This window comes from Pseudomonas sp. PVC-5-1, assembly GCF_057444345.1.
Map to the genome: position 1 here is coordinate 3,100,016 of NZ_CM172024.1, position 115,343 is coordinate 3,215,358.

The window sequence follows — 115,343 nt, forward strand, 5'->3', positions numbered from 1 at the left end:
CCGATCAGCACCTCGAGCCCGCGCGGGCGCATGACCTCATGAATGGCTTCCAGCGTGTCGATGAACAGCTGGTTGGACAGCGACGGGATCAACACCACCACTGACTGGCTGCGCGCCGATGCCAGGGCACGGGCCGCCGGGTTGGCGACATAACCGAGGCTCGCCGCGGCAGCAACGACCTTTTCCACCAGCTCCGGCGCAACCGTGCTGACCCCGCGCAGGGCGCGCGACGCGGTAATCGGGGAAACCCCGGAAAGCCTGGCAACTTCTGCCAGGGTGGGACGACCTGTGGTACGGGAGCCGGTGCGGGACATGGATGTTGTAATTTTACTACTTGCAAGGAAAGGGAACGGCCACTAAGGTAGCGCTGTCTCAGGACGCAGGCAATGTAATCTTTGGTAGCGGCCAACGCGCGCCCGCCGCCAAGCGTCCATACTGCGTAGGGACAAGACCAATAACACCGGGGAGGTGGCTGTTCGTCGACAACGAGACAGCGCTATCTCACCCGCAGGAGGTACTGATGAATTCTCCCCTGTCCGCCATCGTGGTGATGGGCGTGGCCGGTTGCGGCAAAAGCTGCATCGGCGCTGCCATCGCTGCCAGAAGCGGCGGCCGCCTGATCGAAGGTGACGCTTTCCACCCTGCCGAAAACATCCGCAAGATGAGCGCTGGCATCCCCCTGGACGACAGCGACCGTGCCGGTTGGCTGGTGCGTCTTGGTCAGGAGCTGCAAGCCACGACCCAGGCCGGGGAACGTCCGATCCTGACCTGTTCGGCCCTCAAGCGCCGCTATCGCGACTCCCTGCGCGACGCCATGCCCGGGCTGGTGTTCGTGTTCCTCGAGCTGTCACCCGCCGAGGCGGAGAAACGCGTGCTGGCCCGCCCCGGGCATTTCATGCCGGCGAGCCTCATCGATAGCCAATTCGCGGCCCTGGAGCCGCCACACGGCGAACCCCTGACCCTGGCGCTCGACGCCACCCAGCCCATCGAAGCGCTTGCCGAAGCGGTGGACAGCTGGCTAAAGGGCCGCAGTGAGCCGGGCCTGGCACAAACCGCCTGACCCAGGCGGTTTTCCCGGCCCAACCGAGACAGCGCTACCCTGCCCCTCAAGCGCAAGCAAATTTGCAAAAAAGCTACGCCAAAACAACGATAAGACCGAGGCCTTCAAACCATGTTCGGACTGGCTACTGATACCTTCCTGCTGCTCGACGCGCTGGTTACCATCGTCGGGCTGATCCTGCTGATCACCCACTTCAAAGTCCATCCCTTCGTCGCACTGACCATCGCGGCCGGCTTCCTTGGCCTGACCTCCGGCATGCCGGTGGCCAAGGTCATGAAATCGTTCCAGGACGGTTTTGGCGGTGTTCTGGGCTTCGTCGGCATCGTGCTCGCCCTGGGCACCATGCTTGGCAAGCTGATGGCCGACTCCGGGGGGGCCGATCAGATCGCGCAAACCCTCATCCGCGCCTTCGGCAAGAAGAACGTGCACTGGGCGATGATGTTCGCCGCCTTCCTGGTGGGTATCCCGCTGTTCTTCGAGATCGGCTTCGTGCTGCTGATCCCGCTGGTGTTCATCGTCGCCCGACGCTCCGGCGTATCACTGATCAAGATCGGCATTCCACTGCTGGCCGGCCTGTCGGTGGTGCACGGCCTGGTGCCCCCGCACCCGGGCCCGCTGCTGGCGATCGGCATCTTCCATGCCGACATCGGCAAGACCATTTTCTATGGCCTGATCGTGGCGCTGCCTACCGCCATCATCGCCGGCCCGCTGTTCGGTAATTTCATTTCCCGCTACATCCCGGGCACCCCGTCCCAGGAGCTGATGGACCAGATCGCCAAGGAGTCCGACCAGGGCAATCTGCCGAGCTTCACCATCACCCTGGTCACCGTGCTGCTGCCGGTGGTGCTGATGCTGCTGAAGACCTTCGCCGACGTGGTGCTGCCTGCCGAGCACATCGTGCGCCAGTGGATGGACCTGATCGGCCACCCCATCACCGCCCTGCTCGCTGCCCTGCTGCTGGCCTTCTATACCTTTGGCTCGGCCCGTGGCTTCAACCGTCAGCAGATCATGAAGATGCTCGACCAGAGCCTGGCCCCGACTGCGGCGATCGTGCTGATCGTGGGTGCCGGCGGCGGCTTCAAGCAGATGCTGGTAGACACCGGCGTGGGCAACGTGATCGGGCAGATGGCCGTACAGGCGGAGATTTCGCCCATCATGCTGGCCTGGCTGGTAGCAGCGGTAATCCGTATCGCCACCGGTTCCGCCACGGTCGCCACCATTACCGGTGCGGGCATCGTTGCACCGGTGATCGACCTGGTGCCGGGGGTCAACCGTGAGCTGCTGGTGCTGGCCACCGGCGCTGGCTCGTTGATTCTGTCCCACGTCAACGACGCCGGCTTCTGGCTGGTGAAGCAGTACTTCAACATGACCGTGGCGGAAACCTTCAAGACCTGGAGCATGATGGAGACCATCCTGTCGATCGTCGGCATCATCTTCATCATGTTGCTTTCGCTGGTGGTGTAACCGTTGATCGGGGTAATGGCACCTTGAAGCTTCGGGTAGGGCCGAAGGGAAGTATCAGCCCTACCAGAAGCAAAGGAGCCTGCCATGCCCCGCTCAAGCATCCTGCTGATTGCCCTGCTCGCCGCGCCGTTGGCCATTGCTGCCGGCACCGGCCCCACCTACCCCGACGACCCGCACAACCCGGCGCCCAAGCCGGGCGCGGACAGCACCCTCAACCCGATCGAAAAGCCCATGCCGCGGGACACAGACCCACGCATAAAGGGCAACGACCCGGACAGCCCGCCAGCTGAACAGAATGACAACCGGGATTTGCCAGGGATGGATGGCAGTGGCTCGGAAGGTACCGGACGGCAGGGAGCAGTTGATAATCAGCGTTGATCAATGCCTCTGAATGCAACTGTTTTGCTCAAATTCTAAAAGTTGCCGCAATCCCTGTAGGAGCGGCCTTGTGTCGCGAAAGGGCCGCAACGCGGCCCCAGGATTGATGCGCAACAGTTGAAATTGCTGGGGCTGCTTTGCAGCCCTTTCGCGACACAAGGCCGCTCCTACAGGTACAGCGACAACCTCGAGGCAATACCGCTCCCGCAAGCCCCTTGCTCACCACTGGCGCTTGTCCGGCCTGGTCAGCCCCAGCTTCTCGATCCGGTAACGCAGCATGTCCCGCGACAGCCCGAGCATGCGCGCCGACTTGGTCACGTTCCAGTCGGTGCGGTCCAGGGTCTTGCATACCAGGTCACGTTCCATGTCCGGCAGGCTGGTGCCAGGCTCCGGTTCGTGCCGAGGCATTTCGAACACCGCAGGCGCCGCCTGCTGCACCAGCGGCTCGTCGATCAAGGTCATGCACAGGTTGAGCTGGTGCGCCTGCACCACCTCGTTCGGCGCCAGCAGCACGGTCTGCTCCAGCATGTTGCGCAGTTCGCGCACGTTGCCTGGCCAGCTGTAACCGAGCATCAGGCTTTCCGCCTCGGCGGAAAAGCGCAGGTTCGGCTTGCCATAACGCCGGCCATGATGGGCCAGGAAATGCCGCGCCAGCAGCAGCACGTCCTGCCCGCGGGCATACAGGCGCGGTACCTTCAGGGCAATGATACGCAGGCGGAAGAACAGGTCGCGGCGGAACTTGCCCTGCTGCACCATCTGCTCCAGGTTGCAGTTGGTAGCGCTGATCACCCGCAGGTCGACCTTGCGCTCCTTCACCGCGCCAATCCGGCGGATACTGCGGTCTTCCAGCAACTTCAGCAGCTTGGCCTGGAGCACCAGGTCCATCTCGCCAATCTCGTCGAGGAACAGGGTGCCCCCATCGGCAGCCTCCACCAGGCCCACCCTGCGCTCCTTGGCATCGGTAAAGGCGCCCTTCTCGTGGCCAAACAGCTCGGCCTCCAGCAGGTTGGCCGGGATCGAGGCGCAGTTGAACTCGATGAACGGCCCCTTGCTGCGCGAACCATCAAAATGCAGGGCGCGGGCCACCAGCTCCTTGCCGGTACCGGTCTCGCCTTCGATCAGCACCGGTGGCAGGTCGTCGCTGGCCATGCGCCGTTCTGCATCCAGCACTTGGCGCAGGGTGTGCTTGAGGGTGAGCATCGCCGGTGATTCGCCGATCAATGCCTGCAACCCGGACTTCTGCGCCTCGCGCTCCTGGTAGAACGACAACGTGCGCTCCATGCGCTCGGCGGCCAGCGCCTTGTCCAGGGTCAGCTTGAGCTCGGCCAGCACCACGGGCTTGGTCAGGTAATGGAAGGCGCCCTCCTTCATTGCCTGCACGGCATCTTCCACGTTGCCATAGCCGGTCATCATGATCACTTTCAGGTCCGGCACCTGCGCCACCAAGGTACGCAGCAGGTCGTGCCCGCTCATGCCCGGCAGCGAGTTGTCGGTCAGCACCGCATCGGGCTGGCCCCGCTTTATCTGCTCCAGCGCCAGCTCCGCGCTGTGGCACACGGTGACCTCGAAGCCCTTGAGGCCGAGGTAGGTGCGAATATTGTCGGCGAGAATTTCATCATCCTCGACTACCAGGATGCTGTGCTCCATGGTCCCCTCCCGCTGCGATATTGAATGTGAGGCTGACGCGGGTTCCTTCCTCTTCGCGGCTGCTCAGGCTGACCGAGCCGCCAAAACGCTCCATGATGCGTTTGACCAGGGCCAGGCCTACACCCAGGCCGCCCTGCTTGGTGGTGTAGAACGGCTTGAACACCATCCGCTCCTGCTGTTGGCTCATGCCCTTGCCGGTGTCGCTAAGGACGAACTCGGCACGCTGCCCATCCTGCACATTGACCTGGGCGCACAGCATGCCACCTTCAGGCATGGCTTCCAGGGCATTGGAGAACAGGGTGTTGAGAATCTGCGTTAGCTGTAGCGGCTGGCTGGCCACCCATTGTGACCGGGGGCCTTCGTAGCAGAAGTGCACACCGTTGCGTTCGATCTGCTGGGCGAAGGCCAGGTGGGTGTCCTCGATGGCCGTCACCAGGTCCACGGCCTCGGCATCGTCACTGGTCGGGCGCAGCGACACCAGCAGGTCACGCACCCAGCGCGACATGCGGTCGACCTGGCTGATGATGTCGGTGATGTTCTTCTGCGCCGCGGGGTTGGCGATTTCCTGAGCCAGTTCGGCGCTGGAGCGAATGTTGGCCAGCGGGTTGCGCAAGCTATGCGCCACGGCCGAAGACATCTCGCCCAGGGCCACATAGGTTTCACTGGCCACCAGCCGGTCCTGCTGCAGGTGCAGCAGCTGCGCGGCGCGGCGCACGATCCAGAACAGGCCGAAGTAGACCAGCGCCCCGCCCACCAGGGTAGAAGCCCAGATCAGCACATAACCGCGCTGGATGCGCCACACCAGGTCCTGCGGCTCCTTGTAGACTTCCACCATGGCCAGCACCTGTTCGCCCTGGCTGTCGAACAGCGGGATGTAGTTCTCGATGAACAGGAAGCGCGGTTCACGCTGGAACTTCTGCTCTTCGCGGTCATCCTCGGCCTGGTGGTAGCTGGCCGATACCGTCTTGCGCGAGCGGAAGGCGCGGTCCAGGTCACCATCGGCCTCGATTCGCTTGCCGATCAGCTCCCGGTTGGTCGACCAGACAATGGTGCGGTCGCGGGCATAGACGTTGGCCAGCAAGGTGTCCGGCAGGTGCTCCACATGGTCGAGGAACTCGACCCGGGTCGATTCGGCCAGCTCCGGGGTGAACTGCAAGTGCTGCTGGTCCAGGCGCGGGTCAAGCAACTCGCCCATGGTGGTGCCCGGCGGCAACTGCGAATGACGTACTTCGGCCTGGGCCATGGCCTGGATGAACTGGGCGGTGAGCATGGCATCGCGCTCGACGCTGTCGCGCACCACGAAACGCGTCGACACATAACCCAGCCCGCCCGCCACCGAGGCGATGATCAGCAGGCTTATGACCGAAAACCAGCGCAGCAGGTTGAATTCGCGCAATGGCACGGCCACACCGTTGGCGGTAGTACTGGCCTTGTCAGGAACTTCTTTATCCAGCATCTGCATCGCGTGCTTCCCGCCCAGGGCGTCCATTCAGAAATGCATCAAGGCGACAAATAGTAGCCAATTGATAGCACTCCACCCGTGCAGCCGCAGCCGCCATTTGTCGTGTGTTGCGCTCTGCCTGTCACATTGCAAGAACCCAGCCAGCCACCATGCCGATTAAATTTATCCTTGATTATCAATAGCTTGCATACACATCTTAAATTAACTTGGAGGTCTATCCCCCACGTTTGGGGGTATTCACCCAAAAAACTTTAAATCCTTTATAAACAATTAGATACGAGCATTTATTAATGTAAGTCAGGAGCCCTTGACCAGCCGGAAACTCAGCGAAACCCGGGTGCCATGGCCTTCACTGCTGCTGAGGCGGACACTGCCCCCGAAGCGTTCCATGATGCGTTTCACCAACACCAGGCCCACGCCCAACCCACCCTGCTTGGTGGTGAAGAAAGGCCGGAAGGCCATGCGCTGCTGCTGTTCGGTCATGCCTTTGCCGTTGTCGGACAGGCGCAGGGTCAGGTTACGCCGGTCATGACGCACCACCTCGACACGCAACCGCCCACCCTGCTCCATCGACTCCAGCGCGTTGGCGATCAGGCTGCTGAAGATCTGCCGCAGTAACACCGGATGCCCCAGCACCTGCACTGCCGGTATCGGTTGCAGGTCAAGGCTCACTCCGCCGCGCGCCAGCGGCACTGCGTAGGTCTGCAGGCTTTCCTGCAATGCCAGCGGCAAATCCACCGCCACGGCCTCATCGTTGAGCGGGCGCAAGGACTGCAACATCTGGCGGATCCACTGCGACATGCGGTCGACCTGGCTGATGATGTCGTTGACGTTGCGCTGCGCCGGGCCATCGTCGAACGCCTGGGCCAACTCGGCACTGGAACGGATGCTGGCCAGCGGGTTGCGCAGGCTATGGGCCACCGCCGAGGACACCTCGCCCAGCGCCACGTAGGTTTCGTTGCTGATCAGCCGCTTCTGCTGCACCGCCAGCAGGCGCGCGGCGCGGTGCATGATGCCGTACAGGCCTACGTAGACCAGCGCGGCACCGATGGTGATCGCCAGCCAGATCAGGATCAGCCCATGCTCGATGCGCACGATCAGGTCATGGGGCTCCTTGTAGATCTCGACCATCGCCGTGACCTGCTCGCCATCGGAATCGAACAGCGGAATATAGTTTTCGATGAACAACTGCTCGGGTGGGATGACGAACTTCTGCTCGACGCGGGCCTGTTCGAAGTTGTGGTAACTGGCCGAGACTCGCATCTTGTACTCGAAAGCCTGCTCCAGGTCCTCGTCGCCTTCGATCAGCTTGCCGACCAGGGCCGGGTTGCTGGACCAGATCACCGTACGGTCCGGGGCATAGATGTTGGCCAGCAGCATGTCGGGCAGGTGCGCAATGTGGTCCAGGAACTCGCCACGCGCCCTGCGCCGGGCGTCCGGGTCGACATCGAGCAGGTTGGCGCGGTCGATGCGCGGGTCAAGCAGTTCACCCATGGTGCGCACATTAGGGATCGACACATGGCGCACTTCGGCATCGGCGATGGAGGTGATGAACTGCGCGGTGAGCAAGGCATCGCGCTCGATGCTCTCGTCGACGATGAAGCGGCTGGAAATCAACCCCAGCCCGACCGCTACCGAGAGGATGATGGCCAGGCTGACCCAGGCGTACCAGCGCAGCAGATTGAACGGCTTGCGTCGGGTGGCCAGTTCGTTACCGGCGGGTCCTTCAATAACGTCGGAACAAGGGGCGATGTCCATGGCGGACTCCACAACTGGGCACCTTCAGAAGGTTATAGCCCAGAGTTGGGGAAACCATCGGGTCAGCTTGGTGGCATCCGCCGAAGGGTATTGTCTTGTTTCCCGTATTGAACGCACCTGCCTTGCAAAAATCCAGATGCTCACACGGTCCCTGTGGGAGCGGCTTTAGCCGCGAACACCGGCGCAGCCGGTGCCATGCACCGCGTTGGATTCTTCGCGGCTAAAGCCGCTCCCACAGGGGTCGCACCAGCGTTGAAAGGGGCTACAGAGGCTAATCACCCGTCAACCCCTGCAAGCGGCGGTACTCCCGCAGCACATTCGGTACATAGCGCCGGGTCTCGGCAAACGGCGGTACCGCACCACGGCGCAGCACCGCGTCCGGGCCGGCGTTATAGGCCGCCACGGCCAGGGTGATGTCATTGTCGAACAAATTGAGCATGCGCTTGAGGTAGCGGGCCCCTCCCTGCACGTTGTCTTCCGGGTCCAGGCGGTTTTCCACGCCCATCTCGCGGGCAGTATCCGGCATCAATTGCATCAGCCCCACCGCGCCCGCTGGCGAACGCGCCTTGGGGTTGTAACCGGACTCGGCCTTGATCACCGCATGCAGCAACGCCGGGGGTACGTCGTGGGTGCGCGCCGCGGCGGCGACCAGCTTGGCGTAGGGGCGGCCGGTGATGAGCTGCGCGTTGGCCGGGCCGGCCTGGGCCTTAGGCTCGCTGATCACCGTTTCATAGAGGCGCCCGGGTCGATGGACGTTGGTCAGTATGTAGCTGCCTTTGGCGTCGATGGAAATATACACATCGGCCTGGGCAGCACCTGCCACCAGCCAGATCAAACCGAGAGTGAGTCCACGCATGTCGGTCGCCTCTTCGTGGTCTCCCCCGATGTTGGGGGATATACCCCGGAAAACCCGGGGTCGATGACCACGACGCAAGCACTGTGCCGCTTCGCGTGCCGCATGGTGCAAGGCGCCAGCGCAGGCGTGCACGGCTGTTGCATGGAGCCTGCAAAAGCTTGTCCCCATGCAGCGGAGGGCTTCACCATGCAGCGCAGAACCAACCCTCAACGTGGCTTCACCCTGCTCGAACTTTTGGTGGTGCTGGTGGTGCTCGGCCTGTTGGCCGGTATCGTCGCGCCCAAGTACTTCAGCCAGCTCGGCCGCTCCGAAGCCAAGGTGGCGCGGGCGCAGATAGAGGGGCTGAGCAAGGCCCTGGACCTGTACCGCCTGGAAGTCGGCCACTACCCCAGCAGTGAGCAAGGCCTGCAGGCCCTGGTGATCGCCCCCAATGGCGAAGCGCGCTGGACCGGCCCGTACCTGCAGAAGGCCGTGCCGCAAGACCCGTGGGGCCGCGCTTACATCTACCGGCAACCCGGCGAGAACGGCGGCGAGTACGACCTGCTGTCGATGGGCAAGGACGGCCAGCCCGGTGGCGACGGGGAAAACGCCGAAATCACCAGTTGGCAGTAGGGAGAACGGCCATGCGCTACAGCCTCAAGGCCCTGGGCAGGCAGGGTGTGGTGCAGTTGCAGATCGACGCCGAGGACGCCGACCAGGCCCGCCGCCAGGTCGAGGACCAGGGCTTGCGCGTGCTCAGCCTGCGTGGCCACGGCGGCGCCTTGCGCGGCATGGCCTGGCGCCGCGAAGCAAGTTTTGACCTGGTGCTGTTCAGCCAGGAACTCTCGACCCTGCTCAACGCCGGCCTGCCGCTGATCGACGCGCTGGAAAGCCTGGCGGAAAAGGCCCCCGCAGCCGCAGCGCGCAAAGTGCTCGCCGAACTGGTCCGCCAACTGTACGAAGGACGCTCGCTGTCCCAGGCCCTGGGCCAGCAGCCACGGGTGTTCCCGCCGCTATACGTGGCGCTGGTGCAGTCCAGCGAGCGTACCGGCGCGCTCGGCGACGCCCTCGCCCGCTACATAAGCTACCGCCAGCGCCTGGACCTGGTCCGGCAGAAGCTGGTGGGTGCCTCGGTCTACCCGATGCTGCTATTGCTGGTGGGCGGTGGCGTGGTGCTGTTCCTGCTTGGCTACGTGGTGCCGCGTTTCAGCCAGGTGTTCGAGGGCATGGGCACCGAGTTGCCCTGGCTGTCTCGGCTGCTGATGCAGATCGGGCTATTCCTGCATGCCCAGCAACTACCGCTGGCATTGGGCGCCCTCGGTGCGGCCACTGCGCTGTGGCTGCTGCGCCGCCAGCCATGGGTACGGCGCTGGGCAGCCTGTCAGCTGCGGCGCCTGCCGGCACTTCACCAACGCCTGATGATGTACGAACTGGCGCGCTTCTATCGCTCGTTGGGCATCCTGCTGCAAGGCGGTATCCCCATCCTCACCGCCATGGGCATGGCCCGCGGCCTGCTCGGCAGCGCGGCGGCCGAGGGCCTGGAGCACGCCAGCCAGCGGGTCGCCGAAGGGTTGCCGCTGTCCGATGCACTGGAGGCCGGGCAACTGGTGACGCCGGTATCGTTGCGCCTGCTGCGCGCCGGCGAGCAGTCCGGCAACCTGGGCGAGATGCTGGAGCGCTGCGCCGACTTCCATGACCAGGAAATCGGCCGCTGGGTGGAATGGTTCGTCAAGCTGTTCGAACCGCTGCTGATGACCTTCATCGGCCTGCTGATCGGCCTGATCGTGATCCTGATGTACATGCCGATCTTCGAACTGGCCTCGAGCATTCACTGAAATCCCAGGCCCAGAATGAAAGCCCACGACCGAGCTGGCCATGTCTGCAATCGATGAATGATCTGCTCATATCATTCATCGTGATAATAACCTTCGTCCCGTTCGATTCGTGCCTCACGCGCAAGACACTCACACTCCGCCCACTACTAATACATTGGCGGAGTTCTCCATGGAACAATCATTCAAACCCTTGCGCTTCCCCCTCGCTGCCCTGGCAGTGGTGGTGATCAGCGCTTGTGGCCGAACCCCAGACGCAGTGCAGGCTCCCACCGCGCCGAAGGTCAGCGTGGCCAAGGTGATCGAGCAACCGATCAATGAATGGGACGAGTTCACCGGCCGCCTCGAAGCGCCGGAAACCGTCGAGGTACGCCCACGGGTCTCCGGCCAGATCGACCTGGTAGCCTTCACCGAAGGCGCCCAGGTCAAGAAAGGCGACCTGCTGTTCCAGATCGATCCACGCCCGTTCCAGGCAGAGGTCCGCCGCCTCGAAGCCCAACTGCAGCAGGCCAAGGCCACCGCCATTCGCAGCGCCAACGAAGCCCGCCGTGGCGAACGCCTGCGTGACAGCAACGCCATTTCCGCAGAACTGGCCGAATCGCGTAGCAGCGCCGCCGCCGAAGCCCGCGCCGGGGTCGACGCGATCCAGGCCCAGCTCGACCTGGCACGCCTGAACCTCAGTTTCACCCGTGTCACCGCGCCCATCAGCGGCCGTGTCAGCCGCGCCCAGTTCACCGCCGGCAACATCGTCACCGCCGATGTCACCCCGCTGACCAGCGTGGTCTCCACCGACAAGGTCTACGCCTACTTCGACGCCGACGAGCGCGTGTACCTCAAGTACACCCAGCTGGCCCGCGAAGGCCAGCGCGGCCAGAGCACCCCGGTGTACCTGGGCCTGACCAACGAAACCGGCAACCCGCACCTGGGCCAGATGAACTTCGTCGACAACCAGGTCAACCCGCGCACCGGCACCATCCGTGGCCGTGCGGTGTTCGACAACAGCGACGGCCAGTTCACCCCAGGCCTGTATGCACGCCTGAAGCTGGTAGGCAGCGCCCAGTACCAGGCCGTGCTGATCAACGACGAAGCCGTGGGCACCGACCTTGGCAAGAAGTTCGTGCTGGTCATGGACAAGGACAACAAGGCCGCCTACCGCGCCGTGGAGCTGGGGCCGAAGCTGGAAGGCCTGCGCATCGTGCGCAGCGGCCTGGGCAAGGACGACCGCATCGTGGTCAAGGGCCTGCAGCGTGTGCGCCCTGGCTCACCGGTCACCCCGGAAGAGACACCGATGGCCAGCGAACAGACCCTCGCCGCCCTCGCCCAGCAGCGCCAGGCCCTGGAGGCCAGCAACCCGGCGCCGAAGGTGGCGGGCAACAACGTGAAAGTCGCCAGCGCCCAGGCGCCACGCGGTTAAGGGACCACACCGATGAACTTCTCGAAATTCTTCATTACCCGGCCAATCTTCGCCGCGGTGCTGTCGCTGGTGCTGCTGATCGCGGGTTCGATCTCGCTGTTCCAGCTGCCGATCAGCGAATACCCCGAAGTGGTGCCGCCCACCGTGGTGGTGCGCGCCAACTTCCCAGGCGCCAACCCCAAGGTCATCGGCGAAACCGTGGCCGCGCCACTGGAGCAGGCGATTACCGGCGTGGAGAACATGCTGTACATGTCCTCCCAGTCCACCGCTGACGGCAAGCTGACGCTGACCATCACCTTCGCCCTGGGCACCGACCTGGACAACGCCCAGGTGCAGGTGCAGAACCGCGTCACCCGTACCCAGCCCAAGCTGCCCGAGGAAGTGACCCGCATTGGTATCACGGTCGACAAGGCCTCGCCCGACCTGACCATGGTCGTGCACCTGACCTCGCCGGACAACCGCTACGACATGCTCTACCTGTCCAACTACGCCATCCTCAACATCAAGGACGAGCTGGCGCGCCTGGGCGGCGTGGGCGATGTGCAGCTGTTCGGCATGGGCGACTACTCGCTGCGCGTGTGGCTGGACCCGAACAAGACCGCTTCGCGCAACCTCACCGCCAGTGATGTGGTGGCTGCAATCCGCGAGCAGAACCGCCAGGTAGCCGCCGGCCAGCTGGGCGCCCCACCCGCCCCCGGTTCGACCAGCTTCCAGCTGTCGATCAACACCCAGGGTCGCCTGGTCAATGAGGAAGAGTTCGAGAACATCATCATCCGCGCCGGTGCCGATGGCGAAATCACCCGCCTGAAGGACATCGCCCGGGTCGAACTCGGCTCCAGCCAGTACGCCCTGCGTTCGCTGCTGAACAACCAGCCGGCGGTGGCCATTCCGATCTTCCAGCGCCCAGGCTCCAACGCCATCGAGATCTCCGACGAAGTGCGGGCGAAGATGGCCGAGCTGAAGAAGGACTTCCCCGAGGGCATGGACTACAGCATCGTCTATGACCCGACCGTGTTCGTTCGCGGCTCCATCGAGGCCGTGGTGCATACCCTTTTCGAAGCGCTGGTGCTGGTGGTGCTGGTCGTCATCCTGTTCCTGCAGACCTGGCGTGCCTCGATCATCCCGCTGATGGCCGTGCCGGTATCGCTGATCGGTACCTTCGCCGTGATGCACCTGTTCGGCTTCTCGCTCAACGCGCTGTCATTGTTCGGCCTGGTCCTGGCCATCGGTATCGTGGTGGACGATGCCATCGTCGTGGTGGAGAACGTCGAGCGCAACATCGGCCTGGGCCTGAAACCGCTGGAAGCCACGCAAAAGGCCATGGGCGAAGTGACCGGCCCGATCATCGCCACCGCCCTGGTGCTGTGCGCGGTGTTCGTACCTGCTGCGTTCATTTCCGGCCTCACCGGGCAGTTCTACAAGCAGTTCGCCCTGACCATCGCGATCTCGACCGTGATCTCGGCGTTCAATTCGCTGACCCTGTCGCCGGCCCTGGCTGCCGTGCTGCTGAAGGACCACCATGCGCCCAAGGACCGTTTCTCGCGGTTCCTGGAAAAACTGTTGGGCAGCTGGCTGTTCGCCCCGTTCAACCGCTTCTTCGACCGCGCTTCCAGCCGCTACGTCGGCGGCGTGCGTCGGGTCATCCGCTCCAGCGGCATCGCCCTGTTCGTCTATGCCGGCCTGATGGGCCTGACCTACCTCGGCTTCTCGTCCACCCCGACCGGTTTCGTGCCGGCCCAGGACAAGCAGTACCTGGTGGCGTTCGCCCAGCTGCCTGACGCGGCCAGCCTCGATCGCACCGAAGCGGTGATCAAGCGCATGAGCGAAATCGCCCTGAAGCAGCCTGGCGTGGCCGACTCGGTAGCCTTCCCAGGCCTGTCGATCAACGGTTTCACCAACAGCCCGAACAGCGGCATCGTGTTCACCCCGCTCAAGCCGTTCGACGAGCGCAAGGACCCGAGCCAGTCGGCGGCGGCCATCGCGGCTGCGCTGAATGCCCAGTTCGCCGACATCCAGGACGCCTACATCGCGATCTTCCCGCCACCGCCGGTACAAGGCCTGGGCACCATCGGCGGCTTCCGTCTGCAGATCGAAGACCGTGGCAACCTGGGCTACGAGGCGCTGTACAAGGAAACCCAGAACATCATCGCCAAGAGCCACAACGTGCCGGAACTGGCGGGCCTGTTCACCAGCTACCAGGTCAACGTGCCCCAGGTCGATGCCGCCATCGACCGGGAAAAGGCCAAGACCCACGGTGTGGCGATCACCGACATCTTCGACACCCTGCAGGTCTACCTGGGCTCGCTGTACACCAACGACTTCAACCGCTTTGGCCGTACCTATCAGGTCAACGTCCAGGCCGAGCAGCAGTTCCGCCTCGATGCCGAGCAGATCGGCCAGCTGAAGGTGCGCAACAACCTCGGCGAGATGATCCCGCTGGCGACCTTCCTCAAGGTCAGCGACACCTCCGGGCCTGACCGGGTGATGCACTACAACGGTTTCATCACCGCCGAGATCAACGGCGCCGCGGCACCGGGCTACAGCTCCGGCCAGGCCGAAGCTGCCATCGAGAAGCTGCTGAAGGAGGAACTGCCCAACGGCATGACCTTCGAGTGGACCGACCTGACCTACCAGCAGATCCTTTCGGGCAATACCGCGCTGTTCGTGTTCCCGCTGTGCGTGCTGCTGGCCTTCCTGGTGCTTGCCGCCCAGTACGAAAGCTGGAGCCTGCCGCTGGCAGTGATCCTGATCGTGCCGATGACCCTGTTGTCGGCCATCACCGGGGTGATCGTGTCGGGGGGTGACAACAACATCTTCACCCAGATCGGCCTGATCGTACTGGTGGGCCTGGCGTGCAAGAACGCGATCCTGATCGTCGAGTTCGCCAAGGACGAACAGGCCAAGGGGCTCGACCCGCTGGCTGCGGTACTGGAAGCCTGCCGCCTGCGCCTGCGGCCGATCCTGATGACCTCGATCGCCTTCATCATGGGTGTGGTTCCACTGGTGTTCAGCTCCGGTGCCGGTTCTGAAATGCGCCATGCCATGGGCGTGGCGGTGTTCTCGGGAATGATCGGGGTTACCGTGTTCGGCCTGTTCCTGACCCCGGTGTTCTTCTTCCTGATTCGCCGTTTCGTCGAGCGTCGCCAGGCCCGCAAGGCCGAACGCGCCCAATCGCTGGAGAGCCATGCATGAACCTGCTCAAACCCTTGACCCCGAGCCTGCTGGCGCTCGCCCTGGCGGCCTGTGCAGTAGGCCCGGACTACCAGGCGCCAGCCACCGAGCCCGCGCAGTTGGCCAGCGACATACAGGCCAAGGCCTACGACCGTAGCCGTTTCGAAAGCCTGTGGTGGAAGCAGTTCGACGACCCGGTGCTGAACCAGCTGGTGCAGGCTTCGCTGGATGGCAACCGTGACCTGCGCGTGGCCTTCGCCCGCCTGAAGTCGGCCCGTTCGATCCGTGAAGACGCCGAAAACGATCAGTTTCCGGTGGTCACCAGCCGCGCCAGCAGCGACATCGGCAAGGGCCAGATCCCCGGCCAGACCACGCAGCGGGTAAACAGTGAGCGCTACGACCTGGGCCTGGACATGGCCTGGGAGCTTGACCTGTTCGGCCGCATCCAGCGCCAGATCGAAGCCAGCGAAGCCCAGGAAGCAGTAGCCGCGGCCGACCTGCAGCAGCTGCAGGTCAGCCTGATCGCCGAACTGGTGGATGCTTACGGCCAGCTGCGTGGCGCGCAGTTGCGCGAGAAGATCGCCCTGGCCAACCTCAAGACCCAGCAGGAATCGCGGGCCATCACCGAAACCCTGCGCGATGCCGGCGTGGGCAACGACCTTGATGTGGTGCGGGCCGACGCGCGCCTGGCCGGGGTCGAAGCCACCGTGCCGCAACTGCAGGCGGAACAGGCACGGGCCCGGCATCGCATCGCCACCCTGCTCGGTCAGCGCCCCGAGGCGCTCAGCGTCGACCTGTCGCCCAAGGCCCTGCCGGCCATCGCCAAGGCGCTACCGGTGGGTGACCCGGGAGAACTGCTGCGCCGCCGCCCGGACATCCGCAGCGCCGAACGCCAGCTGGCGGCTGCCACCGCCAACGTTGGCGTGGCCACGGCCGATTTGTTCCCACGCGTCAGCCTCAGTGGCTTCCTCGGCTTTACTGCTGCCCGTGGTTCGCAGATAGGCTCCTCGGCAGCCAATGCCTGGGCGCTGGGCCCGAGCATAACGTGGGCCGCCTTCGACCTGGGCAGCGTGCGCGCCCGACTGCGCGGTGCCAAGGCCGATGCCGAGGGGGCACTGGCCAACTATGAACAGCAGGTATTGCTGGCCCTGGAAGAATCGGCCAACGCCTTCAGCGACTACGACAAGACCCAACAGCGGCTGTTGTCGCTGATGCGCCAGAGCGACGCCAGCCGCAAGGCGGCGGAACTGGCCTCGATTCGCTATCGCGAGGGTACGGTGGATTACCTGGTGCTGCTCGATGCCGAGCGTGAGCGGCTGAGCGCCGAAGATGCTCAAGCCCAGGGCGAGGTCGAGCTGTACCGCGGCATCGTCTCCATCTACAAGGCCCTGGGCGGCGGCTGGCAACCGGAGACTGTAGCCAGCGCGCGCTGATACACCCGTTTCAACGACTCCTTTGGTTGGCTCCTCCCCCAACCGTTTGCCCCGCAGGCCTTGGTCCGCGGGGCTTTTTTATGCTGATTGAGGGTGTGTGCAGGGTGCATGCCTCTGAATCTTCAGCGCCTATGAGATCGAGCGCCGCCCGCGCGGCGCATCGCCGGCAAGCCAGCTCCCACAGGTACTCCACCGCTTTTGAGACCTGTGGTTCACCTGTGGTAGCTGGCTTGTGCATGCCTTGAAGTTGGTGCGGACCATGTAGGAGCTGGCTTGCTGGCGATCGAGGGCAAAGCCCTCGCCTAGGTTCTAGAGCTGTAAGACATTTCCGAACCAGAAACCAAATGCTTCAGTTCGAACGCCCTGTCGAATTATCCTACAGCACCTGTCGGAAGGTGCTGTCTTGGCTGGGAAGCACACCAGGTTTAATGTCCTCGGCTCGCCTTTTCAGGTGAGTTGCCTCACTTCTGTTGCCCATTCCTTTCTGTTTTAGTCGGTGTCGATAATGGACATTTACAGGCTTGAGGTTATATCGGTATCGATATAATTTGTGTGCAGGCTCCTGGAATCTGTGCATTGCCATGTACGTCAGAAAGGTGCAGCGGCATGACCAAACACACGGGTGAGGCATGAGGCGCAAGCGCAGCTGGCGATTGGAGCGATGGCGAAGGGGTATGCGGCATGTGGGACGGTCAGAAGCCTATCGAATGGGTAGGCGGCAGCAAGGATGATGTGCGCAGGTTTCCACCAGTGGCGAGGCAGCGGGCTGGGTATCAGCTGGACTTGATCCAGTCCGGTGAAGAACCTACCGACTGGAAGTCGATGGAGAATGTGGGGCGGGGTGTGCGGGAGATCCGCATCAAGTGTAAAGACGGTGCTTTTCGCGTGTTGTATGTTGTGAACCGCCCGGAAGCTGTCTATGTCCTGCATGCATTCCGCAAGACAACTGAAAAGACGGATAAGCGCGATATTGATGTGGCGAAAGCCCGTTTCAAGTCGCTGGACTGAGAGGTGATCAACAATGGCGAATGAACGCTCGGCATCTGTATGGGACGCGTTGGCTGATACGCCAGAAGAGGCCGACAACCTTAGGCTGCGCTCGCAGTTGATGCGGATTTTGGTCAAGACGGTGCGTGCCTGGGATCTACCTCAGAAGGATGCGGCGCGTCGGCTACATGTCACTCAACCGCGCTTGAGTGAGCTGTTGAATGGGAAGATTGACAAGTTTTCCCTGGATGCCTTGGTAAATCTGCTGGCCAATGCCGATCTGGAAGTGGATTTCACGGTGAAGGAAAAGCTCGCCTGAATCGGTGGCTGGACCATGAAGGCCAGGCCTTGCCGTTTTCAACCCGCACCGAACTGAGGCGAACGAGGATCGATTCTCTACTAATGCGGAAAATAAATTTCTAAAGACAGTTGCTCCCACATCTGTTTCGGGCCAGTTACTCCTGGCTCCTGCGCACTCGCACCCTGGGTGCATGTCTGGAGAATGCAGAAGAGCAGCAGCGCTACCTTCGATATCGTGTCGTACAAACAAGGGGTCGCGCGCGCCAGGCACAGAAGAGACTGGCCCGAAACAGATGTGGGAGCTGGCTTGCCGGCGATGCGCCGCGCGGGCGGCGCTCGGTCTCACAGGCGCAGAAAATGTCGAGACAGGCACCTGGTTGCATTTACCCCCCAGCTAGCCCAAGCTCTGCCCTTCCCGCCGCCCCGGATCGTCCGATGCCCAGACGCAACCGCTACCTGATCGCCCTGCTGCTGTTGATCCTGGTATCGGCCCTGTTCGGCTACCTGTGGCGCGACGCTCCGCCAGCCCCGCCTACCCTGCCTGCGCACAGCTACGCCAAGGCCCTGCGCCAGGCCCATGAGGGCCAACCCGGCGCTGCACGGGTGCTGTACCAGCAACTGCAGCGCACCGACCTGCCGCCCATTCGCCGTGCGGCCTTGTATGCCGAACTGCCAAACTACCCTTCGCCCCAGGCATTGAAACTCGCCCGTCAGGACCTCGAGCATGCCGACCCGCAGGTGCGCCGTGCAGCCATTGCCGGTATTCGCCGCCTGCTGCCGGCGGCGCAGCGCAGCCTGGTACTCGGCCCACTGCTGGACGACGACGAGCAAAGCGTGCGCTTTGCCGCGGTAGATGCCCTGCTCGGCCTTGCTCCGGATGACATCGGCCTTTATTTCGGCCCGCTACAGGTCGCCCTGGAGCAATACCAGCAGGCACTCGAGCAACAACCCGAAGACGCCGACGCCCAAGTCCACCTGGCGCGCCTCTACCTGCACGAAAACGACTACACCCTGGCCGACACCGCCCTGCAGCGAGCCCTGGCGGTAGCGCCAGGCAACCTCGACGCACTGGCGACCCAGGTACGCCTGCTGGAGCGCCAGGGCCATCACGACGCCTCGCGTCAGGTACTGGGCAAAGCCCTGGCGCTAAGCCCCGATTCGGCCTTTCTGCAGTACGAACTGGGGCTCTGGCTGAACCGCCACGAGCAGCGCGAATACGCCTTGCTGGCCTTGTCCCGCGCGGTCGAGCTGGACCCGGACAACGCCGACTACCGCTATACACTGGCAGTCACCCTGCATGAACTGGAACAACTCGACGCCGCGCAAAAGCAACTGGAAACCGTGCTCAGCCGCCAGCCGGCCAATCGCCGGGCACGGGTGTTGCTGATTAAGTACTGGAAGGAAACCGGCCAGTTGCAGAACGTGCAGGTGCTGCTGGCCGAGCTGGAGCGGCAGAACCCGGATGACCCAGTGCTGCAACAGGGCCTGTAGGCAACGTCCGAAAATTTGTTGAACCCTGGGGCTGTGCCCAAGGTCCAGTGGATATCAGACCACCCTGCAGGAGAGTCGTTTTGGCCAGTTCGTTGGCGCTGGACGAACGTGCATTGATCCTGGCGCCCCCGCCAATAGCCGCAGATACTGCTCGCCTGCTCGCTTCTGCGGGCATCGACAGCCTGTGCGCGGTCGACCTGGCCAACCTGCAAGCCTGCCTGGCCGAAGGCGCAGGCCTGGCGATCATTGCCGAGCAAGCGTTCAAACAGGGCCCAAGTGCATTGCTGCAAGAATTCATCGACCAGCAACCGTGCTGGTCGGACCTGCCCATCGTGCTGCTCGGTCAAGGGAGCCAAGCGGCCAAGGGCTCGACCAACCTCCCGGTGGGCAACCTGGTCCTGCTGGTCGCACCATTCGAAAACGCCCAGCTGCTGCGCATGACCCAGTCCGCCCTGCGCAACCGGCGTCGGCAGTATCTGGCACGCGACCAGTTGCAAGACCTGCAGCAACGCCTTGACGCCAAGGCCGCACCTCCCGGCGAAGAGCAGCAACGCAGCGAGTTCGTACGCCACCAGACGCGCAAGATGGAGGCCATCGGCCAACTGGCCGGGGGGGTCGCCCACGACTTCAACAACCTGCTCACCAGCATTGGTGGCAGCTTCGAGCTGATTGACCGGCGCTTGCGCCAGGGTCGCAGCGATGGCCTGGACAACGTGCTGCGCATGGGCCGCGAGGCGGTGTCACGCGCCGCGCGCCTGACCCACCGCCTGCTGGCCTTCTCTTCTCGGCAATCGCTGCACACCCAGCAGGTCGACCTGCACGACCTGCTCCAGGCAAAACGCCTGAAGGCTTGCGTGACCCCGACCGTGACCCTGCAGGTGCAAATCGCCAAGAACCTGTGGTCGGTCGAAGCCGATGACCAACAGTTACAGGAGGCCCTCGACAACCTGTTGCTCAATGCCTGCGAAGCCATGCCCAATGGCGGTCAGCTGCGCATCGAGGCAAGTAACCAGCACATCGGCGCCGGGCAATTCGCTGGCGGTGCCCTGTGCGCCGGCGACTATGTACGCCTGCGAGTCATCGATGACGGCCAGGGCATGGCGCAAAGCACGCTGGAACATGCCTTCGAGCCGTTCTTCAGCACCAAGGCGATCGGCCAGGGCATCGGCCTTGGCCTGTCGATGGTTTACGGCTTCAGCAAGCAATCCCAAGGACATGTCACCCTGCACAGCCAGATCGGCCAAGGGACCCGGGTGGACCTTTATCTGCCGCGCCACGTCGACCAGGGCCAGGCACCGGTCAAACCCGTACAACCCGTGCGAGGTTACCAGGGCCATCACGTGCTGGTAGTCGAGGACGACCCCCATGTACGCCAATTGCTCTGCCAGGCCCTGCGCGAGGATGGCTTCGCCTGCCACAGTGCCGCCGACGCCAATGAGGGCCTTAAGGTACTGCGTTCGACACAACCGGTGGATCTGCTGATCAGCGATGTCGGCTTGCCGGGCATGAATGGCCGCCAGTTGGCCGAGATTGCCCGCAACCTGCGCCCACGCTTGCCAGTACTGTTCATCACCGGCTATGCAGAAACCGCCATGGCCCGCGAGGGCTTCCTGGAGGCGGGGATGCACCTGATCAGCAAGCCCTTCGAGCTGAAGCAGCTGCAGGCCCAGGTGACCCAGATACTGGGCAAGCCCTGAACCGCTTCACTCCTCGAGCATGCGTAGCGCCTCATCCACCAGGTCCGCCAGCGGGAACGGCTTGTTCATCAATGCCGTGCCCGGCTGCTCGAGCAACTGCGCTTCGATCGGCTGACCCGCATAGCCGGTGATGAACAGGATCTTCTGCAACGGCAGCTGCATGCGCATGGCCTTGGCCACCTGGCGGCCACTGAAACCACCCGGCAAGCCAATGTCGGTGATCACCAGGTCGAACGGGCCGTCATGGCGGAAGCGCTCCAGTGCGCTATTGGCGTCGCCCACATCAATGACTTCGAAACCACGTTCGGTCAGGTACTCGCACATCACAGCACGCAAACCGAGCTCGTCATCGACCAGCAACAGGCGCTGCCTCCCGGCCATGCGCTGCGTCCGTTGCACAACCGCAGGCGCCTCGGGTACCGGGTCATGCCACCTTGGAAAAAGCATGCAGACCTTGGTGCCCTGGTTCGGCGCCGACTCGATCCAGGCGTAGCCCCCCGACTGGCCGACAAACCCATACACCATCGACAAACCAAGGCCTGAGCCACGCCCGACCGGCTTGGTGGTGAAGAACGGTTCAAAGGCCCTGGCAATGTCCACGGCCGGCATGCCATGGCCATCATCCTCCACATACAACGCAACGTAGTCGCCTGGTGGCAGGCCGCTCTCATCCGGGAAACACCTTGTCAGCCGCTGGTTGATGCTACGCAGCGTGACATTGCCGCGATCAAGGCACGCTTCGCGGGCGTTGGTGCAAAGATTGATCAAGGCATTTTCCAGCTGGGAAACATCAAGGTTCACCGCCCACGGCGTGACATCCAGCTGCCAGTGCAAGCGCATCTCGGCGCCCAGCGTGCTCCGCAGCAGTGGTTCGCTCAAGCGCAATTGCCGGTTGAAGTCCAGCGGCCTGGGCGCCAAAGGTTGATGACGGGAAAACGCCAGCAGGCGATGGGTCAGCTCCATGGCACGCTGCACCGAATCTCGCGCGACCTCGACATACGCCTCCACCCGCTCCAGCCGTCCTTCCTGCAGGCGCCGCTGAAGCAGTTCGAGGCTGCCACCGATGCCGGACAACAAGTTGTTCAGTTCATGGCCCATGCCCCCGGCCAACTGCCCAACCACCTCCAGACGCTCGTTGTTGCGCATCAGCGCTTCGGATTGACGAGCAGCCTCCTCACGTTCCCCGGTGATATCCCGGCCAACGGTAGTCAGCAGGCTGCCATCGAACCGTGCACTCCAGCGAAAACAGTGGTAATGGCCATCGCGGTGGCGCAGGCGCGTCTCTATCTGCTCGGTATCCTGGTACTGCAGGCACCCGGAAACGGCCACCTCAACCTCAGCGCGATCTGCCGGATGTACCAGATCCAGCACCGGAGTGCCCAGTACCTGCTCTTCGGACCAGCCCAGGATGCGATACCAGGCGGGGTTGGCGGCACACACCTTCAGCTCGGGAGTGACCGTCATCATCGCATCACGCGACAGCTGCCAGAACTGCTCGCGCTCCACCAGGTGTCGCTCGACCTGCCGCTGGAATTCTTGCGCCTGCTCCCGCCAGTGGCGATGCGCCTCGACGCTGGCCGTGGTTTCGATCACCGCGTGCAGAAACCCTGCCACGTTGCCCAGTTCATCGTGCAACGGTGTGTAACCGAACGCACACCACAACGGCTCCCCGCCTTGGCCGCAGCCAATACGCAGTGGTGGGTCCTCGACAAAGCTCGAGCGCCCCTCGAGCGCCTTGAACACCCACGACCCCATCGCCGGCCATTCATCGCTCCACAGCGCATCGAAGGGCATGCCCAATGCATCCGGGGCAACCCGCCGCAATGCCCGATAGCCTTCATTGTGGACCACGCTGAGGTCTGGTCCCCAGACCACGGCACACGGGAACGGTGACAATTGCATCATGTCGACGGCAATGCGCAACGAGGCCGGCCAGCGCGGCAGCGGCCCGAGCGGTGTACGCCCCCAGTCGAACCGTGCAATCCGTTCGCCCATGAGGTCAACCGGTGCCAGCACAGACGGCTGCAGGATGACCATCGACGCAGGCTCGCGCGGCGTACCATTTGTGACCACTGTCGTGACTCCAGCATGATTCAGAAAAAGTACGGGCGCTCCGTGAATGTGGTTCACGTTAGCACAACGCACGCCACGCAATATGGCGTACTGGCACCTGAGAGCTATGCTCATTAGGTTTTCCCTCGGGCCGGGGGAGCAACGGCCCATTCAGGTTGCCGACGGGAGCGTGGTCATGAGCAAGAAAATGCTGGTGGTGCTGACCAATACAGCCAAGTATCCGACCCTCAAGCGGGCGACCGGCTTGTGGCTGGGGGAAGCGGTGCACTTTGTCGAAAAAGTCGAAAAAGACGGTTACGAGGTCGATTATGTCAGCCCGCTGGGCGGCTACGTCCCTGTCGACCCGCATAGCCTGCAGATGGCCCCCGACCTGGACTGGCTGTGGTATGACGACAAGCGCTTCATGACCCGCCTGGGCAACACCTTGAGCCCTGGCCAGGTGAAGGCAGAAGAGTACAGCGTCATCTACTACACCGGCGGGCACGGAGTGATGTATGACTTTCCCGACAACCAGCCGCTGCAAGAGCTGGCCCGCCGGGTGTACGAGCACCACAAGGGCATTGTCGCGGCGGTTTGCCATGGCGTTGTCGGCTTGCTGAACATCAAGCTCAGCGACAACAGCCTGTTGCTCAAGGACCGTCAGGTGACCGGCTTCTCCAATACCGAGGAAAAACTCGTCGAACTGGACAAGGTGGTCCCCTTCCTGACGGAAACCGAGCTGGGTGCCCGCGGTGGTACCTACAGCAAGCATGAAGACCCGTGGCAGCCGTTCGTGGTGGCCGATGATCGGCTGATCACCGGGCAGAACCCGGCCTCCACGGCCCAGTTGGCCGAAAAAGTGCTCGCCAGGCTGAAGCGAGGCTGACAACGAAGTTCTGCTTTTCTGTAAAACCGCAACACTTTTGGCCTACAGCCGGAGCATCATCAAGCACATAGGATCAGCGCTGACCTGTTCAACCCGAACAGCAAGGTTCAACGGAGCGGCGGTCCTATGGCAGCAATACCGAGTCTCGGCATCAACTGGCGGAAGTTACTGTTGATATTGTCCATCGGCGCAATACCGGTACTGTCCGGGTTACTGATGATGAACTATCAACTGGATAGAAAACTTGAGGAGAATGCCAAGGTTTCTGTTCAAGAGGCGATTTTCAGCATCGACCAGGCACTGGGCCGCATGGAAGGCGATCTGGACCTGATCCTGCCATTGGCAGGCAAGCCCTGTGACGAAGTGCTTGGTACGCTGGAGCAGAGAGTCGCCAACAGCCCGCACCTTCGCTCACTGATACTCACCCGCGACCAACAAGCGTATTGTGCGACGGACATGGACCCTTTGGCGTATAACTCGGCTTTTGCCCTGTCCGGACGGCAGACAGAGCTGGCATTCGACGCTCCATCGTCGCCTAACGCGGCGATCATCAAAGTCCAGAGACCGAACAGCGACCCTGGGATAATCGCAACAGCGTACGGTCGGCAGCTGCGTGACGAACTGCGTGCTTTCCAGGACGGCCTGACATTGCTTCTGGAATTCAGCGACCTGTATATCTGGAGCGAGGGAGACAGCCGCGACGCACAACGCCCCTCCCAGGTCGAATTCACCGAGCGATCGGTTTCCCAGAAATATGGTTACGTGGTGATCGGCGGTTACCCCAAAGGATACGCCACCCAGGAGTTTCGCCTATCCCTGCATCAGGTACTGCCCTCGCTGGTATTGGTCGGGGTCGCCAGCATGTTCATCATGTACCTGGGCCTGACCATTTCGGGCAAGAGAAGGGTTGATACCGCCGCCATCGAATCGTGACGGCGGTACCCTGGGGTTACTCGGTGCTCAGCACACCACGACGTACCTGGTCGCGCTCGATGGATTCGAACAGTGCCTTGAAGTTGCCTTCGCCAAAGCCGTCATCCCCCTTGCGCTGGATGAACTCGAAGAACACCGGGCCGAGCAGGGTCTCGGAGAAGATCTGCAGCAGCAGGCGCTTGTCGTCAGGCTGGGAGGCACCATCGAGGAGGATACCGCGTGCTTTCAACTGGTCGACCGGCTCGCCGTGACCTGGCAGGCGCTCTTCGAGCATCTCGTAGTAGGTTTGCGGCGGTGCAGTCATGAAGCGCATGCCGAAGCCCTTGAGGGCGTCCCAGGTCTTGAGCAGGTCATCGGTCAGGAAGGCGACGTGCTGGATGCCTTCGCCGTTGAACTGCATCAGGAACTCTTCGATCTGCCCGGAGCCCTTGGACGATTCTTCGTTCAGCGGGATGCGGATCATGCCATCCGGTGCGGTCATGGCACGCGAAGTCAGGCCGGTGTACTCACCCTTGATGTCGAAATAGCGGATTTCGCGGAAGTTGAACAGCTTCTCGTAGAAGCCGGCCCAGTACGACATGCGCCCGCGATAAACGTTGTGGGTGAGGTGGTCGATGATCTTCAGGCCGGCACCCACCGGGTTGCGGTCCACACCCTCGATGAACTTGAAGTCGATATCGTAGATCGAGCTGCCTTCCTCGAAACGGTCGATCAGGTACAGCGGCGCACCGCCGATGCCCTTGATCGCCGGCAGGCGCAGTTCCATCGGGCCGGTTTCGATTTCCACCGGCTGGGCGCCCAGTTCCAGGGCGCGGGCATAGGCCTCATGAGCATTACGCACGCGGAACGCCATGCCGCATACCGACGGGCCGTGTTCGGCAGCGAAGTACGAGGCGATGCTCTTGGGTTCGTTGTTCAGGATCAGGTTGATGTCACCCTGGCGATACAGGTGCACATCCTTGGAACGGTGGGTAGCGACCTTGGTGAAGCCCAGCATCTGGAATACCGGCTCGAGTACGCCAGGGGTCGGCGAAGCCAGTTCGATGAATTCAAAGCCCATCAGGCCCATCGGATTGTCGAAGATATCAGCCATGTTCGTGTCCTCATCTGCAGCGAAAGATTATTGATTGCGTGGGATGTGGAACGGAAATGGCGGGGAGCACGGGATACCCCGCACGCTGCGGGCGAGGAAATCACCTATTATCAGCTTGAACCCATGGTATGTCATATGGACCCATTCTCGGCGGGCTTGATCCTTCGGCATCGAAGGACCTTATTGTTGTATTCGTAAATGGATTCTACATTGCGTAAAATGGTTTGTCGCCCTTTAGTTGCTCACCGGTTCCGACAAGCGGCTATCCTCTCGTAATCCTTTATACAGATCAGGTCAGCATGCCCCTTACCGTCAAACGCCGCGCCGGCCTCGGCTGGCGCACCCTGTTGCCCTGGGTCGTCGGCGTGCTGCCCGTGGCATGCGGCCTGGCCGTGATGAACTGGCAGATCGAGCGTGAAATGCACGCCAGCAGCCAGGCTACCACCCGCCAGGTGGTGGAGCACGTCGAGCGCATTCTCGACAATCTGTCCAGCGCTGCCCATGCTCTGCTGCCGCTTGTCGACAGCCCGTGCGACGAGGTCCAGCTCATGCTGCGCGCCCAGATCACGCGCAACGCCTTCGTGCGCTCGACCAACCTGTTCCGGCACAACGCCCTTTATTGCACCTCGCTGTTCGGCGCATTCGACGAGCCGGTCAACCCCGGCGACTACATCGACGGCAAGCTGTGGCTGATGGACGGCAACTCGGTCACTCCTGGGCACCCGCTGCTGGTGTATCGGGCCAGCGACGGCGACCGCGGCGCGATCAGTACGGTGGATGGTGAACACCTGCTGACGGCGCTGCGCCTGATCGGCCCCGATGAAGAGCTGCAGATCCGCGTGGGCGATGCCTGGCTGGGCAAGGATGGCATCGTGCACAAGGGCGTGCCCCCTGCCGCGGCCAGCGCGAATGTGCAGCTGGGCTCGACCCGTTACCCGTTCAGCGTGCATGGCGGCTACGGCGCCGACAAGCAGGGCCAGCTGTGGCGCAGCCACTATCCCGCCCTGTTCGGTCTGCTGCTGATACTGGGCGCGGTGGCCGGCCTGGTGTGCCGCTGGCAGGTTCGCCGCGCCACCTCGCCCCGTGCCGAACTGCGCCGGGCCCTGGAGGCCGACGAGTTCCTGCCGTACTTCCAGCCGGTAGTGCGCAAGGGCGACTACCGCTGGGCCGGCGCCGAAGTGCTGATGCGCTGGAACCACCCGCGCGAAGGCCTGGTGCGCCCCGACCTGTTCATCCCCTACGCCGAACACAGCGGGCAGATCGTCGCCATGACCCGTGCGCTGATGATGCACACCGCGCAGAGCCTGGCGCCCTTTGCCGGGCTGCTGGAGGACGGTTTCCATATCGGCGTCAATATCACCGCCGACCACTGCCGCGACTTCAGCCTGCTGGACGATTGCCGAACCTTCCTCCAGCACTTCCCGCCAGGCCGGGTGGTGCTGACCCTGGAGCTGACCGAGCGCAAGCTGATCGAGCCCACGCCGGTGGCCCTGGAGCTGTTCGAGAAGCTCGACGCCATGGGTGTGAAGATCGCCCTGGACGACTTCGGCACCGGCCAGTCAAGCCTCAACTACCTGCGCCAGTTCAAGGTCGATTACCTTAAGATCGACCAGAGCTTCGTGGCCATGATCGGTGGCGATGCGCTGTCTGTGCACATCCTCGAGACCATCATCGAGCTATCGGCCAAGCTGGGCCTGGGCATCGTTGCCGAGGGCGTGGAAACAGAAGCCCAGCGCGACTACCTGGCCCGTCACGAGGTGGACTTCCAGCAAGGCTACCTGTTCGCCAGGCCCATGCCGGCTGCCCAGTTCCTCGAAGCGCTGGCCGCACGCCCGGCTGCGTCGCGGTTGCCGCAAGCCGCGCCCCCTGAGATCATGCGCGGCTGATCCACCTGCTCAACTCCCTATTCGAGGCATTCGTGTCAAAAGGCATTCTTTCGTCGGTCATGGCGTCCTGTCTGTTCGCCGTGATGTACTTCTATACCTCTCTGCTCTCGCCGCTCGATGGCGAGGAGATCTTTGGCTGGCGCACCCTGTTGACGCTGCCCTGCCTGACCCTGTTCATGCTTGTCTCGAAAGACTGGAAACGGGTGGGCGAACTGCTCGCCCGGGTAAAACACACGCCGCTGCTGTTGCTGGGCATGGTCGGCACCTCGTGGCTGATGGGCGTGCAGCTGTGGCTGTTCCTCTGGGCGCCCCTGCACGGGCGCAGCCTGGAAGTGTCGATGGGCTATTTCCTGCTGCCGCTGGCCATGGTCCTGACCGGGCGGCTGGTGTATGGCGAGCGCCTGTCACGGCTGCAGAAGGTGGCCGTGGCCTGCGCTGCTCTCGGCGTGGGCCACGAGCTGTATCAGCATGGCAGTTTCGCCTGGGAAACCCTGGTGGTGACGATCGGCTACCCGATCTATTTCGTGTTGCGCAAGCGCTGCCGCACCGACCATTTGGGCGGCCTGTGGTGCGACATGTGCCTGCTGTTGCCATGGGCGCTGTATTTCGTGATCCAGGGCCCGCTTTCCCCTGCGGATCTGCAGGCACACCCTGGGCTGTATGCGTTGATCCCGATCCTCGGGGCGATCAGCGCCTCGGCCCTGATCGCCTACGTGCTGGCCAGCCGCCTGCTGCCTTTCAGCCTGTTCGGCCTGCTCAGCTACGTCGAGCCAGTGCTGCTGGTAGGCGTTGCGCTGTTGCTGGGCGAAACCATCGGCCCGGATCAGTGGCTGACCTACCTTCCGATCTGGGCCGCGGTGCTGGTACTGGTGATCGAGGGTTTCAAGCACCTGCTGCGTCAACGTCGCCGTTCGGTGTAAGCCGAACCTGACGCACCCGCCGCTCCTCGACCGCCTCCACGGTCAGCGTCCAGCCATTCCAGGCCAGGCGGTCACCAACCATAGGCAGGCGGTCGAGCAGGCTCATCACCAGGCCCGCGAGGGTCTGGTAGTCCTCGGTGGCGCGGGCGCAGAAGCCGGTACGTGCCTGCACCTGGCTCAGGTTCAACGCGCCGCTGACCACAAAGCCTTCACCTTCCTGAAGGATGCCCGGGCCTTCGACCTCGCTGGCATCCGGCAACTCGCCGGCAATCGACTCCAGGATATCGGTCATGGTCAGCAGGCCGGTAAAGTCACCGAACTCGTTGACGACGAAAGCAATGTGCGTCGACTGGCCTCGCATCTGCTCCAGGGCATTGAGGATGCTGAAGCTCTCCAGCAGGTTCAGCGGTACTCGGGCCATGCCTTCCAGATCGGGCTGGTTGCCCGACAGCAGCTCCTTGAGCAGTTCCTTCTTGTGCACGAAGCCCAGTGGCTCGTCCACGCGGCCATCGCGGATCAGCGGCAGGCGCGAGTACGGCGAATTGGCCAGGGCCTGGGCAATGGCGTCGGCCGGCTGCGCCAGGTCGATCACATCGACCTCGGCGCGGGCGGTCATCGCCGTGCGGATAGGCCGCTCGGCCAGGTTCAGCACGCCACTGATCATCACCCGTTCACGGCGGTCGAACAGCACCTGCTCCTCACCGCCTTCGACCAGGTCAGCGATTTCCTCGCCCACCTCGTCAGCCTCGACCCGGCGGCCACCCAGCAGGCGCAGCACGGCATGCGCGGTGCGCTCACGCAGCGGCCGGTGCTGCTGCAGGCTGCGCTTGCGGCGGGCACGGGCCAGCTGGTTGAACAGCTCGATCAGGATCGAGAAGCCGATGGCCGCGTACAGGTAGCCTTTGGGGATATGGAAGCCCAGGCCTTCGGCGGTGAGGCTGAAGCCGATCATCATCAGGAAGCCCAGGCACAGCATGATCACCGTGGGGTGGGCGTTGACGAAGCGGGTCAGCGGCTTGCTGGCAACGATCATGATGCCGATCGAGAAGATCACCGCGATCATCATCACCGACAACTGCTCGACCATGCCAACCGCGGTGATCACCGCGTCCAGCGAGAACACCGCATCAAGCACCACGATCTGCGCGACGATCGGCCAGAACGCAGCGTGGCGTACCGTGCCGCTGGCCTGGGCCACGTGGCCTTCCAGGCGTTCATGCAGCTCCATGGTGGCCTTGAACAGCAGGAACACGCCACCGAAAAGCATGATCAGGTCGCGGCCCGAGAAGCTCTTTTCGAACACCTCGAACAACGGCGCGGTCAGGGTGACCATCCACGAGATACTGGCCAACAGGCCAAGGCGCATGATCAACGCCAGGCTCAGGCCAATGACCCGTGCGCGGTCGCGCTGATGCGGCGGCAGTTTGTCGGCGAGGATGGCGATGAACACCAGGTTGTCGATACCCAGCACCAGCTCGAGGACGATAAGCGTCAACAGGCCCAGCCAGGCCGTGGGGTCGGCTAGCCATTCCATTAGCGGGTACTCACGAGGGCAGCGTCACGAGGACGGGTGAAAGAAGGCCGGGAAGACCGGGGACTGGGGGGCTCCGCGAAGGTGCTCATATAGACCTTGTTAGCAAATTGGGAAAATGATCCTACAAGCTCAGCAGCTTTCCGTAATAGCGCAAAACTATTACAAAACCTGTAACAACCTTGTAGGAGCGGCCTTGTGTCGCGAACGGGCCGCAGAGCGGCCCCAGCTGTTGATGCAGCGCTCCTGAAACCCGGGGGGCGCTGTGCGGCCCGTTCGCGACACAAGGCCGCTCCTACACAAAAATGCGCTGGCCGTGCGTGAGGTACTTTTCTTCAATACCGCAGGCTGTCAATGCCCGAGCATGAAGGCCCACCTCAACCAAACGGATCCCCCTCATGAGCCTGTCCCTGTCCATGGCCGCTTTCGCACTGGCGGCCTCGATCTCCCCCGGCCCGGTCAACATCGTTGCGCTGGGCAGCGGTGCCCGCCATGGCCTGCGTGCCAGCCTGGCACATGTGGCTGGCGCCACGCTGGGCTTCTGCCTGCTGCTGGTGCTGGTCGGGCTGGGCCTGCATCAATTGTTGCTGCGCTGGCCTTTGCTGGGCCTGCTTTTGCACTGGGGCGGCGTGGCGTTCCTGCTGTACATGGCATGGAAGCTGGCCAGCGACGATGGGCAACTGGGCAATGCCCATCCCACCCAGGCTCCCTCGGCCTGGCACGGCGCGGCGATGCAATGGCTCAATCCCAAGGCATGGCTGGCAGCGGTGGCCGGGGTTGGTGCCTATACCGGCGGTGAGCAGCAGCTGCTGTGGCTGTTTGCCTGGATCTACGGGCCGATCTGCTTCATTTCAGTGGCCAGCTGGGCGTGGGCCGGGAGCGTGGTTCGCCAGTACCTGGGCAACCCACGGCACATGCGCCTGCTGAATCGGGGCTTGGCGCTGCTGCTCGTGGGCAGTGCGGTCTATCTGGTCATTTGAGCCTGGCTGCACCGACCCTATCGCTGCCCTCAAGGCCTGCGCAGTACCTGTGGGAGCTGGGTTGCCGGCGATAGGGCCACCACCGCCAAAAATGGCAATTCAACCGAATGCATTGCGGTAATGCCCCGGTGTGGCCGCCAGGTGCTGCTTGAAGGCCCGCTGCAGGTGCGCCTGGTCGGCAAACCCGGCCTCCTGCGCAACCTCGGCAATAGCCCGGCCCTGACGCAATTGCGCCCTGGCCAGCTGCACGCGCTGGTCGAGCAGGTAACCATGCGGCGTCAGGCCGAAGCGTTGGCGGAACGCGCGAATCAGGTAGGAACGCGACAAGCCGCACGCCGCGCAGATGTCGTCCAGGCTCAGCGGGTCGCCACGATGGGCGCGAATGAACGCTGCCGCCGTGTCCAGTCGTGGGTTGCCCTCGTCGTTGACGCTGGCATCGCCGCCAAGCAAACCTGGAAGTGCGCCAAACAGCGCCGCCAGGCGCCCTTCCCGGTCTGGCACGCCGGCGTCGAACAGGTCGGCAAAGGCCTGCAACAGGCTCCGGTACAACACCGGCGAGCTACTCCAGGGCCGGGCCGGCAAGGTGAACCCCAGCGCCTGCAACCAAGGCATATCGACGAACATCATCAGGTAGGACCAGTGTTCCCCGTCGATGGGGTTGCAGGCATGCACCACACCTGGGTTCATCAGCACCGTGGTACCGGCAGCCACCTCTATGCACTGGTCACCGTACAGATAGGAGCTGCGCCCACCCGTTATCACTCCGATGGAAAAGCTCTCATGGGAATGCGCGGCGTAGCACACCTGGCGCCCGTCCCCTACCCGCCGGGCCTCGACGAAGGGCAACGCCGGGTCGCGCCAGAACCGTGATACCTCGATCATCCCTCACCCCGCTCGCCGCTGCCATGCGCCTGAATACTACACGCCTATCGCGGAAACAGGTCCAGCGTCCGCTCAACTTCGCCGACATCGATCGTGAAACCATCGCCGTCCGGTATCCCGACCACAAAGCCGAAATGCTGGTGGTCTCGGTCCGTCAGGTACTTGTAGTAGCTGACAAACCGATTGGGCGGCTGCAACGTCAGCAGGCAACCACCGGCCTGCAGTACGTTGACCCCATGCACCAACTGGCTACCCTCCACACCGATTACCACCCTCGCCCCGGCGCAGGCCGCGACGATACTCGGCACATCGGACTTCAGCGGGTTGACGATGCGAAAACCGCGGGTGGCGCGCAAATGCTCCGCCAGCGCCAGCTCATTGCGCAGCAGGCGCAGGTCACCATCGCCACCACGCAGCAGGAACACCCCCGGGTGTGGCGCATGCGGCACATGCGACAGCAACTTGTCGCCCATGGCCCGGTAGCGGGCATGCCGGCTGCGGTTGTTGGCCTGGTCATCGAACAGCACCAGCTCACGGAAAAACGCACTGCGCAGGCGCAGCGGGTTCATTTCCAGCCAGTCTTCATAGGCCGGGGCCTGGGCAAACAGCGGGAATCTGGCCGAGGGCGCGGTGGTTACCGGTATGCCTTCGTTACAGGCCAGCGCATAGGTCGGACAATCCTCCATCAGCCAGGTACCGAACCACGTGTTGCCGTTTTGCGTGCAATAGATGGCCGCGCGGTCGATTTCGTTTTCCACGACGATGCTCGGAAAGGGGCCCGGCTTCAACGACAGCCAATGGCTGGCCTTGCCCTTGTACAACGCCCCGTCGACCAGCCATACGTCCTTGATCAGGTAGCCCCGGGTTGGCCCTTGCAGCGTGCTGATGCCGCCTTCCATGGTACGCGCAGGGTGCACGTAGGGATAGAAACGCTTGCCTTCCCACCCCGTTACTCGCTCCAGCTGGCCTGGCAGGAAAACGGCCGGGGGCGAAACCGTGACTTCCCCCGGGGCAATGTCCCAACTTTTGTCCGCCACGCTCTTGAGGTCGATGCCGCTGTTCCTGCCTAGCCGTTTGCGCGCCATGTAGCGGTAGGCGGCCAGGGTCCAGGTGTGCTGCCTGGCCGCAGGCGATGCACTGAACTTCGAGATGTCGCTTCCCATGAAGCGTCCTCCCTTGATGACAAGGTCAAAAGCCTGGCGCAAGGCGCCAGATCAACGCCTCCTGGCAACCGCTCAGCTGCACGTGACCCTTTCCATGGTGGGTGGTGACCGCAGGTTGGCGTAACGGTGACGCAGGCTTTCCACGAACGTTTCGCCCGTACCGTTGCCCCCATAGAAGTAGATCTTGTGCAGGCCGCCAAACACCATTTCCTGGTAGCGGCTGGCAACTTCCTCGTCACTCGCGCCCTCGGGCAACCCCAGGTGCAGCGTGAGCTTGTCGCCTTCGACCGCGAACATCGGTGTGTCCCAGAGGAACTTCGCCGTGCCGGTTCTGGGCAAGCGGACAAAGAGGTAGGCATGGTTACCCAGCGAGTCGATATCGCCACCGCGGCGGCGCTTCCACTTCAACAAACCGTCATCCGGGCGCGCCAGGCAAAGGCCAATATCGTAATAGTCGAAGCCCTGCTCCAGTGCCCACTCCAGGGCCATGAAGGTGGTGATCGAATTTACCTCGCGTAACTTCCGCGCATCGGTGAACACCGCCTCGCAATAGCCGAAACGCAGGGTGCTCCAATAACGCTTGCCACCACGCACCACTTCACAGCCCAGGTGGCAGCCGATCACTTCATCGCCCAAGGTGATCAAATCGAGCCGACCGACGCCCCTGGCAATACGGAACACTTCCTCAGTGGGAAACTGCGCGGCATGGATACCTTGCCTGGCGCTGGCATAAGGGCGCAGCAGGTAGCGGTCGGCCATGGCGATCTCGTCATCCGAGCGGGCCTGGCGCATCTGGTACAGCGGCCGGTTCTTGCGGATGCTGCGCCGCAACTCGCTGTCGTAGCGCGCGGTGATATCCTCCAGCGAGCGCCCCAGCGGCACCACGGCGCTCAGGTAATGCGGTACCGACAATGCCCCCGACGTCGGCATTTCGCTGACCACCACCACGTGGTTGGCTGCTACCGTCGCGCTTGCGCTGTCAACAATTGCAGCATTGCCCGAACCCTTGCCGGCAATCAGCAGCTTGGCCATTTCCCGTTGCTGCTTCCGGCCGATATAGAGGATTTCGTAGGGGCTTTCCTGCTGCAACCTGAACCTGGCGATTTCCCAGCGCCAGAAACAGGCACGCGCCATCACTTCAGACACCTTGCTGGCCAGGTGTCTGATTTCGTAGCGTATGGAGGGCGAGACGAGTTTCCTCGCCGCTGCCGTCAAGGTCGCTTTCATTTCTTCTTCGACGTCCTTTGAGACACAGCATGGTCAATCGGAAAAGGACAGCAACTCAGTAAAAAGCACGTATCATGTTGATATTCTGAAATTATCCAGAAGCCCCCATGTCAATTAACAATTTAAGGTGCGCCCAAACACTTTATCAAGTGGCACTTTGATTGCATTTCCTTAAAGCTTCCTCACGCCATGTAAAGTTTCATGACGTCAAATTTCCTGCATGAATGACTGATTCAGACAGCGAATTTCCATCGATAGATCCAAGCCGCGTTATCCCATTACCACTCGCCTGTCTGGAATTGACGTTTGATGCCCCCTTTGCCTGAAAGGAGCGTCGACATGCCAGCCATCAACCCCCATCAACCCCTGCTTCAGGCGCAGCTGCCGCACTGGGCTCGCCAGGTAACGCCCAATCAGTGGGCCGCGTTGAAGCAAACCCAGGTCGCCCCGTGGAAGAGGCAGGACTGGTTCGCCAATGCTGCCCCCGACCTGCGTGAAGCAGCGTGTGCCAGCCAGGCGCGCCTGATGCAGGCGCAAGCAGCCTTGGCCAACTCACTCAAAGGCCTGAAACAAATCACAGAATTTGCCGAGCCATTGCTGCAACGGCGTCTTGCCGAACACGGCTTTCACGCGCAGCTGCGCAATAGCCAGCTATTGCGGGTCGAGCGCAGCTGGCACTGGGCCGCCCTGCGCTATCTATCAAGCCATCGACGCGACAACCTGCTGCAGGCCGCGCTGCAGAACTTCGCCAGCGACGAGGTGTTCACTGCTGAAAGTGCCATTGCCCTGGGCGATAACATTCACGTCACGCCGATTCAGATACAAGGCGCCGTCCCCGTTGGCATGCAAGTGCCCATCGCACACTTTCCATTGCAGTCGGAGCACTACCAGGTGGAACGGCTACCACTCGAACCGGCCGCTTTCGCCACCCTGTGCCGTGACCTGGACCTGGGCAAGGCTTACCAGGCCCACCTGGAACAGCACCTCGCCCAACCCGCCACACGGGGCTTGGCCATCAGGGTGCAGAAAGACCGCCTGCGCCTGGCGGCCGACCTTGCCTATATGCGGCACCTGCTTGATGGCAGCACCCTTGACCAGATCGAACGGCTGTTGCGGGGGGGCACCGTACAGTGCTGGCAACTGGCGCTGTTCGGCACGCACCTGCACGAGGTCATGCTGATCGATGCCGGCGGTGCGGGGCTGGCGCTGTATCTGCCCGGCCATGACCCGGCCCTGCGCCAATGCAGCAACCTGGACGCGGTACACGACACGCTGGCGACCTTGCTGCTGGAGCCCGATGCCCGCCAAGCCTTCACGGCCTACATCAGGCAGGACCAGCGCACGCACTTTCTCGACCTGTTGCAGCAGAACCTCGACGCCACAGGCAATACTGCCTATGACCGCCCTTGGCAGCGTGCAGCGCAAGCGGACCTGCGTCCCACACGCGTGGCTATCACAGCCGAGCCTTTCGGCCATTACCAGGACCTGCACCTGGCCCGCCTCAAGCACGAAGCCAGCCTGCTGGCGGTCCCGACAGCAATGGCCGATGCCAACGCGCGGGCCAGGCGCCTGGATGAGTGGGAAAACCTTGGCCTGGATGCTCTGAATATTGCTGCGTTCTTCATTCCAGGTGCTGGCACCCTGATGCTGGCCGTCACGGCCTGCCAACTGCTCGGCGAGGCCTTCGAAGGCTACCAGGCCTGGCATGAAGGCGACCGTCACCTGGCGCTGCGCCACCTGGAGGCGGTCGGCCTGAACCTGGCCCTGATCGGCGGCTTCGTGGCGGCGGGCAAGGTGGTACCCAAGCTGTTCAACAGCCCGTTGATGGAAAGCCTGCAGCAGGTACGCGGCAGCGACGGGCGCTACCGGCTCTGGAATGAAGACCTCGCCCCCTACCGCAGTGCCGTGACACTGCCGCAAACCCTGCAGCCCAATGCACTTGGCCAGTACCTGTACCAGGGCCGGTATTTCATCCGCATGGACGGCCAGCTCTTCGAACAACGCTTTGACCACAACCTGCAGCAATGGCGGGCCATTCACCCCGACACGCCCGATGCCTGGCAGCCACCGCTGGCGCACAATGCCCAAGGTGCCTGGCGCGGCCAGCATGAACAACCCGGCCAGTGGCCATTCGCGAAGCTGGCGCGCCGTCTTGGCGAGGCGTATGCCGCGTTCACACCAGAACAGCTGGCCAAGGCAGGGCGCCTCTGCGGCATCGACACCGCGCGCTTGCGCCGGGTGCACCTGGAAGGCCAACCAACGCCCCCGCTGTTGCTCGATACCCTGCAACGCATGACGGCACAGGCCGAGGTAGAGGCGTTGGCCGACAACGCCTCGCCAGGCCTGTTCGAGCGGCTCTACAATGGCAGCGCGCCCGCCACCCCGGCAACGCAGAAGCTGCTCGACGCCTATGCGCGGCTGTCCCCTGCCTTGGCCAGACGCTTGCTGGCGCCGCTGAGCGAGGCCGAAACGTTCGCCTGGCAAGAGCACAGTCAGTTGCCCACACAGGTTCGCCAGTTGCTGGAGCAGGTGCACAGCGAGCTGCCGCTGGTACGTGCACTGGAAGGTGTGCTTCAGCCAGCCCGGGCCAGCAGCGACAGCGAACGCTTGCTGTTCAGCGCCCTGGATGCCATGCCCGACTGGCCCGCGGACCTGCGCCTGGAGCTGCACGGTGCAAGCCCTATAGGCCCTTTGCTGGAGCATGTCGGCCGCGAACAGGCCGGCACCCTGCGCCGTGTGATCAAATCGGTCGAAGGCTATGAGGTCGACCGGGGCGAGCGCCCTGCACCTGCACCGCTTGATCCAGACCTCTGCCGCGCCATCGAGCAGGCACTGCCGCGCCCGCATCGCGATACGCTGGGCATCACGACGGCCGATGGCAGTTCGCTACGCCAGCGCGTACTGGGTTGGGTCGACCACCACAGGGAGGTACTCGCCCAACGGCTCTGGGGGCATCGCGCGCTGTTGCGCAAGCCCATGGGCAGCTTGCGCGGCGGTCGGCCGCTTGACCCCGAACCGCCTCAGCCGCGCCTGGCAAGCTCCCTGGCCGGGGCTTATCGCCGCTTGTTCCCTGACGCCACCGACTGGGAATTCGAAAACTGGCTAGGCAACGACGAGGACAACCTGTACGTCGATGACATTCGCTCACCCACACAGCGCCTGCACGACCTGCAGCAGCGTCTGGATACTTTGCGCCGCGACCTGCATGAATGGGCGCGGCCCGATCCCCAGCGCCCTCACCAGCGACACCTGGCCATCCGCCCCATCCTCAACGCCTGGCGACGGCTGTCGACAATAGCGCTTGAAGGGGGTGGCCGCCTGCACAGCCTGGACCTTTCCGGCCTGGACCTGGACAACCAGGCCCTGGCCAGCCTGGCCTTGCCGGACGACTTCACCCATGTGCAGCACCTGTCGCTCAGCTACAACCGTTCGCTCAGCCAGTTGCCGGCCGAATTCCACGAACGCTTCCCCAACCTCAATCGCCTGCTGCTGACCGACTGTCGGTTCGACACCGTGCCCCACCTGGGCAGCCCTGAGCAGCTCGCCTGGCTGGACCTGGAAGGCAACCGCATCACCTGGAGTACCCAGGCCCAGCAGGCACTGAACCGCTGCTCCGGGCTCAACGTACTGGACCTTTCGGGCAACCCGCTGCTAGAGGCCCCGGACCTGCGCGGGCTGGGCTACCTGAGGACACTGTTCCTGAACGACTGTGCGCTCAGCGAATTGCCGCAAGGCCTGGACCAGATGATCGAGCCCATCATCCTGGACATTGGCGACAACCAACTGCTGCGGCTGCCTGACGGTTTCAACGTACCACGGCCAGTCGCAAACGCCCTGCGTCTGGAAAGCGAATGGCTGGGTTCACCAGTGCTTGCGCAGATCGAGGCCTACAACGCGATGCACCAAGTGGACCTGCTGGTGTGCGAAGGCGACTACCTGGAATTCTTCGAACAGACCGGCCCGGCCGAAATGGCCCTGTGGCAGCGATTGCCGCTGCAGTATCGGCGCGACCTCAGGCCCTTGCTTGAACTTGAACCGTTCGTGTCCCGCCCACGGCAAGCCCGTGCAGAGTTCTGGCGGCGCCTGGCCCTGATCGACGCAGACCCGGCCCTGCGCCAGCAATGGTTGACGCACCCACCCTATGACCTGTTCAACCTCCCGCTTTGACAGGGATACCGATGCCTGCCTGCCCAACAGGCAGGCGCGGGTGGTCATGTTAAGCCAGACTGGTGTTTTTCCGGCGAGCGGTGCATGCTCGCTGCTGAAGCGTTTCACCCAGCTCGAAACCCACCCAGCAATGTGAGGTGCAGTACCCATGGACCGTCTGCTCGATTCACTCTTCCCCAGCGCCGAGGACATCCCGGAAACCTGGCGCCTGGAAGCCCCCCTGGAACAACGCGACTACCTGGTGAACGGTGAGCTCAGGCGGTGGGACGGCCCACTGGCCACAGTGCGCAGCCCGGTCTGGCTCAAGGAAGGCGACGATGAGCACCAGGTGGTGTTGGGCAGCGCTCCACTGCTCGATGCCGACACCGCGCTCACCGCCCTCGATGCCGCCGTGCAGGCGTACGACAAAGGCCGTGGCGCCTGGCCGAACATGCGCGTGGCCGAGCGAATCCAGCATGTCGAAACCTTCCTGGCGCGCATGCGCGAGCAGCGCCAGGCCGTGGTCAAGCTGCTGATGTGGGAAATCGGCAAGAACCTCAAGGACTCGGAAAAGGAATTCGACCGCACCTGCGACTACATCGTCGATACCATCAACGCCCTCAAGGACCTCGACCGCCGTTCCAGCCGCTTCGAGCTGGAACAGGGCACGCTCGGCCAGATCCGCCGAGCACCGCTGGGCGTGGCCCTGTGCATGGGCCCATACAACTACCCGCTGAACGAGACCTTCACCACGCTGATCCCGGCGCTGATCATGGGCAACACCGTGGTGTTCAAGCCGGCCAAGTTCGGCGTGCTGCTGATTCGACCGTTGCTCGAAGCCTTCCGCGACAGCTTCCCGCCGGGGGTGATCAACGTCATCTACGGCCGTGGCCGGGAAACGGTGAGTGCGCTGATGGCCAGCGGCAAGGTCGATGTGTTCGCCTTCATCGGCACGCACAAGGCCGCCAGCGACCTGAAGAAGCTGCATCCGCGCCCGCACCGGTTGCGCGCCGCGCTGGGGCTGGATGCCAAGAACCCGGGCATCGTGCTGCCCCAGGTGGACCTCGACAACGCCGTCGAAGAGGCCGTCACCGGTGCGCTGTCGTTCAATGGCCAACGCTGCACGGCGCTGAAGATCCTGTTCGTGCACGAGGATGTGGTCGATGCGTTCCTCGACAAGTTCCAGCGCAAGCTGGCCGCGCTCAAGCCTGGCATGCCTTGGGAGCCTGGCGTGGCGCTGACACCGCTGCCCGAGCCCGGCAAGGTCGACTACCTCGACGGCCTGGTCGCCGATGCCACCGCCAAGGGCGCACGCGTGCTCAACGAAGGTGGTGGGCACAGCCGTGGCTCGTTCTTCTACCCCGCCGTGCTGTACCCGGTGAAGAGCGACATGCGCGTGTACCACGAGGAGCAGTTCGGCCCGCTGGTGCCGGTAGTGCCCTACCGCGACCTGCAGACGGTGATCGACTATGTGCTGGACTCCGACTACGGCCAGCAACTGAGCCTGTTCGGCAATGACCCGGCGACCATCGGCAGCCTGGTCGACATCTTTGCCAACCAGGTCGGGCGCATCAACATCAATGCGCAATGTCAGCGCGGCCCCGACACCTACCCGTTCAACGGCCGCAAGAACAGCGCCGAAGGCACCCTGTCGGTACACGACGCCCTGCGAGTGTTCTCTATCCGCACGCTGGTCGCGACGCGCTTCCAGGAGGCGAACAAGGAACTGATCAGCGAGATCATTCGCAACCGGCAGTCGACCTTCCTGACCACCGACTACATCTTCTGACCGCCACGCTTATAGAGAATCGATCTATCACCCCTGTCGATTTTCCATCTGCGCAAACGACTCTAAGCAAAAGGGCGCCAACCGGCGCCCACTTCCAAGGAGAGTCGAACATGGCAGCCAAACCCATTCCCGAAGGCCAGCACAGCATTACGCCGTACCTGGCCATCAACGACGCCGCCAAGGCCATCGAGTTCTACAAGAAGGCCTTTGGCGCGGTGGAAATGTTCCGCCTCGATGCCCCTGGCGGCCGCGTTGGCCATGCCGAGCTGAAAATCGGCGATTCGTCGCTGATGCTGGGCGACCCCTGCGACATGGAAGGCGGCCTCACCGCCAGCCAGAAGCTCAGCGGCGCCAGCGTAGGCCTGCACCTGTATGTCGAGGACTGCGACAATGTCTATGCCCAGGCCCTGACGGCCGGCGCCACCCAGCTGCGTGCGGTGACGGACCAGTTCTACGGCGACCGCAGCGGCACCCTGAAAGACCCCTTCGGCAACATCTGGTTCGTTTCCACCCACAAGGAGGACCTGACCCCCGATGAAATTAGCGCCCGTGCTGCGAAGATGTTCGCTGGCACTGCGCAGTAAGTTGAAAGCGGCGCCACTTTGCTTGAAGCTTGGGGCTCGTAGCTGGGAGCTGCTTCATGCGAATCATCGACAAAACCGCCGCACAGGTCCGTAGCCTGACCCCTGCAGAAGAAGAGCTGCTGGTCGGCTTTGCCACCGGCAGCCTCACCGGCCCGCGCCTGCTGCAGGCCAACCAGTTGCTGATGAAGGTGCGCAACGCCAACCAGTGGCTGGCCTGCGATTGCCGCAACGATGCCTTGCCGGTACTGAATGTCACCCTCAACGGCAGCACCGGTACGCTGTTTCTCAAGAACAACCCGGGAACTGCCGAACACGCGCCTGGCTGCCCGTTCACCAAGGACGAGCGCGAAGCGACCGAGCGCGAGAACGACCCTGCGCCACCTGCTGCCTGGCTACCGCCCGACACACCGTTGCGCCTGATTGGTGATTTCCGCAGCAGCACCACCAGCAGTGGTGGCGACGGCAGCGAACGGCGTGAACAACAGCGCCTGCTGTCACTGTTGCTGACCTGGATCGAGACCAGCGGCCTGAACCTGTATGCCACGCACCTGAAAAAGGACCTGACCGGGCAGTTTGCCGAGTTGCGCAGCGTTGCCAGCCGCTATCCGCTGCTGGAACGGGTGCCCGCAAGCAACTACCTGGAAACCCGCCTGGACATGAAGCACATGATGATGCTCAAGTCCCGCCTGCGTGAAGCCACGGTGTTCGGCAACCACCGCCGCCACGGCCTGCTGCTGGATTGCGTGGACCAGATCAAGGGACGCAAGCTGTTCAATAACCGAAGTGAAGACGGCTTCGACTTCCAGGGGCACCACCTCTACTGGGGCGGCAACCGCACCAGCGGGCCATTGCTGGCGCTGATGCTCTATTCACCGACCAGTGCCGGCAGCCATTACTACGAACTGATCCATGTGGCCAGCGTGCCGGTGCTATCGCGTGCTCATCTGTTCCCGGTTTACCGCGATGAAGAACGCGAGCCGCTCAAGGCCCTGGTGTCGCTGGTCGACTGGATGGCCGGCAAAGGCGTGAAAGTGCAGATGCGCCGGCCGGTGATCGGCGGCCAGGTGATGGACGAACTGGTAATGACCTCGGACCAGGACCGGGTGTTGTCGGTATCGTTGCTGGAGCAGCCAATCGGCCCCGAACCGGATACCGAGAACTTCAAGCGCTACGCCGACTTCAAGAGCCTGGAAACCTTCCGCAAATTCGTCGCCGGCTTCTTCATGCGTGAGCGCTGAGCACCCTCTACCTTGTGGCGCGATGGGCTGCGAAGCAGCCCCGGCAATTCATGCACGAGTGCTGAAACCCAGGGGCCGCTTCGCGGCCCATCGCCGGCAAGCCAGCTCCCACCTGGACCGCACCAACCTCAAGCCATGCGCCGTCCCTGTGGGAGCGGGCGTGCCCGCGAAGAGGCCCATACAGGCTGCATGAGGTTTGCGTATCAACCCAGGAACAGCTTGTACGCCGGGTTGTCGGTCTCATCCCAGTACCGGTACCCCATCTCATCCAGCGCCAGCGGCAACCCCGCCAACTCATCCCCCGGTACTTCCAGCGCCGCAAATACCCGTGCTTCTGCCGCGCCATGGTTGCGGTAATGGAACAGGCTGATATTCCAGCGCTTGCCAAGCCGTTCCAGAAAGCCCAGCAAAGCACCCGGGCGCTCGGGGAATTCGAAGCGCAGCACCCGCTCGTCAGCCCCGGGCGCGGCATGGCCGCCAACGGTATGGCGCACATGCAGCTTGGCCAGTTCGTTGTCGGTCAGGTCCAGCACGCTGTAGCCCTGCTCATGCAGGCTGGCCAGCAACTGCTCACGCGGGTCGTGCAGTGGGTGTGTCTGCACCCCAACGAACAGCCGCGCCTCCTTGCCAGGGTAATAGCGGTAGTTGAACTCGGTGATCTGCCGCTTGCCCAGGGCCTGGCAGAAGGCGCGGAAGCTGCCCGGCTGCTCCGGAATGGTGACAGCGATGATCGCCTCGCGCTGCTCGCCCAGTTCGGCACGCTCGGCCACATGGCGCAGGCGGTCGAAATTGACGTTGGCCCCGGAGTCGATGGCCACCAGGGTCTGCCCCTGCACGCCGTCGCGCGCCACATATTTCTTGATCCCCGCCACGGCCAGGGCGCCTGACGGCTCGGTGATCGAGCGGGTATCGTCGTAGATGTCCTTGATCGCCGCGCACAGCTCGTCGCTGCTCACGGTCACCACTTCATCAACGAAGTGCCGGCACAACTCGAAGCAATGGGCGCCGATCTGCGCTACCGCCACGCCATCTGCGAAGGTGCCGACCTGCGGCAGGATCACCCGCTCACCGGCCGCCATGGCAGCCTGCAGGCAGTTGGAGTCCTCCGGCTCGACGCCGATCACCTTCACCTCCGGGCGCAGGTACTTCACATAAGCGGCAATACCCGCGATCAGACCACCACCGCCCACTGGCACGAAGATGGCGTCCAGCGCACCCGGGCGCTGGCGCAGGATTTCCATGGCCACGGTGCCCTGCCCGGCGATCACATCCGGGTCGTCGAACGGTGGCACGAAGGTGGCGCCTTCGCTGTCGGCCAGTTTCAGCGCATGGGCCAAGGCATGGGGGAAGCTCTCGCCGTGCAGTACTACATGACCACCGCGCGAGCGTACACCCTCCACCTTCAGCGACGGCGTGGTGGTAGGCATGACGATGGTGGCCTTCATGCCCAGGTGCGATGCCGCCAGGGCCACGCCCTGTGCATGGTTGCCCGCAGAGGCGGTGATCACCCCGCGCTCGCGCTGCACGGTACTCAGCCGTGACAGGCGGGTATACGCACCGCGGATCTTGAACGAAAAGGTAGGTTGCAGGTCTTCCCGCTTCAGCAATACCTGGTTGCCCAGGCTGGCAGACAACGCAGGCGCAACTTGCAAAGGCGTTTCGATGGCCAGGTCGTACACCGGGGCGGCAAGAATGCGCCGCACCTGCTCCGACAGCAGTTGCTGGGGGGTGACGGTAGAACGAGGGCTGACGAAGCTGGTCATCGATGACTCCTTGGCTGTGTTCACGTTGCCCAGGAGTCAGAGAGAAGAAACCCGCCTCCAGGGCGGGTTCGGTGCACGTACGCGCTAGCCCGCCAAACTGATAATGGCGGTAATAATAATGGCGTTGACGTGCTGGAAAGTTTTCATGGGGTAGGAACTTAGCCGGTAGCGCAGCACAAAGTCAACACTTGGCCTGCTGCGCCGAAAGCGGCACATCGAATACCTTGTCGAAGCCCCACTGGAAGACAAACGCGTAAGCGAAGAAGAACACGAACAACGCCAGGTTGGTCAGCAATGCCGCCCACAGGCTGACATCCAGCCAGTACGCCACCAGCGGCAGCAGGATCAGCACCAGCCCGCCCTCGAAGCCCAGCGCATGCAGCAGGCGCCGCAGGAAAGTGCGCTCACGCCGGTGCTGGCGCGCTTCCCAGCGTTCGAACACCCAGTTGTAGGCCATGTTCCAGCTCATCGCGATGCCCGACATCAGCACCGACAGCACGGTCGACTGCGCCATGCCGGCACCGAACGCCAGCTCCAGCGCGGGCGCCACGCAGGCGACGGCGATGGCCTCGTAAAGGATGGCCTGGACGATCTTGCGTGCCTTGCCTTGCATGTTCAGCTCCCTGGGTAAACGACCTGTAAAACTACAAGAAGTGGCCCACAAGAAAAAGCCTGAAATTTGGACAACCCCGCGTTCGGCTGCTTGTATCTATCCAGTACAAACGGCAGCAAGTCGTACAACTTCGTCCAGGGAATCGAACGAGGATAAAGACGATGGCCCACCCCTTCCTGTCGGTGACCGGCAAATGAGCCTGGTATTCATCGACTTCCTCACCTACGTGCTGTTCGGCCTGAAGATCCTCGCGATCATCCTGGCCTCGCTGATGTTCCTGCTGGGTCTGGATGATCTGTTCATCGACCTGTGCTACTGGGGCCGCAAGCTGATCCGGCGCTTTCGCATCTACGACAAGTACGAGAAAGCCGACGAAAACCGCCTGTTCGAGGTACCGGAGAAACCGCTGGCCATCATGGTCCCGGCCTGGAACGAAGTGGGCGTGGTGGGCGAGATGGCGCGCCTGGCAGCCTCGACCATCGACTACGAGAACTACCAGATCTTCGTCGGCACCTACCCCAACGACCCGCAAACCCAGGCCGATGTCGACGCCGTGTGCCTGCACTACCCCAACGTGCACAAGGTGGTCTGCGCCCGCCCCGGCCCCACCAGCAAGGCCGACTGCCTGAACAACATCATCGACGCGCTGCTGCGCTTCCAGCAGGACGCCGGCATCGAGTTTGCCGGTTTCATCCTGCACGACGCCGAAGACGTGATTTCGCCCATGGAGCTGCGCCTGTTCAACTACCTGCTGCCGAACAAGGACATGATCCAGATCCCGGTGTACCCCTACGCACCGGAATGGAAAGGCTTCACCGCCGGCCACTATGTCGACGAGTTCGCCGAAAACCACGGCAAGGACGTGATCGTGCGCGAGGCCCTGACCGGCCAGGTGCCCAGCGCAGGGGTCGGCACCTGCTTCAGCCGCCGTGCCATCAGCGCGCTGCTCGAGGACGGCGACGGCATCGCCTTCGACGTGCAGAGCCTCACCGAAGACTACGACATCGGCTTCCGCCTGAAACAGAAGGGCATGAAGTGCATTTTCGCCCGCTACTCCATCACCGACCCGGCGCTGACCCTGAAGCAGGAATGGCGCCCGGGCATGAGCCGCGAATTTTCCCAGGTGATCTGCGTGCGCGAGCACTTCCCGCGCGACTGGCAGCATGCCATCCGGCAGAAGTCGCGGTGGATCGTCGGCATCGTGTTCCAGGGCACCAGCAACCTAGGCTGGAGCCGCAAGGGCGCGCTCAACTACTTCCTCTGGCGTGACCGCCGCGGCCTGTTCGCCTACCTGCTGAGTTTCCTGGTCAACCTGTTGCTGCTGGTGTTGCTGGCCATGTGGCTGGTCACGGTGATTGCGCCGGAGTCGTGGCGCTTCATGTCGATCCTCAGCGACAGCTGGCTGCTGACCACCCTGCTGTGGCTGAACGGGCTGATGCTGTTCAACCGCCTGTTCCAGCGCGCCTGGTTCGTCACCCGCTTCTATGGTATTGGCGAAGGGCTGCTGTCGGCACCGCGGATGATGTGGAGCAACTTCGTCAACTTTTTCGCCAACCTGCGTGCCCTGCGCCAGGTGATGGAAATGGGTGACTCGCGGCGCGTGGCCTGGGACAAGACCACCCACGAATTCCCCGCCATCGCTGCCCCCGCCCGCACGCCGCTGGGTCAGCGCCTGGTGGCCAAGGGCCTGATCAGCGACGAACAACTGCAACAGGCGATCACCAGCCCGGTACGCCGGCGCCTGGGCCGCGAGCTGCTGCTGCGCGGCTGGCTGAACAGCGAACAGCTGGTCGCCACCTTGGCCGAGCAAATGGACCTGCCCTGGGCACCGCTCAACCCGTTCAAGCTCGACCCGCAGCTGATCGCCAAACTGCCGCGCAAGCTGGCGACGCACTATGGCGTGCTACCGGTGGCCGAAGACGGCGACACGCTGGTACTGGCCAGCGAAAGCCCGGTCAGCCAGGTGTCGCTGGGGGTAATCAGCCGCCACCTGAAGCGCCCGGTCAGCGCCCGCCTGGCGCCCCAGGGCCGGGTGACCCTAGGCCTGCGCTACCACTACCCAAGCCCCTGGCAGAAGCCGGAAACCCGCGACATGCTGGCCATCCTCGAGCGCCACCAGGACGACGAAGTGCTGCTGGAACAGGTCAGCCATCACCAGGTAATGCTCGGCGCCCTGCTGCAGGTGCGCGGCATGGTCCCGGTCACTTTGTTCAACCAGGCGCTGATCGACTTCGACCCGGAACACCAGAGCCTCGGCGAGCACCTGATCGCCCGCGGCATCATCACCGAGCAGGTGCTGCAGCAGGCCCTGATCGAACAGGCCAGCGAACAGCAGGCCGCCTTTGACCTGACCCGGGAGGTGGCATGAAGCCGCGCTTTTCCCTCACCTTCACTGGCTTGTTGCTGTGTTCCGCCGCCCTGCCCTGCGCCGCTTCGGCGCCGATGACCGACTTTCAGCGGTTCACCAGCTACCCGTTCATGGAGCGCAGCTACCGCGAAGCGAAGAAGGACAACTGGGCCGAGGTCGAACGCCTTACCCGCCACGTGCTGGGCCGGGTGCCGAACAACGACGAAGCGCGTGCACTGCTGGTGGAGGCACTGGCTCACCAGCGCCGCTACAAGGAGGCCGAAGCCCTTGCCGAACAACTGGGTGACAGCCCCGAACACGCCAACGCCCTGCTGGAACTACGCTTGACCTGGATCGAACAGGACCCACCGCCGGCCATCCAGGTGGAACAATGGCTGGCCAGCAGCGACGGCGCTCAACGGGTGCGCCTGTGGCAGGCCTATAGCCTGAGCCTGGCCAGATTCGGGGGTGCTGCCAGGGCGCTGGACTGGCTCAATCATCTGCCGGCACAGGGGGACGGCCAGGTTCTGCGCCTGGCCCGGGCCAACTTCGCCGAACAACTGCGCAACTGGAAGGAGACCATCGAACAGCTGCAGCCGCTGGCCGAGCAGGGCCAGTTGCCGGCGCAAGACTGGCAACGCCTGGCCAATGCCTACATCCAGCAAGTGGATGAGAAAGGGCTGAAAGCACTGCTCCCCAGCGCCCCCTCCCCCGGCGCAGCCAACCAGGCTCGCCTGGCCATGGCCAACCGCGCCATTGCCGTCGGCCATAACCAGCAGGCACAGCGTTGGCTGCAGGCGTTGCCCACCGCAGAGCTGAACCAGCCCGAGCAGCGCCAGCAACTGTGGGAGCTCGCCCGCGAAGGCGACGACGCACCGCTGGTACAGCGCCTGAGCAACGAACTGCAACGGCCCTGCCTGGAAACCGTGGACTGGTTGTCGCGCCACGACCCGCAGTTGGCGCGCGAGCAGTTCAAGGGCTGCACAGCCAGCACTGACCCAAAGGCCTACGCCGTGCTCAAGCAACGCCTGTACGGCGACCCGCCCCAGCCCCCGCAACCACGTACCGCCGCCGAGTGGGAGCAACGCTATCGACAGAGCGGCGATATGGCCGCACTGGAGCAAACCACCTTCCTGCTGATGCAGCAAGGCCATGACGAACACGCCCGGCAATTGCTGGAGCAGGCCTACGACCGCCACCAGGGCCGCCTTGCACCGTCGCTGCTGCAGCGCCTTGGCAACCTGTATGCGCGTAACGACGGCCCGCTGGACGCCCGCCGCATGCTCGGCCTGGTCCCTCGGGTCGACGCCACTACCCGGGCCCAGTTGCTCGGCCGCCTTGCCGAGGCTGGCCAGTGCGATGCCGTGCGCCAGGCAGTACCGGCAACCCCGAGCGAACCTGGCCAGTACCGCGCCCTGGGCCGCTGCGCCATGCCCGACCACCCAGGCGAAGCGGTGGTCTACTACCAGGCCGCCGAGCGCCTGGGCGACAGCGGGAGCCGCCTGCCCCTGGCCTATGCCCTGGAAGCCGCTGGAGACTCCGAAGCGGCCCTGCCCATCTGGCGCACCCAGCCCGACAGTGCCTGGACCGACAACGCCCGCCTCACTGCCGCTCGCGGCGCGTTGAACGCCGGCGACGCACAAGCGGCCCGGCGCTATTGGGACGCCGCCTCGCACGATAGCGCCGACGATTGGGCCCTGGGTGCCGCCATCGCCCAGCGCCAAGGCGAATACCAGGCGGCGCTGGGCTTCCAGCGCCAGGCCCTGGCACACAACCCGCGGGCCGACCACTACTACGCGGCCTCCAGCACCGCGCAACTGGCTGGCGACAGTGCCCAGAGCAGCGCCTGGCTGGCAGAAGCCGTGCGCCTGGCTCCCGACCAGCCACGCTACCGCGCCGACTACGGCATGCGCCTGGCCGGCTCGACGGACAAGGCCCAGCGCCGCCAGTCGATCCCCTACCTGGAACGCGCCACCCACGACTTCCCCGAGGACTACCGCCTTGGCGAGACGCTGGCCTTGCGCTATGACGAAGCCGAAGACAGCGCTTCGGCGCGCCGCGAACTGCGCCGCATCCTCGATGTGGAGCAGGACCTGGTCGACGGCGACGACGAATACGGCAGCCTGGAAGCCCGCAAGTACCGCCAGCGCCGCGCCCACGAAAGCCTGTCGCGGCGCGACACCATCACCCTGGCCAGCACCTGGTCGCCGGCCGGCACCTCGACCAACGACAAGTTCCTCGACAATGGCCAGCGCAGCGGCACTTCGCGCCGCGCGCAATCGCAGAACGTGCAGCTGGCCATGTGGGACCACGCCCTGGGCGAAGAACCCAGCCGCAACGGCAGCACCCTGTCTGTGTATGGCCGCGTGCTGTTCGGTGGGCAAAGCCGCACCGACTACGCGCAAAGCATGGGTACCGGTGTCGGCCTGCGCTACAAACCATTCGGCCAGGCCAACCTCAACCTGTATGCCGAGCTGTACCACCAGCGTCAGATCGACGAGGAACACTACCGCGGGCTGAGCCTGGGCCAACTGCTTAGCCCCGCCAAGGTCGGCGGCAACTGGGGCGACCTGCGTCACCACGCCGAATCGAGCAACGACCTGCTGTTGCGGGCCACCGCTTCTTTCCTCGACCAAGGCGACTGGCGCAACGACTGGCGGGTCGATGAAGACGACTGGAACGAACGCTTCCTCTACCTCGACGCCGCCTGGTGGACCCGTGCCGGCGACCACGCCTGGCTGTCGCGCTACCAGCAAGGCCACGCCTGGAAGCTGCCGGGCAGCTCACCGCAAACCATCATGCCCTATGGTTTTGTCGAGTTTTCCAGCCAGGACCCGAGCAACGACTGGCGCCAGGACGCTCGGGCCGGGGTGGGCGTGCGCTGGCAGTGGTGGTTCGATGATGACCGCTACAACGCCTACCGCGGTTCGCTGAAAGTGCGTGCCGAGTACCAGCAATCGCTGGGCGGCAATCTATACGAGCGCGCCAATGGCGTGCTGGTCGGTGCGGAGATGACCTTCTGATGCGTACGTTCCTGGCCCTCTGCCTGGTTGCCCTGTGCCTGCCAGCCAGCGCCGACCAGCGCCTGTTCTACCAACCCCTCAACCGCGACGCCAATGTCACCCCCGCCCAGTGGCAGCAACTGTGGCATGCCACCGTGGCCCAGGGCGGCAAAACCCTGATCGTGCAGTGGAGCGCCTATGGCGACAGCGATTTCGGCGGTGCCCGGGGCTGGCTGGCCGACAGCCTGCGCAGCGCGCGTGCCCAGGGCCTGCAACTGGTGCTGGGGCTGTACATGGACCCGGCCTATTACCAGCGCATCGACGAGCTGGACGGTGAAGGCCTGAACAGCTACTGGAAGGCGCAGCTGGGGCGCTCGCTCAGCCAGTATCAGCAACTGCGCCAGGCGTGGCAGTTGCCGGTGGACGGCTGGTACCTGCCCATGGAGCTGGACGACCATCACTTTCGCGAGGCCGAGCGCCGGGATGCCCTGCGCAGCCAGTTGCAGGCCTTCAACCGGCAACTGGACAAGCCTTTGCACATCAGTGCTTTCAGCGCCGGCAAACTCTCACCGCGGGTCAATGCCGCATGGCTGGATCAACTGGCCGGGTTGGGCTTGACTGTGTGGTGGCAGGATGGCACCGGGACCGGGCGCTTGCCCGCGCTGGTGCGCCAGGGTTACGAGCAGGCCTTGCCGTGCCGGGTTGGCGTGGTGCGCGAGGCGTTCCGCCAGGTGAGCGCGCCAGGCCAGGCGTTTCGGGCTGAGCCTGCCCAGCCGAAGCTGGGCGCCGGGTGCCATGCCGAGGCGGTGTTCGACCTGCGTTACCGGCCATGGGCCCGGGGTGTTCTGCCCACCAATTGAGTCTCCAGTACCGGCCTCTTCGCGGGCACGCCCGCTCCCACAGGTCCCCACCGCACCGGAAACCTGTGCGGTCCCTGTGGGAGCGGGCGTGCCCGCGAAAGGGCCGGGCCTGGCATAGCAGTACTCACAGGAGCCCGAATGTTCAAGACCATCGAAGCCCACGTTCGCAAACAGGTCGCCCCCGCCGCCCTGCGCGCCGAATTCCGCCAGCACGAATTCGAGCTCATGCGCCCGTTCTGCCTGCTGGTATTCTGCGTCAGCATTCTGATCTGGCTGGTCTTCGACCTGATCGTCAGCTTCCTCGGCGGCCAGGGTTTCACCTGGCTGTCCTATCTGTTCATCACCCTGCTCGGCAGCCTCACCGTGGTACTGCGGTTCACCCGTCGCAGCCATCACTTCGATGTACTCAACCTGCTGTTCATCGCCGCCATCACCCTGGGCATGCGCCTGGTGATCGAAGGCATCCCGGTGGCCCAGCGCCCGGTATGGCTGGTGCTCGGGGTGTCCACCGTGCTGTATGCCGTTTCGGTGCTACCGGTGCGGCGCTGGTCGTTCTTCTGCGCCATGGCCATCACCTGGGTGGTGCTCAACCCGTTCTACCACACCCGTATCGGGCCGGACGAACTCGAAGGCGCCATGCTGATCAGCTACGCGGTGTTCCTCAGCGGCCTGGTCATCTACAGCTACCTGCAGATGCGCAAGGCCAAGCTGCACAACTTCTACCTGTCCAAGGTGCTGCTGGACCAGGCCTATGTCGATGCCCTGACCGAAATCCCCAATCGCCGCTCGTTCATGGCCCAGGCCGGCCACCAGCTGCGCCTGGCCACGGCCGAGCAGTACCTGGCGATGATCGACATCGACAACTTCAAGCGGGTGAATGACCGTTTTGGCCATGACGTTGGCGATGAAGTACTCAAGCGCGTGGCCCTGCATATCAAGGCGAGCATGGCCGGTTACGAGTTTGCCCGACTGGGTGGTGAGGAATTCGCGATCTTTTTCCAGGGGCTGGATCAGCAAGGCGCCGAGCAACGGGTGGCGGCGCTGTGCCAACGGGTGCGCGAAGACGTTGGCGAGCATCCGGTGACTGTCAGCATCGGGCTGGCCCGGGTGGACCAGGGCGACAGCCTGACCACGGCGCTGGTGCGCGCCGACCAGGCGCTTTACGAGGCCAAGCACAGTGGCAAGGACCGGTTTGTGCTGTGGTCTGCCCGGCTGGCAGAAAGTGATTAGCAGGCCCGGCCTCTTCGCGGGCTCGCCCGCTCCCACAGGGACCGCACCGGCTTCGAACCCTGTGAATGCCCTGTGGGAGCGGGCAAGCCCGCGAAAGGGCCGGCACAGGCAGCCCATCACCCGGCAGGCAAGCGAATCCGGAACTGCGCGCCACCCAACGCCGACTGCGCCACGGTCAAGGTGCCACCCTGCCCCTCGATCGCCCGCCGGCTGATCGCCAACCCCAGGCCAAACCCGCCGGTATTGCGGTCACGGCTACGGTCCAGGCGGTAGAACGGCTGGAAAATCCGCTCGCGCTCCTCCACCGGAATACCAATCCCGTCATCCTCCACCGTCACCAGGCAGGCGCCATCGTCTTCCAGGCGCAAGCGCAGCAACAGGCTCTCGTCGCAGTAACGCATGGCATTGCGCACCAGGTTCTGCACCGCCCGTGCCGTCAGCCGTGGGTCCAGCACAAAACGCGGCAAATCCCCCTCGGCCCGCACCTCCCACTGGATACCCCGGCCATCGAGTTCCTCGGCAAAGCCGCCGAGTACACTGTCGACCAGTTCCAGCAACGACACCTCGACCCGCTCGCGGGCCTGGTCGGCGTTGTACAGCCGGCTGTAGGACAACAGCTCCAGCACCAGCTCATCCAGCTCACGCACATGCCCCACCAGCTCCAGCAGGCGCTTGCGGCTGGCCGGCGGCACTTCGTCGAACAGCAGCACCAGGCCGAAATCCAGCCGGGTCAACGGCGTGCGCAACTCGTGCGACACCGCATTAAGCAGCTCGCGCTGCTGGTTCACGTGGCGTTCCAGGTCACTGGCCATGGTGTCGAACACCCCGGCCAGTTCACCGATGTTGGAGTGCGGCGAGATGTGCGTACGCTCGGCCATCTGCCCCTGGCCCAGGCGCCGGGCGGTTTCCTTGAGGCGCTCCAGATCGCGCCAGTGCGGCCATACCCACAGCAGCAGGCAACCGAGCATGGCTGCACCGATCAGTACGGTCACGCCCCACGACAGCACGTTGATATCCAGCGGGTCTGGCGGTGAGTGCAGGCGCACCAGCCATTCCTTGTCCAGCGGCGCCAGCACCGTCTCGTAGTAGCCCCATTCGGCAATGCGCACGGCGTACAGGCCGTGCTCCAGGCGCGCCTGCTCGTCCTCGCTCAGGTCAGCCTGGTCCATGCGCAGCAGTTGCAGTTCCAGCGGTGCGAAATCACTGGCCAGCTCTTGCTCCACCGCCGGCCACTGCTCGCGCGGGGCCTGGCGGAACTGGCGCACGATCAGCGACTGCACGCCTTTGGCCTGGTCCAGGTTGTAGGCCATGAAGCGGTCCTGGAACAGGCCGACGATGGTGTCGGGGATGAACAACAGTGCACCGGCATAGGCAACGATGATCACCAGGTACAGCCGCACCAGAATCTTCAGCATGGGCGGTCAGCACTCCCACTCGACACGGCTGAACAGATAGCCCTTGCCCCACACGGTCTTGATCTTGCGCGCTTCGCCGGCGTTATCGTCGAACTTGCGCCGCAGCTTGGAGATGGCCACGTCCACCGAGCGGTCGGTGCCGTTGAACTCGATACCCCGCAGTTGCTGCAGGATGCGGTCGCGGTTCAGCACTTCGCCGGCATTGCGCGCCAGTACCACCAGCAGGTTGTACTCGCCGCTGGACAGCTCCACCTCTTCGCCACGCCAGCTCACGGTGCGCTCGGCCAGGTCGATGCGCAGGCCACCGATCAGGATCAGGTCGTTGTCCAGGCGCGGCTCGTTGACGCTGCTGCGACGCAGCAGGGTACGCACGCGGGCCAGCAGCACACGCGGCTCGCAGGGTTTGGTCACGTAGTCGTCGGCGCCCATTTCCAGGCCCAAGACCTGGTCGTGGCTGTCGTCGCGGGCGGTCAGCATCAGGATCGGCAGGCCCTGCGACTCCTGGCGCAGCAGGCGGCACAGCTGCAGGCCGTCGATGCCCGGCAGCATCAGGTCGAGGATGACCAGGTCGGGCTTTTGCCGGCGGTACTCGTCAAGCACATGATCGCCACGGGCGATCACCTGGACATGGAAGTCGTTGCGTTGCAGGTAGCTGGCGATCAGTTCGGACAGGGCGCTGTCGTCTTCGACCAGGAAAATATTCGGCATAGGTGCTTGGGAATCTGGGTTGGGGTAAGACCTCACCGGCCTCTTCGCGGGCTTGCCCGCTCCCACAGGGACCCAACAGCACTTGAAAGCTGTGCAGTCCCTGTGGGAGCGGGCAAGCCCGCGAAGAGGCCGGCACAGGAATACTCAGGATATAGAACACTACAGGCAGACAGGATTGTTCTTCACACTTTTTCACACTCGTCCTACAGGTATTAACAGCCACGCAAGGAACGCCTGCCGTAGCATACCGGCGGTCATCATCGGAAGATCCGTATGTCTACTACCCTCCCCCCGCGCCTGCGCCGTTTGGCGCTTCTGGCGCTCCTGAGCCTGTCCGTGGCCGGCTGCGACGACAGCGCCGAACAGGAAGAACAGGCCCCCACCCCGCAAGTGCGGGTGGAAACCCTGCAACTGCAGCCACTGGCCATCAGCAGTGAGCTCAGCGGCCGCATCCTCGCACCGCGCACCGCCGAAGTGCGCGCGCGCGTCGCGGGCGTGGTGCTCAAGCGGGTGTATCGCGAAGGCAGCGACGTCAAGCAGGGCGATGTGCTGTTCCTGATCGACCCGGCACCGTTCAAGGCCGACCACGACAGCGCCCGCGCCACCCTGGCCAAGGCCGAGGCCACCCTGTACCAGGCACGCCTGCAGGAACAGCGCTACCGCGAACTGGTCGACGACAAGGCCGTCAGCCGCCAGGAATACGACAACGCCAAGGCCAGCTACCTGCAGGCCGATGCCGCAGTGGCCGAGGCCAGGGCCGCCCTGGAACGCGCCCGCCTGAACCTCGGCTACGCCACCGTGACCGCGCCGATTTCCGGCCGTATCGGGCGCGCCCAGGTCACCGAAGGTGCGCTGGTCGGGCAGAACGAGACCACGCCCCTGGCGACCATCCAGCAGCTGGACCCGATCCACGCCGATGTCACCCAGTCGACCCGCGAGCTCAACGCCCTGCGCCGCGCCATGCGTGCCGGCGAGCTGCAGCAGGTGGGCGACGGCCAGGCCCGGGCCACGCTGATCCAGGACGATGGCAGCACCTACCCGTTGCCGGGCAGACTGCTGTTCTCCGACATCAGCGTCGACCCCAGCACCAACCAGATCACCCTGCGCAGCGAGTTCCCCAACCCGGACCTCGACCTGCTGCCCGGCAGCTACGTGCGCGTGCGCCTGGAGCAGGCCGTGCAGCCCAAGGGCCTGAGCGTGCCGCAGCGCGCCATCCTGCGCGACAGCGCTGGCGTGCCCAAGGTGCTGGTGGTCGACCCGCAGGCCCGGGTCAGCGACCGCCAGGTAGTCCTGGGCAGTGCCCAGGGCGACCGCTGGATCGTCAGCGAAGGCCTGGCCCCCGGCGAGCGGGTGGTGGTCGAGGGCCTGCAACACGTCAAGGCCGGTGACCAGGTGCAGGTCGACAACGCATCAGGGGCATCGCCCATCGCACAGCACACTGGCCAGTGAGGGCCTGATTCATGCCGCAATTCTTCATCGACCGCCCGGTATTCGCCTGGGTGGTCGCCCTGTTCATCCTGCTGGCCGGTGCCCTGGCCATCCCGCAGCTGCCGGTGGCCCAGTACCCCAACGTGGCCCCGCCGCAGTTGGAAATCTACGCCGTGTACCCGGGCGCCTCGGCGGCGACCATGGACGAGAGCGTGGTCAGCCTGATCGAGCAGGAGCTCAACGGCGCCGACAACCTGCTGTACTTCGAGTCGCAGAGCAGCCTGGGCAGCGCCACCATCACCGCCACCTTCGCCCCAGGCACCAACCCGGACCTGGCCCAGGTCGACGTGCAGAACCGCCTGAAGGTGGTCGAGTCGCGCCTGCCGCGCCCGGTGACCCAGCAAGGCCTGCAGGTGGAAAAGGTCTCCACCGGCTTCCTGCTGCTGGCCACCCTCACCTCCGAAGACGGCAAGCTCGACGAAACCGCCCTGTCGGATATCCTTGCGCGCAACGTGATGGACGAAATCCGCCGCCTCAAGGGCGTCGGCAAGGCCCAGCTGTACGGTTCGGAACGCGCCATGCGCATCTGGATCGACCCGCGCAAGCTGATCGGCTTCAACCTCACGCCCAACGACGTGGCCGAGGCCATCGCCGCGCAGAACGCCCAGGTGGCCCCCGGCAGCATTGGTGACCTGCCCACCCGTGGCACTCAGGAAATCACCGCCAACGTGGTGGTCAAGGGCCAGCTGAGCACCCCCGAGGAGTTCGCCGGGATTGTCCTGCGTGCCAACCCGGACGGTTCCACGGTGACCATCGGCGATGTCGCCCGGGTCGAGATCGGTGCCCAGGAGTACCAGTACGGCACGCGCCTGAACGGCAAGCCGGCCACCGCCTTCAGCGTGCAGCTGTCGCCGGGCGCCAACGCCATGGAAACCGCCACCCTGGTGCGGGCGAAGATGCAGGACCTGGCACGCTACTTCCCCGAAGGCGTCAAGTACGACATCCCCTACGACACCTCGCCATTCGTCAAGGTGTCGATCGAGCAGGTCATCAACACCCTGTTCGAAGCCATGCTGCTGGTGTTCGCGGTGATGTTCCTGTTCCTGCAGAATCTGCGCTACACCCTGATCCCGACCCTGGTGGTGCCGGTGGCCCTGATGGGCACCTTCGCCGTGATGCTGGCCATGGGCTTCTCGGTCAACGTGCTGACCCTGTTCGGCATGGTGCTGGCCATCGGCATCCTGGTCGACGATGCCATCGTGGTGGTGGAAAACGTCGAGCGGATCATGGCCGAGGAAGGCCTGCCGCCCAAGGAGGCCACGCGCAAGGCGATGGGCCAGATCAGCGGCGCGATCGTCGGCATTACCCTGGTGCTGGTGGCGGTGTTCCTGCCGATGGCCTTCATGCAAGGCTCGGTGGGGGTGATCTACCAGCAGTTCTCGCTGTCGATGGCAGTGTCGATCCTGTTCTCGGCGTTCCTCGCCCTCAGCCTGACCCCGGCGCTGTGTGCCACCCTGCTCAAGCCGGTGGCCAAGGGCGAGCACCACGAACGCAAGGGCTTCTTCGGCTGGTTCAACCGGCGCTTCGAGGGCATGAGCAACGGTTACCAGCGCTGGGTGGTGCAGGCACTCAAGCGCAGCGGCCGCTACCTGCTGGTATACGCGTTGCTGCTGGCAGTGCTGGGCTATGGCTTCAGCCAGCTGCCCACGGCGTTCCTGCCCACCGAAGACCAGGGCTACACCATCACCGACATCCAGCTGCCGCCAGGCGCCAGCCGCATGCGCACCGAACAGGTGGCGGCACAGATCGAGGCGCACAACGCCGAAGAGCCCGGCGTGGGTAACACCACCTTGATCCTGGGTTTCAGCTTCTCGGGCAGCGGGCAGAACGCGGCACTGGCCTTCACCACGCTCAAGGACTGGTCCGAGCGCGGTGCCGACGACAGCGCCCAGTCGATCGCCGACCGCGCGACCATGGCCTTTACCCAGCTCAAGGACGCCGTGGCCTATTCCGTGCTGCCACCGCCAATCGACGGCCTTGGCGAGTCGACCGGCTTCGAGTTCCGCCTGCAGGACCGCGGCGGCATGGGCCACGCCGAGCTCATGGCCGCCCGCGACGAACTGCTGGCAAATGCCGGCAAAAGCAAGGTGCTGACCAACGTGCGCGAAGCCTCGCTGGCGGAAAGCCCGCAGGTACAACTGGAAATCGACCGCCGCCAGGCCAACGCCCTGGGCGTATCGTTTGCCGATATCGGTTCGGTGCTGGACGTGGCCGTGGGTTCCAGCTACGTCAACGACTTCCCCAACCAGGGCCGCATGCAGCGGGTGGTGGTGCAGGCCGAAGGCGACCAGCGCAGCCAGGTCGAAGACCTGCTGAAGATCCACGTGCGCAACGACAGCGGCAAGATGGTGCCACTGGGCGCCTTCGTCCAGGCCAGGTGGGTCAGCGGCCCGGTGCAGTTGACCCGCTACAACGGCTACCCGGCGGTGTCGATTTCCGGCGAACCGGCAGCCGGCTACAGTTCGGGCGAAGCCATGGCCGAGATCGAGCGCCTGGTGGCCCAGCTGCCGGCCGGTGCCGGCCTGGAATGGACTGGCCTGTCGCTGCAGGAGCGGCTGTCCGGCAGCCAGGCACCGATGCTGATGGCGCTGTCGTTGCTGGTGGTGTTCCTGTGCCTGGCAGCGCTGTACGAAAGCTGGTCGATCCCCACCGCAGTTCTGCTGGTAGTACCGCTGGGCGTGCTCGGTGCGGTGCTGGCGGTGACCCTGCGCGGCATGCCCAACGACGTGTTCTTCAAGGTCGGCCTGATCACGCTGATCGGCCTGTCGGCGAAGAACGCCATCCTGATCATCGAGTTTGCCAAGAGCCTGGTCGACCAGGGCGTGGATGCTGCCGACGCCGCCGTGCAGGCCGCGCGCCTGCGCCTGCGCCCGATCGTGATGACCTCGCTGGCGTTCATCCTGGGCGTGGTGCCACTGGCCATTGCCAGCGGCGCCAGCTCGGCCAGCCAGAAGGCGATCGGTACCGGGGTGATCGGCGGCATGCTCAGCGCCACCCTGGCCGTGGTGTTCGTGCCGGTGTTCTTCGTGGTGGTGATGCGCCTTGCCGGGCGACGCCAGGCGGGTAATGCCGACACGCAGGCCGTGACCAGCGACAGCTGACTGGACAAGCCCCGCGTGAAATGGGAGGGTTCCCGGCATTGACTGCCCGGAACCCTTTTTCATGCCTGATGCCCTGCCCCCCTGCTCCATCCTCATTCTCGCCGGTGGCCGCGGCCAGCGCATGGGCGGCCGCGACAAGGGCCTGGTCGACTGGCAGGGCGAACCGCTGGTGGCGCATGTGCAGCGCGTGGTACGGCCGCTCAGCGATGACCTGGTGATTTCCTGCAACCGTAACCAGCAGGCCTACCGGGCGTATGCCGACCAGTTGGTGGGCGATGCCGAGGCGGACTACCCCGGGCCGTTGGCGGGGGTGATTGCCGGGCTCAAGGTGGCGCGGCATGAATGGGTGGTGCTGCTGGCCTGTGATGCGCCGCTGGTTGACCGGGGGTTGATCGAGGACCTGCTGCACCTGGCGGTGACCAGTGACAGTGCGGCCATGGTGCGCCAGGGTGGGTACTGGCAGCCGATGTTCAGCGTGCTGCCACGCCGGGTGTTGCCGGTGCTGGAGCAGGCCTGGGCGGCGGGAGAGCGGAGTTTGCAGAAGGCCTTGCTGCGTGAAGCGGTGCAGGGGCTGGAATGTGCCGACGATGATCGCAGGTTGAGCAACTTCAACAGCCCGGAGTTGCTGCAGGGCTGAGGTCATCTGCTGCCTGTGTTGGCCTCTTCGCGGGCACGCCCGCTCCCACAGGTATGTCACAGGTCTGACGGGTAGTGAATTTCCTGTGGGAGCGGGCGTGCCCGCGAAGAGGCCAGCACAGGCGACACATCACCCGGCAGACAATTCCTCGACACTAATCTCGCGCATGCGGAACTTCTGCACCTTGCCGGTCACCGTCATCGGGAACTCATCGACAAAGCGGAAGTACCGCGGCACCTTGAAGTGCGCAATCCGTGCCCTCGCCCACTCGCGCAACTCCTCCGCGCTGGCCGTATGCCCCGGGTGCAGCCGCACCCAGGCCACGATCTCTTCACCGTACTTGCTGCACGGCACGCCAATCACCTGCACATCGGCCACCGCCGGGTGGGTGAAGAAGAACTCCTCCAGCTCGCGCGGGTAGATGTTCTCGCCGCCGCGAATGATCATGTCCTTGCTGCGCCCGACAATACGCACATAGCCCTGCTCGTCCATCACCGCCAGGTCGCCGGTGTGCATCCAGCCTTCCTCATCGATGCTTTCGGCCGTGGCCTTGGGGTTGTTCCAATAGCCCAGCATCACGCTGTAACCCCGCGTGCACAATTCGCCGATCTCGCCCCGCGGCAGCGTGTTGCCATCAGCATCGATCACCTTGTTCTCCAGCCTTGGCTGGGTGCGCCCGACGCTGGTCACGCGGCGCTCCAGGTCGTCGCTGGCGCCGGTCTGCAGCGACACCGGGCTGGTTTCAGTCATGCCGTAGGCAATCTGCACCTCGGCCATGTGCATCTCGCCGATAACCCGGCGCATCACTTCGATCGGGCAGGTGGCGCCGGCCATGATCCCGGTGCGCAGGCTGGACAGGTCGAACTCGTCACGCTGCGGGTGGTCCAGTTCGGCAATGAACATGGTCGGCACACCGTACAAGGCAGTGGCCTTTTCTTCCGCCACCGCACGCAGGGTGGCCAATGGGTCGAAGGCGTCGTTGGGGTAGATCAGGGTGCTGCCGTGGGTCATGCAGCCGAGGTTGGCCATGACCATGCCAAAGCAGTGGTACAGCGGCACCGGCACCACCAGCCGGTCATGCTCGGTCAGGCCCAGGCTTTCACCGACCATGTAGCCGTTGTTGAGGATGTTGCTGTGGCTGAGGGTGGCGCCTTTCGGGAAGCCGGTGGTGCCCGAGGTGTACTGGATATTGATCGGGTCGTCGCAGCGCAGCTGCGCCTGGCGCTCGGCCAAGGCTTCGCGGCTGATGGCCGCGGCACGGGCCTGCAGCTGGTGCCAGGCGAGAAAGCCCGCCGGTGGCGCAGCGGCCAGGCTGACCACACCGCGCAGTTCGGGGAAGCGTTCGCAGATCAGGGCGCCCGGCTGGCTGCTGGCCAGGCCCGGAACCAGGCCCAGCAACATGGCGTGGTAGTCGGATGTCTTGAACGCGTCGGCGCAGATCACCCAGCGGCAGCCGGACTGGCCCAGGGCGTAGTCCAGCTCGCTGGAGCGGTAGGCCGGGTTGATGTTGACCAGGATCGCGCCCACCTTGGCGCTGGCGAACTGGGTGATGCACCACTCTGCGCAGTTGGGTGCCCAGATGCCGAGGCGGTCACCGGGCTGCACGCCCAGGGCCATTAGCGCACGGGCATGCTGGTCGACGGCTTCGGCCAGTTGCTGCCAGGTGTAGCGCAGTGCCTGGTGGCGGACGACCAAAGCGTCACGGTCGGGGAAGCGGGCGACGGTGGTGTCGAAGGCGTCGCCGATGCACTGGGTAAGCAGGGGTTTGTCCTGGTTGCCCTGGGAGTAGCTTGGCTGGGGCATGGGCGGTCTCTTGTTGTTCTTGTGTTGTCTGTACCGGCCTCTTCGCGGGCTTGCCCGCTCCCACAGGTACCACACAGGTTTCCAGGCCTGTGCAGCCCCTGTGGGAGCGGGCAAGCCCGCGAAGAAGCCAACACCGGTTTAACGGATGAACACCTGCGGCGTAGTGGTGGACATGTCCCCACCCGGCAACTTGATGTTCTTCACTTTCTCCAGCGTATCCGGGTTGAACACCGCCAGGTCGTTGAAGGTGCCGCCCAGGTACAACTTGTCGCCCTTCTTGTCGAAGGCCACGCAGTAGTAAGTGTGGTCCAGATTCGCCGCCTTGATCAGCTTGCGCTGTTTGAGGTCGTACTTGGCCAGGCGGTTGAGCACGCCGTAGATCTGGTTCGGGTCTTTTGGCGAACGCAGCCCGGTGAAGTACAGCTCGGTCAGGTCGGCAAATTCCTGGGTGTGGGTCTTGCCGGTCTTCAGGTCGACGCTCAGGTAGCCATACAGCAGATCGGCGGTGGCCGGGTCCTGCTTGTCATCCTTGAACCTGGCAATGGTGTACAGCATCGAAAACTCGTGGCGCGGGCTCTGGTGCGGCCAGAAGTACAGCACGTCCGGGGCGCTGTAGCCTTTGCGGTTCCAGTTGCGCAGCGGCAAGGCCACCGTGTACTTGCCGGTCTTCACGTCCATCTTGTAGATGTCCGGCCCGGCGACGTACAGGCTGCCATCGTCCGCCGCACGCATCAGGTACACCTGGCGCGGCATCGGGAAGGTGCGCACCGGCTTGGCCTCCAGGCCATCGGCGGTGCTGAACACTTCCAGCCGCGGCGGCTTGACCACGTAGTGGTCGTTCAGGCGCTGGGTCGGGTTGACCGTGGCGTACACTTCCTTGCCGTCCGGGCTGATGGCGAACGAGTACATCGACCGGCCCACCTCACCCGGCACACTGGACAGGTTGGCGTGGAAGGTGTTCTTGCAGGTGTCCAGGTCGATGCCGTAGATGTCGCCGTAGTGGTTGTTGAGCACGTAGGCGGTGCGGTTGTCCGGCGCCATCATCGCGGTGCCGGGGCCGAACTTGTCGGGCATCACGCAGCTCTTGTACACCGTGTCACTGGCCACATCGACCACGTGCAGGTTGTTCGGGTAGTTGGTCACGATCATGTATTCGTGGCCAGCCTTCAGCGCAGGCCCGGTGTCGGCGGCCTGTACCAGCCCGGCACACGCCGTGGCGGCGATGGTGAGCGCGAGTGACGCGCAGCGTCCAGCTTTCATGCGGTTTCCCCTTGTCATTCTTGTTGGGCCGGTCACTTGTCTTTCGGGAACACGGTGCCGAGGTTGCGCCAGTCTTCCGCCGAGTTGCTCGCCTGGGCGTTCCAGTCCTGGTAGGTGCTCATCATGTCCGGCACCTGGGCCGGCCACCAGCAAGGGTCGGAGCAGCCATACAGGTCGGCCTCCATCGGCTGGCACAGCGAGCTCACGCCACCAAAGGCGTCCACTTCCCAGCCCGGGTCGGTGGTGGCGGTGCAGCCCGCCACTGCGCTCATGGCCATGACTTCTTCGACGCGGTCTTCGGCGGCGGCCTGCTCGAGGATGCGCGCCTTGTTGTTCAGGGGCTTCAAGTGCTTCATGTCAGTGCGCCTTCCGCGGGGTGATGTAGCGATCGATGAAGGCCGGGTTGGCGGCCATGATGCGGCTGTAGACTTCGATGCCGAAGTCGACCCAGTCGCGCATCAGTTCGCAATAGTGGTAGGTCGGGTGCTGCGGGTCGCCATAGCGGGCATAGCTTTCGTGGTAGCAGCCGCCGGAGCACAGGTTGCGGATGCGGCAGCTGTCGCAGCCGGTGTTGCTGCGGTCCAGGCGCTGCGACAGGAAGTCGTTGAGCTGCGCCTGCTTCACGCCCTGGTGCACATTGCCGAAGGTCGGCAGGCTGGAGCCGGTGAAGCGGTGGCACAGGTTCAACTCGCCCTCATGGTCCACGGCCAGCATCTTCAGCCCGGCGCCGCACGGCAGGGCCTTCTTGTGGCCTTCGTGGATGTCGGTGATCAGCTGGTGCAGGTTGGAGAAGCCGATGTTGCGGTGCTCCAGCGCAGCCTCCAGGTAACGCCGGCCCAGCGCCTTCATGTTGGCGAACACCTGCACCAGCTCTTCGCCCGTGAGGTTGAAGTTGGCCATGTCGCCGGAGGTGACCGGGGCAAAGCCGACTTCAGCGAAGCCCAGTTCGTTGAACAGGTGGTTCCAGATGGTCTCGACATCGGTGATGCCACGGGTCAGCGTGACCCGCGCGCCCACCGGGCGGCTGTGGTAGCGCGACAGCAGCATGTCGACCTTGCGCCGCACCACGTCATAGGTGCCCTGCCCGCCCACGGTGATGCGGTTGCGGTCGTGCACGGTCTTGGGGCCGTCGATGCTGATCGACAGGCCGAAGCGATGGGCATTGAGCCAGTCGACGATCTCTTCGTTGAGCAAGGTGGCATTGGTGGTCATGATGAACTCCACCTGCTTGCCCGCCTCGGCGAAGCGCCGCTCGCAGTAGGCGACCATGTGCTCGATCAGTGGCCGGTTGGACAGCGGCTCGCCACCGAAGAACACCACGCTGTAGCGCTGCTCGTCGGGCGACTCCTTGAGCAGCATCTCCACCGAAGCCTCGGCGGTGGCAGTACTCATCTTCTTGCCCGCGGACGGTTTGTCCAGGTCTTCCTTGTAGCAGTAGGTGCAGCTGAGGTTGCAGCCGGTGTTGACGTTGAGCACCACGGTGTTCAGCGCCGTGCGCTCGACCTGCTTGAGGGCGATTTCCGGGGTCAGCGGCGAGCCGTCGCTGACCAGTTCCAGCGCGATCAGCTCGCGCAGGGTGTCCTGGATATCGCTGCCGGCAAACCGCTGGCCAAGGCGCTGCATCAGCTCCTCGGCCGAGCAGCCTTGCTGGCGCAGGGTGTCGATGATGCCGCCGGTCACCGCGTCGGCGGTGAACAGCGAACTGCTGGGGATATGGAACAGCATGCGGTCGGCGTCGACCTGCACTTCATGCAGGTTGCGTTCGACCAGGTTCAGTAGCGCGCCCATGGCGACCTCCCGATAATCGATCCGTTGGAAAACCGTAAGCCCCCTGCCGTTACGGCAGCGGCGGGTTGTTCCAGCGCTGTACGGTGACGATCATGTGCCCCTCGCCAGTCTGGCCACCGTCGGCCAGGGTGGCGATGACCTTCAGGTTGCCGGCGTTGTTGGTCATCATCTTGCGCTCCGGGTTGGGGCCAGCGCCGCCTGGCACGAACACGCCATCGGCCTGCATCTTCCCGGCGAACTTCACGTCTTCGTCCTCGATCGCACGCTCGTTGAACGGCTCGACCTTCCAGCTGGCCGGCAAGTAGCCGATGCGCAGCGGCTGGCCATTGGCGTCCTTGCCCCAGGCTTCGGCCTCGAAGCGGCCCTGCACCTTGGGCACCGAGGCACCGTTTTCGCCGATGCGGGCGATGGAGAACGCCGGCACCACTTTCACTTCCTCGACTTTGTCGTACACCGCCAGGTTGACGCCCTTGAGCGCCCCTACGGCGACTTCGCGCTGGCCAGGCTTGGCATCGGCCGCGGCGCGGGCCTTCACCCGTACCAGGGTTGGGGTCTGCTCCAGTACCTCGGTCACTTCCACGCCAGCGCCCAGGTCCGGTTTGCCGGCCAGGCCGCTGCCGACCAGGGTGATCTCGCTTTCGCCACCGGCCTTGATGAATGCCGGTTGTACCGCCAGCAGGCGCGCCTTGCCCTCCTTCACTGCGGTGAAGTCCAGGCCACGCTCGTCGTGCTCGGCCTCGAACATGCGGCCCTTCATTTCGCCATCCAGCGCGGCGAACACCTGGCGCAGGTTGGCGTCGCCGACCTTGACGTTGCCACGCCACTCATAGCCGTTGTAGAGGATCGCCGACCCGCTGCCATTGAACGGCGTGCCGTCGGCATAAGCGCCCTTGACCTCGACCTTGAAGGTGTCACCCTGGTCAGGCGTGACGCTCATCACCCCGCGCACATCGCCCTTGGCCAGCATGTGGCCGCTGAATGCCCACTGGCCCGGCAGCGCATCGGCCTTGGGCCTGGCCTTCTGCCATTCGGCCCACGCCGCGCTTTCCAGCGGGTAGCGCTTGGCCAGGTCCGGCACCACTTGTTGCAGGGCGATCGGCAGCCAGTCGCGGTCACGCGCCTGGGCCTGGTATTCGAGGGACGGCCACTGGCCGAGATGGAAGTTGACCAGGTGCTCCCACTCCTTGGCCGGGCGCCGCTGCAAGGCGACACGGGCACCGGAGTGGCAACGGCCACAGGTTTCGCTGAGCTGGGTGTCGAACTGCTCGACGGTGTTCAGCCGGCGCTCCATGGCATACCGCACGCCATCGGTTTCGCTGGGCGCCAGGCCCTGCTTGTCGGCCAGGTACTTGACCAGGGTGCGGCGGTCGTCGTCGCTGATCTGCAGGCCGTGCATCACCTGCATGCGGGCGATGCTCATCAGCCAGCCTTCCGGCGTCTTGCGCTGGTGGCTGATGCGGCTGTAGGTGTCGTTGCCTTCGGGGATATGGCACCCCATGCACTTGTTCTGCAACAGGCTCGGGCCCTGCTCGGCCGCCATGGCCTGGGTGCTCAGCAGCGCGGCGGCGACCAGCGCCAGTTTGCCCGCATGCCGCCGGAGTCGAGTCGTCTTCAAGGTCAGACCTCCACGGTTGTTGTTCTTATCGTTTTCGCACGCTTTGGTACAGCAGGTGTGCATGTGACGGTTGTGATACAGGAACTGTGCCAGGTGCTGTAAAAGCGTTTTCTTTCAACCTGTTAGCCGGTTTTTCGGCCTTGGCCAGGAGCAGGTATGGCCAATTGCAGCGTGCCATTTCGCGACAGGGGTGTTTCATCCTGAGACAGGGGCCTGCTGCGCAGGCCAATCGCCGGCAAGCCAGCTCCCACAGGTACAGCACAGGTCTTCAAGGCAGTGTTTAACCTGTGGGAGCTGGCTTGCCGGCGATTGGCCCTTGATGCCACTGTTTCACCACCGTCTCACACCGTCTCAATGTGCAACAGCGCAACCTTGCAATCCCAACCTTGCAGCAGGACAAAACCCAACCCGTTCAACGGTTTGCGGCCATCTACCGACCTTGGCACGCCCATTGCGCCTATGCCTGTCACATCCAATGACAAGAGGCACCGTCCCATGCTTTCCGAACTGCCCATCCTGCCCGCTACCCGCGCCTTTCTCGAACGCAAGCTGAAGATGCGCATCGGCGCCGACTGGCAGGACGCCGCCAGCGGTCGCACCCTGTCGTTCCGCAACCCGGCCACTGGCGAGGTACTGGGTGAAGTGCCCGCCGCCGAGGCCGAAGATGTCGACCGCGCCGTGCGCGCCGCTCGCCAGGCTTTCGACGATTCGCCGTGGAGCCGCCTGCGCCCACGCGAACGGCAGAACCTGCTGTGGCGCCTGGCCGACCTGATGGAGCGCGACGCCCGCCAGCTGGCCGAACTGGAATGCCTGAACAACGGCAAGAGCGCCGCCGTTGCCCAGGTGATGGACGTGCAACTGGCCATCGACTTCCTGCGCTACATGGCCGGCTGGGCCACCAAGATCGAGGGTAGCACCGTCGAAGCCTCGATGCCGTTGATGCCCAACGACCAGTTCCATGGTTTCGTGCGGCGCGAGGCAGTGGGCGTGGTCGGCGCCATCGTCGCCTGGAACTTCCCGTTGCTGCTGGCCTGCTGGAAGCTCGGCCCGGCCCTGGCTACCGGTTGCACCGTCGTGCTCAAGCCCGCCGACGAAACACCGCTGAGCGTGCTCAAGCTGGCTGAGCTGGTGGACGAAGCCGGCTACCCGGCAGGTGTGTTCAACGTAGTCACCGGCACCGGCCTGAACGCCGGCGCCGCACTCAGCCGCCACCCCGGCGTGGACAAGCTGACCTTCACTGGCTCCACCGAGGTCGGCAAGCTGATCGGCAAGGCGGCCATGGACAACATGACCCGCGTCACCCTGGAACTCGGCGGCAAGTCGCCGACCATCGTCATGCCCGACGCCAACCTGCAGGAAGCCGCCGCCGGCGCCGCCACGGCGATCTTCTTCAACCAGGGCCAGGTGTGCTGCGCCGGGTCCCGCCTGTACGTGCACCGCAAGCACTTCGACAACGTGGTGGCCGACATCGCCGGCATCGCCAACGGCATGAAGCTGGGCAGCGGCCTGGACCCTGCGGTGCAGATGGGCCCGCTGATCTCGGCCAAGCAGCAGGACCGCGTCACCGGCTACATCGAGCTTGGCCGCGAGCTGGGCGCGACCATCGCCTGTGGTGGCGAAGGCTTCGGGCCGGGCTACTTCGTCAAGCCGACGGTGATCGTCGATGTCGACCAGCGCCACCGCCTGGTACAGGAAGAGATCTTCGGGCCGGTGCTGGTGGCGATGCCGTTCGATGACATCGACGAAGTGATCGGCATGGCCAACGACAACCCCTATGGGCTGGGTGCGAGCATCTGGTCCAACGACCTGGCCGCCGTGCACCGGATGATCCCGCGCATCAAGTCGGGGTCGGTGTGGGTCAACTGCCACAGCGCCCTCGACCCTGCCTTGCCGTTTGGCGGCTACAAGATGTCCGGCGTCGGCCGTGAGATGGGGGCGGCTGCCATCGAGCACTACACCGAGCTGAAATCGGTGTTGATCAAGCTCTGATCATTTTCCTGCACCGGCCTCTTCGCGGGCTCGCCCGCTCCCACAGGTATTGCACTCCTTTCACGACCTGAGGAAATCCTGTGGGAGCGGGCAAGCCCGCGAAGAGGCCGGTACAGGCAACCCCAAAAACAACAAAAACATGGAGCACACCATGAGGCACAAACTCGCCTGCACATTGGCCCTGCTGTTCGCCGCCCCGGTCACCCAGGCCTACGAGCTGTACAACCACGACGGCACCACCCTCAACGCCGACCTCGAAGCCCTGTTCGGCGCCTTCCACAGCGACGAAAGCTTCAACCTGGCCGGCAACCGCAAGCCTGGTAGTACCGCCTGGCAGGAAGGCTACGTCAAGTATGGCCTCAGCGGCAGCCAGGCCCTGGCCGACAGCGGCGCGCTCTACGGCGCCTTCAACCTGCTCAGCTCCGCCACCTGGGGCGACGGCGATGCCGCCGGCCTGACCCTGGGTGACGAGCGCCGCACCGCCATCGAAGACCTGTACCTGGGCTGGCGCTCGGCCAACCTGTTCCCGGCCCTGGGCGAAGACGGCGTGGACATTTCCGGCGGCCGCCAGGTGGTGACCCTGGGCGACGGCTTCCTGATCCAGGGCGACCCGGTGAACCTGGGCAAGGTCGACCTGGGCGCCAACTTTGACCGCGGTGGCGCCTACTACCTGGCCGCACGCAAGGCCTTCGACCGCACCGCCGTGCTGCGCCTGGGAGGCAAGCAAGGCTGGCGCGGCGACCTGATGTGGCTGAAGTCCGACAACCACTACCAGGCCGACACCTCGCTGGCGGTGGCCAACCTGGAGCACGTCGCCGACGCCGGCACCGTCGGCCTGAGCTGGATCCGCGGCCTCGACGTGGACCAGCGCTATGCGCAGATCATGGGCCTGGAACACCGCGACGGCATGGACACCGCCAGCCTGCGCGGGCGTGGCAACCTGGGGGTGAAAGACCTGGAGCTGGCCGTCGAGTACGTGACCCAGGACAAAACCGGCGGGCGGGAGAACGCCTGGTACCTGGAAGGCAACTGGACCTTCTCCGAACTGCCCTGGTCCCCCACCGCCACCTACCGCTACAGCCGCTTTTCCGAAGACTTCGACCCGCTGTTCTATGGCCTGAGCCGTGGCTATGGCACCTGGTTCCAGGGTGAGGTAGCGGCGAACTATGCCGGGCCGTTCAACAGCAACAGCCAGGTGCACCACGTGGCGCTGAAAGGCAAGCCACGGGACAACCTGACCGTCGGCGCGCTGTACTTCGACTTCGATACGCTGGACACCGACCAAGGCAACCTGGGCGGACGGGAGCTGGACCTGTACGTGGAATGGATGGTCAACGACCATCTGCTGATCAGCCCGCTGGTAGGGTTCTACAAACCGGAGCGCAGCGCGGCCAATGGCGGGACGCAGCTGGGCGGGCGGGATACCGGGACCTATATGCAGCTGATCGTCGGGACTTTCTTCTGATTCAAGGGCCCTATCGCCGGCAAGCCAGCTTGTGTCTTCAAGGTCTCTTAAACTCGAAAGGGTGAGAGCAGTGGATGGCAGACTGAAAGCCAGATGTGCTCTAAAGCACGAGTGGGAGCCTAGTCGCCATCCACCTCTCACTCTGACCTAAGCCCGAACAGTTGAATGAGTGGCGAACTCGTAGTCACAAGCTAGGGCTAAGTCAGAGTGCTCTCACTTCTTGAGTGTAAGAGGGCTTGGCGATGATTTCCTACTTCGTTGGTCTCGACGTTTCGAAAGCGACTCTGGATGTGGGCTTTCTTCCTGAAAGTATTCCCCAGTTCCAGGTCAGGAATGACCCAGAGGGCTTTGCGCAACTGATCGCATGCCTGAACGAGCTTGAGGTCGAACGGGTCTTGCTGGAAGCCACTGGTGGCTATGAACGAGCCGTATTCAAAGCCTTGCGACTGGAGGGTTTGAACGTCATCAGGGTCAACCCCAAGCGCTGTCGGGACTATGCGAGTGCCATGGGCAAAATTGCCAAGACTGACAAGATCGACGCCCAGATGCTGGCGCGGTTTGCCAGGGATTTCGAGGACTTGCCGCAGATAGAGCCTAATCAAGATCGGGATGAACTGGGAGAGCTCATCAAACTCCGTGGCAATCTTGTCCAGCATCGGGATGATGACAAGCGTCGGATGAAACAAACCACTTCAGTTACGGCCATTACCGTTTATACCGAGCATGTCGCTTACCTGAATGATCAGATTAAGGCTTTGGACAAGGCGATTGAGCGCGCCTCGAACGTGCTGGATCGCACGACAGCCATGCGGCTAAGGTCTGTGAAAGGGATTGGCGTCATCAGTTGTGGCACCTTCATGGCCTACCTACCTGAGCTGGGAAGCGTGACGGGGCGCGAAATTGCAGCCTTGGCTGGGTTAGCGCCGTACAACAAAGACAGCGGCAAGAAGAGTGGCCCGAGGAAGATCGAAGGCGGGCGTTACAGAGTCCGCAAGGCGGCCTACATGTCGATCTGGTCAATGATCCAGCATGTCCCAGAAGTTAGAACCCGCTATGAAGACCTGATAGCCCGAGGCAAGTGCGCAAAAGTTGCCGCAGTGGCGTGCATGCGCGTGTTGCTGGTGCGCCTGAACGCAATGCTGCGTGACGGAACGGAGTGGAAAGAGCTCAAGCCTCAGGTACCCGCAACCTGATCACGAACGAGGATCGATTTTCTACAAATGCGGGCTTCGCCAACGACACCGCTACGCGGTATCGAGCGAAGCCCTGCCCGAATGGCACGCTTGAAAATAAATTTCTAAAGACAGTTGCTCCCACAGGTACAGCACATGCCTCTGGCTCTGTGGCAACCTGTGGGAGCCGGAACGCAGCGCGGCCAATGGCGGGACGCAGCTGGGTGGGCGGGATACCGGGACCTATATGCAGCTGATCGTCGGGACTTTCTTCTGATTCAAGGGCCCTATCGCCGGCAAGCCAGCTCCCACAAGTACAGCACATGCCTCTGGCTCTGTGGCAACCTGTGGGAGCTGGCTTGCCGGCGATAGGGCCGCAAAGCGGCCCCGGCAATCTCAAGCCAAACCCTGCTCCAACAACCACCGCCGCACCATCATCTGCTGCTCCCCTGGCAGGCCTGACAACACTGCCTCGAGAGGTCGGCCGCTACGCAGCCCCCGCACCACCGGCGCCAACTCCACCCCCTGCAAATGCCACACCCCCAACGGCTGATCCGCCGTCACCACCACCTCGGCCTCATCCACCAGCCCGTCACGCAACACCGGCCGCCGCTCGACCCTCACCGCGCTCCAGTCCGCCGCCACGTGCAATGCCTGCATGTCCGGCCAACCCTGCCGCCGCGCCCAGAACGGCTGCCCCACCCGACCCTGCTCTTGCCCATAGAAATCCCGCCCGATTCGGGCAAAACGCAAAAACAGCTGTTCGATCCGCTGCTGGTGAAACTGCCGCGCCAACCCGGCCCGCTCGGGCCTGCGCAGCAAGGTATTGATCACCACCGGCGCCTGCAGCGCCGAAGACAGCGACTGGAAGATCCCGTTACCCGATAGCGGGTCAACGGCCATCGCGGCATCGCCCACGCGTATCCAGTCCTGCCCGACGCACTCACCGGCCAGAATCGCGGTACTGCTGCGCGCATGCACCTCTGCCGGCGCCAAGGCCCTGGCATCGAACAGCTCGGCCACCAGCACGCTGCCGGCTCGCCGCGCCGCACAGTAATCCGCCAATCCGGCCTTGCCCGGCAGCCCGACGGCGTCCAGGGTGACTTGCCAGTAGCAGCGGCCGTCCTCCAGGCGCGCCATCCACGCCCAGCCATCTGCCAGGCTCTCCACCGCCGACGCTGGCGCCCCGGGGGCGGCCTGCCAGACATTCAACAAGCTGACCGTCTCCGGCCCGCGCAGGCGGTCGGCGGCCAACGGGGCCTGGCGGCCTCGGGCTTCGACCAGGAAATCGGCCTGCAGTACCTGCCCGTCGTCCAGGCGAATATCGTGGCCGCCTTCGCGTACGACCTCACGCACCCGTCCCTCGACCACGCTCACACCCGCGCACTGAAGGTCATCGCGCAGCGCCCGGTCAAACATTTGCCGATCGAGCAGAAACTCCTGGTTCAGGTGCAACTGCTGGCCGTTCCAGTGCACTTGCCGAGTCGCCGGCATCGCCGCCTGGCGCAACGCCCCACCAAGGCCGGCATGGCGCAGCCCGTCCAGCACCCGCTGCGAAACCCCTTCGACCGCCGCGAACCGGCGCCACTCGGACACCACCGTCACCGCATAACCCAGCCGCCGCAGGCCAATGGCCGTGGCCGCACCCGCAGGGCCTGCCCCCAACACTACAATGCGCGGTTCAGCCATGGCCGACACCTCGTCGCTCTGGGCCGGTAAACGCCGCGTGGTGGCGCAACCAGTCATGAACCTGCTGGTGGTCCATGCCCGGCTCGTCACGCAGCAACGCAGCGATCCTGCCACTCAGGGCCCCACAGCCCAGGCTCGCGCCCGCCCTGCCGCCCGCCCCTACATAACCGCCAAAGTCCGCCTGCCGGGTACCCAGCCAGGACCACTGGCCAGGCGCACAGCGGGCGTCGCCTGTGACCCGTATCACCCCGGGGTAGCTGGCCGGATACACTGGCCCGCCCTGGGCCGGGCTGGAGGCGCACATCAGCACACCCGCAGCCAAAGCCTCGGCACAGGCCTGGTGCAGCACAGGCCGGTCCTGCTGCAGGCCAAGGCTGAGGTTGACCAGCGTAACCCCCGCCTCCACCAGCCACAGCAGCGCGGCCGCCACCTGCAAGGCACTGGTGCTGGCCTGGGCGCCGAAAACCTGGGCCAGCAGCACAGGCACCGGCCCGGCCTCCCGCTGCAAGCCGGCGAGCACCGCGCTACCGTGCCCGAGCTGGTCGGGCAGCATGTCACCTTCGCGCAACTGGCCGTCCTCCAGCCAGAAGCGGCGTGCGCCCAGCAAGGCGCTGGCCTGCTCCGGCGTGCAACCACTGTCGATCACGCCAACACGCACGTCAGTGCCCATGCTTGATCACCTCCTCGGGCAGCACCTGCAACTGGCCAGCGTGCAGCTGCAGGTGCAGGTCGGCATCGGCCAGGGTCGAAGCGCGATGGCTGATCAGGATGCGCGTGCGACCGGCGAACAACTGGTCGATGGCCGCGATCACTTCGCGCTCGGTGGCTTCGTCCACCGCCGAGGTGGCCTCGTCCAGCACCAGGATCGCCGGCGCCTGCAGCACCGCGCGGGCGATGGCTATGCGCTGTTTCTGCCCGCCGGACAACTGCTGGCCACGCTCACCCAGCAGGCCGTCCAGGCCCAGCGGCAGGCTGTCGACCAGGCTGTCCAGCCGCGCCAGGCGCACCACCCGCTCCAGTTCCTCACGGCTGGCCTCGGGCACGCCGTAGGCCAGGTTCTGTGCAAGGGTGCCGCGGAACAGCACGATATCCTGGCTGACCACCGCAATGCGCCGGCGCAGCGCAGCCAGGTCCAGTTCGCGCAGGTCGGTGCCGTCCAGCAGGATGCGCCCGGCGTCCGGGTCGTAGAAGCGCTGCAGCAGGTCGATCAGGGTCGACTTGCCCACCCCCGAGGCACCGCTGATGGCCACCTTCAGGCCACCCGGCACGCACACCTGCACGTCGTTCAGCACCGCGCCCTGGCGCCCTTCATGGGCAAAACTCACCCCCTCGAGGCGCAATTCGCCCGGCCCGTCGGGCACCGGCTGCGGGTTGGCTGCCGGGCGCACGGCCACGGCCTCCTGCTTCAGTTCCATCACCCGCCCCAGGCTCACCGCCATGCGCTGCACCGCCACGTACAGGCCCAGCAGGCTCTGCACCGGCCCTACCGCCATGCCCATGTAGGTGGAAAAGGCGATCAGCGCACCTAGTTGCCAAGTGCCCTGGATTACCCACCAACCGCCGACCAGGAACGCGCAGGCGCGGCACCAGGAGGTCAGCGTGCCGGGGATGGCCTGGGTGAAGAATTCGGTCACCTGCACCTTGAGCAGCTGGCGCATGTAGCCCTGGCCCAACTGGTCCAGGCGCCCCGCCTCGCGGCCTTGCTGGCCGGCGGCCTGGATGAACTTCATCGCTGGCAGGGTTTCGACCAGGAACGATGACACATCCGCCGAGCGTTCGCGCAGGTTGCGTACTTCGCGCTCCACCTTGCGCCGCATCCAGCGCAGCCACAGCACTTCTATCGGTACCAGCAGCGCCAGCAGCAGCGACAGTTGCCACGACAGCATCAGCATCAACACCACCGCGCCCACCAGGCCGATCACCGCCGACACCGCCGAAAACAGCGAGTCCACGGCAAAACGCTGGATTTCCGCCACATCGCCATCCAGCCGCGAAAGGATGTCGCCGATGCGCCGCCGCCCGTAGAACGTCGGCGACAGCTGCTGCAGGTGGCGGTAAAGGTCATCGCGCAGGGCAAACAGGATGCGCCCCGACAAGCGCGTGTGCAGGTAGCGATTGACCCCGGCCAGCACGGTACCCAGCAGGCCCGCGCCGATCATGATCGCGGCCATGTGCCAGAGGGTCTGGTAGTCCTTGGCCAGCAGACCCTCGTCGATCAGCGTCTTGACCAGCCAGGGTTGCGCCAGCGCCAGCAATGAGGCGCCCAGCGACAAGCCGAGCAACAGGCCGATGGCGCGTCGATGGGGGCGCACGAAACCATACAGCCAGGCCAACGCCTGGCGCATGAGCACAGGGTCGCTGGACTCCACCAGCCGGGCGAACAGGCCGCCCACGTCAGCCGCGCAACTGTTTGAGCTTGCGGTACAGCGTCGCCCGGCTGATACCCAGCGCCTCGGCCGCCGCGGACACGTTGCCCTGATGGCGCGCCAAGGCGCCACGGATCAGCTCCAGCTCGTTGTCCTTAAGGCTGCCGGAAGGCGCCGTGCCACTGGCCAGTTCGTCCAGCAGGCAGTCGGTGAGGTGGTCCAGGGTCAGCACCTGCTCGCCGTCCTCGCGCATGGCCAGCGCGGTGCGCACGACCATTTCCAGCTGGCGGATGTTGCCCGGCCAGTCGAAGCCTTCGAGCAACGCGGTCAGGGCCGGGTCCAAGGTCACGCCCCGGGCATCGGACTTGTCCAGCAGCCCCTGGATGATCGCCGCCAGGTCATCACGCTCGCGCAGTGCCGGCAGGCGCAGCGACACGCCGTTGACCCGGTAGTAAAGGTCTTCGCGGAAGTGCTGCTCCTGCACCAGGCGCTTGAGGTCGCGGTGCGTGGCACAGATCAATGCCACGTCGATCTCCTGCTCGTCGCCCGCCCCCAGCGGTGCCACGCGCCGTTCCTGCAGTACCCGCAACAAGCGCGCCTGCAGCGCTAGCGGCATGTCGCCGATTTCGTCGAGGAACAGCGTGCCGCCGTGGGCCTGCATCAGCCGGCCGACCATGCCGCCCCGGCGCGAGCCGGTGAACGCACCTTCACGGTAGCCGAACAGTTCGGACTCGATCAGCCCTTCGGGGATGGCCGCGCAGTTGACGGCCACGAACGGTTTGTCGGCACGCGGGCTGGCCTGGTGCAGGGCCCGGGCGACGACTTCCTTGCCGGTACCGGTCTCGCCCAGCAACAGCACCGGCAGACCATTGCCCAGCCCCTGGCGGGCCATGCGCAGGTTGCGCGCCAGGCGCGGGTCGCCACCGGCCAGGGCGTCGAGGGCCGGCGACTGCTTGCCCGGCGCCGGCTTGCTCACCGGCGTGCTGCCGTTGACCCGACCATGGCGCGGCAGCTGCAGGGCGCGGAAGTAGAACTCGCCCTTGGCCGTTTGCACGCTGCTCACCCCGCCCTGCCACAGGCGGGCGATGAAGGCCGGTGACCGTTCACCCAGCAGGTCGCTGCTGCGCCGGCCCAACAGCTCATGGCGCGGCACCTGCAACAGCTGGCAGGCACTGTCGTTGGCAGCCAGCACTTCACCGTCCAGGCTCAGCGCCAGCAGGCCATGCCAGGCGCTGTTGAGGTATTGCGGGCGGCTGTGGAAGGCCAGCACCAATTGCTCCGGGTGGCACAGGCCAAACATACGGCTTTCGATGTTGCCGGCCGCCAGCATCAGCGTCGACAGGCTGTCCTGTGGTTGCGCCATCACCCCTTCACGGGTGATGTCGAGCACGCCGATCACCTCGCCGCGCGGGTCGCGCAGGGGTACCGAAGTACAGGAGAACGGGCTGAGGCGGTCGAGGTAATGTTCGCCGCAGTTGATCAGCGTCGGCCGGCCTTCCACCACTGCCGTGCCGATGGCGTTGGTGCCGCGCAGTGATTCGCTCCAGCAACTGCCCGGGTGCAGGTCGCGCAGGCCCTCGCGTTGCAGCACGTGCTTCTGCCCTTCGATGGCCAGCACGTTGGCCTGGGCGTCGCCGAGGATGACGATGCCGGCCTTGCCCTGACGCGCGACCAGGTAGTCCAGTTCCGGGGTAACGGCGTCGACCAGCAGGCGGTTGCGCTCCAGCAGCATGCGCAGGTCGTGGCCCTGCTCCAGGCCCAGGCCGACCTGCTCGCCCTGCAGGCAATCCAGCCCATGGCCCAGGCTGCGGCGCCAGGAGGCATCGATCTCGTCGCGCAGCATGCCCAGTGGCAGCTCGCCTTCGCTGGCCAGCTTCAGGCGGGCCTGGCGGGATTCGTGCAGCGGGTCGTGGGCGTTTGTTATTAGTTGTCGCGCCATTTTCTACTCCGGCTGTGCCCCGCAAGGTGGCGGAGAACGGGCTTGGGAATTTTCCGCAGTGTGCGGGAGAAATCCCTGGCCGTCATCAGGCTGAGGTAGAAGGTGGCATATGGTGACGTTTACGTAAAGGGACAGGCAGGAGCACCGCCTTGCTCAAGATCTGAAAGCTTGCGCAAGCTTTGTGGGAGCGGGTTCCACGAGGTCGATCACGGCTGCCGCTTGATTTCAACAAAGCCCAGGTGCCCGCCAGACACCCGGCACCGGCCCATTCGCGGGTAAACCCGCACACAGGGACGGCGTCGCACTTGAGATCACGCGGTACTTGTGGGAGCGGGCATGCCCGCGAACACCGGCAAAGCCGGTGCCATCCACCGCGTCGCCTGCTTCGCGGGCGCGCCCGCTCCCACAGGTACTGCGCTGGCTTCGAGTTGGCGCTGAACCTGTGGGAGCGGGTTCACCCGCGAAGAGGCCCTCAAGCTCAATCACGGCTACCGCTTGATTTCAACGAAGCCCTGGCGCCCGCCAGTCACCCGACACCGCCCCATTCGCGGGTAAATCCACTTCCACAGGGACGGCGTCGCACTTGAGATCCCACAGGTACTGCGCTGGCTTAGCCACCATAAAACGTAACAACCGGGCACAAGGCCGCTCCTGCAGAAATAGCGCACAACTTGTTCTCAACTAATGGCCGCGAAGACAACTTAAAGCCAACCCAACAACCAAGAAAAAAACACCAAGTTACAAGTTTCAGAAAGTCCCTACTTATAACCCAAAACAACAACATCCTGTTTATTTAAATCCCGCCGCAGCCCGCCTACCCTGCAAGTCCGCCCTCGCCATCAACCTTACCCCAGGCCCAATCTTCACCGGGCCTACGGCTGATACCGGAGCAATTCCTAACAAGGGAAAACACGCCATGTACCGACAATCTGATCTGCGCTTCAGCTTTCAACCCTTGGCTGGCGACATTCAATTCGAGGTGATTTCATTCGAACTCGACGAAGCCATCAGCGCACCATTCCAGTTGAAGCTGGAGCTGATCAGTCATGAAGATGAAGTCGACTTCGGTCAGTTGCTCGACAAGCCGGTACTGTTCACGATCTGGCAGCACGAACGCCCACTGCGCTACGTGCACGGCGTGACAAGCAGCTTCAGCCAAGGTGAAACGGGCTTTTATCGCACCCGTTACCATGCCTTGGTCGAACCCCTCCTGGCCCGCGGCGGGTTGCGTTCGAACTGGCGAATCTTCCAGCAGAAAACCGTGCCGCAGATTCTCGAAATCATGCTCAAGCGCCAGTGCATCCTTCATTTCGAGTTGCACACTTTTGGCGACCATCAGGTGCGCGAGTTTTGCGTACAGGCCGGTGAAACAGACCTCGACTTCATCGCCCGCCTGGCGGGTGAAGAGGGTTTCATCTACCGCTTCGAGCACACGCCAAAACAACACCTGCTGGTCATCACCGACCGACTGCTGGCGCTGGGGCAGATCAGCCGAGGCGCGATCAAGACCGAAGACGACGATGAAGGGCTTCCTGAAGAGGACGACGTCGGCCCCGACCAGGTGCTGTACCGCGCCAACAGCGGTGGTGATCAGGCCAGGCCTTGCCTGCGCCGCCTGCGCTACAGCGAGCAGGTACGCACCGCACGACAGGTACAGCGGGACTACACCTTCACCAACCCGCAGTACCGGCAGGAACACCGCGCAGATGACAGTGGCATCGCCCATCAGTCCCGGGATTATGAGCGCTTCGACTACCCCGGCCGTTACAAGCGCGATGTGGTCGGCGTCCCCTTCACCGCCACGCGACTCACGGCCCTGCGCCATGACGCCCGTATTGCCGAGGTAGAGGGCGACGATGTGCGGCTGCAACCAGGCCTGAGCTTCACCCTCATCGAACACCCCCGCAAAGACCTCAACACACACTGGCGCGTGATGCGCGTGCATCACGAGGGGAGCCAATTCACCAGCCTGCAAGAAGAAGCTGCCGGAGCCGAACAGGGAACGCGCTACTCGCAGGAAGCCGTGCTGGTGCCCGGCCGGATCGAATGGCGACCTGCGCCGCTGGACAAACCGCGCATCGATGGCCCGCACATGGCCACCGTCGTCGGTCCACCCGGCGAGGAGATCTATTGTGACGAATGGGGACGGGTCAAGGTCAGCTTCCCCTGGGATCGCGAGAGCAGAAACAACGAGTTCAGCTCCTGCTGGGTGCGCGTATCACAAGGTTGGGCAGGCGGCAGCTGGGGCTCGATGGCTATCCCACGCATCGGCCAGGACGTGATCATCCAGTACGTCAACGCCGACCCCGACCAGCCGATGATCACCGGGCGCACCTACTGCGGGGATCAACTGCCGCCCTACGAGCTGCCGGAACACAAGACGCGCATGACCATCAAGAGTCAGACCCACAAGGGTAATGGCTTCAACGAACTGCGTTTCGAAGATGAACTGGGTCGGCAGGAAGTGTACGTGCATGCCGAAAGGAACATGAATACCAAGGTCAAACATGACCAGACCCTTAACGTCGGCAATGATCGCGCCACTGCGACAGGCCGCGACCAAAACACCAGCATTGCGCGTGACGAGACTATCGATACGGGACGTGATCGCCGCGATCATGTTCACCAGGACCGATTCACCAGCATCGACCGCAACGATATCCACTCCATTGGCAACACAAGCCGCATCACCATTGCCGCCGACCACAGCCTGAGTATCGGCGGCAATCAGTCGCTCGTCATCGAAGGTACACGTGCCATTGAAGCCCGTACTGCACAACGCCTGCTGACCCGGTATTACATGCTTCAGGGCACGGAACGCATCCACATCCGTGGCCCGAGCGGCAAGATCATCCTCGATACCAACGGCATCACTATCGAGGCTCCCAACATCCACTTCAAAGGCAATGTCACCTACCAGACACCTGTGCAGGCCCAGGTCGAAGCCATCGAGGCCGCCATTCGAGAAGGCTCACCGCTGATTGAAGAATGCCCCTTTGCCGGGAAGGACGACGCATGAGCCTGCACCAGCAATTAAGCGAAGGCAGCCTGTACACGGGTGTCGTCAGTGCAAGCCTGTTCGTGCTTGCCGAAGCGTCGGCCAATCCGGGCCTGCTGGGCAGGCTCGAGTTTCATTCCACCCGACACCAATGCCTATGGCACCTGGACCATCACACCGGGCTGGAGAAGCATGCGCCATTACTGTTCCAGCTGACAGCAGGCAGCGAACTGGATGCCTGGCTTGGCGGCCTGGACGGGGCCTTCGCCTGTACTGTCGCCGAGACCACTCTGCCCCTCGAAACCCTCGCGAGGCACCTGCGCCGCTTTGGCAAAGTCCAGGAAGGCCGACGTCGGTACTTCATGAGGCTTGGTGATCCTCGGTCGCTAAGCTTCTACGTCGGCTCACTGACGCACCAGCCAGACACCCTGGCCCGGCTGTTCGATCACGGACGCATACGCAGACTCTACTTTCACGATTCACGAACCGGGCTTGCACTTGGCGCACAGCCGCTGTTCGAGCAAACAGAAAGCAGCATCGAACGGGAAGGCTGCCTGGCCTGGCTGCCATTGCGCCACGAGGTCCCTGCATGAGCCTGCCGAGCCTGAATCTGGGTGCGCTGCAAGCTGCCTCGCTACGGACCACCAACCGTCGACTGTCCCGCTTCCTGCTGGGGACGTTGGACGGTTCGATTGCGCGCTTTCATACCCGTCCCGAGGATGTTCCCCTGCTGGTAGCCAATGCGGGGGCTCTGGTCAGCAACAGGGGCTACACCTGCGGCAAGGAATACAGCTTGCTGGTGCTGAGCCATTTCTTGCTGGGTCTGGGCTGGTGGAACGACCCCGCAAGCGTATCGGTGTGGTCAATCCACCAGGTTCCCGGCCTTACCCAGGATGAGCGACTCGACATGCTGACCGTGCGGGCAGTAGCCCACCGTATGCAGTGGGAGGGTCAACTTACCCTTATGCATGACGTTACACGGCAGATTTTGCGCTTGCCCGATGACGATTGCGACCGCGACCGGCAGTGGCGATCACTGGAGCAACTGATGACCCTGCGCGGCATACCGGCTGACGCGCAGCAGTCTTGTTACTGCTGCTATGAGTCGGATGCCAGCCGCCGCTATGCGCTGCCCGCCATCAATCACAAGGAGCTGAACGGGAACGAGATCCTCGCCTACCGCTATTACGGAAAACGGCTACCTCAGCCGTCCGATGACCTGTACAAGCTGCCCCCGTTGCCCCGCAGCCAAGTGCTGATGCATGTACTCCTGGCGATCGCGTTCGGTCGACACTTTTACCTCAACCCATTGTTCACCCCTTGGGTGAAGTTGCTTGAAGCCACCGACTCTCCCCGAGAGCGCTGCCGGGTGTTGGCAAGTCAATTGGCAGCCCACCAACAAGCACTCAAGGAGCCGAGTCCGCATGGTTGAAGCATCTGCTTTACAAACGCTGGGGCAAGCCGCACTCAACGGGGCGCTGCCTGTTCCACCCGACATTTGCGTACCCTGCTCCCTTCCCGGCGCGCTGTTCTCCCTCGACGGCGGCGACGGTTGCGACCAGTTGCTGGGCATCCCCTCCCAGAACGGCGTCGGCCCTGCCTGGTTTCGCAACAACCCCTGGATCCGCGACCAGGCGCGCAACCACCGCGATACCTTCCTCCAGCAAGTGCTGGAACATGCCGGCGACACGCTGGGTAATGCCTGGCTGGCTGAGTTTCATGCCTTTGCCGCCAGCGAAAAGCTGCAGTTGGTGTGCATCGACGACGAGATCCGCCTCGACGAACTGCCCCCACCCGTACTCGACCACATGGGCGAGCGCAGCCAGCACGGTTATGCCTTTGCCCTGCACAGCAATTTCTTGTTCACCGACCACAAGATCTATTTCGCCACCTTCACTCATGTGCAGTGGGCCGAAGCGCAACGGGAAGAGTACGTCGACGAGCACGGCACCCAGCGTATCAGCCCGCCCTACACCTGGCACACGCCCAGTGGCCTGTACCCGATCGAACAGGCCTGTGAACAGCTGGCCCGGCACTACGCCGAAGCCAAGGCCCGGGCTCGCTTCTGGCAAGGCGTCATTGGCGCGGGCGAATTCGCCCTCGGCGTGCTGGCATTCATACCGGTGGTGCGCGGCATCAAGGGCACCGTATCGCTCGGCCGCTATGCCTTCGTCGCCCTGGAAGCCGCGCTGGCCGCCGATGCCATGGTCGACGGCAGCAGCCGCATGATCACTGGCGAAGGCCTGAGTATCGGCGAGCAGTTCTTCACCGACCTGGCGCGCCTGGCCAATCCCGACACTGCCGAGGCACGTGGCAAGCAGGTATTCATGGCCATCAACCTGGCCCTGCTGCTGCCGGCCGCCATCGGCGGCGCCCGCTGGCTGATGCACAAGTTGCAGCCCGGCAGCATGACCACCGTACGCCTCGACAACGCCGCGCTGTCGCAAGAGGAAGTCCGGCGCCTTGGCAACCGCAGCGCCGGCGAAGTCACCGTACTGGAAACCCGCATCCAGCGACGCCCCCGTGAGGGTGAGCTGCCGGTCACCGCCCGTGAACTGCACTCGGTGGAGCGCAATGCCAGCCTGGTCGCGCTCGATGTGGCCGGCGGCAAGGCCGACTATGCCTACATGGCCACCACCCTGCGCGACCGGCTGGTGGCCATGATTCAGCACAGCATCGGGCCGGTGCGCATGGGCGGCAGCCTGACCCGGGTCGTCGCCGATGCCGGCGAAGAAGCCCTGGCGGCGGCCCTGGTCAGCCACTGGAAGGTCAAGCCGGAGAACATCCTCGGCCTGAGCACCCACCCTTCCCGGCCCAGCCAGTTCGGTTTGAAAAACAAGAGCGACCAGGGGATCGACATGCTGGTGTACGTACCACCACCGCCCTCGATGACGGTGCGTAATCCGACGACGCTGGAAATGCGGCATCACATTGATGGGCTGAAGGGGACGGCGCCGCTGGAGGAACTGACGTTCGAGGCTGGGACGTTGTTGGTGATCGAGGTGAAGACGACTCTAGGGAAAAGCAAGACGCCTGGTTTCATCAACACCCAGAAAGCAGGAGGCAAAGCCAACCTTCAGCGCATACAGGACTTGATTCGCAGAAAAAGACAAGGATGGGGAGAAGCCCTTACAAAAACTGACCCAGCCTTTATTACAAAGCACCAAGCAATAGAGGACAGCTTGGACTCGCGAAAGGTTTCATTCCTTCATGCACAAGTATTCTTTGACTCGAAAGGTCATCCTAACACCATTGTCGGCGACCGAAGCGGAATACAAATTAATCTCTGGAACCAACATGAATAGACAGACAAAAGATCGACTCAAAGTCAGCTTGAAAAAAATACACGAATGGGCGAGAGAGGACCTACTCGTAAGGTGCGACATGCTGACCTCTTACATCATGACTGGCGAAACCATCGGTATCGCTTGCAATCAGATATTCAGAGTTGGCATGAACAATATTGGAAAAGGTTTACAGCTTGCACCGCAGCACCCATACGGGCCAGCGTCATTGGATTTCGTTTCTGGCATTACACAGATGTTAATCGCTGAGGCAATCTTAATACAAAAACTTGCGGGCACTAAAGAAAGTAGCATCGGCGATTTAGATGGGACCACTCACCTAATATTGTGCGCACTAGCTACTGGCCGGTTAGAACTGATTGAGCCCTTTCACCAAGCTATTTTCACGGGTATTCATAATGGCTACGGTGTCAGCGATGGCCACAACCTGCCGATCGGTACCACCTTACGCTACGCCGCCTTCGGTCTGACCATCATCGGCGACTGGCTCGGCAAACCGCTTGACCTCGACAAGCACGCCCTGCCTCGCGACCCTGCCTGGGGTCAATTGGTCGCCCATTGGCGCGAACCTGATCCCGATAAACTGGCGCCTATTCTGGTGGCGGCCTGCGATACCCATGTCCAACGGATCGCCCTGACATCCCGAGAACTTGACTCCGGCAATTTCGAATTCGGCTCCCCCTTCGAGGCCGTCTACCCCGCCGAGATCCTGGCCATTCTCAACCTGCGCCGTTCGCTGGGCCTGCCGAACCCTTCCATCGACCACCCATTGATGAAAACACCCTACGCCAGGCTGACCTGCCCGCCTGGCATGCGCTTCGAGCCGGATGAACTGCTGATGCGCTTCCTGGCTGCCGCCTGCAAACACGATCCTGATGCCGTGCCGGCCGGCCTTTACGAAGCAATCTTGCAAAACAGCGCAAAGGATTGAGCGATGTCCCGACAAGGTGCGATTCGAAAGGGCGATCCCCACAGCGGGGGTGGTCGGATGGGGGAAGGAAGCGGAGTTCTTGTCAACGGGCGGCAGCAATGCGTCCTCGGAGATCGTGCGCCATGCGCGCTTCATGGAGGGACATTTGCGTTGGTCTCTGGCGGTGACGGTAGTGTCTTGTTCAACGGTATTTCGTTGGTGTTCGAGCCGGCAGAGCTTGCTTGTGGGTGCAAGGTTTCATCTACCTGTTCGGGACCTTATGCCAAAGAGGGCTGAACGACCTGAAGATCGTTGGTTTCATGCATCGACCTCATCGCGGGCTTGCACGATTTGAACAGCGCACGCGTGGTCTGTTTCGCGGGGGCGCCCGCTCCCACAGGTACTGTGCTGGCTTCGAGTTGGCGCTGAACCTGTGGGAGCGGGTTCACCCGCGAAGAGGCCATCGAGGTCAATCACGGCTGCCGCTTGAGTCAAACAAAGCCCAAACGCTCGTCAGACACCCGGTACCGTCTTCCGCCCAACCAGCTGCTGCCTCTCCACCCCATCCAGCAACGCCTCCACCACCGCCTTGGCCGAATCCAGCCCATGGTCGTTGCTCAACAACAGATCACGACAGGTCCCCTTGGCCAGCTCCAGTGCCTTGAGATTGGTCGCAAACGCGCCTTTGAGCAGCGTGGACAGATGCACCAGCGCATCTTCGTAGTCCACCCCCGAACGCACGGCAAACAACGGTGGATGGCTGCATTCGCACGTGGAGAAACTGGAGGACGCCGTGGTGGCGCGTACGGGAGGATCGGGTAAGCCTTTTGTCATTATGTCGCTCCTTGATTCACTGGAGCCGCCACACAACGTGACCAAACGAATGGGTGGCGACTGTACGCGGGTTGGTCAACCGGGAATCAAGGAAACCGGCGCGCACGGAGGCGCCCCACGCACAGCCGCCATAAAATGAAACAGCCAGGCACAAAAAAGCGCCAACTGTATCGCATAGCGGGCGCTTGTGCGCCTTGATGATTGCGGGTGACCAAACCCGACTGCTGGACTTACAGCAGCGGGCAAAGACTACCGGTGTCGGGGAAGCGTTTCAAGCGAAGGGAATGTGCAGAAACACTTCCGTTGCCGCCTCCACAGGGACGGCGTCGCGCTTGAGATCACGCGATACCTGTGGGAGCGGGCATGCCCGCGAACACCGGCAAAGCCGGTGCCATCCACCGCGTCGTCTGCTTCGCGGGCGCGCCCGCTCCCACAGGGACGGCGCGGGCTTCGAGTTGACGCTGTACCTGTGGGAGCGGGTTCACCCGCGAAGAGGCCCTCGTAGCCAATCACGGCTGCTGATTCTGGCTCAGGTACTTGTCCACCGTAGCCTGCCCTTCCCCCGCATCCCCCGCCACCTGCCACAGCCGCCGTTCGATCCCCTGCGCCAGCAAGTGCCCCACCGCCGCCTCGATCGCCGACAGCACGCACAGCTGCGCCGGTTCGTTGGTGGTGTACCCCACCTCAGCCTCGAGCAGCTTCTTGAACTCGATGAACTTGAACACTCCCGCACTGCGCCCAACCGAATAGATGGTCTTGCTGGTCATCACATTGGCCAGCACCTGCCCGGTGCGCACGTCCACCGCGCGCAGGTTCACGGTCACCTGGTCGACGCGGTACTCGCGGGAGATGTCTATCCCTAAGTAGCGGGCACCTTCGCCGCCGCTGCGCACGTTGGTGTCGTAGGCGATGATCCCGCCCTCCAGCATCAGGTTGGCGGCCTGAAGCGGTGGCAGCTCGCCCATGATGTTTTCCGGCACGTCGGGCTTTTTCTGCGAAGCACGGATGATCTTGCGCTCGGTCAGCAGGTTCTGCAGGCCTTCACGCTCCAACACCACGAACCAGCCGCTGGCGTTCAGGGCGTCCATCAGCATGCTTGCCGCGCCTTGGGTGACGCTGGTGGAGAACGAGCTGGCCGGGGTCGGCTTGTACTGCCCGGTCTGGTCGCGGAAACCGTACACCACCGCCATCAACCGGCCCTTGGGCCGTGGCATGTTGATCAGGTCGTAGTAGGTCGAGGCACGGGGGGTCAGGGTCGGGGTTTCCGAATCCTGTTCGGCGGGCATCGGTTCGCGCAGGCCACAACCATGCAGACCCAGGGCAGTGAGGATCAGCAGCGTGCTCAGCAGACGTTTCATGGTGTTCTCTCCCCAAACAAATAGCCTTGCCCCCTCAAGGGTTCAGGCCGCTGACCTCAATGATCGAAATTTCTCCTGTGGCGCGATCGGTGACCTTGATGCTCAGGGCCCCGGAATCGTCGATGACGTCGATGAGAAACGCATCGGTCGCCATGCTGCCGGTGTTGCCGTTACTGATGTTGTCCAGCAACTGCGACAACATCCGCGACTCCAGCTGGTTGCTGAAGCGCTCCAGGGCCGTGGTGCCGGCAAAGGCCGAGGAGCGGTCCTTGAGGTCGGGGTCGTCGTAGTCGTTCTGCGCCTGCGCGTTGTTCAGCAACCAGGTGCCATTGAGCGGGTTGCCGCCAAAGGCCGGGTTGACCGGGGTGTACACCAGCTCGGTGGCCTGGGCGGCACACGCGCTGGCCAACAGGCAGGCGGCGATGCAACGGGGTATGTGGTGCTTCATAGCTCGTCCCTCTCCAGATCGGTGGTGTCCTGCAGCAGGCGTTGCAACTTGCGTTGGATGATTTGCTGCTTGACCAGGTCGGCTGCTGCAACGGCCTCGTCCTTGAGCTCGGTGGTGTTCGGCGGCAGGAAGCGGCGGTACACCACCTCACGCTCGAACTCCACGGTGACCAGGCTGCCCCAGCGGGCATCCGGGCGTTCGCGCACCACCAGGTTGAAATCCAGCCGGCTGGTGGCGCGCAGGCGGTCGGCGAAGTAGTAGTAAAAGTCGTGGCCGATGTGCGAGATGGTGTTGTCGACGATGAAGCCTTGCATCTCGTCCTCGTCCCCGGCCCTGGCCGAGGTGGCCAGCACTGCCACCAGCAGCAGACCCAGGCACAACGCGGCCAGGCGGCTCATGGCGTGTCTCCCGGGCCGGCATGGGTCTGCACGCCACCGGCACTTTCGGTAAAGGCCTGTTCGGCGACGAACTGCCAGTCGCTGTAATGTTCCAGCCCGTCGAAACCGCTCCATTCGGCGCTGAAGCCACTGCGCTTGAACGGGGTGGCGTCCGAGCGGCTGTGCACGCCGGTGATCCGGCCATCGATCGAGCGCAGCAGGCCCCAATCGTCACTGTTGGTGATGGGGTCGGGGTACAGCCGGCGAATGTGCCGCCTGGCCTGCGGGAAGCGGTTGTCCTGCAGCAGGTCGGCCAGTTCCTGCGGGTACTGGGCCAGCCCCGGCGAGGCGCGGTAGTAGCTGCGCAGGGCCTGGGCATACTGGCTGCCTACCCACAACAGCTGGCGTTCGCGGTCACGCTGGGCAGCACTGGCCCAGAGCGTGCCGGTGGCGGCCAGGGCCACGCTGCTGACCGCAATCAGCAGCAGTACGCCCAGGTAGGTGAAGCCGGCGTCGGCCTTACCATTCCGCGAACAGGCTGCCATCACGCGCCCTCCCTGTGGCACCGCTCTTGATATCGGCCACGCCGCCGGCCACGCCTTCGGGCGGTGGCACCAGCTGCCAGGCATCGCTGCGTTCGGTGATCGGGTCTATCGGGGTGTTGCGTAGGTAACGCTGTTCCACCAATTGCTCCAGCGAGTCCGGGTAGTGGCCGGTGTCGCCGTAGTAGTGGTCCAGCGCCTCGCGCAGCACCGCCAGGCTCTGGCGCAGGGTGGCTTCGCGGGAGCTTTCCAGGCTGTTGAAGTAGCGCGGCATGGCAATGGTCATCAGCGTGGCGATGATCGCCAGCACCACCAGCAGTTCGATCAGGGTGAAGCCTTTGCTGCGTTTCATGGCTGTCACCATTGCCCGTAGGGGATGTTGTTCAGGCCTTTGCCGCGGGCCTTGGAATACACGTCGAACACGTCTTCACCTTCGCGCGGGTTTTCGGGGCTGCTGTCATAGGCGCGCAGCCCCCACCCGCCTTCGTCCTCACCCTTGGCCGCCACCAGCGGGTCGTGCGGGATGCGCCGCAGGAAGTAGAACTTGGCGCCCTTGGCGCTGCGCACATCGCGCACGCCGTCGACCAGCACCTGCAGGTTCGGCGGGTAGCCACTGGCGTCCAGGCGCTTCTCGATGTAGCCGGCATCGAACGCGCGCTTGTAGGCGTCGATGGCGTCGCGAATCTGGTACAGCGCCTCGCGCAGCTGCTGTTCCTTGCCGCGGCGCACCACGGTTTCGGTCAGCGGCGCGGCCATGCTGGCAAGCAGCCCGAGCAGTGCCAGGGTCAGCACCACCTCGATCAGGCTGAAGCCCTGCATGCGGCGCTGCGCGATCATGGCCGCGGGCTCCCTTTGGGTGGGGCGATCGCCATCTGGCTTTCCACCACCGGGGCATCGGTGGCCGGGGCATTGCCAGGCACATCCGCTGGCGGCAACGGCGCCATCTGCCGCACCTGCATGGCCGACTCGGTGCCGGTGGCGAACTCCATGTCCGACGGGCTCTGGTACGGCAGGTTGCGCACGATGCGCGGGGTGATCGCCAGCACCAGCTCCGACTTGCTCATGTCGTCCTTGTTGCTGCCGAACAGCCGACCCAGGCCAGGGATGTCGCCAAGGCCCGGGATCTTGTTGCCGCTGGCGTTGTGATCGTTGCGCACCAGGCCGGCCAGCACCTGGGTTTCGCCATCGTGCAGGCGCAGGGTGGTCTGGGCGTTGCGGGTGTCGACCTGGACCGGAATGGTGCCCTGGCGGGTGGCTTCCAGCGGGGTGGCGTTGCTCACCTCCAGGGCTACCTTGATCGCCACTTCGTTGTTCAGGTGCACGGTGGGCTGCACCTCAAGCTTCAGGCCCACGTCCAGGTAGGTGACGCTTTCGGTGATCACCGGGCCCTGGGTGGACGGCACCGAGGTGGCGCTGATGATCGGTACCCGCTGGCCGATGTGGATGCGCGCCTGCTCGCGGTTGCTGACGCGGATCACCGGGCTGGCCAGGGTGTTGATGTCCTTGTCCTGCGCGTTGATCTTGGCCTGCGGTGCCGGCGCGATGCTGATGCGGCTGGAGTCGATGCCCTTGAGCTGGTCGAGCACGCTTACCGGCTGGCCGTCGGAGCTCAGCACGCCGAAGGTGTTGGGCCATTGCAGGCCGAGGTCGAGGATGCGCGAAGTGGCCACTTCCATCACCTCCACTTCCAGCACCACCTCGGGGTTGGACTGGTCCTGCGACTGCAGCAGCTTCTCGGCCATGCGCACGGCATCGGGGGTGTCGCGCATGGTCAGGGTGTTGAGGCGCTCATCGACAAACACGTCGCGGGTCTTGAGCATGGTCTTGACCATGTTCAGCGCGGTGTTGGAGTCGATGCTGGTCAGGTAGAAGGTGCGCATGACCAGTTCCTGGTAGTCCTTGGTCTTCTGCGGCGAGTCGGGGTAGATCATCAGGGTGTTTTCGTTGACGATCTTCTGCCGCAGCTGGTTCTGTTCCAGCAGCAGCGCCACGGCGTCCTCGATGCGCAACTCGCGCACGAAGATGGTGGCCTTCATGTCCGGGCGCATGTCCTTGTCGAAGATGAAGTTGATGCCGGCGACCTGGGACAGCACCTCGAAGATGGTCTTCAGGTTGGCATCGCGAAACTCCAGGGTCACCGGCCGCTCCAGCTTGCTGCGCAGTTGCGGGAACGGTTGCGCGGTGCGCGCCTGCACGTTCTCGATGTCGCTGCGCAGGGCAATGCCCTTCTGGTTCTGCGGGTCCAGGCGCAGCACTTCGCGCATGTAGCGCTCGGCACCGAACAGGTCGCCCTGGCGCAGCGCCGCCTGGCCCAGCGCCACGCGCTCGTCGAGGGTGCGGATCAGCTCCAGCTGGCGGATGCCTTCCTGGGCGCGGCGGTTGTTCGGCTCCAGGGTCAGCACCCGGCCATAGCCCATGCGGGCGCTGGCGAAGTCGTGGCGGATGCGGTCGGCGTCGGCCTGGGTCAGCAGCGCCTCGACCGCGGCCTGGCGGCTGTGGGCCAGGGCGATGTTCAGCTCGGTGTCACGTGGGTCTTCGCGCAGGGCTTCTTCCAGGCTGGCGATGCCGGCTTCGTACTGGCCCTCCTTCATCAGCTGTTCGCTGTCCTTGCGTACCGCACTGGAGCCGCAGCCAGCAATGGCCACGCACAGCGCCACTAGCAGGAACGGAGCCGGTTTGCACAGCTTTGACGACTTCATGGTGCGCTCCCTACAGACAAAGTCTGCGACTGATGCAAAGGCAGGTAGACCAGATGCAGCTCGCTGGCCGATACCCGCTCGAGGCGGTAGGTGTCTTCGATCACGTCGCCCTGGCGCACGACGTAGAGTTTTTCGCCGCTCTGCAGGAAGATCTGCAGGTCGTCGCGGTCGCCGATGCGGCCAATGAACTGGAATGGCAGGGCCGGTGCAGTCGGGGCTGCGACTACGGCGGGTGCGGTGACCACGGGTTGTTCGGTGACAGAGGCCAGAGCCTTGGGTTTGGTCCATTGCTGGGTTGGGAAGAGATCCCTGGAGGCTTGTTCCGGCCCTTTCGCGGGTAAACCCGCTCCCACAGGGACCGTGGATACCGCCGATTTTGTGGGAGCGGGCGCGCCCGCGAAGGGGGCAACACTGTCTTCCTCGCCGAACCAATGACCCGGCGCCCAGGCCAGCGCCGCACTCACGCCGAGGAAGCCAACCCAGATGACAGCACGTTGTGTGTTCATCATGACCTCGACAGGTAAAGGGTCATGCGCAGGCGGGCGTTGAGCTCGCTGTCGCCAATGCGTTTGCGTTGCAGCTCCAGGTCTTCCAGCACCAGGGTCGGCAACTGCTTGAGCAGGCCCTTGAGGAAACCGCGAATCTGCGGGTAGCTGCCGCGTACCGGCAGCACGATCTGGTAGCGCGCCAGTTGCGTCCTGGGGTCGATGCCCAGGGCATATTCGCCACGCGCCAGGCTGATATGCTCGGCGCTGGCCAGGTGGTACAGGCGCTCGATCAGCTCACTGGCCCGGGGCTGCCCCGGCAGTTGCTGGCGCAGGCTGTCGAGGGCCTGCTGCTCGGGTTTGATGGCAATCTTCAGCTCGCCACGCCTGACCCGCTCGACCTGCACGCTGGCGTCCGCTTCGGTGGCGCGCAGTTCGCGCAGGTTCTGCCATTGCGGCAACACCCCGGCACACAGCACGCCTACGGCCAGCAGGCTCACCGCAGCCGCAGCCAGGCCGACCGGGCCGACGCGACGCAGGCGCTCCTGGAGGATCAGGCTGTTCAGCGATTCACGGGCGCGCATGGCCGGTCTCCCAGGTAGCGGTGAGGGTGAAGCGCACCGGGTGTTCGGGCTGCGCGGCCAGCACTTCGTGGTTAAGCAACGACACATCGCTGAGCTCGGCACTGGCCTCCAGGCGCTGGTGGTACTGCAGCATCGCTTCCAGGTTGCGCGCCTCGGCGGTGATGCGCAGTTGGCCCTTGCGCGCGTCGGGGGCCAGGCTTAGCAGCGCCACGTCGTCCTGGGGCTGCGCTTCGAGCATGGCGAACAGCTGCTGCCAAGGCCGTTGCAGTTGCTGCGAGACGCTTTGCATCTGCGCCAGGCGCTCGGCCTGTTCGCGGCTGGCGGCGCTGCTCAGCGGCGCGACAGTGGCCGGGCGACGGCCCAGTTGCTGCTCCAGGCTGTGCACGCTGGCCTCCCGTTCGACCTGCTCGGCCTGCAAGCTTTGTTGCAGCAGCACCAGGCCGGCAACGGTGGCGCTCGCCACGGCCAGCAGCGACCAGGCCAACGGGCCGTTGCGCCGGGGCTGGAATTCCAGGTCGAGGCGGCGCATGTCAGGCCACCGCCCGCCACATGGCGCACAGTGGGTCGGCATCGCTGGCTGGCTGGCACAGCTGCACCGCCGCCAGTTGCGGCACGTCACCCCGGCCCGGGGCATGCAGGTAGACCCGTGGCAGGTGCTCGCCGTACAGCTCGCAGGTACGCTCGATCAGTGCTTGCAGGGCTTGGTCACTGTCGGCACAGCCTTGCGTCAGCACTTGCTGCCAGGCCCCGCCGGCAGCCAGCAGCAGCACGCTGCGGCGCGGTTCGGCCAGGACGAACAGGAAGTCGCCCTGCCCCAGCTGCGCCGAGCAGCGGTTGTAGGCGGCCATCAGGTACGGCTGTACCGAGCGCAGGCTCAGGTGGCTTTCCCGGCCCAGCGCCTGCAGCCGCTGCAGCAGGGCTTCGGGCAACGCCGTGGCGATGCGCGCGGCACCGGCCGGCTCGGGCGACAGCACGATGCGCCAGTCGTCCAGCGGCTGCCCGTAGAGGTTTTCGAAACAGGCCCGGGCGTAGGCGTCCAGCTCGCGCGGGTGGCTGATGGCATCACTCCAGGGCACCAGGCAGAAGCGGCTGTACCGGGCCGACAGCAGTACCCGCAACTGGGCACCGCGCACGGCATGCTCGGCCAGCAGCGTGGCCAGGGCGTCGACGGCGGCCTCCCAGGCCGGTTGGGCGGCATCGCAGGTAAAGTCGCGGCTGCCCAGCCATTGGTGGTGATTGGCGTGCCAGCTACCCAGGCCCACACCTTCGGCACCGAGTACGGCACTGTATCTGTAAGCGCCACGATCAGATGAATGTGACACGGTTGATCTCCTCGAGTGTGGTACGGCCATCCCGGACCAGGTCCAGGGCCGAGGCCCGCAGCAGGCGCAGGCCACGCTGGCAGGCGAGGTTCTTGATTTGCGACAGAGGGCGACGCTCGACGATCATCTGCCGCAGGTCGTCGTCCAGGTGCAGCAGTTCGGCGATGGCGCTGCGGCCGCGGTAGCCACTGCCACGGCACTGGCCGCAGCCCTGGGCGCGGACGAACTTCCAGCCGGCCACGCCCTCGCGGGTCAGGCCCGCGCCGTACAGGGTGTCGTCGTCGACTTCGCACGGCGTGGCGCAGTGTGGGCAGGCCAGGCGGATCAGGCGCTGGGCCAGCACCGCATTGAGCGCGGAGACGAAGCTGTAGGGGTCGACCTGCATCTGGCTGAAACGGCCGATCACATCGAACACGTTGTTGGCGTGGATGGTGGTGAACACCAGGTGGCCGGTGAGCGCCGACTGCACGGCGATTTGCGCGGTGTCCGGATCGCGGATTTCACCGACCAGGATCTTGTCCGGGTCGTGACGCAGGATCGAGCGCAGGCCGCGGGCGAACGTCAGGCCCTTCTTCTCGTTGACCGGGATCTGCAACACGCCAGGCAGCTGGTATTCGACCGGGTCCTCGATGGTGATGATCTTGTCCACGCCGTGGTTGATCTCGCTGATCATGGCGTACAGGGTGGTGGTCTTGCCGCTGCCGGTGGGGCCGGTGACCAGGATCATGCCGTAGGGTTCGGCGGCCAGGCGGCGCAGGGCGCGCAGGGTTTCCTCGGCAAAGCCCAGGGCCTGCAGCTGCACGCCGCTGACCCGGTCGGACAGGTCCTGCTTGTCGAGCACCCGCAGCACGGCGTCTTCGCCGAAGATGCTGGGCATGATCGATACCCGGAAGTCGATTTGCCGGTCGCCCACGGCAACCTTGAAACGGCCGTCCTGGGGCACGCGTTTTTCGCCAATGTCCAGCTCGGCCATCACCTTGATGCGCGAGATCACCTGGTCGGCGAAGGCGCTGCCGCTGGCCTTGCCGGCGCCGTTGAGCACGCCGTCGATGCGGTACTTTATGGTCAGGCCCTGGCCGGTCATGCCCAGGTGGATGTCGCTGGCGTGCAGCTTGAGGGCGTCGTACAGCGTGGAGTTGACCAGCTTGACCACGCGGCTCTGGTCTTCGCTGATGCTGGCCAGCGACAGGCGCTGCAGCGGGTCGCTTTCGCTGCTGGCTTCGGCGTCGTGGTCAAGGGCGTCCACGGCGTGGAAGCTTTCTTCGTGGCGGGCCAGGAAGGTGGCGAGGTCCGCGGCGTGGGCCAGGTACAGCGGTGCGCCTTGCAGCACATCGTCGATCCAGGCCAGGCGGGCGTGGTCGAAGGGGTCGGCGAATACGCCCAGCAGTTGGCCGCCCTGCTCGATCAGGACGAATTCACGCTTCAGGCACATCGCCAGGCTGACCTTGTCGAAGCGTGGGGTGCTGGCCAGCAGGGTGTGGCTGTCCAGCACCGGGTAATGCAGGGTCAGGCCCAGGCGCTGGGTGAAGGTGTCGGGGGTGTCGCAGGCCAGCTGTTCCAGGCGGGTGAGCAGGCGTTCGTCGCTGGTTTGCAGGCGGGCCTGGGCCAGCAGGTCGCGGGGGTAGGCTGAGAATGGTGCTGGATTCTTCGCGGGCATGCCCGCTCCCACAGGCACAGCGCAATCCTGAAGGCAACGCGAATCCTGTGGGAGCTGGCTTGCCGGCGATAAGGCCGTAACGGTTGCATCGAATGCTTCTGGCATGGCCTGCGACTCCGCTCAGGGGCGCGTCGCAGGCTGGCTCGGCCAGGGGTGCGGGCGCCGCTATTCCCCTGTGAGCAGTTGATCGTCGTCGGGCCCCGGGGGCTTGGCGCCGTTGCGGCGGCGGTCGGCCAATACCCAGCTTCCATCGTACAACTGCAGGGGGAACGATTCGTTCCTGTTCTGGCGTCGTTCGACAAACCCTTCAGCCGGGTTGTCCGTGGCCCTGCGCCGGCGCTCGATGCCCATCAGGTCGAAGACTGCACGGGCCAGTTCCACCAACGGGAACGGCTTGAACAGGACATGGCTCACACCCAGTTCGGCGGCCCGCTCACGCACCTCGACGGTGGGGTGGGCGGTAATCAGCACGAAGTGGCACTGCCTGTTCCTGCGTACGGTCTCCAGAACCTGAAAACCCTCCATGTCGGGCAAGCGGTAATCCAGCACGATCACTTGCGGTGCCAGGCTTGCAGCCTGCTCGATACCACTGGCACCGTCGTGGGCAACATGAACTTCCAGGCCTTGCGCCTGCAGGTACGCTTGCAGGTTCTGCGCAAGAGTCTGTTCGTCATCGACTACCAATACTCTGTTCACCAAGGTCGACTCCCAAGAACTGCCCGGTAACCCGGTCTGCGAAGTGCGCCCCTGTACAGGCTTGAGCAGGCTTCGTGCCAGGCGTGAAAAATCATGCTGCACCACTGTAAGTCATTGATTCGCCAGGGGGTACCGATCAACATCCGTAACGCAGCGGGCAGGCGCACCGGCCTGGTTCCCCACATGCGGGGAAACTGATGGCACACTGCCAGATCGTTATTCCCCATGATTGGGGAAACGCCATCAGTCACCTCAGTCGGCAATCTCCACGATAGCGGACGCACGCAAACGTTGGCGCACGGACTGGCGCGCCTGCGCCTCCCGCTGCCCGATGAGCGTGGCCCTGGCTTGAACCAGTCCCTGTTCGCGTATGACCGAAGGTTCGTCATTTTGTTTCTGCACTCCTTGCAGGGTTTCCAGGCTGGCATCGTAGAATGCCTCCACTTCGGCCTGGCTGGGCGCGGCGACAGCGCTGAGCTGGGCATACACCTGCTGCGCGGCCAGCTCGCGCCGGGTGTACTCATTGTACTGTGCCCTATCGAAGCCCGCTTCCGCCAGCCGCCGTTCAAAGATTGCCGGGCTGCCAAGCGCGGCCTCGACCTCGCCCACATGCGCCGACACCTGCTCGTCGCTGATGGCTATGCCGCGGCGCTGGGCCTCCTGCCACAACAGCTCCTTGTCGATCAGTTCATTCAGTGCCTGGTCGCGCAGGCGCTGGTACAGGTTCGGGTTGCGGATGCTGGCCACCGCGCGGCCCTGGGCGTCCAGGTATTCGCTGAAATAGCGCTCCAGGCGCATCGTCTCGATCTCCACACCGTTGACCCGAGCCGCCGGCATATCGGCCCAGCTTGCCTTGGCCAGCACCTGCAACAGGCACAACAACAGAACGCGCATGGCAACCTCCGCTCAAGGGCTGTCCGGCAGTGGCCGGTACGGGGTGACCGCGGTGAAGCGCGGCCCGGGCAGGGCCACCGCCACCACATGGGCACCGGCCATGCCCTGGCGGCGACCGGGGCCGAAACCCAGGGCCGGGGTCAGGCCGGTGGACACATCATGCAGGCCTTCCAGCGCGGCAATCAGCTGCTCGCGGCTGGTGTCGCGACCTGTCTGCTTCAACGCTTCACTCAGCAGGCGCAGCGCGCACAGGGTGTTGACCTGCAACGACGCCTGGCGAGGGTCGAGGCCCTGACGCTGCTGCAGGCCGGCCAGAATCGCCTGGCCCTGTTCGGTCCAGTCCCCAGGCACGTAGGGATAAGCCAGGAACACCCGTTGCGACCAAAACTCGGGCAAGCGCGCCACGGCGCCGGTCACCTGGCTGGAGGCGGCAAACAGGTATGGCTGGCGGCCGGCTGACTGCAGCGCCGAAGCCAGTTCGGCAAAGGCCTGGGCACGGCCGAGGAAGACAATGCCCTGCCCGTCCACGGCCTGGCCAGCAAAGGCCTGGGCCGCAGGTGGTGACCAGCCCTGCTGCTGAAGGCGTTCGCGCACCTGTTCGGCCAACGCCGCTTGTTCATTGCCGGCATACACCACACGCAGGTCGTTGGCAGCCAGCCCCAGTGCCGCGCGGGCGTGGCCGGCCAGGCTCAGCAATTGCGCGGGCAAGCCGGGCAACGGGTCAAAAATCTGTGGGCTGCCGCCGCTGCGTGGGGTACTGCCGATCAGCGGTACATTGTGGGGCGCCAGCAAGGTTGCCAGGCGCTGGTCGAGCATGGGTGCCAATGGCGCGATCAGGGCGAACACCTGCTCCTGCTCCAGCAACTGCTTCAGCGCCCGTTCGGCGCTGGCCGGGTCGGATCCCGGGTCGAGCACCACCAGCTCCAGGCGTCGCCCGTGGATGCCACCCTGCTGGTTGAGTTGCGTCAGGCCGTCTTCCAGCACCGCACGCACCACCTGCCCGGCCTCGGTCAGCGGGCCGGATGCCGGCAGCAAGGTCCCCAGGCGCAGCACGCCCTCCTCCACGCCGGGGTCGCGCTCCTGGGTCAGGCGCTTGAGGTAGGCCGTGAGGTTGCGCTGGTCGGCCAAGGTGAGTTCGAAGCGCGGCATGGCCGGGTCCAGGCGATTGCCTGCCGGGTCGACGCCGTGCTGAATCGCCCGGGCCAGGCTGCTGTCGGTGTAGGCCGGATAGCGGCGGCCGTTGACCTCGCGATCGCCCTGGCCTTGCGCCAGGCGCTGCCAGTCGAGGCTGGGCGGGCGTACGCCCCCTTCGGCACGGCCGCGGCCATCGTTGCCGTGGCAGCTGGCGCAGGGCAGCACGCTGGCGGGGACCGTCATGTCGCTGGCGCCGACACGGGCTTGCAGCTGTGCGTCGCTGCTGGAGACGCCCTGGCGGTAGAGGTGTTTGCCGGCTTGTTCGTTGGCGCTGAGGTCCAGGGCAAAGGCCGGAGCACAAAACATCAGGCTCAAAAGCACAACCAGGATCGTGCTCATGGCTTTTCCAGCCTGCTCAGGCCTCATCGCCGGCAAGCCAGCTCCCACAGAGATCGCAGCGTGCCTGAAGGCAGTGGCATACCTGTGGGAGCCGGCTTGCCGGCGATGAGGCCGGCAGCAACAGCACAAGGCCGCAAAGGCATTCATGATACTCACCGCCCTGCCAAAGGCAGTGCCAGCAACTGCATGCGCTGGGCAATCGCCGCCGGCGGTGCATCCGGGCGGATCTTGCTCCAGCGCTTGCCGGCCACATCGCCGGCAATCAGCTGTGTCGAATGCTGCTCGGGGCTGGGCAGGAACTGGCCGATGCGGCCGAGCACCAAATCGACATTGGCCTTGTCACCGGTCAGGAACAACCAATTGGGCCCATCCACGCCCTGCTTCCCGGCAAACGCCTTGAGCACTTCGGGGGTGTCATTGAGCGGGTCGCTGCTGATCGACACGAAGGTCACCTGGCTGGCCAGCTGCGGCCCCATGGTCTCGCGCACTTCGCGCAACTTGCGGGTAATCAGCGGGCAGGCGTCGGTGCAATGGGTGAAGATCACGTTGAGCATCACCACCTTGTCCTTGAGCACATCGCTGTAGAAGCGCAGCTCGCGGCCATTCTGGTCCTTGAGCACAGTGTCGGTGAACCAGGCCTGGGCATCGCGGGTACCGCCGCCACTGGTCATCGCCTGCGGTGCCGGCTGCGGTTCTGGCGCCTGCGGGGCATGGCCTTCATGGGCGAACGCCACCGAGGCGAGGATCCACAGGCAGCCACCCAGCATCAGCCAGTCAAAACCGCGCATGCCTGCGCGGCGGGAGCTTACCAGGCTCATGGTTGCACCTCGTGATGGTCGGCAATCGCCGTGCTCTTGGCATGCACCCGGCGGGCGCCTAGGCGGTTGATTTCGTCGATCAGCACTGCCGGGTCGGTGAAGCCGTAGTAGCGCGTCCAGTGGCCGGTGCGCCCGTCCCCCACCAGGATCAGTGGCGGGTGCTGGCTGAGGTCGGCGCTGAAGCTGCCCAGGCCCTTGAGGGTTTCGCTGATGGCATATGGCGTGCCGGTCAGCCAGCTCCAGCCCGGCCCCTTCTGGAAGGCCTTGGCGTAGTCCTGCAGGCGCTTGGCGTCGTCACGTTGCGGGTCGACGCTGATCGATACCAGGTGAATGTCTTGCCCCACCCGGCCACCCAGTTGCTGCTGGACCTTGCCCATGATCGACGACACCACCGGGCACACCGTGGCGCAGCTGGTGTAGATAAAGCCCATGACCACCAGGTGGTCGCCTACCAGGTCTTTTTCCAGGCGTACCGGCATGCCGTCCTGGTTCAGCAGCGAGACATCGGCAAAGCGCACGCTGGCCTTTTCCTGGCGCGCCGCCGGCGGCTGTTCGGCGTGGCCGTTGTGGTCGTGGCCGCCATGGGCCAGGGCCAGGTTGCCGGCAAAAGCCAGGCTCAGGGCCAACAGTGTGCAAGCATGCTTGGCGTTCATCGCAGGTTCCTCACGTCATTATCGGAAACGGTGGACGTTGCGGCCGGCAGCACGCGCAGGCTGGTGTAGTTTTCTTCGGCGAACTTGCGCCCCAGCGACGGCGACTGCACGTGCAGGTACCAGGCACCAGCTTCGGGCAGGCTCAGCGCCGCCTGATAGATGCCCTCGCCCACCTCCTCCAGCTGCAGGTTGCGTGGCATCGACGAAGGCGCCAGGAAGTAGCGCAGGCTCAGGTCGCTCAGGCCCAGGCGCGGCAGGCCGTCGTCGCCGACGATGCGCACCCGTGCGGTCACAGCGCTGTGCTGCGACAACGGCCGCTCCAGGCCGATGAACTCGGCATGCGCGCCCTTGCGCTTGCCGGCATTCGGCGCTGCGACCACATCGGTGCTGAAGCAGTGGATGATCTGCGGCTGGTTGAGCAAAAAGGCCACGTCGAACTTGCCGGCGGCGGGCATCTTCACCGTCGAGCCATACACGCCCGGCGCCAGTTCGCGCAGGCTGCGGTCGACGACGATGGCGGCACGGGCCTGGTGGCCACGGTTGTTGTAGCCGGACATCGGTGCGTTCATGCCTTCGGCGTAGAAGTAGGTGGTGTTGTCCACCGGGTTGACCACGAACACCGAATTGTCATCGCGCGACACCGACAGCCCCTGAGCCAGTGGCAGGTCGCCAGCCTGGCGTGGCGCCGCCGGGCCGGCCTCGAAGCCCTGGATGATCGGCGAACGCCCTTCGCCCAGGCTGGCCAGGTTGATCATGCTCACCTTCGGTGAAGCCAGGCCGCGCACGTAGGCATAGCCCTTGGTGAAAGTCAGCTGATACGGTTCGGCCGCCACCGGGATCCGGTGGATCAGCTTGTCGGTACTGGCGTCGATCACCAGGGCCTGGTTCTCCAGGGTGTTGAGCACGATGCCATAGCGGCCATCGCTGCTGAAACGCATCGGCCCCAGGCCCTGCTCGGCCTGGACCGTGTGGCGTAGTTGGTGGTTGCGGGCATCGAACACGCGCACGCTGCCCTCCTCGCCATCGACCACGTACACCGCCTGGGACAACGCCGAATAGCTGACCGACAGCGGGTGCGGGCCAACCTTGATGGTCTTGGCCAGGCGCATTTCCGGGATGTCGATCACGCTCAGGGTGCCGCTGTCGCGGTTGCTGACATAGGCGTAGCGGGAGTCACCACTGAAGGCGATTTCGTGGTGGCCGCCGCCGGTGTTGAAGGTTTTCAGGGTGTTGCGCCCCGGTACGTCTATCACCGTTACCCCGCCCTTGGCCGGGTCGCTGCTGTTGTTGCCTACCCAAAGCCGGTGCTGGTCCGGTTGCAGGGCCACGCGCAGCGGCTGGTCGCCAGCGTCCAGGTCGGCCACGCGGGTGAAGGTCTCGGTGTCGATCACCGAGACCTTGCCGCGCTCGGGAATGGACACGAACACCTGCCTGTCGTCAGCGGTGGCTACCCAGTCCATGGGCCGCCCAGGCAGGTCGATGCGGGCCATGGTGCTGGTCACGCCGCCCACCGATACGGTCGGGTCGATCACCGTCAGGCTGGCGTCCTTGTTCATCATCAACAGGAAGTAACTGTTCAGGTCGAGCAAAGGCCGCGCGCCAATGCTGCTTTTGAGGAACAGCGCGACACGGGCCTTGCAGCTCTGGTCGCGGTCGCCCTCCGGGGCCGACTGCGTCGGGTCGAGCCACGCCCCCGGGGCCATGCCCGACAGCGGTTGGCCACTGGCCTGGTCGCTGACCTTGAAACGGATGTTGGCGAAGCTGCCCTCCTGCAGCTGATCCCCCGCCAGCGGCCGGGCCTCGAACTCCACGGTCACACCGTCGCGGCTGAGCCGGTGCGGGGCCTGCGGGTCGGCAGAGCCCTGCAAATACTCGCGCGGATCGCACCACAGGCTTTCATAGGCCACGCCCAGGCCGATCAGCGCTGCCCCCAGTGCTACCCCCATGCATGCAAGGCGGGTCTTCTTGTTCATTTTCGCGCCCCCATTTACCGTCACTGCGCCGGTGCCGTTGCCGGCGGCGCTTCATTGGTCACCCGCAAGATCCCCCACAGCCCCGAGAGGTTGCCGTAGGCGGCGTAGTCGCGGAACAGGTAGTCACCCGCCACCGCGTTGGCGCCGCCGGCACTGGGCAGCATGAAGCTGAAGTGCGCGGCCGGCAGCACGCTTTCCTGGGCACCGATGTACATGGCCATCGGGTTGTAGCCGAAGCGCACCGAGCCGATGCCAGGCAGGCTCAGCGGGTAGCCGTCCACGTCGTTCTTCTCGGCCTGGTAGTTGTGCAGCGGCCACAAGTGGCCATCCAGCTGGTAGACCATGCCGCGGCTGCCACCACTGGGCATGACGATATGGTTGCGCACCGGCTGGCCGGGCGTGGCGTACAGCACCGGGGTTTGCGGGTCGCCACCGACCAGGGCGTTGGCGTAGGCCATGTGGGCATTGGGCACATCGCCAAAGCCCAGGCCACCGGCGCGGCCGAAGGGTGAGTCGGGGGCCATGCCGAAGCGCAGCCACAGGGGTTCGGTCTTGTAGTTGACCGCCATGTTGCCGTTGTCCTGCGGGTCGCCGGCGGCGCCGTTGCCTTCGGTATTGATGCCCTCCACCGGGCGGCCGTCGGCCCAGCGCATGTTCAGCGCACGCTGCCAGACCGTGACGAAGTCGCGGTAGTCGGGCTGGCCGGTGACCTTGACCGTGGCCTGGGCCCGTGTTGCGGTGTCCTCGGTCCAGGTGGCGGTCTGTGGCAGGATGCTCATGGCACCCACCAGGCCTTTCTGCGGCTGCTTGATGAAGTCCGACGGGGTCAGGTTGAGGCCGCCGAACTCGATGGCCGTGGTGTTGATGTTGTCCACCGTGCGGCCCAGCTGCGACACCGGCTTGCCTTCACGCTCCAGGTGGCCGGCATAGTACTGGTAGGTACGGGTCGGCCAGGCGCCACTGGTGCCGGCACGCGGGGCTACGGTCTGCACCGGGTTGAGGCCGACGTTGGCGCCATCGGACTTGGTGATGTCGTAGGCCAGCAGCTGGGCATGCAGGCCCACGTGGCTGGACGGCCGCATCAGGTTGTTGGCAAAGGCGGTGGCACCCTCGCTGTCGAAGCGGTCACGCTTGACCACGTTGTGCATCACCGCAGTGCTGGGCAGGTCCGGCATCACCAGCGGCAGGCGGTTTTCCAGGGTGATGCTGATGCACTCGCCGGCGTTGGCGCGCAGCACCAGCGGCTCCACGGGCACGCCCGCCTTGAGCTTGCCGGTGGTGGCATCCAGGTCGGCCTTGCGCACGTACAGGATCGCGGTCGGGTCGTGCAGCGGCGCGCTGTGGCCACCAATGGTGAAGGGTTCCCCATCTTCGGGGTCTACCCCACTGACCAGCGGGATGGCGGTCTTGCGGCTGTTGAACACCAGGGTGCCGCCATTGGCCTTGAGCGGGCCGCCGACATGCTGGCCGACACCGGCCGGGTCATTGATGCTGACGCCGTTGCGGTTCTCGAGAATGTCGTTGGCCAGTGCCGCGACGATTTCGTAGCTGCGCTTGACCGTGGGGCGGCTGCCGATGCCGTTGGGGTTGGCCGTGGTTTTCGGGCAGATGCCGTCGAAGTTGACGGTGTTGCGCATGGCCACCGGCTGCGGGTTGTTGGGCAGCGGGAACAGGTCGGCACGCTGCGCGGTGTAGTTGCGCATGATGCCCCAGATGCCGTTCCAGTAGCCCTCCAGGGCCGCGTCCAGGGAATACAGGTAGTCACCGTTGGTGGCCGCCGAACTGGAGATCATCGACACCGGCGCCATGAAGCCCAGTTGCTCGGAAATACCGATCATCTGCGATGACTTCCAGCCCGAGTTGGAGCTGTTGCCGTAGCCGGTGCCGTTCTGCAGCCACTTCACGCCATGCAAGGTGACGTTGTGCTCCTCTTCATGGCCGCCGGCGTGCATGCGCAGGCGTACGTTGTCACCGGAGTAGGTGCGCAGCATCGGGGTAAACGGGTCGCCCGGTTCGCTGCCGGCCGCGTTGATGTGCGGCGGGAACAGCGTGGTGCCGCCGGTGGGGCCCACGGCCGAAGTAATCGCCGACGGAGCCAGGTTCATGGCCGGAATCGCCCGGTCGGTACGGGTTTGCAAGGCATAGCTGAGGTCGCCGGCCAGGCCGTCGGCCTGCATGCCACGCTTGCCGTCCGGGCCGACCTTGTTCGGGTCGTACACACGCAGGGCCAGGGGCTCGTTGCGGTAGTTCACGACGAACATGCCCGGGTCATCCACCGAGATTGCCTGCGGGCAGGGCCGGCTTGGGCAGCCCGGGTTGATGCCGCCGCGTTCCTCGACGATGGCCTCCAGCAGGTTCGACGCCTTGCCGCGCACCGGCGGGTTGATGGCGTAGCGGAAGCTGTCGGCGGTGGCCGGGTACGACTGGGCATTGGGGATGCCGTCCGGCCCGGCGCCGACGTACACACCAGCCTCGTAGGCGTGCTGGAAGTCGCTGTATTCCAGGAAGAACTCGCGGTAGCTGTCGTTCTTGCCGTCGCCATCGTGGTCACCGGTCTGGATCACCGCCTGCCACGAGGTCGGGCCACCGTCCTGGCGCGTGGCCGGGTTGTACAGCTTCTCGCCGGTTTCGGCGTGGTACCAGGTGGAGTTGGCCGGTTCGGCCAGTACGGTGGCATACAGCCCAAGCTGCTGGTGGGTCGATGGGCCGAGGTGGTCGTGGGTGAAGATGGTGCCCAGGCCACGGTCGACGTTGTACACGTTCACCAGCGGGTCGGCGAACCAGCGCTGCATGGCCGTGCGTGCGCCCAGCCAGTCGGCCCGGCCGAAGCGGCCGAAGTATGGGTGCTGCCGGGCTTGCGGGCAGGCGGCGGTGCCGTCGCGGCTATCGCCCTGGGTGCAGCCGTTGTAGGCACGAATGGCCTGCACCCGCTCGACCACGCTGCCGGGCGAGAGGATGCCGTCTTCGTAGTTCCAGCCGTTGGCCGAGCCGTCGGCGGCGGTCAGGTCCCACTTGGGCAGGTGGATGTGCTGGCCGATCACGTCGGTCGGGGTGCGCACCTGGTAGTCGTCCATCTCGTAGATGTTCGGGATCAGGTTGGTGTGCTGGTACATGGTGCAGTCGAAGGTGTTCATGCGCATCACCAGTGGCTCTGGCGGGCGCTGCTTGGTGATCACCGGCCAGGCGTCCTCCCACAGGGCGATGATGCGGGCCTGCGGGAAGTGGTAGCCGACCTTGTTGTACACCGCGTCGAACTGGATGTTGGCGCCCTTGTAGATGCGTGGGTGGTCGGCGGTGAAGGCCGAGGAGCCCCGGAAGTTCAGGCCCGAAAGGCTTTCGCCGCTGAAGTACTCGCCTACCCCGGAAGATTGGGTCAGGCGTTTGCCCCGGTCATCCATGCATGGCTCGTAGAACGGCGCGCCGGCAGTCGGCAAGGCGCCGTTGGTGCGGAATGCCTTGGCCACCGGCTGGCTGCCGGGCATCAGGGCGAAGCTTGGGTGTTCGGCCAGGGCGTGGAACTGCATGGCCGCCTGCTCGACATCGGTGCCCTCTTCCGGCAGGTAGATGGGCTTGGCCTTGTGTACCACCTTGGTGAAATCGAGCTTGGTGGTGGTGGTTTCGGCCTCGCCGCCGGCAGATACGCCGTCCAGCGCGTGGCGCCCCAGGCCGCCATCCCAGCCATCGACCTGGTTCGGGTCAAGGTTGGCCCACAGCGCCTTGCCGCTTTCCTTGAGCTGGCGTGCCATGGCCGGGTCGAGCATGTCCAGTGGCGGGGTTGGTGGGCGGTTGCCCACGCTGCTTTCCATGCCGCCGATCCAGAACGGATAGCCAGGGTTTTTCAAGGTGCCGTCGGCGTTGCGGTTGGCGTCACTGCGGTCGACCAGCGCCAGCGAGCCGATGGCCTTGCGAACCGGCTCCTGGTTGGCTGGTTCTTCATCCTCTTCTTCTTCGGGCTCGTCGTCGTCATTGGCGGCAACCAGCTCTTCGGACAGCTTCGGTACCACCACCACCTTGCCTGGCATCGGCGCCATGGCCTTGCCGGGCAGCGGCACGATGGCCGGGATCGGCGTACCCGCAACGATCTCGCCATCGGGCAAGGCCCGCGCGCCAACCGCCGGCTTGCCGCTGCGCAGGGCGAACGGGGTGCTGTGGAAGCCGTTCTCGCCCTGCCCGCTCACTTCCAGGCGGGTGCCTTCCTCGAACACGTCGTGCACCCGCCACATGGCCCACATGCCCTGGGCGAAGTGCGGGTAGAAGTGGCAATGGTAAATGGCATCGCCCGCCACCCGATTGCGGTTGCCCGCACCGCCGTTGGCGATTTCGTAGGTGTAGCCGACCCCCGCGCCGATGCCCTGGGCATCGATGTAGTCGGAATTGTCGTCATTGGGGTTGAACAGCCACTGGTGGCCGTGCAGGTGGAAGATGTGCTGTTCATGGCCGTTATGGGTGTTGCGGAACTTGGTGAAGTCACCAATGTAGCTGTGGTGCACGTTGGCCGGTTCCGCCGGGAACAGGGCCATGCTGGCCTTGACCCCGACGGCGCTGGCCGGTGGCACCTCGCCAGGGCGAATGTGCTCCAGGCCGACGTTGGCCGGCACGTCCACCAGGGTACCGACGTCACCGACAGTGTGCGCACTGAGGAAGAACTCCTCATAGGCGCACGACAGGCAGTCGTGCATCGGCCCCACGCCCAGGCGGTTGGCCACCACTTCCGCGCCCATGCCACCGGAACCGTAGTTGATCATGAACGAGTCGCGGGTGGGTTCCAGTACGTGGCCCATCACCGGGTCGGCCCAGTAGCCAGGGAACGCCTGGGTGCCGGCGACCTCGTCGGCGAACTGCGAGGCAAAGTCGCGGAACGCCTCCAGGCGGTTGGGCAACGCCGGGTTGCGCTTGCCCAGGCTTTCCAGCGGGTAGGTGGATTTGGGGAAGCTGCCATCGGGGTTGGGGCCCATGACGATGGCATCGGTTTCGCTGTTGATGATCTGGTTGCCGTCGACCATGGCAATGATCGGCTTGCCGGCCTTGCCCTCGGCGATCCAGGGTTGCATTTGCGGGTAACGGGCTTCGTAGTCGATCACCGGCTGGCCGGTGGCGGTGCGGCCGGTGGTGGCCAGGCGCATTTCTTCTTCGGTGAGGGTATTGCGGTAGGTGCGGCCGAGCTTGGGCACTACCACTACCTGGCCGAACAGGCCGTTGGCAACGTTGCCCGCAGTGCCCTCGCCGCCGAAGGTGGCGGCTTTGCTGGTAGCGGCGAACGCGCCTTCGCGTTCGGCGTACAAGGTATAGCTGCGGGTGCTGCCGGGGCTGACGAAGAAGTTGCCGTTACGCCCGGTGTAGGCCGAAATGTCGGCGATGCTGTTGACCGCCTGCATGCCGTTGACCTGGAAGCCGACCATGCGTTCGGCCACCTGTTCATCGGCGACGAAGCCTTCGGCGGCTTCATTTTCGAGCTCCGGCCCCTCCTCTTCGCCCTCAGGCTCTTCGGCCTCGATGCCGTCCTTGTTGGGGTTGGCCTTGTAGTCGAGCAGGTTGGTCAGGTTGACGGTAAGGCATTCACCGGCGGCCACCCGCAGCACGATGGGCCGCGGGCGCTTGTCCGGGCGCAGGGTGACCTTGCCCGGTACCGCCGCCCCGCCGCTGCTGAGGGGGACCATCTTGTCGTCCACCACATCCTCGCGCAGTGCGAACATCATGCCGTTGGCGTTTTGCGCGCCAAGGCGGTTGAACATCAGTGGCTGGTCCAGCGCCACAACGTTGGCGACCAGGGTGCGCTGGCACTGCACGGCGGCTTCGCTGGTCGACTCCCAGCCGAGCAAGGCCAGAACGAGTGATGACAGGATGGGGCCTTTGAGTGGCATCGACATGCTGCACCTCCGGGACACAGGATCTCTGCGTGGAGCTGACGCAAGGTGCATGCCAGGAGCGGATTGCTTTTATTTTCAGTAGGTTGCAGCGGCAAACGAAACAGATTGGGGAGGATTCCCCAGCGGCTTTCCCCGAAACGGGGGGTGGGTTGCGGGTGTTCATCACGAGGTTTTTAGCGGCTGTAAGACATTTCTGAACATGAAACCAAATACTCCAGAAACGACCCGCTTGGGAATTATCCTACGCGCGCTGCCGAACTATCGCTGTTGTCGGGGAAACACCTCACGGATAACGTTTTCGGGTCGCTCCGGCGACCGGGTGTGAGAACCCGACGGGTAGATTTGGTAACACCGTCATGGTGGCCGTACGTGGGCAGGCTTTTGCCTGGCCGAGTCTTTACCAATTCTCCTCGGTTTCTCACCCCACGTATGGCTGCCACCTTCAATCCGTGAGATGAACGAAGTTGAGCTGACCAAGAATACCTTGCGCTAAAGCTCAGGGTTCTGCCTGTGCTGGCCTCATCGCCGGCAAGCCAGCTCCCACAGGTACAGCATTGCTTTCGAGGTTATCGCTGTACCTGTGGGAGCGGCCTTGTGTCGCGATGGGGCGCGCAGCGGCCCCAGGATCTTGGCTGCGAGGCGGATATCGCTGGGGCCGCGTTGCGGCCCGATCGCGACACAAGGCCGCTCCTACAAGGGGTCTGCGCAGTCCAGGGGATTGATGTCACCCAACCAGGGCGCGTACGCAGAAGTACAGGATCGACGGGCCCATCAGGCAGCCCAACCCGGTATGGAAGGTGGCTGTCAGTGCCCCGTACGGCACCAGGCGCCGGTCGGTCGCCGCCAGCCCGGCCGTCACCCCCGACACCGTCCCCGCCAACCCGCCGAACACCATCGCCGAACGTGGGTTGTCCAGCGCCAGCAGGCGCGCTGATACCGGGGTAAACACCATCACCAGGATCGCCTTGATCAGCCCGGTGGCAATCGACAGTGCCATCACGTCCGAGCTGGCCCCCAGCGCCGCCCCGGTCACCGGCCCGACGATATAGGTCACCGCACCCGCACCAATGGTGGTCATGCTCACCGCATCTCGGTAACCGAAGGCGTAGGCCACCGCAGCGCCGACAATGAACGGCAGCACCGTGCCGAGCAGCAGCGCCACCGCGCCGATCATCCCGGCCCTGCGCGCCTCGGTGGCCTGCACCTCGAAGGCCGTGGCGACAATGGCGAAGTCGCGTAGCATGGCCCCGCCCATCAGGCCGATGCCGGAGAACAGCGCCATGTCGGCCAGGCCTTTCTGGCCACCGGTAATGGTGCCGCCGACCCAGGCCAGCACCAGGCCGATGACGATGGCGATGGCCGAGCCGTGCACGCGGCCGAAGGTCAGGTACTTCGACAGCACCACCGACAACCACATGATCGCGCCCACCACCGCAAAGGCAGTGATCAAACCGTTATGTTCCAGGGCATTGTCAATGATCGGCCACATGATCAACGCCCTCCTGCAGGGGCGGCCTGCACATTGCGTTCGGGGCCGGCCTCCACTGCCGGCAGGGGTTCGCCGCGGTGGCTGCGGCTGATCAGGGCAATGGTCGCACCGCACACCAGTACCGCACCCACTGCCGCCAGCAGCGCCACCGGCCCGCCGTGCAGGGCGGTGACCACGTTCTGCTGGGCGGCCATGGCCACTACCACGGGGATATACATGGCGCCCCAGAAGCCCACGCCAAACTCGCATTCCTTGCTCATGCCGCCGTTGCGGTGCATGTACAGGCGTGCGCAGATCAGCAGGATCATGGCGATGCCGACCCCGCCCACATTGGATTTGACGCCCAGCAGCACGCCCAGGAAGTCGCCGACGATGACGCCGGCAAGCGTGCAGACCGCCAGCAGTGCCACACCATAGATGATCATTGTTGTTGTCCTCAGGTAGTGTCGAAGTTGCTTGTTGTTGTTCTTCGTAAACACACTTTTGTGCAGCTTTCGCGGTCATTGTGGGAGCGGGCGTGCCCGCGAACACGGGCAAAGCCCGTGCCATTCACCGAGGTGCCTGCTTCGCGGGCACGCCCGCTCCCACTGGGATCACCATCCTCCGCGGTGTTGCCATCATCGTTCGTCGGCCACCTCCTGGCGCAGCAGCGCATCCAGGGTGTCCCAGCGGGTGCCTTCAACAGCAACCACCCTGCCCTGTTCGAACACCGGCCGGGCCAGCCCGCCGAGCACGTTGCCGGGCGGCAGTTCCAGGTGCAGGCGCACGCCACGCTCATAGGCGTTGCGCAACGTAGCACGCCAGTCGACCACCCGCGCCATGTTGCCGGCCAGGTCGTCGCGCAGACGCTGTGGGTCGAATATCGGCCGAGCGCTGCTGCCGCTGAGGTAGGTGATACGCGGTCGCTGCAGCTCGACCGTGGCGAAGGCACTGGCCAGTTCGGCCGCCGGGCCATCCAGCAACGGGCAATGCGACGGCACGCTGACCGCCAGGCGCCGGGCAACGCCCTGGCCCAGGCGGCGTGCCCTGCCGGCAACCGCAGCCATCGCACCATCGCTGCCGGCGATGACGATCTGGTTGTCGCTGTTGAGGTTGGCGACATACACCTCGCCGCCCGTATCGCTCAACAAGCGTTCGACACAGGCCAGGTCCAGGCCGCTGAGTGCGGTCATGCCGTAGCCTTGCGGATAGGCGCGCTGCATCAGTTCGCCACGCAGGGCAACCAGGCGCACGGCATCGGCAAAGCCCAGGGCGCCCGCGGTGACCGCCGCCGGGTAGGCGCCAATCGACAAGCCCGCCACGTAATCCGGCGCGGGGCTGCGCTGCATCAGCCAGCGCGCCCAGGCCACGCCAGCCAGCAGCAGGCACAGCTGCACGGCACGGGTCGTCTGCAGGGCCTGCTGGCTGTCCAGCGCCAGGGCCTGCTGGCCGAGGGTGTCACTGGCCTCTTCCAGCAATTGCCCGGCACCCTCAGGCAGGCGCTGCAGCATGCCCACCTGCTGGGCGCCCTGGCCGGGGAAGGCGAACAGGCTGCTCATGCGGCACGCTCCATCGCTGCCCATGGGTCGCTGACCAGGCGTGGGCCATGGGCCGACTTGAGCAGTACGCGGCGGGCGCAGCCGGCCCACTCGCGCAAGGCGACAGCGCCCGCCGGGGTTTCCAGTTGCAGGTCGATACGACAAGGCGCGCAATCGAGGATATCCAGCAGCTCACGCGCCTGCCCCCTGGCCAGCGGTTGTGGCGTGCGCAGCAGCAAGTCCAGGTCGCTGTCGGCGTGTACCACCTCCATACCAGTGGCGATCTGGTACCCCACCCCACCTGTCGGCCCCCAGGCCAGGCCGCTGGCATCCAGTACCGGGGCGACCGAGGCCAGGGCCTGCAATGCAGGCCAAGGGCTCTCAGCTTGCCAGCGCAGCGCTTCGGGGCCTTGCTGACACCGGATATCGGCCAGCCGCATCAGTACACCCGACCGCTGCGCCCTGCCCTGGCCACGCAGCCCCACCGCCAACCAGCCGTCCGCACAGGTGGCACGGCGCACCACCACCGGCTGGCCGCTCAGCAGCACATCCTGCGCCCAACGCGGCGCATCAGCAGGCAGGCCCGATAGGGGCATGCCCCAGAGCAGGTCGTGCGGCCTTGGCGCGTTCATCTCAAGCGCCCTGCCACTGGCGGCGCAGCTGTTCGCGCACCTGGCGCGAGGCGCTGCGGTTTTCGCCCGCCAGCCGCGACGACAGGTCGCTCGAGCTGCCGATGTCGCGCACCGCATCAGCCAGGCAGGCACGTACCTGGGCGATGTCGGCACTGCTCGGCGTCTCGGCGTTGTCCACCGTCAGGCGGCGCCACAGCAGGCCCAGCGAGGCATAGCTGGCCAGGTCGTAGGCCATCGGCGGCACCTCGGCGGCCAGGGCTTCCAGTTGCTCGACGCTGCGCAGGGTGATGCGCGCTGCCGCCGCCTTGCCCATGGCGTGCACCATGACCCCGGCATCATCCAGGGCGATCAGGCGCTGGGCCTGGTAACCGTGGGCCAGGAAGGCACCGGACATGGCCTTGCCGACCAGCAGGCCTATCACCGGGTGCCCGGCCAGCCGTGCCTGGGCATAGGCCTGCACCGCAGCGGCCAACGCCTGATGAATCCCCAAAGCTTCCTCACGGCGGCCATAGGCCTGACTGGGCACGTCGATCACCGCGACGATGGCGCGCTTCTGAGCGTGGCGGTCAGCCTCGACCGCTTCGCTCACGGCCTTGGCCAGGCCCCAGCCTTCCAGCAGGCCGACTTCGCCCGAGCGCGCCCGGGGGAACGGGTTGTCGGTGTCCGGCACCACGGCGATGAAACGCGCCAGGCGGTTGTCCAGTTCGCCATCGATTACCCACAACGACGCGGGGTAGCCGGGCAAGGCTTGCCCGCCGGCGAGGCCCGGCAGCCAGTTCAAGGCACGGTTCATTTGGCTTCTCCTTGGTACAGGTCACGCACGGCAGCGGCATCCAGTTGCGTGCAGTCATCGCCCAGCCGGGCCAGGCGTTCGAGGAACCAGGCGTGTTGACCGGCGCGATCCCTTGAAGGCTCGTCGAGCAATTGCAGCAAGCGTTCGCGCAAAGCCTCGATGTCATCGGCCACACAGGCATCGACCAGGCCGCTGGCGTGGCGCTGCTCGCCGCCGGTCAAGCTCCAGATGAAGGGGCGGTCCTTGGCATCGTATTCACCGACGCCCGCTTCCTGCTCGATTACCTGCGGGCCGTTGAGGCCCACGCGGGCTTCGCGGGTGACCAGCAAGTGGCTGCAAAGGCCAGCGGCGATGGACATGCCGCCGAAACAGCCGACCGAACCTGCGACCAGGCCGACCACCGGCTGCCAGGCGCGCAGCTCGACAATCGCCGCCTGTATTTCGGCAATCGCCGCCAGGCCCAGGTTGGCTTCCTGCAGGCGTACACCGCCGGTTTCCAGCAGCAGCACGGCGCAGGTGGGGATGCCGTTGCGGTTGTCTTCGATGGCCAGTTCCAGCGCACCGGCGATCTTGGCCCCCCCCACCTCGCCCATGCTACCGCCCTGGAAACTGCCTTCGATGGCAGCGACCACAGCGTTGCGCCCGTTCAGCAGGCCCTTGGCGATGACCACGCCATCATCGGCCTGGGGCACGATGCCCTGGCGCGGCAGCCACGGTGACATCAACCGGTCGAACGGGCCCAGCAGTTCACGGAAGCTGCCCGGGTCGAGCACGGCGCGGGCGCGCTGGCGGGCACCCAGTTCGACAAAGCTGCGGCTGTGCAGCAAGCGTGCGATATCAGTCATGGGCGATCTCCTCGAAGCCTTGCTCCAGGCGCAGGCGCACCACGCCTGGGGTGGCGCCAAAATCATGGATGTCGATGTTCACGGCCGGCCAGGTGCGGCCTTCGAACAGGCGCTGAAACAGCTGCGCCCAGCGGGCAGCGCTGCCGTTGACCGAAGTCACCACCTGAATTTGCAGGCTGCCGGCGGTGCCGGGCTCGATCAGCACTTCAAGGTCGCCGGAGCTGACGCAGCCCACCAGCGTGCGGCCACGCCCAGGGGCGGCGGCGGGGAATTGAAAGGTCAGGGTTTCCATGTCACAGGCTCCCGGCTTTGTCGAGGAACAGGCAGGCGGCCAGCAGATCGGCGGCGCCGCCCGGTGAGGCATTCAGCTGAAGCAGGTGCTGGTCCAGCCGGCGCAGCTGCCGCCGCCCGGCCAGCGTGGCGCTGCCGCCTTCGCTCAGCACGGTACGGGCGCCGTGCTGGACGGCAGCCAGCCCGGTCGGGCCGCTGCGCCAGAGCACGCAGGTATCGTTGAGCACGGCCATGATCGCCAGCAGCGCGTCGAGCCGGGCGTGGGGCTCGCTGGCACCTGCGGCGCGGCTGCGCTGCAGTTGTGGCAGGCCGTGACCGATAACCGCCGGGAAGCCTTGTTGCGCCTGTTCGCGGGCGCCGCCAGTGCCATAGCGGCGGCGTACCTGCAGGCCATGGCTGTCCTGGGTGGTCATGGCGGGGTCGTCGAACAGTGCGATGCGCCCGGCACGGGCAGCCAGGGTGTTGGTATCGGCCTGGGTGTCGAGGGCCTTGGATGCTACCAGCAGGCCGAGGGCCCAGATTGCGCCGCGGTGGGTGTTGACCCCACCGGTCGCGGCCAGCATCGCCGCCTCGCCTTCGCGGCCGAGCTGGCCCAAGGTGGCGCGCAGAGGCTGGCCGAGGGTACCGATGGCCTGGGCGGCTTCGGCCATGTTGCGCAGGCATGGCCACAGGGCCAGGGCCGAGGCATGCATCAGGGCCAGGGTCATGTCGTGGTGGGCGCCATTGCCACGGCGGTCGACCAGGCCGGGTTTGGGGGACAGGTCGGCTTCGTCGATCAGGGCCTCCACGGCCAGGTCGGCCAGGTGGTCGGCCAGGGGTAATTCGGTTGCCTGTGCTGGCCTCTTCGCGGGCACGCCCGCTCCCACAGGGACCGCGCAATCTTCAAATGGATCACTATTCCTGTGCTCGCGAAGAATCCCACGCGGTTGCAAGTCGAGTGCTTTCATCACCAGCTCCTGAACCGTGCAGGCGGGTTGTAGAGGCCGCCGGACCATTCGACCAGGTCGGCGATGCTGCGCGCGGCCAGCAGTTCGCGGCTGGCGTCGGTGCGGCGGATGCCGAGGTCTTCGGGCAAGGCGACCAGGCCCTGCTGGCGCAGGCGCTGCGTGTCCTTGGGGTCGTGCCGCAGGCCGATGGCGGTAACCCCGGCCACGGCGGCGATCATCTGCTGGCGCTCTTCCAGGCTGCGGGCCTTGTACAGGTAGGCAATGCCCTCCTCGGTCAGCAGGTGGGTAACGTCGTCGCCGTAGATCATCACCGGCGCCAGCGGCATGCCGGCTTTCCTGGCCACTTCCACGGCATCCAGGGTTTCCACGAAGGTGGGCTTGCCGCCTTCCTGGTAGGTCTCGACCATCTGCACCACCAGCTTGCGACCGCGTTCGAGCATTGTTTCCGGCACGGTCATGTCGAGCCAGGCCGGGGTCGCATGGCGCCGGCCACGGGGGTCGTGGCCCATGTTCGGGGCACCGCCGAAGCCGGCCAGGCGGCCGCGGGTCACGGTCGAGGAATGGCCATCGCCATCCACCTGCAGGGTGGCGCCAATGAACAGGTCGACGGCGTACTGCCCGGCCAGCTGGCACATCATGCGGTTGGAACGCAGCGAACCATCACGACCGGTGAAGAACACGTCCGGGCGCTGGGCGATATAGTCCTCCATGCCCAGTTCGGTGCCGAAGCAGTGCACGCTTTCCACCCAGCCGGTCTCGATGGCCGGGATCAGTGTCGGGTGCGGGTTGAGTGTCCAGTTGCGGCAGATCTTGCCCTTCAGGCCCAGGGATTCGCCATAGGTGGGCAGGATCAGCTCGATGGCGGCGGTGTTGAAGCCAATGCCATGGTTCAGCGACTGCACCTGGTGCTTTTCGTAGATGCCGCGAATGGCCATCATCGCCATCAGCACATGCACCGGCTTGATGTGGCGCGGGTCGCGGGTGAACAGCGGCTCTATATAGAAAGGCTGGTCGGCAACCACCACGAAATCGACCCAGGATGCCGGGATATCGACCCGTGGCAGGTCATCCACGCGGTCCACCAGCTGGTTGACCTGGGCAATGACGATGCCGTCGCTGAACGCAGCCGGCTCCACCAAGGCCGGGGTGTCTTCGGTGCTGGGGCCGGTGAACAGGTTGCCGTCGCGATCGGCCATGAAGCCAGCCACCAGGGTGACGTTGGGGATCAGGTCGACCAGCAGCCGCGAGTACAGCTCGATATAGGTGTGGATGGCACCGACTTCGAGCAGGCCGTCTTCCAGCAGTTGGCCAATGCGCAGGCTCTGTGGGCCGGCGAAGGAGAAGTCGAGCTTGCGGGCGATGCCACGCTCGAACAGGTCCAGGTGCTCGGCCCGGCTGACGCTGGGCATGATCATGTGCAGGTCGTGCAGGCGCCCAGGGTCGACCTTGGCCAGCGCGCGGGAAAGGAAGTCGGCCTGCTTCTGGTTGTTGCCTTCGAGCACTACCCGGTCGCCGGGAGCCAGCAGCAGTTCCAGGGCTTCGACGATACGCTCGGTGGGCAGCACCACGCCGTCGGCGAGGTGGCGGACCCGGTCAAGGCGGCGCTGCTTTTCGGCGCGCCGCCGCGACCATTGCGGCGGTGGATTCTTGGTTGTTGTCATGGTGACTCCACGGGTTCGCTGTCGTGGGGGTCACCTTAGGGCTGGGGTGGTTGCGCATCAATCAAGCTCAGGCACTAATCGTTACGGTCAGGGTAACGATTTAGCATATGCGCTGTCGCTCATGGCCCTATCGCAGGCAAGCCAGCTCCCACAGGTACAGCGCAGGCCTTGAAAGTTGTGCGGTACCTGTGGGAGCTGGCTTGCCGGCGATAGGGCCAGCCCGGCCAACCTGAAACCTTGCTAGAGTGGCGTTATCGCTACACAAGACAAAAATGCAGAATCCCCCTGCAGATTTGTCGATTGTGCAAGGCAAATTCGCATGACAGGATCCTGCGATCCTCCAGCGAACTCCAGACTTCACTTGGAAAATCAATAACAAAGCAGGGAGAACGCAATGACTGCGCACGCTCATACCTCGGCAACCGACCATGTGCTGGCCGAGGTCCGCAACCAGATCGGCCATCTGACCCTGAACCGCCCCGCCGGCCTCAATGCCCTGACCCTGGACATGGTCCGCAGCCTGCGCCAGCACCTTGACCAGTGGGCCGAAGACCCGCACGTGCACGCCGTGGTACTGCGTGGCGAAGGCCCGAAAGGGTTCTGCGCCGGTGGCGATATCCGCTCGCTGCACGACAGTTTCAAGGCCGGCGAAACGCTGCATGAAACCTTCTTCGTCGAGGAATACGCCCTCGACCTGGCCATCCACCGCTACCGCAAGCCGGTGCT

The 115,343-nt window shown here is 64.5% G+C and carries 91 protein-coding genes (2 of these 91 running past the window's edge); 38 read left to right on the plus strand and 53 right to left on the minus strand.

The window, feature by feature from the left end; all coding sequences use genetic code 11:
• Positions 1-314 carry the start of an HTH-type transcriptional regulator GntR gene (gntR, locus tag AC2T3R_RS14110; protein ID WP_085720342.1) on the minus strand. It extends 706 nt beyond the left edge of the window, so the window shows 314 of its 1,020 coding nt (coding positions 1-314); it begins with the start codon at positions 312-314; the stop codon falls past the left edge of the window.
• A 206-nt stretch (positions 315-520) separates the two neighbouring features.
• On the opposite strand from gntR, the gene AC2T3R_RS14115 reads away from it, so the two are divergent.
• From AC2T3R_RS14115 to AC2T3R_RS14125, 3 genes are all read left to right on the plus strand, one after another.
• The gene (locus tag AC2T3R_RS14115) at positions 521-1,060 is read left to right on the plus strand and encodes a gluconokinase (protein ID WP_015270531.1); all 540 of its coding nucleotides are present in this window, start codon (positions 521-523) and stop codon (positions 1,058-1,060) included.
• A 111-nt stretch (positions 1,061-1,171) separates the two neighbouring features.
• Positions 1,172-2,524 (plus strand): GntP family permease, encoded by a 1,353-nt coding sequence (locus AC2T3R_RS14120; RefSeq protein ID WP_015270532.1) that lies wholly within the window; start codon positions 1,172-1,174, stop codon positions 2,522-2,524.
• A gap of 84 nt (positions 2,525-2,608) precedes the next feature.
• Complete coding sequence (locus AC2T3R_RS14125) at positions 2,609-2,902, plus strand: hypothetical protein (RefSeq protein ID WP_486743806.1); 294 nt, start codon at positions 2,609-2,611, stop codon at positions 2,900-2,902.
• Positions 2,903-3,121: 219 nt separating this feature from the next.
• Here the strand turns inward: AC2T3R_RS14125 and AC2T3R_RS14130 are convergent, their stop codons facing one another.
• From AC2T3R_RS14130 to AC2T3R_RS14145, 4 genes are all read right to left on the minus strand, one after another.
• Positions 3,122-4,549: a sigma-54-dependent transcriptional regulator gene (locus tag AC2T3R_RS14130; protein ID WP_015270534.1), complete on the minus strand. Its 1,428-nt coding sequence runs from the start codon at positions 4,547-4,549 to the stop codon at positions 3,122-3,124.
• The gene (locus tag AC2T3R_RS14135) at positions 4,518-6,011 is read right to left on the minus strand and encodes a sensor histidine kinase (protein WP_486743807.1); all 1,494 of its coding nucleotides are present in this window, start codon (positions 6,009-6,011) and stop codon (positions 4,518-4,520) included. The genes AC2T3R_RS14130 and AC2T3R_RS14135 overlap by 32 nt, the downstream gene beginning before the upstream one ends.
• Before the next feature lie 297 nt (positions 6,012-6,308).
• Positions 6,309-7,769: a sensor histidine kinase gene (locus tag AC2T3R_RS14140; RefSeq protein ID WP_486743808.1), complete on the minus strand. Its 1,461-nt coding sequence runs from the start codon at positions 7,767-7,769 to the stop codon at positions 6,309-6,311.
• A 271-nt stretch (positions 7,770-8,040) separates the two neighbouring features.
• Positions 8,041-8,625, minus strand: coding sequence for a lytic transglycosylase domain-containing protein (locus AC2T3R_RS14145; protein ID WP_410952398.1), 585 nt, complete (start codon positions 8,623-8,625; stop codon positions 8,041-8,043).
• Between the two features lie 186 nt (positions 8,626-8,811).
• Between AC2T3R_RS14145 and gspG the strand changes: the two genes are divergently transcribed.
• The 9 genes from gspG (at position 8,812) to AC2T3R_RS14190 (ending at position 20,929) form a co-directional block, all read left to right on the plus strand.
• Entirely contained in the window at positions 8,812-9,237 is a 426-nt protein-coding gene (gspG, locus tag AC2T3R_RS14150) for a type II secretion system major pseudopilin GspG (protein WP_410952397.1), read from the plus strand.
• Between the two features lie 11 nt (positions 9,238-9,248).
• Positions 9,249-10,439, plus strand: coding sequence for a type II secretion system F family protein (locus AC2T3R_RS14155; RefSeq protein ID WP_061552569.1), 1,191 nt, complete (start codon positions 9,249-9,251; stop codon positions 10,437-10,439).
• Positions 10,440-10,608: 169 nt separating this feature from the next.
• Positions 10,609-11,850: a multidrug efflux RND transporter periplasmic adaptor subunit MexE gene (gene mexE / locus AC2T3R_RS14160; protein ID WP_015270540.1), complete on the plus strand. Its 1,242-nt coding sequence runs from the start codon at positions 10,609-10,611 to the stop codon at positions 11,848-11,850.
• 12 nt (positions 11,851-11,862) lie between these two features.
• Positions 11,863-15,042 (plus strand): efflux RND transporter permease subunit, encoded by a 3,180-nt coding sequence (locus tag AC2T3R_RS14165; protein WP_039614707.1) that lies wholly within the window; start codon positions 11,863-11,865, stop codon positions 15,040-15,042.
• Positions 15,039-16,454, plus strand: a complete 1,416-nt coding sequence (locus AC2T3R_RS14170) for an efflux transporter outer membrane subunit (protein ID WP_015270542.1) — start codon at positions 15,039-15,041, stop codon at positions 16,452-16,454. The genes AC2T3R_RS14165 and AC2T3R_RS14170 overlap by 4 nt, the downstream gene beginning before the upstream one ends.
• A 681-nt stretch (positions 16,455-17,135) precedes the next feature.
• Positions 17,136-17,462, plus strand: coding sequence for a type II toxin-antitoxin system RelE/ParE family toxin (locus tag AC2T3R_RS14175; protein WP_085665733.1), 327 nt, complete (start codon positions 17,136-17,138; stop codon positions 17,460-17,462).
• A gap of 13 nt (positions 17,463-17,475) precedes the next feature.
• Entirely contained in the window at positions 17,476-17,760 is a 285-nt protein-coding gene (locus tag AC2T3R_RS14180) for a helix-turn-helix domain-containing protein (protein ID WP_003260206.1), read from the plus strand.
• 416 nt (positions 17,761-18,176) lie between these two features.
• On the plus strand, positions 18,177-19,232 hold the full coding sequence (locus AC2T3R_RS14185; protein ID WP_410952396.1) for a tetratricopeptide repeat protein: 1,056 nt from the start codon (positions 18,177-18,179) through the stop codon (positions 19,230-19,232).
• Between the two features lie 80 nt (positions 19,233-19,312).
• Complete coding sequence (locus AC2T3R_RS14190; protein WP_486743809.1) at positions 19,313-20,929, plus strand: response regulator; 1,617 nt, start codon at positions 19,313-19,315, stop codon at positions 20,927-20,929.
• A 6-nt stretch (positions 20,930-20,935) separates the two neighbouring features.
• Here the strand turns inward: AC2T3R_RS14190 and AC2T3R_RS14195 are convergent, their stop codons facing one another.
• On the minus strand, positions 20,936-22,966 hold the full coding sequence (locus tag AC2T3R_RS14195; RefSeq protein ID WP_486745292.1) for a hybrid sensor histidine kinase/response regulator: 2,031 nt from the start codon (positions 22,964-22,966) through the stop codon (positions 20,936-20,938).
• Between the two features lie 211 nt (positions 22,967-23,177).
• On the opposite strand from AC2T3R_RS14195, the gene AC2T3R_RS14200 reads away from it, so the two are divergent.
• Both AC2T3R_RS14200 and AC2T3R_RS14205 read left to right on the plus strand, forming a co-directional pair.
• Positions 23,178-23,867 carry a type 1 glutamine amidotransferase domain-containing protein gene (locus tag AC2T3R_RS14200; RefSeq protein ID WP_410952394.1) on the plus strand — a complete coding sequence of 230 codons (690 nt, stop codon included), beginning with the start codon at positions 23,178-23,180 and terminating at the stop codon, positions 23,865-23,867.
• A 126-nt stretch (positions 23,868-23,993) separates the two neighbouring features.
• Positions 23,994-24,800 (plus strand): CSS-motif domain-containing protein, encoded by an 807-nt coding sequence (locus AC2T3R_RS14205; protein ID WP_015270547.1) that lies wholly within the window; start codon positions 23,994-23,996, stop codon positions 24,798-24,800.
• Positions 24,801-24,816: 16 nt separating this feature from the next.
• Here the strand turns inward: AC2T3R_RS14205 and hppD are convergent, their stop codons facing one another.
• Positions 24,817-25,893, minus strand: coding sequence for a 4-hydroxyphenylpyruvate dioxygenase (gene hppD, locus AC2T3R_RS14210; protein ID WP_013972820.1), 1,077 nt, complete (start codon positions 25,891-25,893; stop codon positions 24,817-24,819).
• A gap of 299 nt (positions 25,894-26,192) precedes the next feature.
• Here hppD and AC2T3R_RS14215 point away from each other — a divergent pair, with 299 nt between their 5' ends.
• Positions 26,193-27,779 carry an EAL domain-containing protein gene (locus AC2T3R_RS14215; protein WP_486743810.1) on the plus strand — a complete coding sequence of 529 codons (1,587 nt, stop codon included), beginning with the start codon at positions 26,193-26,195 and terminating at the stop codon, positions 27,777-27,779.
• 32 nt (positions 27,780-27,811) lie between these two features.
• The gene (gene rarD, locus AC2T3R_RS14220; protein WP_085720355.1) at positions 27,812-28,699 is read left to right on the plus strand and encodes an EamA family transporter RarD; all 888 of its coding nucleotides are present in this window, start codon (positions 27,812-27,814) and stop codon (positions 28,697-28,699) included.
• On the opposite strand, the gene AC2T3R_RS14225 is transcribed toward rarD, so the two are convergent.
• The gene (locus AC2T3R_RS14225; protein WP_486743811.1) at positions 28,662-30,233 is read right to left on the minus strand and encodes a TerC family protein; all 1,572 of its coding nucleotides are present in this window, start codon (positions 30,231-30,233) and stop codon (positions 28,662-28,664) included. The two genes, rarD and AC2T3R_RS14225, sit on opposite strands and share 38 nt — an antisense overlap.
• A gap of 395 nt (positions 30,234-30,628) precedes the next feature.
• On the opposite strand from AC2T3R_RS14225, the gene AC2T3R_RS14230 reads away from it, so the two are divergent.
• Positions 30,629-31,210, plus strand: coding sequence for a LysE family translocator (locus AC2T3R_RS14230; protein WP_486743812.1), 582 nt, complete (start codon positions 30,629-30,631; stop codon positions 31,208-31,210).
• 99 nt (positions 31,211-31,309) lie between these two features.
• Here the strand turns inward: AC2T3R_RS14230 and AC2T3R_RS14235 are convergent, their stop codons facing one another.
• The 3 genes from AC2T3R_RS14235 to AC2T3R_RS14245 form a co-directional block, all read right to left on the minus strand.
• A complete protein-coding gene (locus tag AC2T3R_RS14235) occupies positions 31,310-32,092 on the minus strand; it encodes an AraC family transcriptional regulator (protein WP_013972825.1) in 783 nt (260 codons plus the stop codon).
• 44 nt (positions 32,093-32,136) lie between these two features.
• The gene (locus tag AC2T3R_RS14240; RefSeq protein WP_410952390.1) at positions 32,137-33,255 is read right to left on the minus strand and encodes a glycosyltransferase family 61 protein; all 1,119 of its coding nucleotides are present in this window, start codon (positions 33,253-33,255) and stop codon (positions 32,137-32,139) included.
• A 72-nt stretch (positions 33,256-33,327) separates the two neighbouring features.
• Complete coding sequence (locus AC2T3R_RS14245) at positions 33,328-34,482, minus strand: hypothetical protein (RefSeq protein ID WP_486743813.1); 1,155 nt, start codon at positions 34,480-34,482, stop codon at positions 33,328-33,330.
• Between the two features lie 339 nt (positions 34,483-34,821).
• On the opposite strand from AC2T3R_RS14245, the gene AC2T3R_RS14250 reads away from it, so the two are divergent.
• From AC2T3R_RS14250 to AC2T3R_RS14265, 4 genes are all read left to right on the plus strand, one after another.
• Positions 34,822-38,649, plus strand: a complete 3,828-nt coding sequence (locus AC2T3R_RS14250) for a dermonecrotic toxin domain-containing protein (RefSeq protein ID WP_486743814.1) — start codon at positions 34,822-34,824, stop codon at positions 38,647-38,649.
• 148 nt (positions 38,650-38,797) lie between these two features.
• Entirely contained in the window at positions 38,798-40,417 is a 1,620-nt protein-coding gene (locus AC2T3R_RS14255; RefSeq protein WP_247845918.1) for an NADP-dependent glyceraldehyde-3-phosphate dehydrogenase, read from the plus strand.
• A 110-nt stretch (positions 40,418-40,527) separates the two neighbouring features.
• Positions 40,528-41,001, plus strand: coding sequence for a VOC family protein (locus AC2T3R_RS14260; protein WP_486743815.1), 474 nt, complete (start codon positions 40,528-40,530; stop codon positions 40,999-41,001).
• A 56-nt stretch (positions 41,002-41,057) separates the two neighbouring features.
• On the plus strand, positions 41,058-42,239 hold the full coding sequence (locus tag AC2T3R_RS14265) for a hypothetical protein (RefSeq protein ID WP_039614693.1): 1,182 nt from the start codon (positions 41,058-41,060) through the stop codon (positions 42,237-42,239).
• A gap of 203 nt (positions 42,240-42,442) precedes the next feature.
• Here the strand turns inward: AC2T3R_RS14265 and ilvA are convergent, their stop codons facing one another.
• The gene (ilvA, locus tag AC2T3R_RS14270; protein ID WP_410952385.1) at positions 42,443-44,002 is read right to left on the minus strand and encodes a threonine ammonia-lyase, biosynthetic; all 1,560 of its coding nucleotides are present in this window, start codon (positions 44,000-44,002) and stop codon (positions 42,443-42,445) included.
• A 181-nt stretch (positions 44,003-44,183) separates the two neighbouring features.
• The gene (locus AC2T3R_RS14275) at positions 44,184-44,615 is read right to left on the minus strand and encodes a PACE efflux transporter (protein WP_025339342.1); all 432 of its coding nucleotides are present in this window, start codon (positions 44,613-44,615) and stop codon (positions 44,184-44,186) included.
• A 193-nt stretch (positions 44,616-44,808) separates the two neighbouring features.
• On the opposite strand from AC2T3R_RS14275, the gene nfrB reads away from it, so the two are divergent.
• From nfrB to AC2T3R_RS14295, 4 genes are all read left to right on the plus strand, one after another.
• Positions 44,809-46,983 (plus strand): cyclic di-3',5'-guanylate-activated glycosyltransferase NfrB, encoded by a 2,175-nt coding sequence (gene nfrB / locus AC2T3R_RS14280; protein WP_486743816.1) that lies wholly within the window; start codon positions 44,809-44,811, stop codon positions 46,981-46,983.
• Positions 46,980-49,985, plus strand: a complete 3,006-nt coding sequence (locus AC2T3R_RS14285) for a phage receptor (protein WP_486743817.1) — start codon at positions 46,980-46,982, stop codon at positions 49,983-49,985. The genes nfrB and AC2T3R_RS14285 overlap by 4 nt, the downstream gene beginning before the upstream one ends.
• Positions 49,985-50,824, plus strand: coding sequence for a DUF4434 family protein (locus AC2T3R_RS14290; RefSeq protein WP_410952383.1), 840 nt, complete (start codon positions 49,985-49,987; stop codon positions 50,822-50,824). The genes AC2T3R_RS14285 and AC2T3R_RS14290 overlap by 1 nt, the downstream gene beginning before the upstream one ends.
• A 138-nt stretch (positions 50,825-50,962) precedes the next feature.
• Positions 50,963-52,054, plus strand: a complete 1,092-nt coding sequence (locus AC2T3R_RS14295; protein ID WP_100413866.1) for a GGDEF domain-containing protein — start codon at positions 50,963-50,965, stop codon at positions 52,052-52,054.
• A gap of 116 nt (positions 52,055-52,170) precedes the next feature.
• Here AC2T3R_RS14295 and AC2T3R_RS14300 read toward each other — a convergent pair whose 3' ends face one another.
• Positions 52,171-53,469: an ATP-binding protein gene (locus AC2T3R_RS14300; protein WP_013972839.1), complete on the minus strand. Its 1,299-nt coding sequence runs from the start codon at positions 53,467-53,469 to the stop codon at positions 52,171-52,173.
• Between the two features lie 6 nt (positions 53,470-53,475).
• Positions 53,476-54,177, minus strand: coding sequence for a response regulator (locus AC2T3R_RS14305; RefSeq protein WP_003259958.1), 702 nt, complete (start codon positions 54,175-54,177; stop codon positions 53,476-53,478).
• A gap of 273 nt (positions 54,178-54,450) precedes the next feature.
• Between AC2T3R_RS14305 and AC2T3R_RS14310 the strand changes: the two genes are divergently transcribed.
• The 3 genes from AC2T3R_RS14310 (at position 54,451) to mobA (ending at position 59,403) form a co-directional block, all read left to right on the plus strand.
• Positions 54,451-55,626 carry an efflux RND transporter periplasmic adaptor subunit gene (locus tag AC2T3R_RS14310; protein ID WP_410952381.1) on the plus strand — a complete coding sequence of 392 codons (1,176 nt, stop codon included), beginning with the start codon at positions 54,451-54,453 and terminating at the stop codon, positions 55,624-55,626.
• An 11-nt stretch (positions 55,627-55,637) separates the two neighbouring features.
• The gene (locus AC2T3R_RS14315; protein WP_486743818.1) at positions 55,638-58,766 is read left to right on the plus strand and encodes a multidrug efflux RND transporter permease subunit; all 3,129 of its coding nucleotides are present in this window, start codon (positions 55,638-55,640) and stop codon (positions 58,764-58,766) included.
• 61 nt (positions 58,767-58,827) lie between these two features.
• Complete coding sequence (gene mobA, locus AC2T3R_RS14320) at positions 58,828-59,403, plus strand: molybdenum cofactor guanylyltransferase MobA (RefSeq protein ID WP_061552590.1); 576 nt, start codon at positions 58,828-58,830, stop codon at positions 59,401-59,403.
• Between the two features lie 129 nt (positions 59,404-59,532).
• Here mobA and AC2T3R_RS14325 read toward each other — a convergent pair whose 3' ends face one another.
• The 5 genes from AC2T3R_RS14325 to peaA all read right to left on the minus strand — a co-directional run bounded on the left by AC2T3R_RS14325 (position 59,533) and on the right by peaA (position 65,869).
• Positions 59,533-61,206, minus strand: a complete 1,674-nt coding sequence (locus AC2T3R_RS14325; protein WP_410952378.1) for a fatty acid CoA ligase family protein — start codon at positions 61,204-61,206, stop codon at positions 59,533-59,535.
• Positions 61,207-61,344: 138 nt separating this feature from the next.
• On the minus strand, positions 61,345-62,466 hold the full coding sequence (peaD, locus tag AC2T3R_RS14330) for a quinohemoprotein amine dehydrogenase subunit beta (protein WP_015270567.1): 1,122 nt from the start codon (positions 62,464-62,466) through the stop codon (positions 61,345-61,347).
• A gap of 32 nt (positions 62,467-62,498) precedes the next feature.
• On the minus strand, positions 62,499-62,822 hold the full coding sequence (gene qhpC, locus AC2T3R_RS14335; RefSeq protein ID WP_004375838.1) for a quinohemoprotein amine dehydrogenase subunit gamma: 324 nt from the start codon (positions 62,820-62,822) through the stop codon (positions 62,499-62,501).
• 1 nt (position 62,823) lies between these two features.
• Entirely contained in the window at positions 62,824-64,254 is a 1,431-nt protein-coding gene (peaB, locus tag AC2T3R_RS14340) for a quinohemoprotein amine dehydrogenase maturation protein (protein ID WP_015270568.1), read from the minus strand.
• A gap of 49 nt (positions 64,255-64,303) precedes the next feature.
• Positions 64,304-65,869 carry a quinohemoprotein amine dehydrogenase subunit alpha gene (gene peaA / locus AC2T3R_RS14345; protein ID WP_486743819.1) on the minus strand — a complete coding sequence of 522 codons (1,566 nt, stop codon included), beginning with the start codon at positions 65,867-65,869 and terminating at the stop codon, positions 64,304-64,306.
• Between the two features lie 495 nt (positions 65,870-66,364).
• Here peaA and AC2T3R_RS14350 point away from each other — a divergent pair, with 495 nt between their 5' ends.
• From AC2T3R_RS14350 to AC2T3R_RS14360, 3 genes are all read left to right on the plus strand, one after another.
• Positions 66,365-67,858 carry an aldehyde dehydrogenase family protein gene (locus tag AC2T3R_RS14350; protein ID WP_046614337.1) on the plus strand — a complete coding sequence of 498 codons (1,494 nt, stop codon included), beginning with the start codon at positions 66,365-66,367 and terminating at the stop codon, positions 67,856-67,858.
• Between the two features lie 151 nt (positions 67,859-68,009).
• Positions 68,010-69,323, plus strand: a complete 1,314-nt coding sequence (locus tag AC2T3R_RS14355) for an alginate export family protein (RefSeq protein ID WP_486743820.1) — start codon at positions 68,010-68,012, stop codon at positions 69,321-69,323.
• 242 nt (positions 69,324-69,565) lie between these two features.
• On the plus strand, positions 69,566-70,516 hold the full coding sequence (locus tag AC2T3R_RS14360) for an IS110 family transposase (RefSeq protein ID WP_486743821.1): 951 nt from the start codon (positions 69,566-69,568) through the stop codon (positions 70,514-70,516).
• 375 nt (positions 70,517-70,891) lie between these two features.
• Here AC2T3R_RS14360 and qhpG read toward each other — a convergent pair whose 3' ends face one another.
• Genes qhpG through AC2T3R_RS14380 form a run of 4 tightly spaced genes read right to left on the minus strand, consistent with a single transcriptional unit; the run spans position 70,892 to position 76,489 of the window.
• On the minus strand, positions 70,892-72,184 hold the full coding sequence (qhpG, locus tag AC2T3R_RS14365; protein WP_486743822.1) for a flavin-dependent monooxygenase QhpG: 1,293 nt from the start codon (positions 72,182-72,184) through the stop codon (positions 70,892-70,894).
• A complete protein-coding gene (gene qhpE, locus AC2T3R_RS14370; RefSeq protein WP_486743823.1) occupies positions 72,177-72,854 on the minus strand; it encodes a subtilisin-like serine protease QhpE in 678 nt (225 codons plus the stop codon). Before qhpE ends, qhpG begins: the two co-directional genes overlap by 8 nt.
• On the minus strand, positions 72,844-74,577 hold the full coding sequence (locus AC2T3R_RS14375; protein WP_085665547.1) for an ABC transporter ATP-binding protein: 1,734 nt from the start codon (positions 74,575-74,577) through the stop codon (positions 72,844-72,846). Before AC2T3R_RS14375 ends, qhpE begins: the two co-directional genes overlap by 11 nt.
• A 1-nt stretch (position 74,578) precedes the next feature.
• Entirely contained in the window at positions 74,579-76,489 is a 1,911-nt protein-coding gene (locus AC2T3R_RS14380; protein WP_322264093.1) for a sigma-54-dependent Fis family transcriptional regulator, read from the minus strand.
• A gap of 916 nt (positions 76,490-77,405) precedes the next feature.
• On the opposite strand from AC2T3R_RS14380, the gene AC2T3R_RS14385 reads away from it, so the two are divergent.
• The 6 genes from AC2T3R_RS14385 (at position 77,406) to AC2T3R_RS14410 (ending at position 83,999) form a co-directional block, all read left to right on the plus strand.
• A complete protein-coding gene (locus tag AC2T3R_RS14385; RefSeq protein WP_486743824.1) occupies positions 77,406-79,508 on the plus strand; it encodes a type VI secretion system Vgr family protein in 2,103 nt (700 codons plus the stop codon).
• Positions 79,505-80,080, plus strand: a complete 576-nt coding sequence (locus tag AC2T3R_RS14390; RefSeq protein ID WP_486743825.1) for a DUF4123 domain-containing protein — start codon at positions 79,505-79,507, stop codon at positions 80,078-80,080. Before AC2T3R_RS14385 ends, AC2T3R_RS14390 begins: the two co-directional genes overlap by 4 nt.
• Positions 80,077-80,919, plus strand: a complete 843-nt coding sequence (locus AC2T3R_RS14395; RefSeq protein ID WP_486743826.1) for a hypothetical protein — start codon at positions 80,077-80,079, stop codon at positions 80,917-80,919. The genes AC2T3R_RS14390 and AC2T3R_RS14395 overlap by 4 nt, the downstream gene beginning before the upstream one ends.
• Positions 80,912-82,792: a hypothetical protein gene (locus AC2T3R_RS14400; protein WP_486743827.1), complete on the plus strand. Its 1,881-nt coding sequence runs from the start codon at positions 80,912-80,914 to the stop codon at positions 82,790-82,792. The genes AC2T3R_RS14395 and AC2T3R_RS14400 overlap by 8 nt, the downstream gene beginning before the upstream one ends.
• Positions 82,793-82,871: 79 nt before the next feature.
• Positions 82,872-83,723: a hypothetical protein gene (locus tag AC2T3R_RS14405; protein WP_486743828.1), complete on the plus strand. Its 852-nt coding sequence runs from the start codon at positions 82,872-82,874 to the stop codon at positions 83,721-83,723.
• A 3-nt stretch (positions 83,724-83,726) separates the two neighbouring features.
• Positions 83,727-83,999, plus strand: coding sequence for a PAAR domain-containing protein (locus AC2T3R_RS14410; RefSeq protein ID WP_080604882.1), 273 nt, complete (start codon positions 83,727-83,729; stop codon positions 83,997-83,999).
• Between the two features lie 216 nt (positions 84,000-84,215).
• Here the strand turns inward: AC2T3R_RS14410 and AC2T3R_RS14415 are convergent, their stop codons facing one another.
• From AC2T3R_RS14415 to mdcA, 29 genes are all read right to left on the minus strand, one after another.
• A complete protein-coding gene (locus AC2T3R_RS14415; protein ID WP_015270586.1) occupies positions 84,216-84,452 on the minus strand; it encodes a hypothetical protein in 237 nt (78 codons plus the stop codon).
• A gap of 593 nt (positions 84,453-85,045) precedes the next feature.
• The gene (locus tag AC2T3R_RS14420; RefSeq protein WP_015270587.1) at positions 85,046-85,894 is read right to left on the minus strand and encodes a CsgG/HfaB family protein; all 849 of its coding nucleotides are present in this window, start codon (positions 85,892-85,894) and stop codon (positions 85,046-85,048) included.
• A 34-nt stretch (positions 85,895-85,928) separates the two neighbouring features.
• Positions 85,929-86,342: a curli assembly protein CsgF gene (locus tag AC2T3R_RS14425; RefSeq protein ID WP_013972854.1), complete on the minus strand. Its 414-nt coding sequence runs from the start codon at positions 86,340-86,342 to the stop codon at positions 85,929-85,931.
• Positions 86,339-86,740: a curli production assembly/transport protein CsgE gene (csgE, locus tag AC2T3R_RS14430; protein ID WP_013972855.1), complete on the minus strand. Its 402-nt coding sequence runs from the start codon at positions 86,738-86,740 to the stop codon at positions 86,339-86,341. The genes AC2T3R_RS14425 and csgE overlap by 4 nt, the downstream gene beginning before the upstream one ends.
• Positions 86,737-87,264, minus strand: coding sequence for a type II secretion system protein (locus tag AC2T3R_RS14435; protein WP_013972856.1), 528 nt, complete (start codon positions 87,262-87,264; stop codon positions 86,737-86,739). Before AC2T3R_RS14435 ends, csgE begins: the two co-directional genes overlap by 4 nt.
• A complete protein-coding gene (locus AC2T3R_RS14440; RefSeq protein WP_024087221.1) occupies positions 87,239-87,613 on the minus strand; it encodes a type II secretion system protein in 375 nt (124 codons plus the stop codon). Before AC2T3R_RS14440 ends, AC2T3R_RS14435 begins: the two co-directional genes overlap by 26 nt.
• Before the next feature lie 5 nt (positions 87,614-87,618).
• The gene (locus AC2T3R_RS14445; protein ID WP_085720390.1) at positions 87,619-88,098 is read right to left on the minus strand and encodes a type II secretion system protein; all 480 of its coding nucleotides are present in this window, start codon (positions 88,096-88,098) and stop codon (positions 87,619-87,621) included.
• Positions 88,095-89,960, minus strand: coding sequence for a secretin N-terminal domain-containing protein (locus AC2T3R_RS14450; RefSeq protein ID WP_015270590.1), 1,866 nt, complete (start codon positions 89,958-89,960; stop codon positions 88,095-88,097). The genes AC2T3R_RS14445 and AC2T3R_RS14450 overlap by 4 nt, the downstream gene beginning before the upstream one ends.
• Positions 89,957-90,466, minus strand: a complete 510-nt coding sequence (locus AC2T3R_RS14455) for a hypothetical protein (protein WP_486743829.1) — start codon at positions 90,464-90,466, stop codon at positions 89,957-89,959. The genes AC2T3R_RS14450 and AC2T3R_RS14455 overlap by 4 nt, the downstream gene beginning before the upstream one ends.
• Positions 90,466-91,029, minus strand: a complete 564-nt coding sequence (locus AC2T3R_RS14460; RefSeq protein WP_486743830.1) for a GspMb/PilO family protein — start codon at positions 91,027-91,029, stop codon at positions 90,466-90,468. The genes AC2T3R_RS14455 and AC2T3R_RS14460 overlap by 1 nt, the downstream gene beginning before the upstream one ends.
• Positions 91,016-91,558: a PilN domain-containing protein gene (locus tag AC2T3R_RS14465; RefSeq protein WP_015270593.1), complete on the minus strand. Its 543-nt coding sequence runs from the start codon at positions 91,556-91,558 to the stop codon at positions 91,016-91,018. Before AC2T3R_RS14465 ends, AC2T3R_RS14460 begins: the two co-directional genes overlap by 14 nt.
• A gap of 1 nt (position 91,559) precedes the next feature.
• Positions 91,560-92,351 (minus strand): hypothetical protein, encoded by a 792-nt coding sequence (locus tag AC2T3R_RS14470; protein WP_024087223.1) that lies wholly within the window; start codon positions 92,349-92,351, stop codon positions 91,560-91,562.
• A complete protein-coding gene (locus AC2T3R_RS14475; RefSeq protein ID WP_410953279.1) occupies positions 92,335-94,008 on the minus strand; it encodes a GspE/PulE family protein in 1,674 nt (557 codons plus the stop codon). The genes AC2T3R_RS14470 and AC2T3R_RS14475 overlap by 17 nt, the downstream gene beginning before the upstream one ends.
• 165 nt (positions 94,009-94,173) lie before the next feature.
• Positions 94,174-94,707, minus strand: coding sequence for a response regulator (locus AC2T3R_RS14480; RefSeq protein WP_031325917.1), 534 nt, complete (start codon positions 94,705-94,707; stop codon positions 94,174-94,176).
• Positions 94,708-94,956: 249 nt separating this feature from the next.
• Complete coding sequence (locus AC2T3R_RS14485) at positions 94,957-95,598, minus strand: SurA N-terminal domain-containing protein (RefSeq protein WP_013972866.1); 642 nt, start codon at positions 95,596-95,598, stop codon at positions 94,957-94,959.
• A gap of 12 nt (positions 95,599-95,610) precedes the next feature.
• A complete protein-coding gene (locus AC2T3R_RS14490; RefSeq protein ID WP_486743831.1) occupies positions 95,611-97,131 on the minus strand; it encodes a cytochrome c/ABC transporter substrate-binding protein in 1,521 nt (506 codons plus the stop codon).
• Positions 97,132-97,283: 152 nt separating this feature from the next.
• Positions 97,284-97,949 carry an SCO family protein gene (locus tag AC2T3R_RS14495; protein ID WP_085720395.1) on the minus strand — a complete coding sequence of 222 codons (666 nt, stop codon included), beginning with the start codon at positions 97,947-97,949 and terminating at the stop codon, positions 97,284-97,286.
• Positions 97,946-98,602: an SCO family protein gene (locus tag AC2T3R_RS14500; RefSeq protein ID WP_486743832.1), complete on the minus strand. Its 657-nt coding sequence runs from the start codon at positions 98,600-98,602 to the stop codon at positions 97,946-97,948. Before AC2T3R_RS14500 ends, AC2T3R_RS14495 begins: the two co-directional genes overlap by 4 nt.
• Positions 98,599-100,575, minus strand: a complete 1,977-nt coding sequence (locus tag AC2T3R_RS14505) for a cytochrome D1 domain-containing protein (RefSeq protein WP_486743833.1) — start codon at positions 100,573-100,575, stop codon at positions 98,599-98,601. The genes AC2T3R_RS14500 and AC2T3R_RS14505 overlap by 4 nt, the downstream gene beginning before the upstream one ends.
• 20 nt (positions 100,576-100,595) lie before the next feature.
• A complete protein-coding gene (mnxG, locus tag AC2T3R_RS14510) occupies positions 100,596-106,442 on the minus strand; it encodes a manganese-oxidizing multicopper oxidase MnxG (protein WP_486743834.1) in 5,847 nt (1,948 codons plus the stop codon).
• Positions 106,443-107,166: 724 nt separating this feature from the next.
• Positions 107,167-107,931 (minus strand): malonate transporter subunit MadM, encoded by a 765-nt coding sequence (gene madM, locus AC2T3R_RS14515; protein WP_024087229.1) that lies wholly within the window; start codon positions 107,929-107,931, stop codon positions 107,167-107,169.
• Between the two features lie 2 nt (positions 107,932-107,933).
• Positions 107,934-108,356 carry a malonate transporter subunit MadL gene (madL, locus tag AC2T3R_RS14520; protein ID WP_486743835.1) on the minus strand — a complete coding sequence of 141 codons (423 nt, stop codon included), beginning with the start codon at positions 108,354-108,356 and terminating at the stop codon, positions 107,934-107,936.
• Positions 108,357-108,548: 192 nt separating this feature from the next.
• Complete coding sequence (mdcH, locus tag AC2T3R_RS14525) at positions 108,549-109,469, minus strand: malonate decarboxylase subunit epsilon (protein ID WP_410953283.1); 921 nt, start codon at positions 109,467-109,469, stop codon at positions 108,549-108,551.
• Positions 109,466-110,080 (minus strand): malonate decarboxylase holo-ACP synthase, encoded by a 615-nt coding sequence (locus AC2T3R_RS14530; RefSeq protein WP_486743836.1) that lies wholly within the window; start codon positions 110,078-110,080, stop codon positions 109,466-109,468. Before AC2T3R_RS14530 ends, mdcH begins: the two co-directional genes overlap by 4 nt.
• 1 nt (position 110,081) lies before the next feature.
• Positions 110,082-110,873: a biotin-independent malonate decarboxylase subunit gamma gene (mdcE, locus tag AC2T3R_RS14535; RefSeq protein WP_486743837.1), complete on the minus strand. Its 792-nt coding sequence runs from the start codon at positions 110,871-110,873 to the stop codon at positions 110,082-110,084.
• A complete protein-coding gene (locus AC2T3R_RS14540; RefSeq protein WP_486743838.1) occupies positions 110,870-111,718 on the minus strand; it encodes a biotin-independent malonate decarboxylase subunit beta in 849 nt (282 codons plus the stop codon). Before AC2T3R_RS14540 ends, mdcE begins: the two co-directional genes overlap by 4 nt.
• Positions 111,711-112,010, minus strand: coding sequence for a malonate decarboxylase subunit delta (locus tag AC2T3R_RS14545; RefSeq protein ID WP_024087234.1), 300 nt, complete (start codon positions 112,008-112,010; stop codon positions 111,711-111,713). The genes AC2T3R_RS14540 and AC2T3R_RS14545 overlap by 8 nt, the downstream gene beginning before the upstream one ends.
• Position 112,011: 1 nt before the next feature.
• Complete coding sequence (locus tag AC2T3R_RS14550; protein ID WP_043935669.1) at positions 112,012-112,956, minus strand: triphosphoribosyl-dephospho-CoA synthase; 945 nt, start codon at positions 112,954-112,956, stop codon at positions 112,012-112,014.
• Complete coding sequence (gene mdcA / locus AC2T3R_RS14555) at positions 112,956-114,617, minus strand: malonate decarboxylase subunit alpha (RefSeq protein WP_015270609.1); 1,662 nt, start codon at positions 114,615-114,617, stop codon at positions 112,956-112,958. The genes AC2T3R_RS14550 and mdcA overlap by 1 nt, the downstream gene beginning before the upstream one ends.
• A gap of 394 nt (positions 114,618-115,011) precedes the next feature.
• Between mdcA and AC2T3R_RS14560 the strand changes: the two genes are divergently transcribed.
• Positions 115,012-115,343, plus strand: the start of a protein-coding gene (locus AC2T3R_RS14560) for an enoyl-CoA hydratase/isomerase family protein (RefSeq protein ID WP_038409732.1). Its footprint extends 739 nt past the window's final position; 332 of the gene's 1,071 nt are visible here — the first part of the coding sequence; the start codon lies at positions 115,012-115,014; the stop codon falls past the right edge of the window.

Excerpts from the sequence above, each read along its gene's own strand:
- AC2T3R_RS14115 (WP_015270531.1), top strand. The coding sequence starts at position 521 with ATGAATTCTCCCCTGTCCGCCATCGTGGTGATGGGCGTGGCCGGTTGC.
- AC2T3R_RS14120 (WP_015270532.1), top strand. The coding sequence starts at position 1,172 with ATGTTCGGACTGGCTACTGATACCTTCCTGCTGCTCGACGCGCTGGTT.
- AC2T3R_RS14125 (WP_486743806.1), top strand. The coding sequence starts at position 2,609 with ATGCCCCGCTCAAGCATCCTGCTGATTGCCCTGCTCGCCGCGCCGTTG.
- AC2T3R_RS14130 (WP_015270534.1), bottom strand. The coding sequence starts at position 4,549 with ATGGAGCACAGCATCCTGGTAGTCGAGGATGATGAAATTCTCGCCGAC.
- AC2T3R_RS14135 (WP_486743807.1), bottom strand. The coding sequence starts at position 6,011 with ATGCAGATGCTGGATAAAGAAGTTCCTGACAAGGCCAGTACTACCGCC.
- AC2T3R_RS14140 (WP_486743808.1), bottom strand. The coding sequence starts at position 7,769 with ATGGACATCGCCCCTTGTTCCGACGTTATTGAAGGACCCGCCGGTAAC.
- AC2T3R_RS14145 (WP_410952398.1), bottom strand. The coding sequence starts at position 8,625 with ATGCGTGGACTCACTCTCGGTTTGATCTGGCTGGTGGCAGGTGCTGCC.
- gspG (WP_410952397.1), top strand. The coding sequence starts at position 8,812 with ATGCAGCGCAGAACCAACCCTCAACGTGGCTTCACCCTGCTCGAACTT.
- AC2T3R_RS14155 (WP_061552569.1), top strand. The coding sequence starts at position 9,249 with ATGCGCTACAGCCTCAAGGCCCTGGGCAGGCAGGGTGTGGTGCAGTTG.
- mexE (WP_015270540.1), top strand. The coding sequence starts at position 10,609 with ATGGAACAATCATTCAAACCCTTGCGCTTCCCCCTCGCTGCCCTGGCA.
- AC2T3R_RS14165 (WP_039614707.1), top strand. The coding sequence starts at position 11,863 with ATGAACTTCTCGAAATTCTTCATTACCCGGCCAATCTTCGCCGCGGTG.
- AC2T3R_RS14170 (WP_015270542.1), top strand. The coding sequence starts at position 15,039 with ATGAACCTGCTCAAACCCTTGACCCCGAGCCTGCTGGCGCTCGCCCTG.
- AC2T3R_RS14175 (WP_085665733.1), top strand. The coding sequence starts at position 17,136 with ATGTGGGACGGTCAGAAGCCTATCGAATGGGTAGGCGGCAGCAAGGAT.
- AC2T3R_RS14180 (WP_003260206.1), top strand. The coding sequence starts at position 17,476 with ATGGCGAATGAACGCTCGGCATCTGTATGGGACGCGTTGGCTGATACG.
- AC2T3R_RS14185 (WP_410952396.1), top strand. The coding sequence starts at position 18,177 with ATGCCCAGACGCAACCGCTACCTGATCGCCCTGCTGCTGTTGATCCTG.
- AC2T3R_RS14195 (WP_486745292.1), bottom strand. The coding sequence starts at position 22,966 with ATGGTCATCCTGCAGCCGTCTGTGCTGGCACCGGTTGACCTCATGGGC.
- AC2T3R_RS14200 (WP_410952394.1), top strand. The coding sequence starts at position 23,178 with ATGAGCAAGAAAATGCTGGTGGTGCTGACCAATACAGCCAAGTATCCG.
- AC2T3R_RS14205 (WP_015270547.1), top strand. The coding sequence starts at position 23,994 with ATGGCAGCAATACCGAGTCTCGGCATCAACTGGCGGAAGTTACTGTTG.
- hppD (WP_013972820.1), bottom strand. The coding sequence starts at position 25,893 with ATGGCTGATATCTTCGACAATCCGATGGGCCTGATGGGCTTTGAATTC.
- AC2T3R_RS14215 (WP_486743810.1), top strand. The coding sequence starts at position 26,193 with ATGCCCCTTACCGTCAAACGCCGCGCCGGCCTCGGCTGGCGCACCCTG.
- AC2T3R_RS14225 (WP_486743811.1), bottom strand. The coding sequence starts at position 30,233 with ATGGAATGGCTAGCCGACCCCACGGCCTGGCTGGGCCTGTTGACGCTT.
- AC2T3R_RS14230 (WP_486743812.1), top strand. The coding sequence starts at position 30,629 with ATGAGCCTGTCCCTGTCCATGGCCGCTTTCGCACTGGCGGCCTCGATC.
- AC2T3R_RS14235 (WP_013972825.1), bottom strand. The coding sequence starts at position 32,092 with ATGATCGAGGTATCACGGTTCTGGCGCGACCCGGCGTTGCCCTTCGTC.
- AC2T3R_RS14240 (WP_410952390.1), bottom strand. The coding sequence starts at position 33,255 with ATGGGAAGCGACATCTCGAAGTTCAGTGCATCGCCTGCGGCCAGGCAG.
- AC2T3R_RS14245 (WP_486743813.1), bottom strand. The coding sequence starts at position 34,482 with ATGAAAGCGACCTTGACGGCAGCGGCGAGGAAACTCGTCTCGCCCTCC.
- AC2T3R_RS14250 (WP_486743814.1), top strand. The coding sequence starts at position 34,822 with ATGCCAGCCATCAACCCCCATCAACCCCTGCTTCAGGCGCAGCTGCCG.
- AC2T3R_RS14255 (WP_247845918.1), top strand. The coding sequence starts at position 38,798 with ATGGACCGTCTGCTCGATTCACTCTTCCCCAGCGCCGAGGACATCCCG.
- AC2T3R_RS14260 (WP_486743815.1), top strand. The coding sequence starts at position 40,528 with ATGGCAGCCAAACCCATTCCCGAAGGCCAGCACAGCATTACGCCGTAC.
- AC2T3R_RS14265 (WP_039614693.1), top strand. The coding sequence starts at position 41,058 with ATGCGAATCATCGACAAAACCGCCGCACAGGTCCGTAGCCTGACCCCT.
- ilvA (WP_410952385.1), bottom strand. The coding sequence starts at position 44,002 with ATGACCAGCTTCGTCAGCCCTCGTTCTACCGTCACCCCCCAGCAACTG.
- AC2T3R_RS14275 (WP_025339342.1), bottom strand. The coding sequence starts at position 44,615 with ATGCAAGGCAAGGCACGCAAGATCGTCCAGGCCATCCTTTACGAGGCC.
- nfrB (WP_486743816.1), top strand. The coding sequence starts at position 44,809 with ATGAGCCTGGTATTCATCGACTTCCTCACCTACGTGCTGTTCGGCCTG.
- AC2T3R_RS14285 (WP_486743817.1), top strand. The coding sequence starts at position 46,980 with ATGAAGCCGCGCTTTTCCCTCACCTTCACTGGCTTGTTGCTGTGTTCC.
- AC2T3R_RS14290 (WP_410952383.1), top strand. The coding sequence starts at position 49,985 with ATGCGTACGTTCCTGGCCCTCTGCCTGGTTGCCCTGTGCCTGCCAGCC.
- AC2T3R_RS14295 (WP_100413866.1), top strand. The coding sequence starts at position 50,963 with ATGTTCAAGACCATCGAAGCCCACGTTCGCAAACAGGTCGCCCCCGCC.
- AC2T3R_RS14300 (WP_013972839.1), bottom strand. The coding sequence starts at position 53,469 with ATGCTGAAGATTCTGGTGCGGCTGTACCTGGTGATCATCGTTGCCTAT.
- AC2T3R_RS14305 (WP_003259958.1), bottom strand. The coding sequence starts at position 54,177 with ATGCCGAATATTTTCCTGGTCGAAGACGACAGCGCCCTGTCCGAACTG.
- AC2T3R_RS14310 (WP_410952381.1), top strand. The coding sequence starts at position 54,451 with ATGTCTACTACCCTCCCCCCGCGCCTGCGCCGTTTGGCGCTTCTGGCG.
- AC2T3R_RS14315 (WP_486743818.1), top strand. The coding sequence starts at position 55,638 with ATGCCGCAATTCTTCATCGACCGCCCGGTATTCGCCTGGGTGGTCGCC.
- mobA (WP_061552590.1), top strand. The coding sequence starts at position 58,828 with ATGCCTGATGCCCTGCCCCCCTGCTCCATCCTCATTCTCGCCGGTGGC.
- AC2T3R_RS14325 (WP_410952378.1), bottom strand. The coding sequence starts at position 61,206 with ATGCCCCAGCCAAGCTACTCCCAGGGCAACCAGGACAAACCCCTGCTT.
- peaD (WP_015270567.1), bottom strand. The coding sequence starts at position 62,466 with ATGAAAGCTGGACGCTGCGCGTCACTCGCGCTCACCATCGCCGCCACG.
- qhpC (WP_004375838.1), bottom strand. The coding sequence starts at position 62,822 with ATGAAGCACTTGAAGCCCCTGAACAACAAGGCGCGCATCCTCGAGCAG.
- peaB (WP_015270568.1), bottom strand. The coding sequence starts at position 64,254 with ATGGGCGCGCTACTGAACCTGGTCGAACGCAACCTGCATGAAGTGCAG.
- AC2T3R_RS14350 (WP_046614337.1), top strand. The coding sequence starts at position 66,365 with ATGCTTTCCGAACTGCCCATCCTGCCCGCTACCCGCGCCTTTCTCGAA.
- AC2T3R_RS14355 (WP_486743820.1), top strand. The coding sequence starts at position 68,010 with ATGAGGCACAAACTCGCCTGCACATTGGCCCTGCTGTTCGCCGCCCCG.
- AC2T3R_RS14360 (WP_486743821.1), top strand. The coding sequence starts at position 69,566 with ATGATTTCCTACTTCGTTGGTCTCGACGTTTCGAAAGCGACTCTGGAT.
- qhpG (WP_486743822.1), bottom strand. The coding sequence starts at position 72,184 with ATGGCTGAACCGCGCATTGTAGTGTTGGGGGCAGGCCCTGCGGGTGCG.
- qhpE (WP_486743823.1), bottom strand. The coding sequence starts at position 72,854 with ATGGGCACTGACGTGCGTGTTGGCGTGATCGACAGTGGTTGCACGCCG.
- AC2T3R_RS14380 (WP_322264093.1), bottom strand. The coding sequence starts at position 76,489 with ATGGCGCGACAACTAATAACAAACGCCCACGACCCGCTGCACGAATCC.
- AC2T3R_RS14385 (WP_486743824.1), top strand. The coding sequence starts at position 77,406 with ATGTACCGACAATCTGATCTGCGCTTCAGCTTTCAACCCTTGGCTGGC.
- AC2T3R_RS14390 (WP_486743825.1), top strand. The coding sequence starts at position 79,505 with ATGAGCCTGCACCAGCAATTAAGCGAAGGCAGCCTGTACACGGGTGTC.
- AC2T3R_RS14395 (WP_486743826.1), top strand. The coding sequence starts at position 80,077 with ATGAGCCTGCCGAGCCTGAATCTGGGTGCGCTGCAAGCTGCCTCGCTA.
- AC2T3R_RS14400 (WP_486743827.1), top strand. The coding sequence starts at position 80,912 with ATGGTTGAAGCATCTGCTTTACAAACGCTGGGGCAAGCCGCACTCAAC.
- AC2T3R_RS14405 (WP_486743828.1), top strand. The coding sequence starts at position 82,872 with ATGCTGACCTCTTACATCATGACTGGCGAAACCATCGGTATCGCTTGC.
- AC2T3R_RS14410 (WP_080604882.1), top strand. The coding sequence starts at position 83,727 with ATGTCCCGACAAGGTGCGATTCGAAAGGGCGATCCCCACAGCGGGGGT.
- AC2T3R_RS14420 (WP_015270587.1), bottom strand. The coding sequence starts at position 85,894 with ATGAAACGTCTGCTGAGCACGCTGCTGATCCTCACTGCCCTGGGTCTG.
- AC2T3R_RS14425 (WP_013972854.1), bottom strand. The coding sequence starts at position 86,342 with ATGAAGCACCACATACCCCGTTGCATCGCCGCCTGCCTGTTGGCCAGC.
- csgE (WP_013972855.1), bottom strand. The coding sequence starts at position 86,740 with ATGAGCCGCCTGGCCGCGTTGTGCCTGGGTCTGCTGCTGGTGGCAGTG.
- AC2T3R_RS14435 (WP_013972856.1), bottom strand. The coding sequence starts at position 87,264 with ATGGCAGCCTGTTCGCGGAATGGTAAGGCCGACGCCGGCTTCACCTAC.
- AC2T3R_RS14440 (WP_024087221.1), bottom strand. The coding sequence starts at position 87,613 with ATGAAACGCAGCAAAGGCTTCACCCTGATCGAACTGCTGGTGGTGCTG.
- AC2T3R_RS14445 (WP_085720390.1), bottom strand. The coding sequence starts at position 88,098 with ATGATCGCGCAGCGCCGCATGCAGGGCTTCAGCCTGATCGAGGTGGTG.
- AC2T3R_RS14450 (WP_015270590.1), bottom strand. The coding sequence starts at position 89,960 with ATGAAGTCGTCAAAGCTGTGCAAACCGGCTCCGTTCCTGCTAGTGGCG.
- AC2T3R_RS14455 (WP_486743829.1), bottom strand. The coding sequence starts at position 90,466 with ATGAACACACAACGTGCTGTCATCTGGGTTGGCTTCCTCGGCGTGAGT.
- AC2T3R_RS14460 (WP_486743830.1), bottom strand. The coding sequence starts at position 91,029 with ATGCGCGCCCGTGAATCGCTGAACAGCCTGATCCTCCAGGAGCGCCTG.
- AC2T3R_RS14465 (WP_015270593.1), bottom strand. The coding sequence starts at position 91,558 with ATGCGCCGCCTCGACCTGGAATTCCAGCCCCGGCGCAACGGCCCGTTG.
- AC2T3R_RS14475 (WP_410953279.1), bottom strand. The coding sequence starts at position 94,008 with ATGCCCGCGAAGAATCCAGCACCATTCTCAGCCTACCCCCGCGACCTG.
- AC2T3R_RS14485 (WP_013972866.1), bottom strand. The coding sequence starts at position 95,598 with ATGCGCGTTCTGTTGTTGTGCCTGTTGCAGGTGCTGGCCAAGGCAAGC.
- AC2T3R_RS14490 (WP_486743831.1), bottom strand. The coding sequence starts at position 97,131 with ATGAGCACGATCCTGGTTGTGCTTTTGAGCCTGATGTTTTGTGCTCCG.
- AC2T3R_RS14495 (WP_085720395.1), bottom strand. The coding sequence starts at position 97,949 with ATGAGCCTGGTAAGCTCCCGCCGCGCAGGCATGCGCGGTTTTGACTGG.
- AC2T3R_RS14500 (WP_486743832.1), bottom strand. The coding sequence starts at position 98,602 with ATGAACGCCAAGCATGCTTGCACACTGTTGGCCCTGAGCCTGGCTTTT.
- AC2T3R_RS14505 (WP_486743833.1), bottom strand. The coding sequence starts at position 100,575 with ATGAACAAGAAGACCCGCCTTGCATGCATGGGGGTAGCACTGGGGGCA.
- mnxG (WP_486743834.1), bottom strand. The coding sequence starts at position 106,442 with ATGTCGATGCCACTCAAAGGCCCCATCCTGTCATCACTCGTTCTGGCC.
- madM (WP_024087229.1), bottom strand. The coding sequence starts at position 107,931 with ATGTGGCCGATCATTGACAATGCCCTGGAACATAACGGTTTGATCACT.
- madL (WP_486743835.1), bottom strand. The coding sequence starts at position 108,356 with ATGATCATCTATGGTGTGGCACTGCTGGCGGTCTGCACGCTTGCCGGC.
- mdcH (WP_410953283.1), bottom strand. The coding sequence starts at position 109,469 with ATGAGCAGCCTGTTCGCCTTCCCCGGCCAGGGCGCCCAGCAGGTGGGC.
- AC2T3R_RS14530 (WP_486743836.1), bottom strand. The coding sequence starts at position 110,080 with ATGAACGCGCCAAGGCCGCACGACCTGCTCTGGGGCATGCCCCTATCG.
- mdcE (WP_486743837.1), bottom strand. The coding sequence starts at position 110,873 with ATGAACCGTGCCTTGAACTGGCTGCCGGGCCTCGCCGGCGGGCAAGCC.
- AC2T3R_RS14540 (WP_486743838.1), bottom strand. The coding sequence starts at position 111,718 with ATGACTGATATCGCACGCTTGCTGCACAGCCGCAGCTTTGTCGAACTG.
- AC2T3R_RS14545 (WP_024087234.1), bottom strand. The coding sequence starts at position 112,010 with ATGGAAACCCTGACCTTTCAATTCCCCGCCGCCGCCCCTGGGCGTGGC.
- AC2T3R_RS14550 (WP_043935669.1), bottom strand. The coding sequence starts at position 112,956 with ATGAAAGCACTCGACTTGCAACCGCGTGGGATTCTTCGCGAGCACAGG.
- mdcA (WP_015270609.1), bottom strand. The coding sequence starts at position 114,617 with ATGACAACAACCAAGAATCCACCGCCGCAATGGTCGCGGCGGCGCGCC.